The organism is Rhodococcus sp. MS13, from assembly GCF_013277835.1.
GTDB lineage: Bacteria > Actinomycetota > Actinomycetes > Mycobacteriales > Mycobacteriaceae > Rhodococcus_F > Rhodococcus_F erythropolis.
Map to the genome: position 1 here is coordinate 115344 of NZ_VBTL01000008.1, position 87524 is coordinate 202867.

Annotated in this window: 77 protein-coding genes (1 of these 77 only partly in view); 41 read left to right on the forward strand and 36 right to left on the reverse strand. The window is 62.5% G+C overall.

Translation table 11 applies throughout. From position 1 onward, the window contains the following. The 3 genes in view from FEZ59_RS17035 to FEZ59_RS17045 are tightly spaced (at most 24 nt apart) and all read left to right on the forward strand, a layout consistent with a single transcriptional unit that may run on beyond the window. Positions 1 to 449 carry the final stretch of a dihydrolipoamide acetyltransferase family protein gene (locus FEZ59_RS17035; protein WP_172932928.1) on the forward strand. It extends 775 nt beyond the left edge of the window, so only the last 449 of its 1224 coding nucleotides appear in the window; its start codon lies beyond the left edge, outside the window; its stop codon occupies positions 447 to 449. Then, the gene (lpdA, locus tag FEZ59_RS17040; protein WP_202022943.1) at positions 449 to 1858 is read left to right on the forward strand and encodes a dihydrolipoyl dehydrogenase; all 1410 of its coding nucleotides are present in this window, start codon (positions 449 to 451) and stop codon (positions 1856 to 1858) included. Before FEZ59_RS17035 ends, lpdA begins: the two co-directional genes overlap by 1 nt. A gap of 24 nt (positions 1859 to 1882) precedes the next feature. Then, positions 1883 to 2989 (forward strand): Glu/Leu/Phe/Val dehydrogenase, encoded by a 1107-nt coding sequence (locus FEZ59_RS17045; protein ID WP_172932929.1) that lies wholly within the window; start codon positions 1883 to 1885, stop codon positions 2987 to 2989. On the opposite strand, the gene FEZ59_RS17050 is transcribed toward FEZ59_RS17045, so the two are convergent. The 4 genes from FEZ59_RS17050 to FEZ59_RS17065 form a co-directional block, all read right to left on the reverse strand. After that, positions 2918 to 3826 (reverse strand): TIGR04222 domain-containing membrane protein, encoded by a 909-nt coding sequence (locus tag FEZ59_RS17050; RefSeq protein WP_172932930.1) that lies wholly within the window; start codon positions 3824 to 3826, stop codon positions 2918 to 2920. The genes FEZ59_RS17045 and FEZ59_RS17050 overlap by 72 nt on opposite strands. Further along, a complete protein-coding gene (locus tag FEZ59_RS17055) occupies positions 3823 to 4809 on the reverse strand; it encodes a TIGR04222 domain-containing membrane protein (protein WP_242459837.1) in 987 nt (328 codons plus the stop codon). The genes FEZ59_RS17050 and FEZ59_RS17055 overlap by 4 nt, the downstream gene beginning before the upstream one ends. Further along, complete coding sequence (locus tag FEZ59_RS17060; RefSeq protein WP_153212805.1) at positions 4743 to 5522, reverse strand: TIGR04222 domain-containing membrane protein; 780 nt, start codon at positions 5520 to 5522, stop codon at positions 4743 to 4745. The genes FEZ59_RS17055 and FEZ59_RS17060 overlap by 67 nt, the downstream gene beginning before the upstream one ends. A gap of 139 nt (positions 5523 to 5661) precedes the next feature. Beyond that, positions 5662 to 6339: an SDR family oxidoreductase gene (locus tag FEZ59_RS17065; protein ID WP_172932931.1), complete on the reverse strand. Its 678-nt coding sequence runs from the start codon at positions 6337 to 6339 to the stop codon at positions 5662 to 5664. Between the two features lie 77 nt (positions 6340 to 6416). Here FEZ59_RS17065 and FEZ59_RS17070 point away from each other — a divergent pair, with 77 nt between their 5' ends. The 4 genes from FEZ59_RS17070 (at position 6417) to FEZ59_RS17085 (ending at position 10635) form a co-directional block, all read left to right on the forward strand. After that, positions 6417 to 7343, forward strand: a complete 927-nt coding sequence (locus tag FEZ59_RS17070; protein ID WP_172932932.1) for a metal ABC transporter substrate-binding protein — start codon at positions 6417 to 6419, stop codon at positions 7341 to 7343. Then, a complete protein-coding gene (locus FEZ59_RS17075; protein ID WP_172932933.1) occupies positions 7340 to 8071 on the forward strand; it encodes a metal ABC transporter ATP-binding protein in 732 nt (243 codons plus the stop codon). The genes FEZ59_RS17070 and FEZ59_RS17075 overlap by 4 nt, the downstream gene beginning before the upstream one ends. Positions 8072 to 8074: 3 nt before the next feature. Continuing rightward, positions 8075 to 8953 (forward strand): metal ABC transporter permease, encoded by an 879-nt coding sequence (locus FEZ59_RS17080; protein ID WP_019746156.1) that lies wholly within the window; start codon positions 8075 to 8077, stop codon positions 8951 to 8953. Positions 8954 to 9102: 149 nt separating this feature from the next. Continuing rightward, positions 9103 to 10635 (forward strand): GGDEF domain-containing protein, encoded by a 1533-nt coding sequence (locus FEZ59_RS17085; protein WP_024487787.1) that lies wholly within the window; start codon positions 9103 to 9105, stop codon positions 10633 to 10635. Here the strand turns inward: FEZ59_RS17085 and FEZ59_RS17090 are convergent. Continuing rightward, positions 10632 to 11384: a cyclase family protein gene (locus FEZ59_RS17090; RefSeq protein ID WP_172932954.1), complete on the reverse strand. Its 753-nt coding sequence runs from the start codon at positions 11382 to 11384 to the stop codon at positions 10632 to 10634. The two genes, FEZ59_RS17085 and FEZ59_RS17090, sit on opposite strands and share 4 nt — an antisense overlap. 144 nt (positions 11385 to 11528) lie before the next feature. After that, entirely contained in the window at positions 11529 to 11939 is a 411-nt protein-coding gene (locus FEZ59_RS17095) for a TIGR03668 family PPOX class F420-dependent oxidoreductase (protein ID WP_029256780.1), read from the reverse strand. A gap of 60 nt (positions 11940 to 11999) precedes the next feature. Here FEZ59_RS17095 and FEZ59_RS17100 point away from each other — a divergent pair, with 60 nt between their 5' ends. Continuing rightward, positions 12000 to 13001, forward strand: a complete 1002-nt coding sequence (locus FEZ59_RS17100; RefSeq protein WP_019746152.1) for a PHP domain-containing protein — start codon at positions 12000 to 12002, stop codon at positions 12999 to 13001. A 49-nt stretch (positions 13002 to 13050) separates the two neighbouring features. Here FEZ59_RS17100 and FEZ59_RS17105 read toward each other — a convergent pair whose 3' ends face one another. The 3 genes from FEZ59_RS17105 to FEZ59_RS17115 all read right to left on the reverse strand — a co-directional run bounded on the left by FEZ59_RS17105 (position 13051) and on the right by FEZ59_RS17115 (position 16216). Then, entirely contained in the window at positions 13051 to 14412 is a 1362-nt protein-coding gene (locus tag FEZ59_RS17105; RefSeq protein ID WP_172932934.1) for an HNH endonuclease signature motif containing protein, read from the reverse strand. 121 nt (positions 14413 to 14533) lie between these two features. Continuing rightward, positions 14534 to 15445 (reverse strand): cation transporter, encoded by a 912-nt coding sequence (locus tag FEZ59_RS17110; protein ID WP_172932935.1) that lies wholly within the window; start codon positions 15443 to 15445, stop codon positions 14534 to 14536. 72 nt (positions 15446 to 15517) lie between these two features. Further along, the gene (locus FEZ59_RS17115) at positions 15518 to 16216 is read right to left on the reverse strand and encodes a haloacid dehalogenase type II (protein ID WP_172932936.1); all 699 of its coding nucleotides are present in this window, start codon (positions 16214 to 16216) and stop codon (positions 15518 to 15520) included. Between the two features lie 110 nt (positions 16217 to 16326). Here FEZ59_RS17115 and FEZ59_RS17120 point away from each other — a divergent pair, with 110 nt between their 5' ends. The 3 genes from FEZ59_RS17120 (at position 16327) to FEZ59_RS17130 (ending at position 24275) form a co-directional block, all read left to right on the forward strand. Then, positions 16327 to 17664, forward strand: coding sequence for a glycogen debranching protein (locus FEZ59_RS17120; RefSeq protein ID WP_042924333.1), 1338 nt, complete (start codon positions 16327 to 16329; stop codon positions 17662 to 17664). Between the two features lie 56 nt (positions 17665 to 17720). Then, on the forward strand, positions 17721 to 18467 hold the full coding sequence (locus FEZ59_RS17125; RefSeq protein WP_003942452.1) for a glycoside hydrolase family 25 protein: 747 nt from the start codon (positions 17721 to 17723) through the stop codon (positions 18465 to 18467). 978 nt (positions 18468 to 19445) lie between these two features. Then, positions 19446 to 24275: an isopeptide-forming domain-containing fimbrial protein gene (locus FEZ59_RS17130; RefSeq protein WP_242459838.1), complete on the forward strand. Its 4830-nt coding sequence runs from the start codon at positions 19446 to 19448 to the stop codon at positions 24273 to 24275. 79 nt (positions 24276 to 24354) lie between these two features. On the opposite strand, the gene FEZ59_RS17135 is transcribed toward FEZ59_RS17130, so the two are convergent. After that, positions 24355 to 26436 carry an alkaline phosphatase PhoX gene (locus FEZ59_RS17135; protein ID WP_172932937.1) on the reverse strand — a complete coding sequence of 694 codons (2082 nt, stop codon included), beginning with the start codon at positions 26434 to 26436 and terminating at the stop codon, positions 24355 to 24357. Between the two features lie 234 nt (positions 26437 to 26670). Between FEZ59_RS17135 and FEZ59_RS17140 the strand changes: the two genes are divergently transcribed. The 7 genes from FEZ59_RS17140 to FEZ59_RS17170 all read left to right on the forward strand — a co-directional run bounded on the left by FEZ59_RS17140 (position 26671) and on the right by FEZ59_RS17170 (position 32156). Then, the gene (locus FEZ59_RS17140) at positions 26671 to 26907 is read left to right on the forward strand and encodes a hypothetical protein (protein ID WP_242459839.1); all 237 of its coding nucleotides are present in this window, start codon (positions 26671 to 26673) and stop codon (positions 26905 to 26907) included. Next, positions 26904 to 27842, forward strand: a complete 939-nt coding sequence (locus tag FEZ59_RS17145) for an ABC transporter ATP-binding protein (protein ID WP_172932938.1) — start codon at positions 26904 to 26906, stop codon at positions 27840 to 27842. Before FEZ59_RS17140 ends, FEZ59_RS17145 begins: the two co-directional genes overlap by 4 nt. Then, positions 27839 to 28630: an ABC transporter permease gene (locus FEZ59_RS17150; RefSeq protein ID WP_080909401.1), complete on the forward strand. Its 792-nt coding sequence runs from the start codon at positions 27839 to 27841 to the stop codon at positions 28628 to 28630. Before FEZ59_RS17145 ends, FEZ59_RS17150 begins: the two co-directional genes overlap by 4 nt. 21 nt (positions 28631 to 28651) lie before the next feature. Further along, the gene (locus tag FEZ59_RS17155) at positions 28652 to 29794 is read left to right on the forward strand and encodes a sensor histidine kinase (protein ID WP_029256773.1); all 1143 of its coding nucleotides are present in this window, start codon (positions 28652 to 28654) and stop codon (positions 29792 to 29794) included. Beyond that, positions 29791 to 30405, forward strand: coding sequence for a response regulator transcription factor (locus FEZ59_RS17160; RefSeq protein ID WP_019746140.1), 615 nt, complete (start codon positions 29791 to 29793; stop codon positions 30403 to 30405). Before FEZ59_RS17155 ends, FEZ59_RS17160 begins: the two co-directional genes overlap by 4 nt. Before the next feature lie 153 nt (positions 30406 to 30558). After that, the gene (locus FEZ59_RS17165) at positions 30559 to 30966 is read left to right on the forward strand and encodes a YciI family protein (RefSeq protein WP_021346141.1); all 408 of its coding nucleotides are present in this window, start codon (positions 30559 to 30561) and stop codon (positions 30964 to 30966) included. 8 nt (positions 30967 to 30974) lie between these two features. Further along, the gene (locus FEZ59_RS17170) at positions 30975 to 32156 is read left to right on the forward strand and encodes a DUF6596 domain-containing protein (RefSeq protein WP_172932957.1); all 1182 of its coding nucleotides are present in this window, start codon (positions 30975 to 30977) and stop codon (positions 32154 to 32156) included. On the opposite strand, the gene FEZ59_RS17175 is transcribed toward FEZ59_RS17170, so the two are convergent. From FEZ59_RS17175 to FEZ59_RS17225, 11 genes are all read right to left on the reverse strand, one after another. Continuing rightward, the gene (locus tag FEZ59_RS17175; protein WP_020909781.1) at positions 32142 to 32888 is read right to left on the reverse strand and encodes an amino acid ABC transporter ATP-binding protein; all 747 of its coding nucleotides are present in this window, start codon (positions 32886 to 32888) and stop codon (positions 32142 to 32144) included. The two genes, FEZ59_RS17170 and FEZ59_RS17175, sit on opposite strands and share 15 nt — an antisense overlap. Before the next feature lie 4 nt (positions 32889 to 32892). Next, positions 32893 to 34710: an ABC transporter substrate-binding protein/permease gene (locus FEZ59_RS17180; protein ID WP_021346139.1), complete on the reverse strand. Its 1818-nt coding sequence runs from the start codon at positions 34708 to 34710 to the stop codon at positions 32893 to 32895. Between the two features lie 151 nt (positions 34711 to 34861). Continuing rightward, positions 34862 to 35776, reverse strand: a complete 915-nt coding sequence (locus tag FEZ59_RS17185; RefSeq protein ID WP_172932939.1) for an SMP-30/gluconolactonase/LRE family protein — start codon at positions 35774 to 35776, stop codon at positions 34862 to 34864. A 31-nt stretch (positions 35777 to 35807) separates the two neighbouring features. Next, positions 35808 to 37007 (reverse strand): zinc metallochaperone GTPase ZigA, encoded by a 1200-nt coding sequence (zigA, locus tag FEZ59_RS17190; protein WP_021346137.1) that lies wholly within the window; start codon positions 37005 to 37007, stop codon positions 35808 to 35810. A 98-nt stretch (positions 37008 to 37105) separates the two neighbouring features. Continuing rightward, positions 37106 to 37744, reverse strand: coding sequence for a nitrile hydratase subunit beta (nthB, locus tag FEZ59_RS17195; RefSeq protein ID WP_172932940.1), 639 nt, complete (start codon positions 37742 to 37744; stop codon positions 37106 to 37108). A 26-nt stretch (positions 37745 to 37770) separates the two neighbouring features. Continuing rightward, positions 37771 to 38394: a nitrile hydratase subunit alpha gene (gene nthA / locus FEZ59_RS17200; RefSeq protein WP_029256769.1), complete on the reverse strand. Its 624-nt coding sequence runs from the start codon at positions 38392 to 38394 to the stop codon at positions 37771 to 37773. Positions 38395 to 38467: 73 nt separating this feature from the next. After that, entirely contained in the window at positions 38468 to 40033 is a 1566-nt protein-coding gene (locus tag FEZ59_RS17205) for an amidase (protein ID WP_097386622.1), read from the reverse strand. A gap of 104 nt (positions 40034 to 40137) precedes the next feature. Beyond that, positions 40138 to 41553, reverse strand: coding sequence for an ABC transporter substrate-binding protein (locus FEZ59_RS17210; protein WP_172932941.1), 1416 nt, complete (start codon positions 41551 to 41553; stop codon positions 40138 to 40140). Between the two features lie 45 nt (positions 41554 to 41598). Continuing rightward, positions 41599 to 41967 carry a winged helix-turn-helix domain-containing protein gene (locus FEZ59_RS17215; RefSeq protein ID WP_070386716.1) on the reverse strand — a complete coding sequence of 123 codons (369 nt, stop codon included), beginning with the start codon at positions 41965 to 41967 and terminating at the stop codon, positions 41599 to 41601. A gap of 115 nt (positions 41968 to 42082) precedes the next feature. Then, complete coding sequence (locus FEZ59_RS17220) at positions 42083 to 43144, reverse strand: phenylacetaldoxime dehydratase family protein (protein ID WP_084325706.1); 1062 nt, start codon at positions 43142 to 43144, stop codon at positions 42083 to 42085. A 204-nt stretch (positions 43145 to 43348) separates the two neighbouring features. Then, positions 43349 to 44329 (reverse strand): helix-turn-helix domain-containing protein, encoded by a 981-nt coding sequence (locus FEZ59_RS17225; RefSeq protein ID WP_021346131.1) that lies wholly within the window; start codon positions 44327 to 44329, stop codon positions 43349 to 43351. Between the two features lie 175 nt (positions 44330 to 44504). On the opposite strand from FEZ59_RS17225, the gene FEZ59_RS17230 reads away from it, so the two are divergent. Genes FEZ59_RS17230 through FEZ59_RS17240 form a run of 3 tightly spaced genes read left to right on the forward strand, consistent with a single transcriptional unit; the run spans position 44505 to position 48384 of the window. Next, positions 44505 to 45140 (forward strand): TetR/AcrR family transcriptional regulator C-terminal domain-containing protein, encoded by a 636-nt coding sequence (locus tag FEZ59_RS17230; RefSeq protein WP_007735239.1) that lies wholly within the window; start codon positions 44505 to 44507, stop codon positions 45138 to 45140. A gap of 36 nt (positions 45141 to 45176) precedes the next feature. Next, on the forward strand, positions 45177 to 46682 hold the full coding sequence (locus tag FEZ59_RS17235) for a long-chain-fatty-acid--CoA ligase (protein WP_172932942.1): 1506 nt from the start codon (positions 45177 to 45179) through the stop codon (positions 46680 to 46682). A gap of 10 nt (positions 46683 to 46692) precedes the next feature. After that, the gene (locus tag FEZ59_RS17240) at positions 46693 to 48384 is read left to right on the forward strand and encodes an acyl-CoA dehydrogenase family protein (protein ID WP_172932943.1); all 1692 of its coding nucleotides are present in this window, start codon (positions 46693 to 46695) and stop codon (positions 48382 to 48384) included. On the opposite strand, the gene FEZ59_RS17245 is transcribed toward FEZ59_RS17240, so the two are convergent. Continuing rightward, positions 48381 to 49259 carry a LysR family transcriptional regulator gene (locus tag FEZ59_RS17245; RefSeq protein WP_042953452.1) on the reverse strand — a complete coding sequence of 293 codons (879 nt, stop codon included), beginning with the start codon at positions 49257 to 49259 and terminating at the stop codon, positions 48381 to 48383. The two genes, FEZ59_RS17240 and FEZ59_RS17245, sit on opposite strands and share 4 nt — an antisense overlap. A 146-nt stretch (positions 49260 to 49405) precedes the next feature. Between FEZ59_RS17245 and FEZ59_RS17250 the strand changes: the two genes are divergently transcribed. The 3 genes from FEZ59_RS17250 to FEZ59_RS17260 are packed head-to-tail and all read left to right on the forward strand — an operon-like array spanning position 49406 to position 53717. Further along, entirely contained in the window at positions 49406 to 50776 is a 1371-nt protein-coding gene (locus tag FEZ59_RS17250; protein ID WP_042953443.1) for an MFS transporter, read from the forward strand. Beyond that, the gene (locus FEZ59_RS17255) at positions 50776 to 52491 is read left to right on the forward strand and encodes an acyl-CoA dehydrogenase family protein (RefSeq protein ID WP_172932944.1); all 1716 of its coding nucleotides are present in this window, start codon (positions 50776 to 50778) and stop codon (positions 52489 to 52491) included. Before FEZ59_RS17250 ends, FEZ59_RS17255 begins: the two co-directional genes overlap by 1 nt. Then, positions 52488 to 53717, forward strand: coding sequence for a CoA transferase (locus FEZ59_RS17260; RefSeq protein ID WP_092765787.1), 1230 nt, complete (start codon positions 52488 to 52490; stop codon positions 53715 to 53717). Before FEZ59_RS17255 ends, FEZ59_RS17260 begins: the two co-directional genes overlap by 4 nt. Here the strand turns inward: FEZ59_RS17260 and FEZ59_RS17265 are convergent. Continuing rightward, positions 53639 to 54433 (reverse strand): LLM class F420-dependent oxidoreductase, encoded by a 795-nt coding sequence (locus FEZ59_RS17265; RefSeq protein WP_092765793.1) that lies wholly within the window; start codon positions 54431 to 54433, stop codon positions 53639 to 53641. The genes FEZ59_RS17260 and FEZ59_RS17265 overlap by 79 nt on opposite strands. A 303-nt stretch (positions 54434 to 54736) precedes the next feature. Between FEZ59_RS17265 and FEZ59_RS17270 the strand changes: the two genes are divergently transcribed. Next, a complete protein-coding gene (locus tag FEZ59_RS17270) occupies positions 54737 to 55345 on the forward strand; it encodes an ATP-dependent Clp protease proteolytic subunit (protein ID WP_172932945.1) in 609 nt (202 codons plus the stop codon). Positions 55346 to 55349: 4 nt separating this feature from the next. Further along, positions 55350 to 55937 (forward strand): ATP-dependent Clp protease proteolytic subunit, encoded by a 588-nt coding sequence (locus FEZ59_RS17275; protein ID WP_003945993.1) that lies wholly within the window; start codon positions 55350 to 55352, stop codon positions 55935 to 55937. On the opposite strand, the gene FEZ59_RS17280 is transcribed toward FEZ59_RS17275, so the two are convergent. The 3 genes from FEZ59_RS17280 to FEZ59_RS17290 are packed head-to-tail and all read right to left on the reverse strand — an operon-like array spanning position 55938 to position 57683. Then, positions 55938 to 56306 (reverse strand): helix-turn-helix transcriptional regulator, encoded by a 369-nt coding sequence (locus tag FEZ59_RS17280; RefSeq protein ID WP_003946041.1) that lies wholly within the window; start codon positions 56304 to 56306, stop codon positions 55938 to 55940. It lies immediately after the preceding gene. Positions 56307 to 56364: 58 nt separating this feature from the next. Then, complete coding sequence (locus FEZ59_RS17285) at positions 56365 to 56862, reverse strand: TIGR04338 family metallohydrolase (RefSeq protein ID WP_020971418.1); 498 nt, start codon at positions 56860 to 56862, stop codon at positions 56365 to 56367. Further along, positions 56859 to 57683, reverse strand: a complete 825-nt coding sequence (locus FEZ59_RS17290) for a DUF2786 domain-containing protein (protein ID WP_021346121.1) — start codon at positions 57681 to 57683, stop codon at positions 56859 to 56861. The genes FEZ59_RS17285 and FEZ59_RS17290 overlap by 4 nt, the downstream gene beginning before the upstream one ends. 114 nt (positions 57684 to 57797) lie before the next feature. On the opposite strand from FEZ59_RS17290, the gene ugpC reads away from it, so the two are divergent. The 6 genes from ugpC to FEZ59_RS17320 all read left to right on the forward strand — a co-directional run bounded on the left by ugpC (position 57798) and on the right by FEZ59_RS17320 (position 64894). Continuing rightward, positions 57798 to 58871, forward strand: a complete 1074-nt coding sequence (gene ugpC / locus FEZ59_RS17295; RefSeq protein WP_003946073.1) for a sn-glycerol-3-phosphate ABC transporter ATP-binding protein UgpC — start codon at positions 57798 to 57800, stop codon at positions 58869 to 58871. Between the two features lie 170 nt (positions 58872 to 59041). Next, positions 59042 to 60331 (forward strand): ABC transporter substrate-binding protein, encoded by a 1290-nt coding sequence (locus FEZ59_RS17300; RefSeq protein ID WP_003946022.1) that lies wholly within the window; start codon positions 59042 to 59044, stop codon positions 60329 to 60331. A 20-nt stretch (positions 60332 to 60351) separates the two neighbouring features. After that, positions 60352 to 61527 (forward strand): sugar ABC transporter permease, encoded by a 1176-nt coding sequence (locus FEZ59_RS17305; RefSeq protein WP_172932946.1) that lies wholly within the window; start codon positions 60352 to 60354, stop codon positions 61525 to 61527. Beyond that, on the forward strand, positions 61524 to 62360 hold the full coding sequence (locus tag FEZ59_RS17310) for a carbohydrate ABC transporter permease (protein ID WP_019746113.1): 837 nt from the start codon (positions 61524 to 61526) through the stop codon (positions 62358 to 62360). The genes FEZ59_RS17305 and FEZ59_RS17310 overlap by 4 nt, the downstream gene beginning before the upstream one ends. A 22-nt stretch (positions 62361 to 62382) precedes the next feature. Next, positions 62383 to 62592 carry a hypothetical protein gene (locus FEZ59_RS17315; RefSeq protein WP_019746112.1) on the forward strand — a complete coding sequence of 70 codons (210 nt, stop codon included), beginning with the start codon at positions 62383 to 62385 and terminating at the stop codon, positions 62590 to 62592. Positions 62593 to 62704: 112 nt separating this feature from the next. Next, entirely contained in the window at positions 62705 to 64894 is a 2190-nt protein-coding gene (locus FEZ59_RS17320) for a transglycosylase domain-containing protein (RefSeq protein ID WP_041815441.1), read from the forward strand. 24 nt (positions 64895 to 64918) lie between these two features. Here FEZ59_RS17320 and FEZ59_RS17325 read toward each other — a convergent pair whose 3' ends face one another. Then, complete coding sequence (locus tag FEZ59_RS17325) at positions 64919 to 66217, reverse strand: hypothetical protein (RefSeq protein ID WP_021334410.1); 1299 nt, start codon at positions 66215 to 66217, stop codon at positions 64919 to 64921. A gap of 142 nt (positions 66218 to 66359) precedes the next feature. Further along, the gene (locus tag FEZ59_RS17330) at positions 66360 to 67418 is read right to left on the reverse strand and encodes an SDR family oxidoreductase (RefSeq protein ID WP_021334411.1); all 1059 of its coding nucleotides are present in this window, start codon (positions 67416 to 67418) and stop codon (positions 66360 to 66362) included. 91 nt (positions 67419 to 67509) lie between these two features. Between FEZ59_RS17330 and FEZ59_RS17335 the strand changes: the two genes are divergently transcribed. Further along, positions 67510 to 67821, forward strand: a complete 312-nt coding sequence (locus FEZ59_RS17335) for a metalloregulator ArsR/SmtB family transcription factor (protein WP_007735219.1) — start codon at positions 67510 to 67512, stop codon at positions 67819 to 67821. A gap of 150 nt (positions 67822 to 67971) precedes the next feature. Then, the gene (locus tag FEZ59_RS17340) at positions 67972 to 69363 is read left to right on the forward strand and encodes an amidase (protein WP_021334412.1); all 1392 of its coding nucleotides are present in this window, start codon (positions 67972 to 67974) and stop codon (positions 69361 to 69363) included. Here FEZ59_RS17340 and FEZ59_RS17345 read toward each other — a convergent pair. Further along, a complete protein-coding gene (locus FEZ59_RS17345; RefSeq protein WP_020909757.1) occupies positions 69355 to 70086 on the reverse strand; it encodes a hypothetical protein in 732 nt (243 codons plus the stop codon). The genes FEZ59_RS17340 and FEZ59_RS17345 overlap by 9 nt on opposite strands. Before the next feature lie 115 nt (positions 70087 to 70201). Between FEZ59_RS17345 and FEZ59_RS17350 the strand changes: the two genes are divergently transcribed. Then, positions 70202 to 70747, forward strand: a complete 546-nt coding sequence (locus tag FEZ59_RS17350; protein ID WP_020909756.1) for a hypothetical protein — start codon at positions 70202 to 70204, stop codon at positions 70745 to 70747. Here the strand turns inward: FEZ59_RS17350 and FEZ59_RS17355 are convergent. From FEZ59_RS17355 to FEZ59_RS17365, 3 genes are read right to left on the reverse strand one after another with little or no spacing between them, the layout of a single operon-like run. Then, positions 70715 to 71374 carry an enoyl-CoA hydratase-related protein gene (locus tag FEZ59_RS17355; RefSeq protein ID WP_020909755.1) on the reverse strand — a complete coding sequence of 220 codons (660 nt, stop codon included), beginning with the start codon at positions 71372 to 71374 and terminating at the stop codon, positions 70715 to 70717. The genes FEZ59_RS17350 and FEZ59_RS17355 overlap by 33 nt on opposite strands. Then, positions 71371 to 72030: a helix-turn-helix domain-containing protein gene (locus FEZ59_RS17360; RefSeq protein ID WP_020909754.1), complete on the reverse strand. Its 660-nt coding sequence runs from the start codon at positions 72028 to 72030 to the stop codon at positions 71371 to 71373. Before FEZ59_RS17360 ends, FEZ59_RS17355 begins: the two co-directional genes overlap by 4 nt. Before the next feature lie 43 nt (positions 72031 to 72073). After that, positions 72074 to 73261 (reverse strand): CoA transferase, encoded by a 1188-nt coding sequence (locus FEZ59_RS17365; protein ID WP_020909753.1) that lies wholly within the window; start codon positions 73259 to 73261, stop codon positions 72074 to 72076. A 282-nt stretch (positions 73262 to 73543) separates the two neighbouring features. On the opposite strand from FEZ59_RS17365, the gene FEZ59_RS17370 reads away from it, so the two are divergent. The 3 genes from FEZ59_RS17370 (at position 73544) to FEZ59_RS17380 (ending at position 77987) form a co-directional block, all read left to right on the forward strand. Beyond that, positions 73544 to 74659, forward strand: a complete 1116-nt coding sequence (locus tag FEZ59_RS17370; RefSeq protein ID WP_007735213.1) for an XdhC family protein — start codon at positions 73544 to 73546, stop codon at positions 74657 to 74659. A 102-nt stretch (positions 74660 to 74761) separates the two neighbouring features. Continuing rightward, positions 74762 to 76405, forward strand: a complete 1644-nt coding sequence (locus FEZ59_RS17375) for a PucR family transcriptional regulator (protein WP_019746100.1) — start codon at positions 74762 to 74764, stop codon at positions 76403 to 76405. 148 nt (positions 76406 to 76553) lie between these two features. After that, positions 76554 to 77987 carry a solute carrier family 23 protein gene (locus FEZ59_RS17380; RefSeq protein WP_172932947.1) on the forward strand — a complete coding sequence of 478 codons (1434 nt, stop codon included), beginning with the start codon at positions 76554 to 76556 and terminating at the stop codon, positions 77985 to 77987. Between the two features lie 103 nt (positions 77988 to 78090). Here the strand turns inward: FEZ59_RS17380 and FEZ59_RS17385 are convergent, their stop codons facing one another. The 4 genes from FEZ59_RS17385 to upp form a co-directional block, all read right to left on the reverse strand. After that, positions 78091 to 79602 carry a carboxyl transferase domain-containing protein gene (locus tag FEZ59_RS17385; protein WP_020909751.1) on the reverse strand — a complete coding sequence of 504 codons (1512 nt, stop codon included), beginning with the start codon at positions 79600 to 79602 and terminating at the stop codon, positions 78091 to 78093. Next, positions 79599 to 80825 carry a CoA transferase gene (locus FEZ59_RS17390; RefSeq protein ID WP_020909750.1) on the reverse strand — a complete coding sequence of 409 codons (1227 nt, stop codon included), beginning with the start codon at positions 80823 to 80825 and terminating at the stop codon, positions 79599 to 79601. Before FEZ59_RS17390 ends, FEZ59_RS17385 begins: the two co-directional genes overlap by 4 nt. A gap of 289 nt (positions 80826 to 81114) precedes the next feature. Beyond that, positions 81115 to 82812 (reverse strand): PucR family transcriptional regulator, encoded by a 1698-nt coding sequence (locus tag FEZ59_RS17395; RefSeq protein WP_003946020.1) that lies wholly within the window; start codon positions 82810 to 82812, stop codon positions 81115 to 81117. A 92-nt stretch (positions 82813 to 82904) separates the two neighbouring features. Beyond that, on the reverse strand, positions 82905 to 83528 hold the full coding sequence (gene upp / locus FEZ59_RS17400) for a uracil phosphoribosyltransferase (RefSeq protein ID WP_019746096.1): 624 nt from the start codon (positions 83526 to 83528) through the stop codon (positions 82905 to 82907). Between the two features lie 223 nt (positions 83529 to 83751). On the opposite strand from upp, the gene FEZ59_RS17405 reads away from it, so the two are divergent. The 3 genes from FEZ59_RS17405 to FEZ59_RS17415 all read left to right on the forward strand — a co-directional run. Beyond that, positions 83752 to 84861, forward strand: a complete 1110-nt coding sequence (locus FEZ59_RS17405) for a ring-opening amidohydrolase (RefSeq protein WP_060939374.1) — start codon at positions 83752 to 83754, stop codon at positions 84859 to 84861. A gap of 137 nt (positions 84862 to 84998) precedes the next feature. Further along, positions 84999 to 86477, forward strand: coding sequence for an amidase (locus tag FEZ59_RS17410; protein ID WP_060939403.1), 1479 nt, complete (start codon positions 84999 to 85001; stop codon positions 86475 to 86477). A 41-nt stretch (positions 86478 to 86518) separates the two neighbouring features. Further along, positions 86519 to 87524 (forward strand): aminotransferase class III-fold pyridoxal phosphate-dependent enzyme (locus FEZ59_RS17415; RefSeq protein WP_172932948.1); only part of this gene is annotated, 1006 nt, incomplete at its 3' end.

An 87524-nucleotide genomic window follows, 5' to 3' on the forward strand; every position in this document is an offset into this window, starting at 1 on the left:
CTCGAGGCGAGATCGTTCGACACGCCCGCACGCACCTGGGAATCGCCGCACAGACACCGAAGGGATTGATGGTACCGGTCATTCGCAATGCCGATACCCTGAGCGCTGTCGAACTCGCACAAGCACTTCGGGTGACCACCGACCTTGCGCGCGACGGCAAACTCGAACCCGCCCGCCTGACCGGCGGCACGTTCACGCTCAACAACTACGGGGTATTCGGGGTCGACGGATCGACTCCGATCATCAACCACCCCGAGGCGGCGATACTCGGCATCGGACGCATCATCGACAAGCCGTGGGTGGTGAACGGCGAGTTGACCGTCCGTAAGGTCACTCAGATCTCGTTGAGCTTCGACCACCGCGTCTGTGACGGAGGCGAAGCCGGTGGATTCCTGAGGCTGTTCGGTGACTACATCGAGAACCCGATCCGCGTCCTGGGAAGGCTCTGATGACCAAGGCTCTGATGACCAAGGCTCCGATGACAACTGCAGAACCCCACAGCGACGTCGTGATCCTCGGTGGAGGATCGGGCGGCTATGCCTGCGCCATCCGCGCCGCCCAACTCGGATTGTCGGTCACGCTGATCGAGGCGGACAAGGTCGGCGGAACGTGCCTGCACCGCGGATGCATCCCGACCAAGGCGCTGCTGCATTCCGCCGAGGTGGCCGATTCGGCACGCACCAGTGAGCAATTCGGAGTCCGAGCATCTTTTGACGGCATCGACGTCGCGCAGGTGCACGACTACAAAAACGGGACAGTCGAGCGGCTGTACAGCGGTCTGCAAGGTTTGTTGGCGCAACACAAGATCACTATCGTCAACGGATACGGAACGTACGTCGGTGGGCGAAGCATCGACGTCGACGGAACCCGCTATACCGGAACATCACTCGTTCTGGCCACCGGTTCGTATCCGCGGGAACTGCCCGGCATAGAACTCGGCCGCCGGATCCTCACCAGTGACCAGGCGCTCGAACTCGACCGGGTGCCCACCAGCGCGACAGTGCTCGGTGGCGGTGTCATCGGCGTCGAGTTCGCGAGCCTCTGGCGCTCGTTCGGCGCCGAAGTCACGATCGTCGAGGCACTCCCCCGACTGATCGCCGCCGAGGACCCGTGGTCGTCGAAGCAGCTGGAGCGGGCTTACCGGAAACGCGGAATCGTCTGTAAGACAGACACAAAGATCGTTTCCGCGAAAGAAGCAGCCGATTCGGTCCGCATCGAACTAGGTGACGGAACGATAGTCGATACCGACCTACTGTTGGTCGCCGTCGGCCGCGGACCCCGCACGGACGGTAACGGTTTCGAAGAAAACGGAATCAGCCTCGACAAGGGATTTGTCGTCACCGACGAACGCCTCCGTACGTCCGTGGACGGTGCGTACGCGGTCGGCGACATCGTGCCCGGTCTTGCGTTGGCGCACCGAGGTTTCCAACAAGGAATCTTTGTGGCTGAACAGATCGCCGGGAAGGATCCGATACCGGTCGCCGAACACTTGATTCCTCGCGTGACGTACTCACATCCCGAAGTTGCGTCGGTCGGACTCGGCGAAGAGGCGGCGCGCACGCAGTACGGTGACGTCTCCACCGTCGTCTACGACCTGTCGGGTAACGGCAAGAGTCAGATCCTGCGAACCACCGGGGGAATCAAAGTGATTCGCAGCGGAACCAGAGGTCCCGTCGTCGGCGTCCACCTGGTAGGCGACCGGGTTGGTGAACTGATCGGTGAGGCGCAGTTGGCCGTCGCCTGGGAAGCACTTCCCGATGAAGTGGGGCGTTTCATCCACGCACACCCCAGCCAGAACGAGGCGTTGGGCGAGGCCATGCTCGCACTCGCGGGAACACCACTGCACGCGCACAGCTGAACCATGACCAGAAGAGGATCTGCAATGAGCATCGACGACGAACTGCGCTGGGACGGTGAACTGACCGTCGCCCGACATGATCGGGAGACCGGCACGACCTTTGTGATCCGAATCGACTCCACCCGTCTGGGACCGGCGTCGGGTGGCACGCGGGCGGCGCATTATCCCTCGATCGGTCACGCGCTGGCGGACGCCGGGAAGCTGGCCGGCGCAATGACTTTGAAGATGGCGGTCTCCGACCTGCCGATGGGTGGCGGGAAGTCGGTGATAGCACTGCCCGCACCGCGCAATCGGATCGACTCGGCGACTTGGTCTCGTATCCTCGACATTCACGCGGAGAACATCGACAAGCTCGAAGGAAACTACTGGACCGGTCCTGACGTCAACACCAACTCTTCCGACATGGATCAGCTCAGTCGCACCACCAAGTACGTCTTCGGGCGTTCGGTCGACAACGGTGGCGCCGGTTCCAGCGCGCACGCCACGGCTCTGGGCGTGTTCGAAGCGATGAAGGCCACGGCGCGCCGTCGTGGACTCGGAACACTCGACGGCCGAAAGGTGCTGGTTCAGGGGCTCGGCGCCGTCGGCGGGGATGTTGTACGTCTCGCAGCGCAGGCTGGGGCACGCCTGCTTGTTGCCGATACGGACCCGCAGCGCCTCGAGGCGGCTTCTCTTGCGGGGCACACGATCGTTCCTGCGGACGAGGTACTTCGAACGTCGTGTGACCTCTTTGCTCCCTGTGCGATGGGAGGCATCATCGATTCCGCTGCTGCTGCGTCGATTCCGACTCTGGCCGTGGCGGGCGCAGCAAACAACATCTTGACCGATGCCGCTGCGGGCGAGGTTCTGCGAAGCCGCGGGGTTCTCTGTGCCCCTGATTTCGTGGCGAACGCAGGCGGAGCCTTTCACCTCGTGGGGCGAGAAGTCCTGGGGTGGAACGAAGACGACGTCGTCGAACGAACCCGAGGGATCGGTCGAACTCTGGACGAGGTGTATTGGTTGAGCGAGGAACGTGGCATCACTACCGAGGCCGCAGCGCTTCTGCTCGCCCGGACGCGGCTATCCCCCGCATCCACCACCGCCGCCGCCACATCCGCCACCCCCGCTGCAGCTGCCTCCTCCCCCGTCTGAACTACCGCCGTCCGAACCCCCGCTACTTCCGCTGCCGTCGGCACCGATTCCGGCGGCGGAGGCCAAGGCGGGATTGATCATCAGCATCGCCGAACCGGCGAAGAGAGCGGCGGACATCCCCGCCAAGCGTGGTCCGTAGGCAGAGAAGGCAGGCTTGTTGCGCGGGGACAGGTAGGCGTGTGCCGTGGTCAGTTCCGAACGTGCCGCATTGCCCGAGGTGGTGCGATCGAAGTTGAGCCCGAGCAGCGGGATGCTGAACCCGGTGACGAGTACGGCGAGAATCAGAAACTCGACGGGCTTGTCGTTGTGCAGTCCGAAAGCAACGCGGACGATACCCACGGCCACCAGGATCTTCAGCGGAACTGTGGAGAGAAAGATTGAACGCCTGGTGCTGTCGGAGGTCAGGTATCCCCGGTCCGCCAAAGAGTTTCGTAGGCGAGCTGTTTCCACCGTCATGCGCTCGGCGAGTTGCCGCCGACGATGGGGTAGAGCCTGCTGGGCCAGGCGCTGGTACACGGTGAGGGTGTACCAGTCCAGGGTTTCGTCGCCAGGGCCCAACGGGCGCAGGACAGCGCCGTCGGTGGTGATCAGATCAGCGCTACGCAGGATTGCCAACGATGCTGCGATGGCGCGTGACTCGCCGGTGAGCATTCCGACTTCCGGAGGCGTCAGTTGCTCGGCGGAATACCCGTGCTCGGTTGAGTACCCGTACCGGCGTGCCCGGATCATCAGACGCCACACCAGAGTGAGAACCATGAGCGTGGCCGATACGGCTATGTAGCCGTAGAGGAAATCCTCGCTGGGGATCCCCCAAGTGTCGGCTGCATGCGTGCTCATCCCCCACACCCCCCGCCGCCGCAACTGCTACCGCTGCCGCCACCGCCGTCCGAGCCGGATGAACCGGATGAGGAGCCACAACTGTAGTAGCTCGAACCCCCGCCGCCCGGGGTGTACGCGGCGCCCGCAGCCACTGCTCCCGCCAGCGCGGGATCGATCAGAACCAGAGCTCCCGAACCGAAGAGCGCCGCCGAGAGCCCGGCGAGCGAGGGACCATAGCTCGAGTACGCGGGCCGCAGTTTCGGTGAGAGGTACGAGTTTTCGTGCTTGAGGCGTCGAAGCTCGCTGTCGCCCAAAGCTGTCCGACGACGCTTGATGCGGAGAAGTGGAATCATCAGCGCGAGAACGATGATGGTGAGGAGCAGAAACCCGACCGGCTTACCGCCGGCGATGCCGGCGACGAGACGGACTACGCCGAGACCAATTACCGCCAGGATCGGAACGGTCCGAAAGGCGGCAGTCAGCCCGTCCTGCGGGCGTTGCAAGTATCCCTCGTCGATCAGCGTCGTACGTAGTTGTGCGAGTGCGACGTTCAGCCGTCCCATCAGACGCACCTGCCGCAGCGGGACCTTTCCGTTTCCGAGCCGCTTGTGCACCGTACGGGTGAACCAGTCGAGACGATTCTTGTCCTCCGCACTGAGTGCCTGCTTGGTCTTGCCTTCGGTGCTGATCAGTTCGGCGCTACGCAGAATAGCCATCGACGCCAGCACCGCTTGGTAGTCACTGGTCAAGGCACCGATCTCGGGAGGAGTGAGCGGCCGACGGACCGAGTCGACGACCACCGGTGACCGGCGCGCAGTCATTCGGCTGTACAGCGAGAGTCCGATCGCGACGGCAGCCGCCACCAGGTACCACTGAAGGAAAGTCTGGCTGGGGATCCCCCACGTGTCGGCTGAGTAGTAGTTGTTCACCGCACTCACCCCCCACAGCTCACGGTGCTCGAGAAGGTCGAGCAACTGGACGGTGAAGATCCGCCGCCGCATCCGGGTGCCCAACCGCCGTCGCGACCCGGACCGAAGAGTGCCGCGGCAATACCCGCAGACGTTGCCCCGTAGGTGGCAAACGACGGTTGGAAATTCGGTGTGAGGTAGGAGTATTCGTCCTTCAAGCGACTCAATTCGACCTGGCCGAAACGAGTGCGTCGGCTCAGGCGGAGAAGGGTTACGACAATCAGGGCGAGGCAGACGACAACGAGCGGAAGGTATCCCACCGGGTTCTCGTTCACGACAGTGAATCCGGTCCTGATTGTGCCGACCACGGCGACGATAACGACCGGTACCACGGACAATCGCGTCAAAGTGTGTTCACGATTGCCGTTCAGGTAGCCGGCCTGCACCAGGTCGCTACGAAGCTCCAACAGCGGCAGAGGAAGTGTCGGCACGAGCCGGGAGGGCACGGCAGTTCCACCGGCGTCGTCGATCCGCTGGCGGACGATGCGGGTGAAGCGGTCATGCTGACCCTGGCCGGCAGAATATGCAGCACTCTCGAGTTCTGCCACGGCAGCGCGTACCGCACGCTCGTCGCTGGTCAGTACTCCCATCTCCGGTGGTGTGAGTGTGCGCAATGCAGGTGTGGGCTTGCGCATGGCGACGCCTCTGATCACAAGTGCGATCACCATCGCTCCGGTGGCAGCGGCGACGTACCACCCGAGGAAAGCCTCGGTGGAAATTCCCCACGTATTCGTATGATCATGCATCGCACACCACCTCTCGATGAACTCCTGAGAACCAGTCCAGTCTCTTTGTCCGACAACTGATGTCAGTATCGGGCCAGTACCCGGAAAAGCGATATCCGGGTGGCCATCGTCATCATTCCGTTACCGGCGAACTGGGGATTTACCGGCCGGTAGGTCGAAGCACGATCTCCGTGGGGTGTGCATCGGACGGTGTTTCGACGGCAGTGAGTACGGCACGCGCCACAGTGGAGGCCTTCAGGAAGCGCTCCGGGTCGTACTCGTCGCCCTCGCCGGCGACGATGTCGCGCTGCATATCGGTGTCGATCCGACCGGGGTGAATGGAGGTGACCCGCAAGGACGGCTCTTCCAGGCGCAGTGCGTCTCCGAAAGCGCGCAGGGCGAACTTGCTGGCCGCGTACGAGCCCCAGCCGGCGTTGGCGCGCAGTCCGGCACCGGAATTGATCAGTACGACGTGGCCACCGGCTGCCCTGAGGGCAGGAAGGAGGACTCGAGTGAGTTCGGCGACGGCGATGACGTTTGCCTCGAGGGTGTGTCGCCACTGATCGACCGAGGATTCCTCGATGGTTCCGATGTCGGCCACGCCGGCGTTGTGTACCAGCACGTCGAGCGTCGTGATGGACGAGGCAGCGACCGCGACGGCGTCGTAGTCCGTGAGGTCGAGGGGTAGAGGCGTCGATCCGGGTAGTTCCGCGCAGATCGGCTCGAGGGCCTGCGCGGATCGTGCACCGAGCAGCAGGTCGTGTGTCGGCGCCAGTTCGCGTGCGATGGCAGCTCCGAGGCCGCGACTGGAACCGGTGATCAAGGCAGTAGGACGCATGGTCCGAGCCTATCGAGTGTGAATTGTTCGGCTATACGAACTTGTGTATTTGTTTACCCACATATTAGAGTTCGACCATGACGACTCGCGACGCGAAGAACTTCCGCCGCCTGGGAATTGCCGCCCTCGCCGCCCTGATTCTCTCCAGCTGTTCTGCGGTGAATTCCGGCTCCGACGACGACCGCCCGGTGGTGCTCACCACGTTCACCGTGCTGTCGGACATTGCCCAGAACGTTGCCGGCGATCACCTTCGCGTCGAGTCGATCACCAAGGCAGGGGCGGAAATTCACGGCTACGAGCCGACGCCCGGAGACATTCGGCGGGCGAGCGAAGCCGATCTGATCCTCGACAACGGCATGAACCTCGAGGCGTGGTTCGCGAAATTCGTCAACGGTCTGGACGTGCCACACGTCGTGGTCAGCGACGGCGTCGAAGGCATTCCGATCGCCGGTGACGCGTATGCGGGCAAGCCCAATCCGCATGCATGGATGTCTCCGTTGAATACGCAGATTTACGTCGACAACATGGTGACTGCTTTCAGTGACCTCGACCCGGACAACGCCTCGGCATTTGCGGGGAACGGCGCGAAGTACAAGGCGGAACTGCAAGCAGTTCAGGACGGCCTGGTCAGTGGGCTGGCGGTATTGCCCGCAGGTCAGCGCGCACTCGTCAGTTGCGAGGGTGCGTTCTCCTATCTGGCCAGGGACGCGGGACTCAGCGAGGCCTACATCTGGCCGGTCAATGCCGAGCAGCAGGCGACGCCGCAGCAGATCATCGCCGCGATCGACTTCGTCCGGGCCAATTCCGTTCCCGCCGTCTTCTGTGAGTCGACGGTCTCGGATGCCCCCATGCAGCAGGTTGTCGGGGCGACCGGTGCGAAATTCGGAGGGACGCTGTACGTCGACTCGCTGTCCGAAGCCGACGGTCCCGTGCCCACCTACCTGGACATGATTCGCCACGACACCGACGTCATCCTCGGCGGTCTGACCGGCGGTAAATCATGAACGAAGCCATTCGCGTCGAAAACGTCAGCGTTCACTACGGCGAGGTCCACGCACTGGACCATGTCGATCTGATGTTGAATTCCGGAAGCGTCTGCGGACTGATCGGTATGAACGGTTCAGGAAAGTCGACCTTGTTCAAGGTGATCATGGGAATGATCAAGCCGGACAACGGCTCTGTGAGAATCGCCGGTCTCGACGCAGCCGCTGCGCGCAAGAGCGGGCGCGTCGGATACGTGCCGCAGAGTGAAGACGTCGACTGGACCTTCCCGATCAGTGTCCGTGACGTCGTGATGATGGGCAGGTACGGCCACCTCGGGTTCTTGCGACGTCCGCGGCGTGTAGATCGCGAGGCGGTGGCAGAGGCCCTCGAGCGAGTAGAACTCACCGAATTTGCGGATCGTCAGATCGGTCAGCTCTCGGGTGGTCAGAAGAAGCGCGCCTTCGTCGCACGCGGTATCGCACAGGACGCGTCGATACTCTTGCTGGACGAGCCGTTTGCCGGCGTCGACAAGCGTTCCGAGGCAACGATTTCGACGCTACTACGAGAGTTGGCTTCCGACGGCCGATCGATCTTGGTCTCGACTCACGACCTCCACGCCGTGCCGAAACTCTGCGACGAGGCGGTACTGCTCATGCGCAAGGTCCTGGTGCACGCCGACCCGGACACCGTGCTTCAACCGGAAAACCTCGCCCTGGCTTTCGGTCTCGACGTGATGGACAGGACCTGATCGATGAACGTCGTAGAACTGCTACTTGATCCTCTCCAGTACGGATTCATGGTGCGCGCGTTGGCCGTTGCGGTTGTGGCGGCGGTTGTCTGCGCGGTGCTCAGTTGTTGGTTGGTGCTCATCGGGTGGTCACTGATGGGCGATGCCGTCTCGCACGCTGTCCTGCCCGGTGTTGTCCTCGCCTACGTCGTCGGCGCTCCATTTGCCATCGGGGCCTTGATCTTCGGGCTGATCGCCGTCGCACTGATCGGACTGATCCGTAACACCAGCCGCGTCAAGGAAGACGCCGCGATCGGTATCGTCTTCACGACTCTCTTTGCGTTCGGTTTGGTTCTCATCTCGGTGACCCCCAGCCAGACCGATCTCAACCACATCATTTTCGGCAACCTGCTGGGGGTGAGCTCGTCCGATCTTCTGCAGGTCGCGATACTCGGCGCGTTGGCGTTGAGCATTCTGTTGATCAAGCGTCGCGATCTGACGTTGTTCGCCTTCGACCCGATCCATGCCAACGCGATAGGTCTTTCGCCTAAGCGTCTCGGAGCGCTGCTACTCGGCGTCCTCGCACTCACGTCCGTTGTGGCGCTGCAAGCTGTCGGAGTCGTGCTGGTGGTGGCGATGCTGATCATCCCCGGCGCGACGGCCTACCTTCTCACTGACAAGTTCTCGCGGATGCTGGTGATAGCTCCGGTGGTTTCCGCAATCTGCGCGATTACGGGTATCTACGTCAGCTACTACCTCGACACAGCTTCCGGGGGCATGGTTGTGATGACGCAGGGCATCGTATTCGCCCTGGTGTACCTGTTCAGCCCGTCGCAGGGGGTCATCGCGAAATGGACTTCGCAGCGGCGTAGGACCCGAGCGGAATACAGCGCCGTGGCTTGAAGGGCGGTCTTGATCGTTCGTCCAGTTAACAATCCGCTACCAAATCGGGTAGGTTCGTACGGGCATTCGTCACCACAAACATTCCGGCCGCAACGATGCCGGCTGCAAGACAATCGGTGGTGACGCCTTGAACACCGATGGGCCCTTCGATGACGCAGTTCCGAGCACGACGCACGTGGCTGGTTCTCGGCGTCGTTGTTGCGGTCATCGTCCTCGCCGGATCCGGGCTGCTCAGCCCACGAACCTCGGTTCTGGTGGACGATGTCGCCCAGCTCGTCGGCGGCGCCACTGCGACTGCGGTCTGTTGGTGGACGTCGCGGCGCCATCACGGAGTCGAGCGTCGTTGGCGAACTCTGATGGCTCTCGGTATGGCCGGCTGGACCCTCGGAATGTTCTTCTGGGCGTTCTACCGCTCAGTTCTCCACGTACCACTTCCGTCGCCGTCGATCGCGGACATCGGTTTCTTCATGTTCCCGGTGTTTGCCGTACCGGCGCTTCTGTCGCTGGTACGTGAGTCTCCCCGGCGTGAGGCGATCGGCCCGATCCATCTCTGGCTCGTGCTGACGCTCGACGGTCTTGTCGTTGTCGGTGGATTGTTCATCCTCACGTGGACGACCGCCCTGGGCGCCGTCGTTCATACCGGTCCGACGGGATCTCTCGGGTTTCTTGTCGCGGTGATGTATCCGATCACCGACTTCGTTCTGATCGCGATGGTCTTGCTGATGGTCATCGGGCCGAAGGCCGTTGCCGAGATCCGCGAACCGCTGACGTTCCTCGGGTGCGGGTTGGTGATGCTCTCCCTTTCGGACAGTCTGTACGCGTACTTGGTCGCGATCGGCGCCGAGAGTATGCCGACCATCGCCGATGCCGGGTTCATCGCGGGGCCGCCTTTGATCGCCTTGGCGGCGCTGACGAAGCGAACCGAGCCTCGGAACCGCGACGCGCCACAGCAGTGGCGAAGTGATCGGACTCAGTTGCTGCTGCCGTATCTGTTGATCGCGGTGATCGCGACGATCGTGACTGTTCAGGCACTGATCGTCGGCAACCTCGATGCCGTGGTCGTGATACTCGGCGTCGGCGTGCTGGTTCTCGCGCTGGTGCGCCAGATACTCACGCTCCTCGAGAACGACGCGCTCCTCCAACAGATCTCCGCTGCGCAGGACGAGCTCCGGTACCGAGCGCATCACGACCCACTCACCGAGCTCGCCAACCGGGCCGCATTCGACGAACACTTCGCGAGCGCCATCGAGAACTACCGCCTCACGAACTCCGATTGGGTGCTGATGCTTGTCGATCTGGACGACTTCAAACAGGTCAACGATCGTTACGGGCACCCGGCCGGTGACCGGTTGCTGGTTGCCCTCACGGCGCGTCTGCGTGAAGCGGTTCCCGAGAGTGCATTTGTCGCTCGATTCGGCGGCGACGAATTCACGGTGCTTCTGCAGGGCCCGATCGACGACGCCGTCGTCGTAGCCCACCGGATCGTCGACGCGCTCAGTTCTGATCAGACTGCAGACACATCGGTGTCGGTAGGTGCGAGCGTTGGTGTCGCGCAGTTCGAGTTAGCCGACGAGCCGCTGAGTGCACACGCTCTTCTCCGCCGAGCCGATGCGGCGATGTACGAGGCGAAGAGAAGCGGAAAGGGCGCTGTTGTCGTCTACTGCGATCGCCGCGAAGACTAGCGCCGTAAGAGTGCGAAGATCGTTGCCGGTGAACCCGATCCGGCCTTGTTGATCGCGCCACCGACAAGGATGCTCGCCCCGGTGGTTGGCAGGGCGGCAAGATTGTTCAAGTTCTCCAGGCTGATTCGATGCTTGTCGTACAGGAGCGTCGAGACGGGGTAGGTCTCGTCGTTTCCGAGGTCGGGACCGAAGGTGTCGGTTCCCAATGCTCCGCGGGTGCCCAAGCGTCCGGTGTCTATCAGCCACCGCGCCGCGTCCACCGAGAAGCCGGGTTGGTGGGTGACACCCTCGGCATCGGCGTTGGCATATTCTTCGCTACCCCAGCGCGATTCCCAACCGGTCCAGAGAACCACGGCCGCTCCATCGGGGATCTTGCCGTTGCGCGTTTCCCACTCCTGAAGGTCCGCGACCGTGAGCGCATAGTCCGAATCGGCGGCAGCCTTGTCCCGGATGTCGATCTTCACTGCGGGAAGGAAGAGGTCGGCCGGATCGAGTTGGTCGGCTGTGAGTCCACCTTCCTGAAAGTGCGCGGGTGCGCCCCAATGTGTGCCCGTGTGTTCACCCTCCTTGACGTACTGGAGGTAGTAGCCGTCGTCTGCGATGGTTGCCGCTGGGTCGAGAGTGAACGCGGGATCGCCGGGAAAAATCGGCGTGGTCGCGGGGTCGTTCACGTGGGAGAGCGAAACGACTTGCAACAGCTCATCCAACGGGGTTGTTGCGTCTTGGCTGCTTCCGGAACTGCTACCCATGTCGATCACCTGAGGTCCCGCTACCAGCGCCAGGCCTGTGGCTGCGCGCTGAAGTAACTGTCGTCGTTTCATCGATCCCCCGCCAATTTGCCCGAATTGAGAGTGTTGCAATCACTTTCGCTCCTTGAACACTAGGACAGAACCTTAGGCTGCGGCGGACCATGACGACCAATCCACATCGCGGACGGCTATCACCTGTCCGTGCGGTCGGTGATCTACGTACTGCGGATACTTTGCGGCCAAAGCGTCGATTGCGTTCTCGGACTCCTTGGTGCCGGGGCCGAGGACCTCCGCGCGTCCGTCGACGCGGACCCACCAGAGCGCGGACCAGTTGTCGTCGTAATGATCGACGAGCAGGCTCGCACGCCCTGTCTCGGTGATGTTCCGGAGCCTGCGAAGTGCGGTGGTGGTCTTCGGTTTGTGGTCGACGCAGGAATAGACGGTGTCGCCGACCAAAACGAATACCAGCGGCACGATGTGCGGAACGCCGGCCGCATCTGCCGTTGCCAGGTGAGCCACCCGCGCGGCTTCGAATCGTGCTCTCGGGTCGTCCATATTCACAGCGTAAGGGGATCAAGGCTTGCCGCGAGCCGCTGCTGACGGAACAGTGGTCTCATGGAACCGGATGAAGCGCTTCGGGAGATCGCCTACTGGCTCGAACGATCACGCGCTGAAACGCACCGCGTCAAGGCCTATCGCCGAGCTGCGGAGGTCTTTGCTGGATTGTCCGACGAGCAGAAGGAGTCTCGCCGGAAGGCCGACAGTTGGAAGGCTCTCACCGGCATCGGGCCCAAGACGGCAATGATCATCGCCCAGTCGTACGACGGCGTCCCCGAGTATCTCGAGGAACTGCGGGGGCAGGCCGAGCCCATCGGCGACGGCCCATTGCGCCAAGCGCTGCGCGGCGATCTCCACACACACTCCGACTGGTCCGACGGCGGAAGCCCCATCGAAGAGATGATGCGACGCGCAGCAGCACTCGGCCACGACTACTGCGCCCTCACCGATCATTCGCCTCGCCTCACTGTTGCCAACGGGCTGTCCGCGGAGCGCCTACGTTCTCAACTCGACGTGATAGCCGGTTTGAATGCCGAACTGGCTCCCTTCCGCATCCTCACGGGAATCGAGGTGGACATCCTCGAGGACGGTTCACTCGATCAGGATCCCGATCTACTCGACGAACTCGACATCGTGGTGGCGAGCGTGCACTCGAAGCTGCGGTCCGAACGCGAGGCGATGACCCGCAGAATGCTTGCTGCAGTGCGAAATCCGCGTGTCGATATTCTCGGGCATTGCACCGGGCGCCTTGTCGAGGGTGCTCGCGGAACCCGGCCCGAGTCGCAGTTCGATGCGGAGAAAGTGTTCGAGGCCTGCCGAGAATCAGGGACCGCCGTCGAGATCAACTCCCGACCGGAGCGTCGTGACCCGCCTTCGCGTTTGATCGAGTTGGCCCGCGATCTCGATTGTCTTTTCTCCATCGATACCGACGCCCATGCCCCCGGTCAGCTGGCTTGGCAGGGCTACGGCTGTGACCGGGCCGAAAAGTGCGGCGTCGAAGCGGATCGGGTGATCAATACGTGGACCGCCGAAAATCTTCTGGAGTGGGCGGGCAATTGAGAGCATGCCGGAATGGGTCACCGAGGCGTTTGCTCGGTGACCTCCGGGTTCAGATCCGTGTGGTGGAGCGGCGGGGTTTCTGGTCGGGGTCGATGCCTGGCGGGGGGATGAACCAGGGCAGGTGATCAGCGCCTACCTGGATTTCCCATTGTCCGGTGAATCCGGGTTTTCGGTGCATCAGGGTGTGGTGGGTTCGGCAGAGCAGGACCAGGTTGTCCATGACGGTTGGTCCTCCTTTGGCCCAGTGTTTGATGTGGTGGGCGTCGGTCCAGGCGGGGACGCAGTCGCAGCCGGGGAAGGCGCATCCTTTGTCGCGGGCGATCAGGGCGGTGCGTTGTGCCGCGGTGACAAGCCTTTTGAGTGGGGTGACGTCGAGTGGGGCACCGTTTTCGTCGAGGAGGACGGCGCCGAGCATGCAGTCGCAGGCGATCATGCGGGTGCGGCCGACGCTCAGTGGTCCCATCCAGGGCATGTGGCCGACATCGAGATCTTGTTTGTCGAGATCCGGCATGCCAAGGTCCAGGGTGTCGAGGTCGTCACTGTCGGACGGGCCAGGTGTTGAGCCATCACCCGTTGTGGCGCATTCACGGTGGTAGGCCAGGTCTTTGGCGTTGATGTGCACGTTCAGGTGCGGGCGTTGGCCGCCGTCGATACCGGTGGCAGCGTTGTCGAGGTAGCGCCGGATGAGCTCTGCCATGGCGTCTGCGTTGCGTGTGGCGGCGGGTCGTTTGTCGGGTGTGCCGTCCTTGGCGGGGGTGGGCATGGAGAGGCTGGAGAGGGCGGAGAGAAGCATCTCACCGGTCACTCCGTCGAAATCGCCTCGCACGGCCACTCTTCCGTTGAGGGTCGGGGAGATGCGCAGTTCGTTCCGATCGGTATCTTCGCTTGGCGGTATGTCGTCGGATTCGAACATGTGCTCGAGGACGCTGATGGCGTAGCGCAGTTTGACGGTGGTTGCTTCGACGCCGGATGCTGCCGCGAGGAGTGTGTCGCGGCAGTACGGAAGCGCGGCGTCGGGCATTGTTTTGGGTGGGGATTCGCAGAACGCCACGATCAGTGCCGCGTGCTCGAAAGTGAGGTCGCCGGAGTCGAATTGGTCTTCGATCTCGGGGAATGACCGTAGGGCTTTTCCCAGGGCTGCGATTCTTCTGCCGGTGGAGATTTGCAGCATGGTGTGGTTCGCGAGCCATTGTCCGGTGCCGCGGTAGCAGAGTACTTGTTCGTCCGGGTTCAACGTCAGGGTGTCGACGGCGGCCACTCGAATGGCTTCCAGGCGAAGGATTTCCGCTGACGCGGTGATGGCGATCTCGCGGACGTCGGTGGGGTGCAGCCGCCACAATCGTCCGCGCACACCCACAGCGGAGCTGTTGACCACGGCAGTGACAGCGTCGTCGGTGATGTCGATCGTCATGAGAACCCCCCGTTCCACCTTCCATCATACTCGAACATACTTTCGAGTCAAGGGTTTTTTGGGGGGAAGGTGAGGCTGAGCCTGCCGTCGCGATTCTATTGTTCGAGAGGAGATTCCGCCTCTAGAGCATCAGCGCCGGATCTGTAGTCAGTTCGATGTTCAGCCACGGTTCGTAGGGGAGATCGGCGAGGCTGGTGGCGAACGAGCGTCGTACTGCGTCTTCACCGTCGATGTCCCAGCTGTGTGGCGCGACCATGAACGTCGCTTCGATATACAGCTTGCGACCCACCTTGCTCATGGTGAGAGTCGGTTTGTCCAAGCCGAATTCGTCGCGGACTGCGGTGATGGCTTCGCGCACGCGGGCCTGAACGTTTTCGCCGGGAGCACCTTCGAGGAGTTCGATCAGTGCGGTTCGCAGGAGTGCGTACGGTTGTGGGACCAACATCGCGCAGCCGAGGAGGACCAAGACGGAGTCGACATATCGGTCGGCGTCGGAGAAATCGGTGCGGCCCAGGATCATTGCGACGACAGCACCGACTGCGACCAGCGCGCTGAAGGCAGCCGACGCTCCCCATTGCCTGGCTTCGGCGACGAGCAGATCAGATGTGCGGTCGACTTGTCCGACGTAGCGCCAGATGATGATCGACACCACTGCGCTGACAGCGCCGTATGCCACCAGCGACCCCGCGGTGACGTCGGCCCCGCCCGCGAGGATGACACGAACTGCCTCGACTGCGGCGTACGCGAGTGTCGCCAGTAGTGCCATGCCCTGGACAGCGATGACTACCGGGATCAATGCCTCCTTACCGAAGGGGAAGCGTGCGGTGGGGCCCGAGTCGGCTATCCGCGAGACCCGCAGCGACAGCGCCGTCAACACCATTCCGATGAGGGCGTACACACCGTCGAGCAGGATCACCTGGGACTGCGAGATCCAGCCCCAGAATGCGGCGAGCACAGCCAACGCCGTTGCGACCACGAGGGAGTACCGCAGGGCCTTGCGTTCGCGGGTAGCGCTGTCTTCCTTGGTGCCCATGAAATCCAAACCGCCTGTCCGTTTCGATATTCCTTCACGTAGGAATACCAGCAACGACGCGCAGGCACGGCATCAGTGGACCAATTGCGCTGCCAGATCGAGAAAGTCCTCGGCGTTGATGTCGAACTCGTCGGAGAATGACACATCGGGATTGCCCCTGGCTCCGAATTCGAGTGGTCGGGCTATGAAGGCTGTGCGGAATCCGAGAGCTTTGGCCGCCCGGATGTCATATTTGTGGCTGGCAACCATCATGATCTCGGCCGGGTCGAACCCGAGGTATCGAGCAGCCAGGTGGTAGATCTTCGGATCTGGTTTGAAGACACCGGCCATTTCGGCGGTGAAGACGGCATGCCATGGCAGATTTCCGTGCCGGGAGATGCTGACTGCGGCATTCACATCGGCGTTGGACAAGGCAGCGATTGTGTACTGCTGGCGCAGGGTTGTCAGGCCTGCGACGGTGTCCGGCCACGGGTCCAGGAATTTCCAGGCGGTGGTGAGTTCTTCCTGTTCGGCATCGGAAAGTTCGATGCTCTCGCGGGCCAAAAGCTTGCGCAGAGCCTCGCGGTACACCGAATGTACTGTCACCCATTCGCCTGTGGAGTCGTCGGCCTCGGAGGTGTTCGCGAAGTACTCAGCGCGCCAGAGATTGACGAATCTTGGCCAGTCGATGTCAACGTCGGTGATCCGACGGGCCTCTCGGCACAGGGTGTTGTGAAAATCGGTCGCTGTGCCCTGGACGTCGAACAGCAGTGCTTTGATCTTCTCGCGCACAAGCCCTCCACTTCGAGATCGCCTGACGGTGTTGCCACATTATCGCGGTTACGGCGCCCGATTCGTGCTCGATGAGCGCAGAGGCGCCGCGCGTCGCAAAATAGACATCTATGGCCGACCGCGGATTTACCCCGACTCAGCTCGCCGCCCGAGCTGCCTACCTGCTGCGCGGAAACGACCTGGGCACGATGACCAGCGCTGCCCCGAAGCTGTATCCCCACATGTGGAGCTGGGACGCCGCGTTCGTCGCGGTAGGTTTGGCGCCGCTCAGCGTCGAACGGGCGGTAGTAGAGCTCGATACCTTGCTTTCGGCTCAGTGGAAGAACGGAATGATTCCGCACATCGTGTTTGCGAACGGTGTCGACGGCTACTTCCCCGGCCCGACGCGTTGGGATGTCAATGCGTTGGCAGCGCATGCTCCTTTGGGTACCGCTACGTCGGGAATCACCCAACCCCCCGTTCACGCGATTGCGGTGCAGCGGATTCTCGATCATTCGCGTCGGCACGGACGTACGACGCGTGCGGTCGCGGAAGAGTTCCTCGACCGGCGCTGGAGCGATCTGGTTCGGTGGCACCGCTGGTTGGCGGAGGCCCGCGATCTCGACGGCAACGGCCGCATCGCGCTCTATCACGGGTGGGAATCGGGGATGGACAATTCTCCGCGATGGGATCTGGCGTACGCGAATGTTGTTGCGGGACAGGTGCCTGCGTATCAGCGCGCTGATCTCGCTGTGGTGACCGACTTGTCTCAGCGACCAACGGATCACGAATACGACCGCTACCTTTGGCTTCTCGAAGAGATGAAGGCCGTGAGGTACGAGGATTCTCAACTCGCCACTGCCATGAGTTTTGCCGTGGAGGACGTGTTTGTCAGTGCGGTTTTCTCGATGGCATGTGACGTTTTGGCAACCATCGGTGAGGAGCATTCGCGACCAAACTCCGACGTCCGTGATCTGCGCGGTTGGGCAGATCGATTCCGGCAGGGCGTAATTGCCACCACCGATGAACGATCGGGTGCAGCAAAGGATTTCGATCTTCGCACCGGACGATGGGTTCATACCGAGACCATCGCGATGTTTGCGCCGTTGCTGTGCGGCGGCCTGAGTCGTGATGCCGAGCGCGCGCTGGTGCGTACTTTCGAGGGGCCCAAATTCTGTGGTCACCCGGACATGCGATTTGCCGTCCCACCGTCGACGTCTCCGGTTTCCGGCGATTTCCGTCCTCGGGAGTATTGGCGTGGCCCAGTGTGGCCGGTGATCACGTGGTTGTTCTCGTGGGCGTTCGCGCGTCGGGGGTGGGCCGAGCGATCGCACGTCTTGCGTTCGGAGGGGTTGCGGCAGGCCAGTGATGGCAGTTTTGCCGAGTACTACGAGCCTTTCACCGGTGAGCCGCTAGGCAGCATGCAACAGTCGTGGACCGCGGCGGCTGTTCTCGATTGGCTCGGTTGAGTGAACATTCCCTGAATTAGCGGACAAAACGGACTAGTCGACCTTACTCTCGGGAAATGGTCGAGCGACGGATCGTCAGGACACTGGGCAAGCTCACCCCGATCGCGATGGCAGCTGCCATCGCGATCACGGCACCTGGCCTCGCCGCTGCCGACGCTCCCCGCGGCCCGGACGTCTCGTCGTGGCAGCACGTGGACGGAACCGGAATCGACTGGTTCCAGGTCAAGGCGTCAGGGCACGAGTTCGCGATGGTCAAGGCCACCGAGTCGCTCAACTACGTCAATCCGTACTTCATCCAGGATTGCCTGGTCATGCGGGCTGCCGGCGTCTCGCGCGGGGCCTACCACTACGCAGATGTTCGCCAGTCCCCCGAAGCCCAGGCCGCCTTCTATTCGGCGATCGTCCTGGGTATCAACGGACCTGGTGACCTCCCGCCCGTTCTGGATCTAGAGGATGCGAAGGGACTTCCCGCCGGTCAGGTCATCGACTGGACTCATCGCTACCTGAATACAGTCCAGGCACTCACCGGGCGGCAGCCAATCATTTACACGTACCCCAACTTCTGGCGTACCCAGATGGCCAACACCACCGAGTTCAACCACTACCCGCTGTGGATCGCCGATTACAACGGGCAGAACGCACCGGGCCCGCTGCCCGGTGGTTGGTCCAACTGGACCTTCTGGCAGTACACCAGCACGGGACGCATCCCCGGGATCACCGGAAATACCGATATCAACGTTTACAGCGGGGCGCAGGGCGATTTCGATCGCTACGCCAACAGTGTGGGGTTCGGCAGCAGCTAGTTTGCGGCGGGGCCCTTGGCTCCGTGGTGCCCGGTTCGGGCCCTTTCGCCCTCGATGCATTTGCCTCGAGGCACGCGGAAGGGCCCTTTTTGGCACTCTTGTGACGCTTGGCTGGTTAGTCCGGTTGTTGCTCGTCAGTTACGAGAATTCTGCCGAGTGGTAGCCACGGTCGCTGAACTTTCGACTAGCTGAGCAGGATCAGAAAATAGCTATGGCAGAAAATGAGCAGGACTGCTCCAACCGAAAAGCTACAAAACGGACTTGAAGTTGGGTCTGGATCGAAGGCGCCCGCTCGGTTTCGGTCGAAGATGGCGCCTCGCAATCCAATTATCGGAGCGCCGGAGTGCTTCGTTACCGGCAGCCGTCGCCGGGTGCGGTCTGGACCAATTCGATAATTTTCTACGTGCTTGCACGGGCGATTGGACTCCATTCAGTACGGAGTTTCCGTTCATGGTTCGAGGGGCTGTGGCGCATCCAACAGGCCTTATCCATATTGGGCATTTGTCCAGATTCCTGGTCGCCTCGAAGTTGGTCGTCACCCGATCTGGTCAGCGGAAACGCTGAATGCCATCGCGTCCGGCGCAGTGCCGTGCGCCGAGGGCTGAATTGTCCGCTTGAACAACGCTGCTCCTCGAAGCTTGTCCGATCTACGAACAAAAACGTCGATCGGTCTGCTTTGTCTGACTTTCAATGGGCAAGCTCCCGGTTATCTGTTATCTTGAATCAGATAACTGGAAGGTTGCTCTCGATTTGCACGGATTTCGAGGGCCAAGGTCCTGTTCAGGGCGGCTCTTCCAACACGCAGGTGTTTCCGAAGAGGAGCTCGAATGACAGGACCGGCAACAGCGTCCGGTGTGAGGTCGATCAGCCGAAAACAGGCGGATCGACCCGAACCAACCGATCAATCGGGAGTTCGCGCCAGCGCTCTCGCATCTCCGTCCACCGAACATCGATCAGGCACATCCTGGGGAGTAAGAAATGCCTAACGACATACCGCCGACAAGGTCGGCCTTATTCACCGCAGGGCTCCCGCCCTGGGTGCGAGCGTGGACGGTGGTGTGGACCGCTATCGCGATGATTCTCGGCCTCTCCGGCGCGACGGCAGTAGCTGCATCAGCGCAGCCGGCCGCGACGCTCGGCGGTCCCGTTCAGGCTCAAGCACCGGTTCGCGCCGCTGTTCTTCCGGATGAACAGCCTGCAAAAGGCTGCGCATTCAGCGCCCCCGGCACCGGTCCGTTCTCGCAGAATATCTGCTGGATCGATATGTCGACGCTCAATGCGGCCACGGCTGCTTCTGCGGCCGGGCAGTCGATGGAAATCCAGCTCACCGACGGCTACAAGATCAACTTCAAGGCTTTCCTCACCGACTCGGTAGCGGGTAAGACTCACCAGGGAATCGAAACGAAGGCCTTTCCCACGTTGCACTATGCAGCGCTGGGAACTTCCGCGTACACGGGTGTGCCGACGACGATCAAGCCGGCGATCTACCAGACCTCAGCCACCGCTGGTCAGTCCGGTGGAACAGTCTCGCTGAAGAACATCGTGATGACGGGGCCGAATGGCGCCGTCAACAACTACGGGCTCGTAGCAGCCGACGCCGAGTCGACAGACGCGAATATCAATACTACGAACGACCGTGAATTCCTCACTTTCAATTCGGACAAGCCTCTACGTCAGATTGCACGTACCGTCGGTGACGACGATGATCCTGCCTACCCCGGAATTCGGGCTTGTGACGGTGGGCTGACGGCTATGCCCGCCACCACCGTCCGATGTGATTCTTGGAACAACGTCAATGGCCAGGGGCGCACGCCCGGAACGCTGGTCGTTGCATCGACTGCTCCGACAAGTTTCGCAGCCACTTTCGGAAATACCGTTCAGGCCACCTCTCGTCAGGGTCTGGCTTTCGGTGTCCTGCTCTCGAAGGTCAAGATCGACAAGGACCTCACGCGCGTCACCCCCGGTGACGATTTCACTATCGGCATGAGCACCGGCCACCACGCAAACGCGGGTGCTGCTGCAGCGACCGAGATCAAGAGCACCACGACCGGCGCTACAGATACGACGGCATCGACTGGCTGGCGTACGCTCCTCGCAGATACGACACCTACTCCTGTCACGTTCTGGGAGAAGCCAACTACCTCGGCGACCAAGACCGCGAACTATGCGACGTCATGGGATTGCCAGGTAAACGGTGTGACCCAGGCGCTCAGGGTCGGGGACGTTGCGCAGGCAGCACTCACACCGGGTGACAATGTTTACTGCAAGGTCAAGAACACTCCGGTTCTCGTGAAGAAGTCGTCGTCACCACCTACCGGTGAGACGGTCAATATCGGCCAAACAATCACCTACACTCTGAATTTCGAGAATCCCGGCACTGCGCCGGCAACGATCGACTACACGGACTTCCTTGCCGACGTCATTGATGACGGAACGGTTGCGGTCGGTGCTGCTACAGGCGGACTCACCGCTGCATTGGACGGCGCCGACAAAATCAAAGTCGGGGGCACATTGCCAGCCGGCGGCAAAGGGACTGTCACCTACACCGTCACGGTCAAAGACGGTGGCAACAAAGTCCTGAACAACTACCTCGTTCCGGGGACAACAACTCCTCCCACAACATGCGATCCTGCAACCAATCTCTGCACGACGCATCCCATGCCCGGGTTCACGGTCGCGAAGACCGCTGTGCCCGCGACAGGTTCGACGGTTCAGGCCGGCGATACCATTACGTACACGGTCACCGGTGCTAACACCGGCAAGACGGCCCTAACTCCCGCGACGATCAAAGACGATCTGAGTGCGGTTCTCAACAATGCTGCTGTCGTTCCGGGCTCGCTGAAGGCGACCGTCGACGGTGCTGCTGTCGCTGCTCCGACCCTGTCGGGCAGCATTTTGTCGTGGTCCGCCAATCTCCAGGCTGGTAAGTCTGTTGTTCTGACCTACCAGGTGAAGGTCAATGCCGGCGTTGCCGCGGGCACGGTTCTGAACAACAAGGTCACCGGTACTGCGAAGCCACCCACCGGTCCGGACATCACTCCTCCTACGGTGGAGACGAATCACTCGGTTCCCGGCTTCAAACTGGAGAAGACTGCTGATCCGATTTCCGGTTCGACGGTTCAGGCCGGCGAGTCGATCAAGTACACCGTCACCGGAACCAACACCGGTAAGACGAAGCTCGATCCGGTAAAGATCAACGATGATCTGGGTGCGGTTCTCAATAACGCCGCTGTCGTTCCCGGTTCGCTGAAGGCGACCGTCGACGGTGCTCCTGCCGCTGATCCGACCCTGTCGGGCACCACCCTTTCGTGGACTGGTTTTCTCGAAGCCGGTAAGTCCGTCGTTCTCACCTATGAGGTGAAGGTCAACGACGGCGTTGCCGCGGGCACAGTCTTGAACAACAAGGTCACCGGTACTGCGAAGCCGCCGACCGGTCCGGAGATCACTCCTCCTTCTGTGGAGACGAATCACTTGGTTCCGGGTTTCACGGTCGCGAAGACTGCGGATCCGGTCTCAGGTACCAATGTTGCTGCTGGTCAGACGATCACGTACACGGTGACGGGTGCCAATACGGGTAAGACGACTCTTGATCCGGTGGTGTTGACCGATGATCTGTCGAAGGTTCTCGACAATGCGGCGTTGGTGGACGGTTCGCTCAAGGCGACGGTCGATGGTGCTCCTGCGACTGTTCCGACTCTGTCGGGCACCATGCTCTCGTGGACTGGTGCACTCGAGGCGGGTAAGTCGGTTGTTCTGACCTATCAGGTGAAGATCAACGACGGTGTTGCCGGCGGCGTTCTGATCAACAACAAGGTCACCGGTACTGCGAAGCCGCCGACCGGTCCGGAGATCACTCCTCCGCCGGTGACGACCGAACACCCGGTGGTGTCTCCGAAGATCGCTGTGGTGAAGTCTTCTGATCCGGTGTCGGGTTCGAATGTTGTTGCCGGTCAGGACATCAAGTACACGCTCACGTTCTCGAACACCGGTAACGGTGCGGGTCAGGTCGCGCACTTCGACGATCTGCGTGGTCTGCTCGACGATGCTGATCTGGTTGCGGGCAGCTTGAGTGCTGATGCTCCGTTGACTGCTGCGATGGTCGGCAGCGATGGTTTCTCGGTGACGGGAACCCTGGCGGCCGGCGAGAGCAAGACGGTGACGTACACCGTCACGGTCAAGGCTGATGCCGATCGCGTTGCGGCGAATGCCGACAACACGGTGCTCAACTTCGTTGTTCCGGGTACGACTCCGCCGGTTGATCCTCCGGAGGTGTGTGATCCGGCGACGCAGCTGTGCACGACGCATCCGGTTCAGGTTCCGGGGTTCACGGTCGCGAAGACTGCGGATCCGGTCTCGGGTACCAATGTTGCTGCTGGTCAGACGATCACGTACTCGGTGACGGGTGCGAACACGGGTAACACGACCCTTGATCCGGTGGTGTTGACCGATGATCTGTCGAAGGTTCTCGACAACGCGGCGTTGGTGGACGGTTCGCTCAAGGCAACGGTCGACGGTGTCGACGCGACTGCTCCGACCCTGTCGGGTACGACGTTGAGTTGGACTGGTGCACTCGAGGCGGGTAAGTCGGTTGTTCTGACCTATCAGGTGAAGGTCAACGACGGTGTTGCCGGCGGCGTTCTGGTCAACAACAAGGTCACCGGTACTGCGAAGCCGCCGACCGGTCCGGAGATCACTCCTCCGCCGGTGACGACCGAACACCCGGTTGATGGCACTCCCGCAATCGAGGTACTGAAGTCCTCTGACCCGTCCACCACGAACCGTGTGGTTGGCGGCCAGGAGATCACGTACACGCTCACGTTCAAGAATGTGGGCACCGCGGATGGTGAGATCAGCTTCTACGACGATCTGACCGATGTTCTCGACGATGCAGTAATGACGAAGAATCCGGCTACTACTTCCACGCTGGTTGTTTCGGGTGTCGTCGACAACGTCTTCACGGTCACCGGAAAGCTGGCCAAGGGTGAGAGCGCGACGGTGACGTACACCGTCAAGGTCAATCCTGAGATCGGAACGTTGTCAGGTCCCGGATTCACTCCGGGCGTCCTGAACAACTACCTGGTGGTTGGTGGCGAGAACCCGCCGGTGGACTGTGTCCCGGGCGACGCTCTCTGCACCGAACACCCGGTGGACCCGCCGGAGACCACCACCACGGTGCCTCCGACGACCACCACCACGACGCCGCCGGTCACGACGGAGCCCTGTGTTCCTCCGACGACGACCACGCGGATGGTTCCGACCACAACGGTTGCGACGACGACGGCTAGCGCGACCACTGCCGGTGACGCTGATGTGACCGGTACGGAGGAATCCACCACCACGGAGGAGACCACCACAGAGGAGACCACGACAGAAGAAGTTGTCGCGGAGGAGATTGTGGATCCGTGTGGCGTGACGACAACGACGCCGCCGACGACAACGCCGCCGGTCACGACAGTTCCGCCGACCACGACGGTTCCGAACACGACGGTGCCGGTTACACCGACGATCATCATTCCCCCGATCGTCGTTGTGCCTCCGATCGTCGTACCGCCGACGGTTCCGGGTCAGCCGGTTCCGAGCACGGTTCCGGGACAGCCGAAGCCGCCGACAGCAAACCCGGGTCAGCCGGGTCAGCCAAAGCCGCCGACGTCTGCTCCTCAGGGTGGAACGATCAACTCGGGTGGTGGCGCTGGTGAGAGTGGCGTGAACACCGGGTTGCTCGCGGCAGGCGGTTTGGTTCTGCTGCTGGCGCTGGGAACGGGTGTTGTTCTCCTGACGCGTAAGCGTCGCGAGGATGGTGACAACTGATTCTCTTGAGAATCTGAGGTAAACGACGTGGGGCAGATCGCAGAGTATGCGATCTGCCCCACAGTCGTTTTCGTGTGTGTTACGAGCCGAGCCGAGATCCGTCCTTCTTCCAGGCTGCAACTACCGACGGGCGAGGCTGGGAGGAGCCACCGTCGGGCCAATGGGATGCGGGGCTTTCGATGCTGGCGTCGTCGGTCTCGCCGGGGTGCTGGACGCAGACGATGACGCGCTTCTCGTCCACGATGGGGCCGCAGGTTTCGGCGCCGACGGGAACGGTGAGGAACTGCTTTGTTTCACCGCGGTTTTCGCCTTCGAGGACAACACTGAACAGTCCGTCGTTGGACTTGAGTGCGTTGCCGTCGGTGGAGATCCACAGGTTGCCGTGCGGGTCGAAGGCAAGGTTGTCCGGGCATGAGATGGGGCTGACCTTGCTCTTGTCGAATCCGCCGAAGTAAGTATCGGCTGTGGCCGGATCTCCGCAGACGAGAAGAAGATTCCAGCCGAAGGTGGTGCCGGCGTGGTCGTCGGTGATTTCGAGGACCTGGCCGTTCTTGTTGTTGTTCCTCGGGTTCGCCTCGTCGGCCGCGGCACCACCGTCGACTCCGCGCTTGGTGTTGTTTGTCAGTGCGACGTAAACCTTGCCGCTCTTCGGGTTTGCCTCGAAGTCCTCGGGGCGGTCCATCTTCGTTGCCCCGACCTTGTCACCGGCCTGGCGGGTGAAGACGGCGACCTCTTCGGCGCTCATACCGTCTACCAGCGATTCGCCCTTGCCGTCTTCGCCGGTGCGCAGGATGGCTACCCACTCGCCGGTTCCGTCGAACGTGCCGTCCGACGGGAGTTTGCCGGTTCCGTCGATCTCGCCGGCGGAGTTTCCGCTGAGCTTTGCAACGTACAGTGTTCCGGCGTCGAGCAGAGTCATGTTGTGGCGCATGGCTGCCTGACTCTTGCCGTCCTGCATCTTTCGGCTCGAAACGAACTTGTACATGTAGTCGAAGCGCTCGTCGTCGCCGCTGTATGCAACGACGGTACCGTCCGACGTGATGTAAATGGTGGCGGCTTCGTGCTTGAAACGTCCGAGCGCTGTGTGCTTGATCGGAGTCGACGACGGATCCCAGGGATCGATCTCGACGACGTATCCGAATCGGTTGACCTCGTTGGGTTCTGCGACCAGATCGAACCGCTTGTCGAAGCGTTCCCACTTTCGCTCGGAAGCGGCTCCGGCCAGACCGTAGCGCTTCAGCCGGGCTGCCACCGTGGGATCGGTGACACCCTCGGCGTTCGCGAAGTACTGGTTGAAGTTCTCTTCGCCGGAAAGCACTGTGCCCCAAGGTGTGACGCCGCCAGCGCAATTGTTGAGGGTGCCGAGCACTTTGGTTCCCGTGGGATCGGCACTCGTCTTGAGGAAGTTGCTACCTGCAGCGGGGCCGGTCACGACAAACTCCGTGGTTCCGGTGATGCGGCGGTTGTTCGATCCGATCTCCGGTACCAGCTTGCCGTTGTCGGATTCGCCCTTGACCTGGACGACCGACAGTCCGTGGCTGGCCAGGCCGATCTTGAACTGCTCCTCGGTCGGGTTCTCCGCATCGTAGCCGCGGAACATCGCCGGCTCGGTGGAGTATTCGTGATTGACCACGAGGAGGTAGGTGTTGGGCTGCCCGTCGACCGGGAGCAATCCGGCGAAGTCGTTGTTGAATCCGAACTGCAGTTCCTGTGCTGCCGCAGTCTGCTTGTCGAAGTCGAAGGCCGGGGCTCCGGCGAGAACGGCGTCACCCCAACGGATGACGACGGCCTGATCGTATCCGTCAGGGACGGTGACCTTGTCTTCCTTGTTGGGCGCGACGGCGTCGAAGTTCGTCCCCGCTGGTGTGGTTCCGCCGCTGCTGCCGCTCGTCGAACCGGTTCCCGGTTCGGCACTTGCGGATTCGTCCGAACATGCGACGAGGGCGCTGCCCGCTCCCACCGCGAGGACTGCCATGCCGCTGCCCCGGAGCATGCCGCGACGAGTCAGTGCCGTGCGTGCGATATCGCGGAAGTATTCGCCGCCCGAGGTGTTGGGGACCTCATGAGAGCACGCGTTTCCGCACTTGTACTGGCAGGTGATCGACGCGCGTGCAGACACGCCGTCGTGTTTGACGAACAAGGCCAAAGGCTTGATAGCCACCGTGAACTCCCGAGATTCGATGTACGGACTTCGGGAACCGTAGAAGCTCTAAGCGAGGGTAAAGGAACGTAAAAATGAACGGCAAAACAACGAGGCGACCCTTACCTGCAATTTACGACGCGTCCCCGCGGGGACGTCGCATGACATTTGTCATCGCCGATCCATGACGGTGTCACCGCAGGTGATGACGCTGTGCACTGTTTTCGTCGCGGACTTCCCGCGAGGCTTGGAGGCATGAGAGAACCACATGAGGGAAGCCTCCTGACGGACCTGATGGACATCGGACCCGCACCCACGATGGGCCGCGAACTTGTTGTGATCGTGGTGAACATCGCGATCATCGGAGGGGTGTTCGCGATCATCGGCTCCAATCCGATGTCCTGGATTCTTGTTGCCGCTCTCGCGGTCTACGCGGGCATTCGATTCACGATCGGACTGCGCAGCTGGAACCGAGAGGAGGCGCAGCGATGAAGGGCGATCCCGTGATCGACGTAGTCGGAATGTCGCGGCGCTACGGCTCCGGCAAGGAGGCGTTCGATGCTGTTCGCAATCTGGATCTGAGTGTTCAGGAAGGCGAGCTGTTCGGCCTCCTGGGAACAAACGGTGCCGGCAAGACATCCACTCTCGAAGTGATTCAGGGCCTTTCACGAGCCAGCGCCGGTACGGTGCGCGTTCTGGGAATGGATCCGGTGCGCAACCGCAAGCAGATTCGACCGTCGCTTGGCATCATGCTCCAGAAGGGTGGGCTTCCCCAAGACCTGACTGCTCGTGAGAGTTTGGCGATGTGGGCCGGAACGTGCTCGAATCCGCTTCCCGTCGACGAGGTGCTCGAGCGCGTGGACATGCGCGACCGTGGCGATACCCGCGTGAAGTTCCTCTCGGGCGGTGAGGCCCGGCGACTGGATCTGGCGTGCGCGATCATCGGCCGGCCACTCGTACTGTTCCTCGACGAACCGACTACTGGATTGGACCCCGAAAGTCGTCGTAACACTTGGCAATTGATCGCTGACTTGAAAGCGTCGGGCGTCACCATCATGTTGACGACGCACTATCTCGACGAAGCTGAATCCTTGTGCGACCAATTGGCGATCATGCACCGTGGATCGGTCGTGCGCAGCGGAACCGTGGCGGACGTCGTCGCAGATCATCCCGCCCAGATCAAACTGCACCGCCCCGGTCTTGCACTCCCAGCGCTGGCCGGCGCCGAGGTGCGCGTCGAAAACGATCTGGTGGTGATCACCACTCGCACCGTCCAGGAGACGCTGACGGAACTGCTGCTGTGGGCGCAGCACAATGATGTCTTGCTGACCGGCTTGGATGCCCGGGCGGCGTCCCTGGAGACAGTATTCCTCTCCATTGCAGACAAATTCGATCATCACGCAACTCTCGAAGGAGCGTCGGCATGAACCGCATCGCAACCCTGTCTCGTTCGGAGTTCACGCTCCTGGGACGAAATCGACTGTTGCTCTTCAATGCAATCGTCCTCCCGCTGATCTTTCCCGTGGGAATGCTGTACCTGTCGCGAGACGGCGGGCTGTCGGACAAGTCGGTGTCGGCAGGCCTCGAGGTATTTGCGCTGTTCCTTCTCGTCTTCGTGGTCTTCTACAACTTGCTGTCGGTGTACGCGACGCGTCGTGACGAGTTGGTTCTCAAGCGACTACGGACCGGGGAATGCAGCGACGCCGAGATCCTGGCGGGCCCGGCAGTGCCGTCGTGGGTTCTCACCGCGCTGTTGACGGTGGTCGTCGGAATCGCCGTGATGGTTCTGGGCGGCAGTGCCCCGGTCAATCCGGTGCTGGTGCTGGTCGCGGTGATCGGCGGCGCCGCGCTCTTCACGGCGCTGGCGTTGATCACTTCGGCTGTCACGCGAAATGCAGAGGCGGCGCAGATCACCTGCATGCCGATTCTGATTCTGGCGACGGCAGGTATGTCTTCGATCAGGAATGTCGTGCCGGACAACGTTGCTCGCATTCTCGATTTCACTCCGCTGGCCGCAGTAGTCGACCTTCTCAATCTCGGATGGCTGGGGCGGACCACTGGCGAACTGGCTGATCTGGGCGATGCGCCCGGTGCGGCGGCCGGATTTGTCGACACCTTCGGTTCGGCTGGGCAACCGCTGTTGGTCATGCTGGCGTGGATCGTCGGTTCGGTTCTGATCGCGAACGTCCACTTCCGCTGGGAACCGCGTTCGTAGAACTCTGAGAAGGTAGTGGGCATGATCGCGCAGAACTTCGGACGCTGGAATCCGAGACGGACGTGGCGAACCGCGTCGAACGTCGACAAGGTTCGCCTCTACACGCGGCAATCGTTCATCATGGTCGCAGTGGTTTTCGGTGGCTTCGGTGCGGTCACCGAGATCGTTGCGGATCGGTACCTGTCGGGTGTCTTCCTCGGGATCAGTGCCGTTGCGTGCGTCATCGCCGTGTCTCGGATGCCAGATCTGGGTGGAGTCGTGGCCAAGCCCGTCCAGATTCCTCTTGCCGTGATGACGTTGTCGGCGTTCTGCTCGGCGGGAATCGCCTTGGGAAGCAATGCCGAGAACGGCCCGTACTTCTGGCTCGCGGCAATCCTTGTCGTGCCCCTTGCAGGGTTGACGTCGTTGCGCTGGCTGATCGTGGGCTCGGTGGCTGCCGGGGTCGTATTGGGACTGCTTGCGGGTCCGGAAAGCGGCGTGTCCGTCGGAATCGTCGCCGCCTTCATGGGGCTGACCGTTTACATGTCGGTGTGGCTGCTTCGCATGGTCACCGAATTGGACGAGGCTCGCGGAGCTGCCGCTGCCCTGTCCGTCGCCGAGGAGCGATTGCGATTTTCGCGCGATCTCCATGACGTCGTCGGGCGGGCACTGTCTGCAATTGCAGTGAAAAGTGAACTTGCAGCGACTCTTTCACGGCGCGGTGACGATCGTGCGGCCGCGCAGATGGACGAAGTACGCGAACTTGCGCAAGATTCTCTCGACGAAGCGCGCGAGTTGGTTCGGGGATACCGGTCCATCGCCTTGGCGTCGGAGCTGGCCGGTGCGCAGTCTCTGCTCGAGGCCGCCGGAATCTCCACCGCGATACGTGGATCGGCAGATCAACTGCCGGTGGAACTGGCCGAGGCCGCCGCGTGGGTCGTCCGTGAAGGCGTGACCAACATTCTCCGGCACTCCAGTGCCGAGAATTGCAGCATCGAGGTGTCCGCGGACGGCGTCGTGATTGCCAACGACGGCGCACGGATCGCAGAGCCGAACAACGGAACCGGCCTGAACGGATTGCGCGAGCGCGTCGGCGCCGTCGGAGGAACTGTCGAAACCGTGCAGGACGAAGATCGCTTCACCCTCACCGCCCACTTTCCGTCCCGAACGAAGGAGTCTCGGTGACCGAGCCGATCAAGGTACTGCTGGCCGACGACGAGAACCTGATCCGCTCGGCTCTGGCCATGATGTTGTCGCTCGAGGACGACATCGTTGTCGTGGCAGAAGCCGAATCCGGCGAGGATGCCGTGATCGCTGCTGCAAAGCATCAACCTCACGTAGCCGTGCTCGACCTTCAGATGGCGGGTATCGACGGCATCGAGACGGCGCAGCAGATTGCGCAGACGGTCTCGGGGTGCGTCTCGATCATCGTGACGAGCCACGGGCGTCCCGGGTACTTGAAGAAGGCACTGTCAGCAGGTGTCCGCGGATTTCTACCGAAGACGACGCCTGCGGCGACCCTCGCCGAGGTGGTCCGCAGCGTCCATGCCGGCGGGAGGTACGTCGACCCGTCGTTGGCTGCCGAGGCGATCGGCGCCGGCGACTCACCGCTTACTCCGCGCGAGGCGGACGTACTCGAATACGCGGCCGACGGGGCATCCATCGAGCAGATCGCTTCCCGGGCACACCTGTCTGCGGGTACCACCCGAAACTATTTGTCGTCAGCTGTCACCAAACTCGGTGCAGCCAATCGGCACGAAGCTGCAGTGATCGCTCGCCGGCAGGGGTGGATTTAGGGCCTCCGGCCCCCGTGCGCCTTTCTGGTTGCGGGCACTACCAAAAAGGCGCACAGGGCCGAAGGCCCTGCGATGTCGAGAATCCCCGACTTGCTTCGTCCCTGTAGTGACGTGCGACCAGAATGGGTGGCACCGACACAGAGGAGATTCACGATGGCCAAGTACTTGCTGCTCAAGCACTACCGCGGCGCTCCGGCTGCAGTCAACGACGTGCCGATGGACCAGTGGACACCGGAAGAGATCACGGCCCACGTGAAGTACATGCAGGACTTCGCGGATCGGCTCGAGAAGGCGGGCGAGTTCGTCGACGGTCAGGCTCTCGCTCCTGAGGGCACCTTTGTCCGGTACGACGGTGAGGGTCGCCCGCCGGTCACCGACGGCCCGTTCGCGGAAACCAAGGACCTCATTGCCGGCTGGATGGTGATCGACGTCGACAACTACGACCGAGCCGTCGAATTGGCCGGGGAGCTCTCGGCCGCGCCCGGCGCAGGCGGGAAGCCGATTCACGAATGGCTCGAACTGCGCCCGTTCCTGACCGAGCCGCCGACCATCACGGACTGACGACTCTCATGGACGACGCGCTGCTTCGACGTCTGACTCCGAGCGTGCTCGGCATCCTCGTCCGCCGCAGAGCAGATTTCGCGTCGGCCGAGGACGCCGTGCAAGACGCTCTGCTCGAGGCGGTGAGGGCCTGGCCGGACAACCCGCCGCGGGACCCCAAGGGCTGGCTGGTCACAGTGGCCTGGCGGCGGTTCCTCGACGGGATCCGGTCGGATGCGGCTCGTCGCAAGCGGGAGTTTCTGGTTGACGAGCAGCCAGGCGAGCGGCCGGTCAGCGGGTCGGTGCCGGGCGTGGACGACACACTCCAGCTCTACTTTCTGTGCGCTCACCCGTCGTTGACGCCGTCGTCCGCCGTTGCACTCACGCTGCGCGCTGTCGGCGGGCTGACCACTCGCCAGATTGCGCAGGCCTACCTGGTGCCTGAGGCGACGATGGCTCAGCGCATCAGCCGAGCCAAGCGCACGGTCTCCGGCGTCCGGTTCGAGCAACCCGGCGATGTCGCCACCGTTCTACGTGTCCTTTATCTGGTCTTCAACGAGGGGTACTCCGGCGACGTCGACCTGGCTGCCGAGGCCATCAGGCTCACCCGGCAGCTCGCCGCTGCGATCGATCATCCCGAGGTGGCGGGGTTGCTCGCTCTGATGCTGCTTCATCACGCTCGCCGCGCCGCGCGCACTGCCGCAGACGGCAGCCTGGTTCCGCTTGCCGAGCAGGACCGCGGACGGTGGGACACCGAGACGATCGCGGAAGGGGTCGTGATCCTTCAGGGAGCCCTCGCTCGCGACCGATTGGGCGAGTTCCAAGCCCAGGCCGCGATTGCCGCACTTCATGCCGACGCTCTCACAGCAGACGAGACCGATTGGGTGCAGATCGTGGAGTGGTACGACGAACTCGCAGCCCTGACCGACAGCCCGATCGTCCGGCTCAACCGAGTGGTGGCGGTCGGCGAGGCGGACGGGCCACGCGCCGGCTTGGCAGCTCTTGCAGCGCTGGACGATTCACTTCCACGCCATGCCGCAGTCGAGGCCTATCTCCGTGAACGCGACGGAGACGTGGAGACGGCGGCGAGGTTGTATGCCGATGCAGCGCACAAGGCATCCAACCTCGCCGAACGTGACCATCTGATGCTTCAGGCGTCGAGGATCAACGCCCGTCGATCTCTGAAGCGTCCTGGGTCAGAGAACCTGTGACAGGAACGCCTGCAGTCGATCGGTCTCGGGATCGTCGAAAAGCTGTTCCGGAGTACCGGTTTCGACAACGGCGCCGCGGTCCATGAAGAGCACCTTGTCGGAAACGGAACGCGCGAAGCCCATTTCGTGCGTCACGACGACCATGGTCATACCGGACTTCGCGAGATCGGCCATCAACGCCAGAACACCCTTGACCAGTTCGGGGTCGAGAGCTGACGTCGCCTCGTCGAAGAACATGACCTCGGGCTTCATCGCCAAGGCGCGGGCAATGGCGACGCGCTGCTGCTGACCACCGGAAAGGTTGCCGGGCCGCGAGTCCGCCTTCTCCTTGAGCCCCACCAGATCCAGCTGCTCGAGCGCGAGCGCCCGAGCTTGTTCCTTGGACAACCCCTTGAGCTTGTTCGGCCCGAGCGCGATGTTCTCGGCGACGGTCTTGTGTGGGAACAGGTTGAAGTGCTGGAACACCATGCCGATTCGCTGGCGAAGCTCGTCGGGGTTGTCCTTCAAGACGGACTTCCCGTCGAGCAGCACGTCACCCTGCTCAGGCTCGTGCAGACGGTTCAGCACGCGCAGGAGCGTCGACTTGCCCGAACCGGAGGGCCCGATGACGGTGACGGTGTTTCCGGCGTCGACGTGCAGGTTGACGCCGCGAAGCACCTTGTTTGTGCCGAAGGACAGATGCAGGTCCTTGCCGGTGAGCGATACGGACTTCAGTTCAGAGCTGGTGGTCATGTCCTCAGCCCCTTTCCACGACGATGGCCTGCTCGAGCGGATCCAACGTGCCTGAAGTGTCGGCGCGTCCGGTCCGGAGCCGGTTGTCGATGTAGTTGACGAGGTGCGTCAGCGGGATGGTCAGAGCAAGGTAGAACAAGCCTGCCGCAACGAGCGGGGACAGGCTGCCGGTCTGGGCGTTGAGATCACGTCCGACGGCAAAGAGTTCCCGCTGGGTGACGAGGAGACCGAGGAAGTAGATCAGCGACGAGTCCTTGATCAGCGAGATGAACTGGTTCATCAACGCCGGCAAAACGCGTCGTACACCCTGCGGGATGACGACCAGCGACATGGACTTGCGGTAGCTGAAGCCGAGGGCGCGGGAAGCCTCGAGCTGCCCGGACTCGACGCTCTGGATACCGGATCTGAAGATCTCACCGATGTATGCCGACGCGAGCAGCGACAGCGCCGCGACACCGAGCCAGTACGGATTGCTGCCGGTGATTCCCTTGACGATCGGTCCGACTCCGAGCCCGATGATCAAGATGATGACGACGGCGGGCAGGCCACGGAAGATGTCGGTGTAGACGCGGGCGGGCCAGCGCAGCCAACGGGTGCGCGAGATACCGGCGACAGCGAGCAGCATGCCGAGGACCGTGCCGATGATGCCAGACGCGAGCGCAAGGATCAGGGTGTTGGGAAGACCGGTCTTGAGGAGATCGGGGAATGCCTTCTTGTACAGATCCCAGTCGAAGAACGTGTCCTTGAGCTGTTCGAGCGTCGACTTAGGTTGGTACGACGCGGTATCGCCACCGTCACCGTTTGCTGCGTTTTCCGCCGCAATGGCTGCGAAGTCGGGCAGTTCCGGAGTGGCCGCGGCCTTGGATCCGGGCTTCCAGCCTTCAGGGAGTTGACGCGGTACCCAGTCGGCGTACAGCTGAGACCAGGTTCCGTCGTCGATGACTGCGTCGAGGCCGGAGTTGAGGGCGTCGATCAGCGGCTGGTTTTCCTTGTTCACCGCCCAGCCGACGAAGTTGTTGACCGAGAAGGTGTTCTGGATGATCGAGGTCGGGTCACCCGGAGCGATTGCGCCTTCGGCCTGCTGAGACGGAGCTACCCAGGCGTCGATCTGTCCGGACTTGAGGTTCGCGTACGCCGTGGCGTAGTCGGGAAACTTCACGGGATCGAGCTTGAGCGTGTTCACGACGTAGTCGTCCTGCACGGTTCCCTGCACGACGCCGATGCGCTTTGATGCGTCCAGGTCTCCGAAGCCGGTGATCGGGCTGCCGTTAGGCACGACGAGGGAGAAGTATCCGAAGTCGTAACCGTTGGTGAAGCCGACGGTGTTGCGACGGTCGTCTGTGGTGGTGATGGACGACGAGCCGACGTCGAAGCGTCGACCGGCAACCTGGGCGAGGAGCCCGGCGAACTCGGTGCCGACGAACTCGACCTTCAGGCCCAGCTTGTCCGCGACGGCCTTCAGCAGCTCGTTGTCGTATCCGGTGTACTGATTCTCGGAGTTGACGCAGATGCTCGGGGGCGCGTCACCGAGCGTGCCGACCGTGATGACCCCGGGTTTGATCAAGTTCAGCTTCGAGGTGTCGATCCGATCGACCGGGGTGACGGTGGCCGTGGTGTAGCGGTCTTCGGCGCCCGCACCCGCTGCCGCATCCAGATTGGTGGGCGCCGCGGTTGCGGCTCCCACTCCTGGAGGTGCACACAGGTCTGTGGGGGCTGCCGACGAATCCGAGCCACTCGAGCACGATGACAGAGTCAACGCCAGGAGGGCAGTGAGGAGCAGTGCCACCACCAGGCGGATCTTCGCTGCGACGGAAGAAAACATGCGAGCAGCGTAAACCTAAGGGTAGCCATTTCTCCGTGTAGAACTGTTGACAGTTTTCGGACAAGCGGCCGCTGCGCTGCGGGCATGCCTTCAAATCAGCGTGATTTTAAGTATCGCCAGGTCGGAGAATCCCGTCTCGAAGAGAACGGAGTTACCGAACCGGTGCGAGTTCGACGCCCGCCGGAGGTACCAGGCGGCGCAGTGTCCCGTCGAAGCCGGTGACGTAGAGCGCCCGGCCGTCGCCGTCCCGGCCGATACGCACTGAACTCGGCCCGGTCCACCCACCCGACAGACCCGAAGCGACGACGCAGGACTTCCCGGTCTCGGGATCTACACGATAGATCGCGCCCTCGAGGTGAGCAGCGACGTAGAGCATCCCATCCCGCGACATGGTCAGATCGTCGAGACCGGGTACCGGGCTCGGGACGGTTGCGACAACGGCCCACGCATCAGGGGTATCCACAGGGACTCGAATGATCTGACCTGTGAACAGATCATCGGTGTACACGGCTCGATGATCCGGACTGAGCGCGAGCCCCTCCGAACGTGGCACTGCGGCCCAATTGGGTACGACGGTTCGGGAGTCATGTTGATAGCGTGACACGCCCTTCGACGGGCCGCCCTCCGTTCCGACCCACGTGGTCAGCAGATCGCCGTCAGGTAGGCGGAGCAAGCCGTTGCCCGCGAAGTCGGCGGGGGCGGACAGCTGATCCGTCGTGGTGTCCAGTTGCCACAGCTTGCCGTCCTGTCTGGTGAGGAAGGACAGCCTCGAACCGTCGAGTTGCAAACCGCCAGGAGCAGCCATGCCGTCGAGGACGGTTCGTACCTGTCCTTCGGCGTCGACGTGATAGATCTTCGACTCGCCGGAGAGGTAGAACCCGCCGTTGTCATCGGTCTCGAGGTTTTCGAGCTGTTCCAACCCTTGGGCTACGGTCTCGACCTGCCAATCGCCGCACATCGGCGCGGTTGTCCAGGTGGCCTCCGCCGGTTTCGCCGCGGCAGCGGTCCCGGCTGCGATTGCCGCGACGATCAACAACGCCCGAGTTCGGTTGCGTGATAGCCCCATTGCGCACAACTTACGGCAAATCGGACCAATATCAAACGGTCTGGTCGGTATAGCCGACGCCCAGGGGGTCGCTCCAGGTGGTCCACACGTCTGGCCCGAGTTCGATCTCGGCTGTGGTGAGTAGACACGCGTCGAGTTCTCGGTGCAGTCGAGACGGGTCGATGGATTGGCCGATGAAGACGAGTTCTTGTCGGCAGTCACCGACAGGTTCTTCCCACTTGTCGAGGATTCCGTCGCGACGGTAGTCGTCGGCCGGCCACTCGTCACGGGGTAGAAACTTCCACCAACGGCCGACGTATCCGTGGCGAATGAGATGACCGGCCTGAGAAATACTCCCGATCTCGGTGAACCGGCCGGCATTCCAGTAGTAGCCCTTGGCCCGAAGTAACTTTCCGTTGGTCCACTCGCTGCTCAGGAAATCATGCAGGCGTTGTGGGTGGAAGGGCGCGCGCTCGCGGTACACCACCGAACCGATCCCGTACTCCTCGGTTTCGGGGGTGTGTTCACCTTGGAGTTCTTGTAGCCATCCAGGGGCCTGAGCAGCTTTCTCGAGCGAGAACAAGCCGGTATCGAGAATCGTGTCGAGTGGGATACGGCCGAGAGTCATCGGAACTATCGCAGCAGTTGCGTTCAAAGATCGTAGGACCGCGGTCAATTCGATCAGGTGCTGTTGCGAGACGAGATCGGCCTTGCTCACCAGGATGACATCGGCAAATTCGATCTGATCGACAAGCAGATCCGCGATGTCTCGTTCATCTTCCGGGGCATCGGCTTCGACGCGACCCCCAGCCGTGTAGTCGCGCAGAAAACTGTTGCCGTCGACGACTGTGACCATGGTGTCGAGTCGGGCGACGTCGGCCAGGGCATGGCCGTCGGTATCGATGAAGGTGAACGTCTCCGCGACGGGCAGCGGTTCGGAGATGCCCGAAGATTCGATGAGAAGGTAGTCGAATCGGCCATCGGCGGCCAAGGCGCTTATCTCGGAAAGAAGATCCTCTCGCAGAGTGCAGCAGATGCAGCCGTTGGTCATCTCGACCAGTTTCTCCTCGGAGCGACTGAGCGAGATCTCACGCTCGACTTCTGCACTGTCGATGTTGATTTCGCTCATGTCGTTGACGATCACCGCAACCCGGCGGCCCTCCCGATTGCGCAGGATCTCGTTGAGTAGCGTCGTCTTCCCGGCGCCCAGGAAACCTGACAGCACCGTGACCGGAAGTCGTGTGTCGACCATGATTTCCAGTGTCCTTCCGAATGAGTGAATCGTTGTGATCAGGCGGCGGTCACGCGAACCGCTGCGATCGCGTGACCGCCGCCTGGAATGCTGGAAGATCAGGCCGCAGGCTCGAGGTAACCCTCGAAGAGGTCGACAACGACGCTCCCGCCGTCGGTGTCGCTGCCGAACAATTCCTCCGCAGCGAACGTCACGTGGTAGGTGGGTTCTTCGCCGGCGTCGTTGCGGCCGTGACCGATTGCGTCGGGGAACGGCCACTTCTCGGTGGTCCGGTGAGCGATGGTCCCCACCCGTCCTCGGCAGTAAGCAGGCATTCGAATATGCCCGGGAACGTATTCGTCTCGCACACGTACTCGCTGACCGACCTCGAAGGTGGTTGTGTCGATGCGAGCCGGTCGGCCTTCGGATTTGCTGGGCCGTGAGAGTGGGAACGGCCCTCCTGCAAGGCTTTCGAGCTCTTCCTGCGTCAGGATTCCCTTTTCGACCATCAGTGCCGCGACGCCGATGACGTACCGCTCGTAGTACGGGGTCATCATGTAGTGGCGGGGCTCCATCCGCTCGACGACGTATCGAACTTCGTCGACGCTGAAGGCCCCGAGTTCGGCGACACCGGCGAACATCAGGCTGTACGGCAGGTGCTCCCACTCGGCGTGGAAGGTGGGGCCGATGTCGGCGTTGACGGTATGCGGGACTTTGCCGAAGCCTTGAACTCCGGCAAGATCGTGTACTCCATCCATGGTGTGCTTCTTTCTTGTCGGGGTGGTCAGACGGTGGTGACCTGCGGGACTGCGACGCCGATCAGGCAGTCCTTGGTGACGATTTCCTGCAGTTGTTCCTGGCTCCAGCCTTCGGTGCCTGCGGGACGTTGCGGTAGGACCATGTACCGAGTTTCGGCGGTGGTGTCGTAGACGCGGATCTCGACGTCCGACGCGATCTCGGTTCCCATCTCGGAGAGAACCTTCCGTGGCTCGCGGACCACGCGTGCACGGTATTCGAAACTCTTGTACCAGGTCGGCGGCAGACCGAGGATGGGCCACGCGGTGCATGAACACAGCGAGCACACGATCACGTTCTTGAGGGTCGGGGTGTCTTCGACTGCCACGATGTATTCGCCCTGGGGGCCCAGATATCCGTACTGGGCAACCGCGGCGGTACCGTCGGTGAGAAGCAGCTGCCGGAAATCGGGGTCGGTCCAAGCCCGCGCGACCAATTCCGCTCCGCGCCTTGGACTGAAGTCCTCCTCGAAGGTCTTCTTCCATCCCTCGACGTAACCGTCGGGTACCAATCCCTTACCGTCGAGTGCGCGGAACAGGGCCCACGCGCGATCGGAGACCGGCGCCTGGGCCGGTGCGGCGTTCTCCGTTGTGTGGTCGATCGTTACTGACATCTGGTTCACCTTTTCTATGCAGGCTGATCATGTGTGAATCGGTGGAATTTGTTGTGCAAGTGCGGATACAGGATTAGGTGAGGCTGAGTTGTGGTGCAGAGTCGGAGATGCGGTCGGCAGGCGTCGGAAACGCGCCGCGAAGCTTTTCGAATGCGCGCCCGACCCGGAGGACCGTCGCATCGTCGAAGGTCTTGCCGGTGATCATCATTCCGACCGGAAGCCCGTTTACCAGGCCGGCCGGAACGGACAGGGACGGATGTCCGGTCACGTCGAATGGTGCCGTGTTGGCGATCATCCCGAGAGCCTTCGTGATGAAGGTTGCACGATCCACGTCCTTCGCCGGCAATTCGGATGCGACGTAGGGCAGTGTGGGCATCACCAGGACGTCGAATTGTCTCAAGGCAGTGTCGTAGGCGGCGCGGGCGAGCGGTACGAGGTTCCGGGCTTTGCCGTAGCTCGCGCCGCCGAGGGCGGTGATGCCGTGGTGGCCGGTCAGGGCCACTAGTTTGACGGTTTCGGACAGAGCGTCGGCGTGCTGAATGCGTCGAGAAGCAAAGTGTGCCATCAGTTCCGGATCGTACAAACCTTCGGCGTTCATGCCGTATCCGTTGCCGTCCAACATCTGGTAGGCACCACCGTCCGTGGCGATCACGTTCCAGATGTGGAAAGCATGCAGGTGCCACGGGATGTTTACTTCCTCTACCGTGCAACCGATTTCGGTCAGACTGTGTGCCGCTGCGCGGACTGCGTCGTCGACCTCGGGCTGTGAGACCGCGTGCCCGAAACCTTCTCGAACGATCCCGATTCGCAGACCATCCACATCGGAGTCGAGGGTGGACAGGTAGTCACCTGCTTCGACGCTGTCGGCTTGGCGTGGGTCGTTACCGTCGCGACCGGCGATGACCGAGAGCATCAGTGCGGCATCGTGGACCGTGCGTGTGATCGGGCCGAGATGGTCGATTGTCCGCTCGATGGGAAATGCGCCGGTATACGGGACGAGCCCGAACGTCGGCTTGTGTCCGACGACGCCGCAGAATGCCGCCGGGATCCGGATCGATCCGCCTTGATCCCCGCCGATGGCAAAATCGACGTCACCGTTTGCAACGAGAGCTGCACTGCCACCGGATGATCCACCTGCTTCACGCTGTGGGTCCCATGGATTGCGGACCGGTCCGCTTGCCGGTGTGAAGCTCGAACCGGAGAAACACAGGTCCTCACACACAGCTTTGCCTGCGACGGTTGCACCGGCCGCCAGTAGTCGAGTGACCACAGTCGCGTCGCGAGACGGAGTGAATCCCTCCACCGTCCGAGACCCGTTCATCATCGGAACTCCGGCCACGGTCACGTTGTCCTTGATCGCCACGCGTCGGCCGGTCAGGACGCCGTCCGACGTCGGCGGGATGCTTGTGGTCACATACCAAGCGCTCAAAGGATTTTCGTTCGCAGTTGGCACGGCGTGTTCGCGTGACGTGGTCGACGGGGTTGCCTCGTCGGCGTACAACTGGTCGACGACGTCGTAGGAGCCCAGTGCTCCGTCGATCAGTGCCGGCCACTCGAGCCGGGCTGATTGGTCGAGAGTGATGCCGTAATGCCTTGCAGCGGTGTCTATTGCATTGTCGTCAGGTCGGATTGTCGCCATGAGAAGTGTGCTCCTGATGTGATCGGCTTCACTTGTCTTTCAGACTAGTTCCGGATCAGTAATTGCGTCAATAGGTATCGACATATTGACTCGTTAAGTTCGGGTTACGCGCGCTCAGAGAGAGCGGGGTACAGACGCCCATGGCGTGATTCAGCGATCAGAATCGGCCGATGCAGTGGAACGCCGGTGTCCGTCGAGCTTTTCGACGTTGTGACAAGCTGCCGAAGTACTGTTTCCGGATCGCCCGCCGACGTTCGTTCGACTGCGCGTGCGTAAGCGACGATCGCTTCGTACGTTGTCTCCGACAGGGAACTGAGCGGAGGCAGGAGTTCGTTCGAGCTTGCGCTGTATCGTTTTTCGAGGTCGTGATCGCCGGCTGCGGATTGAAAGTAGCCGAATGCCGCCCAGACTCCGTCGGCATCGGAATTGCCGATGAGCTGCTGAGTGGCCTCGTCGAGGACCAGCGCAAACGTCCGCGTGGTGGCCCGCAGTCCGTGCTGGGCGCATTGCCGTTCGAAGAAGACCTCGTCATGGCCCACCAGGGTGGAAAGAATCAGTTCGGCCCCGGAGTCGACTATCGACTCGATGATCCGTGAGAAGTCGGTTGTTCCCAACGGTACGTAGACTTCGCCGGCCACCGAACCTGTGGATTCGGCGATCACACGCCGAGCCGCCCAATGTGCTCCGAACGACCACGAATACTGCTGACCGACCAGGAACCAAGTGCGAGAACCGGTCTCGGACATCATTGCGGGTATGCCCGCTCGCGTCTGGTCGAGTGGCCGCTCACCCAATCGAAGGATACCCGGACGCGATCGACCTCCTTCGTTGAGAACTGTGTGCACCAACAACACACCGGTGTTTTGCAACGCAGATGCAGCGGCGTTGAAGGTCGACGACGTCACGCACGCAAAAATGGCGCGACATCCGCTTTTCACCAATCGCAGTGCGGTCGCCGCTCCGGCCGCCGAGTCGGAAGCGTCATCGCCGATCACCAAGTCGACGAGAACGCCGCCGACACCGCCGTCGGCATTGATCTCTTCCACCGCCAGGGCAGCGAGTGTTTCTGTGGCCTGGGCGAATACAGCCGCCGAGCCGGATTTGCTGACCAGCAGTCCGATCCGATGTCGGTCGGAGCGCGGAGGTTCGGGTGGAGCGAATCCGCGCTTGTTGGCAAGCCAGGAAATGCCGTCCTGATCGAGGCTGGACTCGAGAACGATTCGGGTGCCGGTGCCGTCGGGAAAGAACCGGATCGTCAGACGGCCGCGCCACGGTTGGTGGTGCACGATCACGACCGATCGACCCCGCTTCACGCCGGCGACGTACCCCAACAGAGTGATCGGCATTCCGGCTACATCTGCGCGTGCGCCGTCGCCGACGGGAAGGGAGATGGCGACGGCGGCCCCGACCGTCAGTTGCTCACATTCGAGTTCGAGCAGTTGCCCCGTTTCGAAGCGCTCGAAGGCTGACCCTGGTGGGTCCGTCGTCACGATCTGTGCCGTTACGGAGAGACCTGGCACGTTCTACTTCCTGCCTGAAATAGATGCTGGGGCTCAAACAGGGCCTCAAGCCCGGCGACGCACCGAAGCCGCGTCGGAATCCTCAGTCGCCGTGGTCGGCAACTCGGAGGCGTGAGAACCTGCTTCCAGCGCTCGCCCGAGGACGTCGCGCAGGAACTGGAGTGCATCGTTGGCGGGCCCAGACGGATCGATCGAAAACAAGCGATGACGTCCTTGACGGCGTTCGACGATAACTCCGGACAGCCGCAGCGCCTTGAGATGTGTGGATACCGTGGTGCGACCGACCGTCGAAATTTGATCGCTGATGAAGCCTGCGTTGCATTCGCCGTGGGTAGCCAGAGTGTCGAGAATCTGTCGGCGCACCTGGTCGGCCAGCACAGCAAACGCCAACTCTTCGTTTCGTTGAGTAGTCACTGTGTGCTGTCCGCGCTTCCTCGATGGCCTCTACTGAGATATGTCGACACTCGTCAACATATCTCGAGTTGCCTCCGAGGGAAAGAACGTGGCCGAAGTTTTCCGGCGGCTTCGGTCAGTGCGCGGCGGTGGTCACCGCGTCGCGCAGCAACCCGGTCCCGGGATGGCAGTTGATGTACTCGTACAGCTGATCGGCGGCATCGAATACCGAGACCTCATGGTAGAGACGTAATTTCGACAGGCCCTCGGCGACCCGGAAGAACGTCGTGAAGATCCGCAGATGGGTCGGGTGGGATTCCGACCACCGCTCGAGTTGGTCGAGTGAGGCCCAGTGACCGATGTTGTAGCTCAGGTCGAGGAAGTTTCCGTCGATGTCGATATTGCGTACGAAACGGTTGCTGTAGCACCCGACGGCCGGGCCGTTGTCGCGGAGGAAGTCCATGCCCGATTGAAGAGTGGGCAGGATTTCGTCCAGGTAGAGGCTGCGCTCGTCCGCTTCCGCGTCGGCCCAGTCCTGCCCGGATCTGATCAGTGCGATGTTGTCGTGCCCCCGCACTACTACGCGTCCACCTGCGGCGGGGTCACCGGCGACGACCCGTAGTTCGCCCGAGGCCTGCATCCAGTCGGTCTGAGAGATCGGAAAGCGCTCGCGCATCGAACCCCAGTAGCCATGCTCGTTGATCTCGCCGCTGACACCGTCCATGACGGCTCCCACTCCGGGGAGATCGTCCTGGAACGCGTAGAGCGTCTCGAATTGTTCGGCTCTCGGTGCCACGATCTCCCGGAAGAACCCCAATCCGTCGGACAAGCGGTCCTCGGACTCCCACCAGGAGGCCACCGGAGCTGATGTGCTCCAACGATGTTGGGAAGAAACATCTTTCCAGTACCCGACCACGATCAGATTCTCGTAGCCCTGGTTGTCGATGTGGTGGGTCAGATCGTGGTGTGCCGGTCCGTCCGGCAAGTCGAAGCCGGCGACGATATCCCGCATGGACTGCAGTGCTGCCGAGCGCTGATCCTCGCCGCGGAACTGCACGCCGAGATAGCCCATCGCGACCTGGTGCAATGTGTCGTCCGCACGCCCGACCCACATGGGAAATGGTGGCGAATAGGTATCCGGAACGCGCCTGGTCAGCGTGCGCGGGCATTGAAGATGTTCACCGATTGCAGATTCCATGAGTGCTCCCTGTGATGTAGGTGGTCGGATCGGGTGCCTGGCACTTGGCAACGCCGTGCCGAAAATCTACGCCCGCGAGGCCGAGCAAACTTGGCCGTCAGCGCCCGATACTTGGCCTACCGCGCCGAGAATTGTGGATAGGCGTCGGCGACCGAACGTTTTGAACATCATGTTGAATGGGTAAGTGTCCGAGGATGTTACAGATCAGCGGGCAGTACTTGTGGGGGCCACTGCTTGCGACCGGTATTGCCGCGGGCTGATCCCGAACTCCGCCTTGAATGCGCGACTGAAGGCGGCCAGGTCGGTGAATCCCCAGCGGTGAGAAATCTGGGTCAGCGACCGCTCTACGCCGTGGCGTTGCACGATCTCACGACGGCAACCGTCGAGTCGACGGCTGCGAATCGAACGCGACACCGTTGTGCCGTGTTCGGCGAAGGCTCGGTGCAACTGGCGAATGGAGACTTTGACTGATCCCGCGATGTCCACCGGTGACAGGGCCGGGTCAGCGATGCGGGCGTCTATGGCCGACAGAGCGGATTCGTACAGGCCAGTTCGCCGGGAGACGATCGGACGCGCCGTTGCGTGGAGAACCGACTTGACCAGGCTGCCGATCTCGTTGACGACTTCCTCCTCGTCTCCGCTCGCGTCGGACGTCATGCGGACGGAGGCAAGATCGTGAAGAAAGCGACCCAGCAGGCCACTCAGGCCCGCGTGTCCGTCGAAGGCAATGGCGGTCAAGCTCGTGACCTCCGCGTCGCTGAGTGACAGGTATGACCGTGGCCAGGTGAACACCTCGAGTCCCCAGATGCCGTCGTGTGCGTGTCCCTCGATCTGCCAATCGAAGGGGCGCGTGGTGTCGTACAGGACGTAGTCGCCACGTCGTAGGACGCATTCGCGGTCGTCTTGCCGCACTACCGCGCTACCGCGGCGGATCATTCCGATTTGCAGATAGTCCGCACCGTCACTCTTGATCAGGCTGCTGCTACGGACTATTCGTTGTTCCATCGATTGAACTGCGGACACCCGAACGTGTGCGAGTTGGGCCGAGTGCACGGCCCCACTGAATCCATCGCCGTCTTCGATATCGGATACGTCGAGCGCGACAAAATGCTCACGCAATAAATCTGCCCAGTCGCCCGTGAGAGTCGTGCGTGTGGGCAGGGAGAAGCCGGATCGCGCGAGCATTGCAGGGCGCCTCCTCGCAGAAAAGCCGAAGTTCTCGGGTGCTCGATGTTCAGAGAGTAATCCCGCACATCGGACATGTCGATAGGAGTCGACATGTCATCACGTCGGGAGAAATTGTTTGCCATACAAACAACGCCGAGTTATTGTTTGTCATACAAACAAGTAGGAGTTCGTGATGGTCACCGAGTCAGTTCCCGCAGCGCGCGCGACGCGTGAGTCGGGCAAGCAGACGCGCATGGCACTGTTCAACGCTGCAACCGAGCTCTTCCTCGAACATGGCGACAGCGTGTCCATCGCGCAGATCTGCACCGCCGCCGGCGCCCATCCCAACCAGGTGACCTACTACTACGGCTCAAAAGAGAAGCTCTTCGTCGAGGTGGCGTGTGCAGCCGTTCTGCGCGCAGGCAAGCGTGCCGAGGTCGACGCCGCCGACGCCGACACCGTGGGTGACTACACCGAGAAGCTGGTCGGATCACTCCTCGGCTCGGGCGCTCCCAGTGTCGAACTGTTCGTGGAAGCGATGATGATGACGGGTCGTCGTGGTGAACTCCGCGATCTGATCTCCGAGACGCTTCGCACTCTGCATTCCTCGGGTGAAACAGCCCTCCTCCGTACCTTGATCCGCACCGGCTGGCAGCTGCGCGCGGGCATCGACGTCGAATCCAAGGCCTTCTGGTCTGCGATCTTCGGCCTCGTCATTCAGAAAACTGCCACCGGCGAGAGCTTCGGTTACTCCCTCGAGGAGGCGGTCGCCGTCATCTTCGCCACTCTCCAGATACCCGACGCCGTACTCAACAGCTCGATGGAATGAACTCTCTTCGAGCGTGATTCTCCGACAAGGACTTCGATGAACATCGTTCGCGTATTCGACAGCAACGTCACCAAGACCCCGGACAAACCCTTCCTGATATTCGACGGTCACGATCACACGTACTCCCAGGTTCAGGACGGAAGTCGACGCGCCGCAGGCTATTTGCAGTCGCTGGGCGTGCAGCCGGGCGACCGCGTCGCGCTGATGTGTTACAACACTCCGGGATTCGTGTACGCGATGCTCGGTGCCTGGCGCTTGGGCGCCGTCGTGGTCCCCATCAACCACAAGATGCAGACTCCGGAAGTTGCCTACGTGCTGGGACACGCGAAGGTGTCGGTGTGCGTCTTCGACGGTGAGTTGGCGCCGGTTGTCGGTCGACTGGAGACAACGGCCAAGCTGATCAGCACGGACTCTGTCGCAGACGGTTTCGACTTCTTCGACGACGCCATCACCCGCCAGGAGGGCGTTGACGGTATCGACATCGACGAGAACGATCCGGCTGAAATCCTCTACACCTCGGGGACTACCGGCTCGCCCAAGGGCTGCGTCCACAGCCACCGCAACGTCGTCGGTGTTGCCGTCACAGCGGCCCTCGCCGTGTCGACGACTCGGGACGAGCGCCTGCTCATGGCCGTCCCGATCTGGCACGCTTCCCCGCTCAACAACTGGTTCATGTCCACGCTCTACATGGGCGGAACCGTCGTGCTGCTGCGCGAGTACCGTCCCGTCAAATTCCTGGAAACTGTTCAGGAACAACGTATTACCCTCTGCTTCGGCCCGCCGGTCATCTACACCACTGCACTCAACCTCGTGCCGAACTTTGCCGACTACAACCTCGGTAGCGTTCGTGCGTGGTTGTACGGCGGCGGACCGATCGGCGCGGATGTCGCTCGGCGACTGGTGGAGTCGTACGGCACCACCGAATTCCGGCAGGTCTACGGCATGACCGAGACCGGGCCGGTGGGCACTGTGCTGTACCCCGAGGAGCAGTTGAGCAAGGCGGGCTCGATCGGCCGCGTCGCGCTGGCCGGCGTCGACCTGCGCCTGGTTGCCGATGACGGCACCGACGCGGAGCCCGATCAGATCGGTGAGATCTGGCTGCGCGCCGACACCGTCATGCAGGGGTACCTCGACGACCCCACTGCCACGAAGGCTGCTTTTGCCGACGGAGGTTGGTACCGCACCGGCGATCTGGCGCGCAAGGATGCGGACGGTTACCTCTTCATCGTCGACCGCGCGAAGGACATGATCATCACGGGCGGTGAGAACGTCTACTCCAAGGAGGTCGAGGACGTGATCTCCGGCCACCCGGACGTCGTCGACGTCGCCGTTGTCGGAAAACCCAACGAAGAATGGGGCGAGACCGTCGTCGCACACGTCGTCTGGCGTGAACCGGATGTCATCAGCGCCGACGACATCAAGGACTACCTCTCGGACAAGTTGGCGCGCTACAAGATTCCGCGTGAAGTGGTGTTCGCGACCATTCTTCCGCGTACACCGACCGGCAAGATCCAGAAGCACCTCATCCGCGCAGCGAGCTGAAAGGCCTGTCATGACTGATATTTCCGAGAAGACCGTCACCCACCCGGCTCCGCATCGCACCCATGCAGTGCTCAACCAGTCGGTACCGCGCACGGACGTCAACGAGTTCCTGCTCGATACGGTCCTGGCCGAAGGGGTCGCGCGCCACGACGCGGATTGGGCCACAAGCGAACTCACCGACATCGGTGAACTGGTCGGCAGTGCTGGATTCCAGCACGACGCCGAGCTGGCCAACACGGTGATCCCCGAATTGAAGACCTTCGATCGCTGGGGAAACCGCATCGACGAGGTCGAATACCATCCGTCGTATCACCGGATCATCTCTGCTGCCGTAGCGCACGGTGCGCACACCTCTGCCTGGGCTGACCCCAAGCCGGGTGCCAACGTGGCTCGGGCCGCGGCATTCATGCTGTTCTCCCAGGTCGAACCGGGCCACGCGTGCCCGATCTCCATGACGCACGCCGTGATCCCCTCGCTCGAGCTGCAACCGGACGTGGCCGCTCTCTGGACGCCGCGAGCCCTTTCTCGGAGTTACACCCCCGAGTTGGATGCTCCCGGAAAGGCATCCGCGATATTCGGAATGTCGATGACGGAAAAGCAGGGCGGCTCCGACGTGCGAGCCAACACGACCATCGCCAAGCCGGCCGGACGTGGCGGTCCGGGTGCGGACTACCTGCTCACCGGACACAAGTGGTTCTGCTCCGCGCCGATGTCCGACGCCTTCCTGGTTCTCGCTCAGGCCGAAGGTGCTGCCGGTGAGGGGCTTTCCTGCTTCCTTCTCCCCCGCATCCTGCCTGACGGCACGCGCAACGTCTTCCGCATCCAGCGTCTGAAGAACAAGCTGGGGAACAAGTCCAACGCGTCGTCCGAGATCGAACTCGACGGCACCGTCGGCACCATGATCGGCGAACCGGGTCGTGGCGTGCGGACCATCATCGAAATGGTGTCCCAGACGCGACTCGACTGCATCCTCGGCAGCACGGCAGGTATGCGTCAGTCGGTCGCCGAAGCGGTGTGGCATGCACGGCACCGAAGCGCTTTCGGTGCCGTCCTGGCAGATCAGCCGGCGATGACGTCGGTGCTTGCCGATCTGGCTCTCGAATCCGAAGCCGCCACCATCACTGCACTGCGATTGGCTCGCGCGCAGGACGAGGACGCGGACGAGCAGGAAAAGGCGTTCCGCCGACTCGCGACGGCTGTTGCGAAGTACTGGATCTGCAAGCGCGGCCCGCACCACTCCTACGAGGCACTCGAATGCCTGGGCGGTAACGGTTACACCGAGGACTTCCCGCTTGCCCGTCGCTACCGTGAGCAGCCCGTCATGGCCGTGTGGGAGGGGTCGGGCAACGTCATCGCGCTCGATGTCCTGCGCGCGATGACCCGTGAACCCGATTCCGTTGCCGCCTTCGACCACGAGGTCAACCTCGCTCGCGGCAACAACCCGGTCCTCGATCAGCACCTCGATCGGGTACGACGCCAACTCGGTGAGCTCGCCACGATGGCACCCGCCGACGCCCAGCTCCGCGCTCGGACCGTCGTCGAGGCAATGGCGTTGGCGCTGCAGGCTTCGCTCATGGTGCGCCACTCCCCGGCCGCCTCGTCCGATGCGTTCATTGCCGCTCGCCTCGGCGCCGACCGTGGTCACGAGTACGGAACTCTGCCTGTGGGAACAGATTTCGCCGGAATTCTCGCGAGAGCCTAAGGCTGTTCCCTCAGTACCCTGGTGACGGTGTGTACTGCCGGCGTCGGATTGTTCGGTCGCCATGCCATCGCGATTTTCAGCGTGGGCGTGGCCCCGGCGATCGGCAGGTACACGACCCCGTCCATGGACAGATGCGCCGTCGACTCCACGACGACGGCGATCCCGACCCCCGCTCCGACCATGGCCAACAGGCTGTACGGATCGGGGGCTTCGTGCGCGACGGTGGGCGTGAAACCTGCTGTGGCGCAGACGGACAACGTCGCATCGCGCACCACCGAGCCGTGCTCGGCGGGATACATCACGAATCGCTCGGTTGCCAGGTCTTCCGGTGACACCGACTCCCTGGTACTGAGGTGATGCCTGGCCGGGACCGCGACCATCAAGGTTTCCTCGCGCACAGTGTGAGTCTCGAATCCGCGCGGAATGGGCAGGCCGACTATGCCCATGTCGAGTGTTCCGCGTCGGAGAGCGTCGAGCACCTCACCCGAGTACATCTGCGGCCGTAGGTCCAGTTCGATTCCCGGATGGGAGTCGGCCAGCGATCGTGTCAGGGCCGACAGCACCGTGTAGCCGCCCGTTCCGCCGAAACCCACCGTGACACGGCCTGTTTCCCCGGTTGACGCCGCCGATGCGATATCTCGTACGACGGCGATCTGCGCTTCGATGATTCGTGCGGGCGTGACCAAGGCCTCGCCGGCCGCGGTCAATTGCACTGATCTGGTGGTCCGGACAAACAGGTCGGTGCCGAGTTCGCGCTCGAGCGCCCGAATGGTCTGGCTGAGCGGGGACTGCCCGATGTGGAGGCGCTCGGCGGCCCGGCCGAAATGAAGTTCGTCGGCGACTGCGAGAAACGCGCGCAGCTGACGCAATTCCATGTCGCTCCTCCCGGGTTTCATTATGTGGTTCTTCCACATAAATGAGTCGAACTAAGTCTTGGACTCTACATGGATCTCGGACGATAGTGATTCACGCCTCACATTGCATCCCTTGGTGATGCCCGACGCGAGAATCAGGGAGAACCGTGGATCAACACCCAGGTCAAGACACCAATCCGCCTGAATACAACACCAAACAGGCACGCAAGGCCGGAATCACGGCGTTTGTCGGAACGACTATCGAGTGGTTCGACTTCTACATCTACGGAACCGCATCCGCCTTGGTGCTCGGCCCGCTGTTCTTCCCGGATGCGTCGCCGGCGGTGGGAACACTCGCAGCCTTCGCGACTTTTGCCGTGGGATTCGTGGCTCGTCCGGTCGGCGGAGTGGTGTTCGGTCATTTCGGAGACAAGTTCGGTCGCAAGAACGCCGTGATCATCACCCTCGCGCTCATGGGGTTGGGAACTGTCGGTGTCGGCCTCCTCCCTACGTACTCCCAGATCGGGATCTGGGCACCGATACTGCTTGTGGCACTGCGTGTTCTCCAGGGCATTGCCATGGGCGGCGAATGGGGTGGCGCCGTATTGATCGCCACCGAGTTCGCTCCCCCGAAGAAAAAGGTGCTCTACGGTGCGTTTGCGCAGCAGGGTTCACCGGTCGGCAACCTGCTCGCGACGCTGGCCTTCCTCGGCCTGACGTTGATGTCGGATTCCGTGTTCGAGTCGTGGGGTTGGCGTCTGCCGTTCCTCGGATCCGCAGCTTTGGTGATCGTCGCTCTCTACATCAGGTTGCACATCTCCGAGACACCCGAGATGAAGAAGGCTGTTGCGGCACAGGAACGTACACGGATGCCGCTGGTCGAAGTGTTGCGTTCGCATCCCGTCGAACTTGCTCTCGGCGTCGGCGCTGTGGTTGCCGGTGTTGCCATCACGTACGTCAAGACAACCTTTGCGCTCTCCTGGGCGACAACGGATCTCGGCTTCGAGCGCAGTGACTTCCTCCTCGTGATCACCGTGGCACTGGTAGCCCAGGCGCTCGTACAGCCTTTCGGCGCTGTGCTGGCCACGCGGATCGATCCGTCGAAAGCGGTCCGCTGGATGCTGCTTCCGGAGATCGTGCTCCTACCACTGATGTTCGTGCTGGTTCAGACGGGCTCCGTGCCCTTGGCGATTCTGGGGATGGTCCTCGCGACGGCGCCACACGCAATGTATTACGCCGCGTTGGCCGGCATCCTGGCGCAGGTTTTCCCCACCAATGTTCGGTATACCGGCATCTCTCTGTCGTACCAATTGTCGACCGCCGTATTTGCCGGAACGGCCCCGATGGTCAGCCAGTATCTGCTGACGCGAACCAACTCGATCTGGCCGGTCGTCGCTCTTGGGCTCGTGTATGTCGTTCTCTCCCTTGTCTGTATGACGGCTTTGTTGCGCAGGAGTGCGCTGCACGCGCAAGGGCTGGAGTCGACGAGCTCCTCGAACATGACCGATGCTTCCACCCTGAAAGGCGTTGACCACTGATGAACTTTGCACACACCGACCCCGCTCTGACAGCGGTAGTGGACAGATGGACCGCCGGGGCGGACCGAGAGACGTTGAACGGATTGCTCGACCGACTGGGCCGAGATGCCGCCGGCCGCTTGTCCGAGCTTGCCGACATCGCAGACAAGAACCCGCCGGTGCTGCAGCAATTCGACAAGGCCGGTGACCGCGTCGACCGGATTTCCTATCACCCGGCCTACCTGGAACTGTGCCGGGCGGCGTACAACGAGTACGGCCTGTCCGCGATGTCGCACCGAAAAGGGTTGCACGGATGGGACTCCGTGCATCCGCCACTCGCGAAGTACCTCGCGTCGTACATCTTCGTGCAGGCCGAGTTCGGGCTGGCCTGCCCGGTGTCGATGACAGATGCTGCTGCGCGGACCCTGCGTATGTTCGGTGATCCGGCCGTGTTCTCGCCCTGGATCGACGCGTTGACGTCGACGGACCCCGAGCAGGCGAAGACGGGTGCGATGTTCATGACCGAGATTCAGGCAGGCACCGACATCGCCTGCACCGAAACACGCGCCGAGCGCGACGGTGACGGATGGGTTCTGACGGGCAAGAAGTGGTTCGCCTCCAACCCGGATGCCGATGTGATCATCACCCTCGCAAGATTCCCGGGCGGACAGGATGGTTCGACGCGTGGAGTTGGAATGTTCATGGTGCCCAAGACCTTGGGATCCGGCGAGCGCAACAACCTCACGATCGATCGTCTCAAGGACAAGCTGGGTACGCGTTCCATGCCGAGCGGCGAGGTGACGCTGAACCGCGCGCACGCACTCCAGGTCGGTGAACTCGATCGAGGGTTCCGCCAGATGGCGGAGATGGTCAACACGTCTCGCCTGTCCAATGCGATGCGTTCGAGCGCTCTCATGCGCCGAGCAGTCCGCGAAGCCGTAGAACATTCGAAGAGCCGAGTCGTGTTCGGTAAGAGGCTCTTCGAGCAGCCGCTGATGCGGGCGACGCTTCTTCCCCTTGCACTCGATGCCGAGGCTTCGCTGGCCCTGGTCGCGTACAGCGCACAGTGTCTTCAGGCAGCAGACGGCGGCGACGAACAGGCGCGCGCACTGATCAGGGTACTGACACCGATCGCCAAACACTTTGTCTGCAAATGCGCGCGGGTGGTCACCGGCGAGGCCATGGAGGTGCGCGGAGGAAACGGCTACATCGAGGAATGGGCCAACGCGCGACTAGTGCGGGATGCCCACTTGGGCTCGATCTGGGAGGGCTCGAGCAATGTCATTGCGCTGGACGTACTTCGGTGCCTACGCAAGTTCAACTCGCACCGCACGGTCGCGGGAGCGATGACGGACATCCTGTCCACCGTCGGACCGGATTGCGAAGCCGGGGCCGGAGTTCTGTTGCGGCGCTGGGAGGAACTGGTAGAGGAAGGAGATCGTCTGATCTCCGGATCTGACGATGCCGCCCAGGCCGCCAGCGCAAAGTATGCCGACGAGTTGGCTCGTGCCGTCATGGCGACCCTGCTTTTCGATCTTGCGGATCACGGCATCCGACACGGTAATGGGTACCGGTCACTGCTGTTGGCTAATTCCTACCTGGCCGGTCTTGCCGGGAAGGTGCCGTCGGCTGCGCTCGGCAATCTCGACGTGATCACCGACGGCGGTGACGTCGAGCTGGATGATGCACGTGACGTCGTAGCCGGGTTCCTCTCTGTAGCAGGTGGTCATCGGTGAACTCGCCAACAGGCCCCACACCCCTCGCCGGCGTCCGTGTTCTAGATCTGTCGAAGATCCTTGCCGGGCCGTACGCAACCATGTCGCTTGCCGATCTCGGTGCCGACGTCACCAAGATCGAACACCCTGAAGGCGGCGACCCCACGCGTTCGTGGGGGCCTCCCTTCGTCGGGGTAGATGCCGCCTACTACCTCGCGATCAACCGCGGTAAGAAGTCGGTCACGATCGACCTCAAGTCCACCGAAGGACAGGAGATCATCCACCGCATGCTCGAAGAGACCGATGTAGTCGTGGAGAACTTCAAGCCGGGCAGCGGATTACAGAAGATCTTCGACTACCAGGCACTGTCCGAGCGATACCCGCATCTGATCACCCTGCACATCTCTGCCTTCGGTGAAGAAGGACCGCTGCGCGACGAACCGGGGTACGACATGATCGCGCAGGCCGCGGGTGGGCTCATGTCGCTCACCGGTGAACCGGGTGGTGCTCCGATGAAATCCGGGTTTGCGTTGGGAGACTTGGGCGCAGCGCTTTTCGGACTGGTCGGTGTCCTGGCTGCATTGGTCGAGCGAGGCCGGACCGGGCGCGGACAGTACGTGACCACGTCGCTGTACGAGTGCCAACTCGCGATGCACGTGAACTGGGCGACCAGTTACTTCGCCACCGGTGAGCGCCCGACTGCGTTGGGCTCCGGTCATCCGAATCTTGCTCCGTATCAAGCATTTCCTGCCAGCGACGGGTACTTCGTCATCGCTGTCGGCAACGACGGGATGTGGGCGTCGCTGTGCGAGGCCATCGGAAGGAGTGAACTGGTCACCGATCCGCGTTTCGTCCACAACCGCGACAGGGTGGAGAACCGCGAGAGTCTGGAACGAGAACTCACCAGCGCCTTCACATCGGAAACCGTCGAACACTGGTGCGCTCTTCTCGCCGAACGCGCCGTGCCGGTGTCACCGATCCGCCATCTCGACGAGATCTACTCCGATCCCCACACCGCCGCGCTCGGAATGGTCGGAACCGTCGACCATCCGACGCTCGGACCGTTGAAGCAAGTGGCCTTTCCGGTCAACTTCTCCGGCCAGAGGCCACGTCTGACGTCGGCGCCGCCCGTTCTCGGCGCCGACAACGACGAAGTCCTTGGTACCGCTCAGGCCAGCCCGCTCAACGCAGGCGGCGTGTTGTCGTCGCGCCAACCGATGGCCTCGACAAGCGTCGTGAGGTCGTAGTCCGGTCCGCTGACGCCGACGGTGAAGAGCGAGACACCGTCGGCGACCAGGTCAGCAGCATTCTCGAGCCCAGGCCACGGAACCGAGTGCTCTACTTCCAGCGGGTTCCGGCCTACGTCGGCGCAATGGTCGGAGAGGATGCCTGACTTGCGCAGGTGTGTCTCGCGGTCACCGAAGCTGTGCCAGACGTCGGCGTACTCGGCGACCAGGCGCAGGGTCTTCTTCTCGCCGCCACCGCCGATGAGGACCGGGATGTTGCGCGTCGGCGGCGGGTTGCCCTTCGCCAGGCGGCCCGTGATGCGGGGGAGGTATTCGCCCAGCAGTTTCAGCCGTGAACCGGGAGTGCCGAAGTCGTATCCGAACTGGTCGTAGTCCTTCTCGAACCAGCCGGCACCGATGCCGAGGATCAGGCGCCCACCGCTGATGTGGTCGACGGTTCGCGCCATGTCGGCGAGCAGATCCGGATTGCGGTAGCCACCACCGGTGACCAGGGCGCCGATTTCGACGCGTTCGGTCTGCTCGGCCCAGGCGCCGAGCATGGTCCAGCATTCGAAGTGGGCGCCGTCGGGATCGCCGGTCAACGGGTAGAAGTGGTCCCAGTTGAAGACGATGTCCACCCCGGCGTCCTCGGACCGCAAGACGGCGTCGCGTATCAACCCGTAATCGGGTGCGTGCTGGGGTTGGAGTTGAACACCGATGCGTACCGGACGAGTCATGCCACGCTCCTGACGAGAGGAATGGTTGTCTTCTCCCATCATGGCCGGGTGTGCGCGGTACCGCTACCGCCGCCGTCGGTGACGGGTTTGCCCGCACTTGTACCCACCCCTTTTCGAGCGAACGGTACTTTCGGCGCCTTAGATCGACTGAACATGCCGTTCGCTCAAACAGGGGGGCGGGTAGAAACAGGGGGCGGGCAAAACAGGGGGCGGGTAAAAACAGGGGGCGGGTAAAAACAGGGGTGGTCTGCCCACAGCAGACAGGCGGGGCCGCGGCACCGCCGCGCCGGTAGGAATGGATTCATGACTACTGAAGCGCCCACCGATACCGGGTACCGTGACCTGTTGACAGACAGGCTCTTCCGACAGCGAACGATTCTGCTCACCGGCGAGGTCAACGACGCCATGGCCGAACGGGTGTGTTCGGAACTGGTGCTCCTCGCCACCACCGACCCCAAGCGCGACATCGTGCTTTACATCAATTCACCCGGCGGATCGGTGTTTGCCGGGCTGGCCATCTACGACACGATGAAGCTCATCCCCAACGACGTCGTGACGGTCGCGATGGGCTTCGCGGCCAGCATGGGCCAGGTGCTTCTCTGCTCCGGCACCCACGGCAAGCGAATCAGCCTGGCGCACAGCCGCATCATGATGCACCAACCTTCGGCGGGTATCGGTGGCACTGCGGTGGACATTGCGATCCAGGCCGAGAGTCTCGAGCTGATGAAGCGTCAATCGCAGGAAATTCTCGCCGCCGAAACGGGCCGGACCGTCGAAGAGATCGAGACCGACAGCGATCGGGATCGCTGGTTCACCGCCGAGCAGGCGCGCGAGTACGGAATCGTCGACCGCGCCGTGACGTCCTTCGCCGAGATCGCACCGCAAGCCACCTTCCCCAAGATCGGATTGTGACGTCATGTCCCAGTACACGATTCCCAGTGTCATCGAGCGAACACCGACGGGTGAGCGATCTTTCGACATCTTCAGCAGGCTGCTCAACGAACGCATCGTCTTTCTCGGTACAGAGATCGACGACGGCGTCGCCAATGTCGTGATGGCTCAGATGCTGCATCTGCAAGCCGACAACCCGGATCGCGAAATCGGTTTGTACATCAACTCTCCCGGCGGTTCCACCACGGCGATGCTCGCGATCTACGACACCATGCAGTTCTTGAAACCGACGATTTCGACGTACTGCATGGGTCAAGCGGCTTCGGCTGCTGCAGTGCTTCTGGCCGCAGGCACTCCGGGCCATCGGCATGTTCTTGCCCATTCGCGGGTGCTGCTGCATCAACCGTCGACGCAAGGTAGCGGCACCATCTCGGACCTCGCGCTTCAAGCAGCCGAGATCCTGAGAATCCGGGAGCAGACCGAGGCGATTCTGAGTAAGCACACCGGTCAGAGCGTCGAGCGGCTCCGCAAGGACACCGATCGAGACAGGATCTTCACTGCCGACGACGCTATCTCCTACGGACTGGCTGACACCCTCATCGAAGGGAACTGATCAGGCTGCCATCAGGACGGGACCGGAGATCGGTGCGGGAGAATGTCCGAAGGTGAGGGAGTTGAGCGCAACGATCCTGTTGCCCGCTCGGAACAGCAGGTGCTCGAGCGGCATCCCGAGCGCTTCGCAGATGGCGCGCAGAATTTCCGACGACGGTTCCTTCTTGCCCCGTTCGATCTCGGAGAGGTACTGCTTCGACATCCCGACCTTTGCGGCTACGTCGTCGAGAGTTCGGTCCTGATCGCGTCTGACCTCCCGCAGCACTCGTCCGTAGGCTTCACGAATCAGCGGGGGTTTGCGCACGGCGACAGCCGGATCGGGGAGTTCCGACTCACCCTTGACCAGGACCAGTCTGCGCGGCGCATCCATAGGCCGAGTATTCCAGCCGACCGGTTCGCACACCACCCGGTTCACCGAGGGCTGACATCTAGTCCGTTCGAACACCACCGGCAAGAAACATCGCTCGAAGAACGAAGGTCGCCTCGGGTCCGATGATCTCGCCGACAAGGCTCGTATAGCGGTCGACGAACTCGGGCCCGTGGGAGGCCTCGTCGGAAGTGGGGTCGCCGAGGTGGTGCGCAAGTTCGTGCAAGACAACGAATTCGCGTAGCGCCCACCGGCCGTCACGGTCGTCCGGGACGGCGATGACGTCGTTCGAGTAGTGAGCGGCGGCATTGCCGGCGCGGGAGCGTACGGACACCGGAATGGTTGCGCGAGGCCAGGTCGCGAGTACCCAGTTCAGCCCGAGTAGCTGATCGCAGTACGCCTGGACCGACTCCACGGAACCGAATTTGCGCTCGACCGGCAACGTGATGGTGGAACCCATGACCTCGACGCTCCGAAGTCCGCGCTCGTCGGCGCGATCGAACATGGTGCGCACCAACGTCTCTGCCTCGTAAACGGCGTTCCGCTGCGTATCCCTCACGAGTCGAGCTGCCCGCGCACCCCGCCGATCTCCGGAAGGTTTCCCAGACGTGCGGAGCGCGCCGCCCGATCACCCGCTCGTCGAGCATGCGAGGAATGCCCGGCACTCGCGCGGCCACCGCCCCGCCACGTCCCACGTGCCTGGGAGTTGGACGAGTAGTAGTCCTTGAGCTCGATTTCCTTGTTGCGCAGCACGAGTGCGGTTTCCGAAGACGACGTGGCAGATTCTGCGATCGCCGCCTTCTCCGTCTCCTGCTTCGTCTCGGCCAACCGAGCGCCGATGCGGGACGCGTACGCCATCTGGAAGTTCAGGCGCGCCGTCACTCCGGCCACCGGCTTGCGGACCTGCGTGTTGACGCGTCGTCGTCCACGAGTTTCGACGACGGTCCGCACGGATGTTTCGCCGCGGTACGCCCCGGAGCGCACGTACGCGTCGGAGTCACGGACCATCTGGAAGAGCAGGCTCGAGTACAGCGCTTCGCACACGTCGATGTCACCGGCGAAGCCGTAGGCGTAGATGACGGCCGACGTCTGCGCGATGTCGCACTGTACGTCGTTGGCAGCGGCGATCGCGATGAACAACTGGGCGTACGTTCGCAGCCCGCGCTTGCCCGGTTCGCCGATGGTGATGAGCCGCTGAGTGGGTGTCGCACGTTTTTCCGAGGACGCGGTGTGCGCCCGCGCGACCGCCAGGTCGATCGCGGAACCGGTGGCCAACCGCTGCGCGGCGGCCATGAAGGCTTCACCTTCGTGTGGATTGTCGGTGGACTCCGCTTGGCGAAGCAGCGCACCGATGCGGGTCAGCATCTTCTCCGAACTCACCGTGAAAGACTACGCTCGCGCGCCGACACGGACGTTTATGCTGCTAGCGCACACGCTCACCCTCAACTTGGATCGTCCGGCACGTTCCTGCCGGTAGAAGGGATCAACCCCGTCATGGCTTCAGTGACTTTCGAGAGCACCACCTGCCTGTTCCCCGGATCGAACACCCCGGCAGTGGACAAGCTCGACCTCGAGATCGAGGACGGCGAGTTCCTCGTCCTCGTCGGACCATCCGGCTGCGGAAAGTCGACCACCCTGCGCATGCTCGCCGGGCTCGAAGACGTCCACAGCGGGCGCATCCTCATCGGCGACCGCGACGTCACCGGTCAGGAACCGAAAGAGCGCGACATCGCGATGGTCTTCCAGAACTACGCGCTGTACCCGCACATGTCGGTGGCCGAGAACATGGGTTTTGCGCTCAAGCTCGCCGGAACCAACAAGACGGAGATCCGCGCCCGCGTCGAAGAGGTCGCGAAGATGCTCGATCTCGAGCCGTACCTCGACCGCAAGCCCAAGGCGCTGTCCGGTGGTCAGCGTCAGCGAGTTGCGATGGGCCGCGCCATCGTCCGCCAGCCGCAGGTCTTCCTCATGGACGAGCCCCTCTCGAACCTCGACGCGAAACTCCGTGTTCAGACGCGCACGCAGATCGCTCAGCTGCAACGACGCCTCGCGACGACGATGGTCTACGTGACCCACGACCAGGTCGAGGCCATGACGATGGGTGACCGCGTCGCAGTCCTCGAAAAGGGAATCCTGCAGCAGTGCGCCTCGCCGCGTGAGCTCTACAACAAGCCGAAGAACGTCTTCGTTGCCGGCTTCATGGGTTCTCCCGCGATGAACCTGTTCACCCTCCCCGTCGTCGACGGCGGCGTCGCATTCGGTGATGGGATCGTTCCCGTTCCGCGCGAGACGATGAACGGTGTCGTCGAAACCGAGGTTGTTCTGGGTATTCGCCCCGAACACCTCGAGATCGCCGCCGAAGGCTTGCCGATGGAGGTCGACGTCGTCGAGGAACTCGGTTCCGACGCCTACGTCTACGGACGCACCACGATCGGCGGACGGTTGCAGCAAATCGTTTCGCGTGGTGACTGGCGCAACCCGCCGCAGAAGGGCGAGCGAGTCAACCTGCGCGTCGACCCTGAGAAGGTGCACATTTTTGCCACCACCGACGGGCGTCGCCTGGGTTAGGCGGACCTGTCAAACGACACATGACCGATTCAGGTTCGGCGTAATACCCACAAGTAGGGGTGTCTCGTGCCACAGTAGGGGCCGATGCCGGGAGCCGGCACCCATGGCGCATGCCGTGAGCCGGCTCTCGGTGACCGTCTATTTGTCATACACATACGGGGAGCGAATCCATGGTTCTGAACTCGAAGGCGATGCGCCGCGCTGCAATTGCAGCCACGGCAGCGTCCATGCTGGTACTGGCAGGCTGCTCGTCCGATTCGGACAAGGACAGCGGAACCAGCACCACGGCCGCATCCGGGGGATCGTCCTCGAGCGAAGGCCGCGGACCCATCACGATCGTCGAGGGGCAGGATGCCCTGAACGAGGCGCTCGAAAACATCATCACCGACTGGAATGCGGAGCATCCGGACGAGAAGGTCACGCTCAAGCCGCTGGCCAAGGAAGCCAACGCGCAGGTCGACGACATCACCCAGCGCATGCAGGCCAAGAGCGACGAGTACGACCTCATCGGCGTCGACGTCGTCAACACCGCTCAGTTCGCCGCAAACGGCTGGCTGCTGCCGCTCGAGGGTGACCTCGCGATCGACGAGTCCGGCCTCCTGCCGTCGACCGTCGCTTCGGGCACCTACAACGGCAAGCTCTACGCAGCGCCGAAGAACACCAACGCCGCGTTCCTGTACTACCGCAAGGACCTCGTCGAGAAGGCTCCCACCACGTGGGCCGAGCTCAAGGAAAACTGCCCGAAGGCTGTCGAAGCCGGCATCTCCTGCTACATCGGTCAGTTCAAGAACTACGAGGGCCTGACGGTCAACACCACCGAGATCACCAACGCTTTCGACGGCCCGTGGGTCGGCCCGGACGGACTCACCCCGGCCATCGACGACAAGACGAAGGCAGGCGTTCAGTCGATCGTCGACAACTTCGCCGACAACACCATCCCGCAGGAAGCACTGACCTACTCCGAGGGCGAGTCGCAGACCGCGTTCGGTGACGGCAAGGCACTCTTCATGCGCACGTGGTCCGGCTTCTCGGTCGACGGTGAGAAGACCTCGGTTGCCGGCAAGTACGGCTACACCGTTCTTCCGGGTGTCGACGGACCGGGCGCTTCGACCGTCGGCGGCTACAACGTCGGCATCAGCGCGTACTCCGACGCGCCGGCAACGGCTCGTGACTTCCTCGAGTTCATGCAGACCAAGAAGTCGCAGACGTACTTCACCGAGGTCGGCGGCGCACCCGTCCTCTCGGCTGTCTACGACGACCCGGCAGTGCTCGCTCAGTTCCCGTACTTCGCGACCCTGAAGGAAGCACTCGCTACCGCTCAGCCGCGCCCCGTCACGCCGTACTACACGCAGGTGTCGAAGTCGATCTCCGACAACACCTACGCTGCTATTCGCGGCGAGAAGACCGTCGAGCAGGCTTTGGCGGACACCAAGGCCGGCATCGAAACCGCCGGTAACTGATCTACCAGGAGCAATAAGCAATGGCAGAACCGCAGGATCCTTCCGCGGCTGTGCCTACCAACCCCACGGTCGGGGCCGGTTCAACCGGTCCCGACCGTTCGGGCGTTGGTGGGAGACACCGTGCACCGGAACCGCTAGAAGAGCCGTCGGCATCCGAGGCAGCAGGGACATCCCTGACCAAGGTTCTGCCTGACCTTGCAGCTACCCCACCCCCACCGACCTCGCCCCCGCATGCGTCGGCCGACAAGCCGAAGAAGCGTCGACGAGTTCCGGTGTGGGCGTTCGTCGCACCGTCGCTGATCGTTCTCGCCGTCATCATTCTGTATCCGCTCGGACGAGCGATCTGGATGTCGATGCACAGCGACGGCAAGAAGCTCGACCCCGAGACCGGCATGTTCGTCACCGGTCAGTTCACGTGGTTCGAGAACTACAAGAACTGGATCACCCAGTCCTGCAACACCGCCAACGGCTCGATTCCCTGCCCGCCCGGCACGCTCGGATCGCAGTTCTGGCAGTCGATCGGAAATACGTTCGGCTTCACCGTCGTCACCGTCCTGCTCGAGACGGTGATCGGTCTGTCGATGGCGCTGATCATGGCCAAGACGTTCCGCGGCCGCGGTTTGCTCCGCGCTTCCGTGCTGATTCCCTGGGCCATCCCCACCGCCGTCACCGCGAAGCTGTGGTTCTTCATCTTCGCGAACGACGGCATTGCCAACAAGATCCTCGGCACCAACATTCTGTGGACGGCCGATCCCTGGCCCGCGCGCTTCGCGATCGTCGTCGCCGACGTCTGGAAGACCGCGCCGTTCATGGCGTTGCTGATTCTCGCGGGTCTGCAGATGATTCCCGCCGACGTCTACGAGGCCGCCAAGGTCGACGGCGCGACGGCCTGGCAGCGATTCCGCATGATCACGCTTCCGCTGGTCAAGCCCGCACTCATGGTGGCGGTGCTCTTCCGCACGATGGACGCGCTGCGCATGTACGACCTGCCCGCGATCATGATGGGATCCAATCCCGCCACCTCCACCATCTCGGTTCTGGTGGTCGATCAGATGCGCGTCGGCGCTAATTCGGCTTCGGCCCTGTCCACCATCACGTTCCTCATCATCTTCGCTGTGGCCTTCATCCTGGTCCGATTCCTCGGAGCCAATGCGGTCAGCACGCAGGAAAAGCAGCGGAAGGGGGAGCCGGTATGAACAAGGCACTACGCGGCAAGATCGGCACCTACATCGGCGTCGTACTGATCATCGTGTGGGGACTCGCTCCCTGCTACTGGATGATCGTGACGGCGTTGCGCGACCCGGCTGACACGTTCTCGACGTCGCTGTGGCCCACCAATCTCACGCTGTCCAACTTCACCGCGGCGCTCGATCCCGACGCGAAGGTGAACTTCACCCGGGCACTGATGAACAGCCTCATCATCGCGGGCGCGACCACGCTGATCGCCTTGGTCATCGGTGTGTTCACCGCCTACGCGCTCTCGCGATTCGATTTCCGTGGCAAATACTTCGTCACCGGAATCATCCTCGGCGCGTCCATGTTTCCGGTCGTCGCCCTCGTGACCCCGCTGTTCCAGTTGTTCACCGACATCGGCTGGATCGGCAGCTACAAAGCGCTGATCATCCCGAACATCTCGTTCGTGCTGCCGCTGACGGTCTACACGCTGACGTCGTTCTTCTCCGAACTTCCGTGGGAGCTCGAAGAAGCGGCGCGTATCGACGGCGCCACCCGTGGCCAGGCCTTCCGTCTGATCATGCTGCCCCTCGCTGCGCCGGCACTGTTCACCACCGCGATTTTGGCTTTCATCGCAACGGTCAACGAGTACCTGCTTTCGCTGCAACTCTCGAGTGACAAAACCGCGCCCGTCACGGTGGCGATGGCCAAATTCTCCGGAACCGACCCATTCGTCACGCCGTACACCTCGATCATGGCCGGCGGAACCCTTGTGATGATCCCGCTGGTCATCATGGTTCTCATCTTCCAGCGACGCATCATCGCCGGTCTGACCGCAGGCGGCGTCAAGTCGTGATGCGCGCCTGCGCGCGGTTTCGATGAGGCGGGCTTCGCGCGCCCAGCGCATGGAGCTGATCGCCGGCTTCATCTCGGTCTTCGCCCTCATGGCGTTGATCGGCGCTGTGGTCGCGATCGTCAAGGGCGACCCCGGCGTGATGCCGTCTTTGGTGCTGCTCGGTTGCGTCGTCGCTCTCGGGCTGGCGTTCCGCGGATATCGGAACGCGGTCCGAGCAGAACGTCGCGAGTAGCCAGCCCGGTAGGGTGACATTTCGGTATCGCAGTTGCCGGGAGTTATCTGATCGAGATATCACCCTGGTGGAATGGTGCCGGTAAGTCCGGATCCACGACCGGGAGTGTTGAGTGAGTCCATCGAACAGATCGAGTGCGACGGGTGGCGATCAGTCGTCGGCTCGATCGGGCAAGTCGGCTAATTCCCCACGGTCGAGCAAGTCGGCCAAGCCGGAGAAGAAGCAGCGCTCCAAGTGGCGGTACGTCCGGCGGACCATCTACGTTCTCGTGCTCCTGATGATCATCGTGCCTGCGTCGGTTTTTGCTGTCGCGTACAGCCGGACCGACGTCCCGCGCCCCTCGGACATGCAGACCAATCAGGTGTCCACCATCTACATGGCCGACGGCACGACCGTGCTCGGCAAGGTGGTGCCGGCGGAGGGAAACCGCACCGAGGTCGCGTTGTCGGCCATCCCGATTCACGTCCGCGATTCGGTGCTCTCGGCGGAGGATCGCAACTTCTACACCAACCCCGGCTTCTCGATCTCCGGATTTGCTCGCGCTGCCCGAGACAACGTGATGGGCAAGGAAAGCGCCGGCGGTGGCTCGACGATCACTCAGCAATACGTGAAGAACGTCTTGGTCGGTGACAAGCGCAGTATCGACAGGAAGCTGCGTGAGCTTGTCATCTCCGCCAAGATGGCGCGCGAATGGTCCAAGGACGACATCCTTGCCGCGTATCTCAACACCATCTACTTCGGTCGCGGTGCCTACGGTATCGCCGCCGCGTCGAACGCGTACTTCGACAAGCCGGTCAGTGAGCTGAGCGTCGAGGAAGGCGCAGTTCTCGCTTCCGTCATCCAGAGCCCGTCGTTCCTGGACCCCGAGACCAATCTGTCCGCACTGCAAGCGCGCTGGGACTACGTTCTCAACGGCATGGTGGAACTGGGCAGCCTGACCAAGACTGATCGCGACGCGATGCAGTTCCCGGCTGTCGCCCCCGCCAATCGGCCGACCGATCTGAACCAGGCGCCCGGACCCGAAGGCCACATCAAGACTCAGGTACTCAAGGAACTGGCCGAGGCCGGTATCAGCGACCAGACGCTGAACACCGCTGGTCTGCAAATCACGACAACCATCGACCCGGTTGCGCAGGAAGCTGCGCTGGGCGCCGTCAAGCGGAATCTCGACGGTGAACCCGAAGACCTGCGGACCGCAGTAGTGTCCATCGACCCCAAGACCGGTGGCGTCGACGCCTATTACGGCGGTGACGACGGAGCGGGATTCGACTACGCCCAGGCGCCGCTGCAGACCGGTTCAGCGTTCAAGGTCTTCGGCCTGGTCGCAGCATTGATGGAAGACATTCCGCTGTCCGCACGGTTCGACAGTTCACCGCTCACGATCAACGGTGTGACCATCGGAAACGTCGGCGGCGAATCCTGTGGTCGATGCACCATCGCCGAGGCACTCAAGCGTTCGCTGAACACCAGCTTCTACCGGTTGATGCTCTCGATGGAGAACGGTGCCCAGAAGATCGCCGACGCCGCCCATCTGGCCGGCATCCCCGAACAGATTCCCGGACTCGACTACCCGACGCTCACACAGGAGGGTGGCCCGCCGGAGAACGGAATCGTGCTCGGCCAGTATCAGTCTCGTGTTATCGACATGGCATCCGCGTACGCGACGCTCGCCAACTCCGGTGTGTACCAGCAGCCGCACTTCATCCAGAAGGTCGTGACGGCCGAAGGTGAAGTCCTGCTCGATCGTCCGGTCTCTCCCGGTGAGCGTCGTCTCGATGCTGCCGTTGCCGACAACATCACGCAGGCAATGCTGCCGATCGCGTCGTACTCGAACGGTCACGCGCTCGCCGGTGGACGCCCGTCTGCTGCCAAGACCGGTACCGCGCAGTTGGGTGACACGGGGCAGAACAAGGATGCGTGGATGGTCGGTTACACGCCGTCGCTGTCCACCGCGGTGTGGATCGGAACTTCCGACGCGCAGGCCATCACCAACTCCTACGGCGGTTTGATCTACGGCTCCGGAGTGCCTGCCGACATCTGGAAGAGCACGATGGACGGCGCGCTGAAGGGATCCGACTGGGAGAGCTTCCCGTGGCCCGATCCCATCGGCGGGCAGGCCGGCGTTCCCGCCAACTCCGGTGTGACCTCGGGTGACGGGACGGGCACGCCCACGACGGGCGCGGCCGCTCCCCCAGCGCCCATCGAGGTGCCCGGCCTGCCGCCGATCGAAGTGCCGCAGCTTCCCCAGTTGCCGCGTCAGATCGAGATCTTGCCTGGCATCGTCATCCCGCTACCGGGCTGAGCCGCAGCGCTCGATTTCCGGCGGTCAGGCCTGATCGTCGAAGAGGCCGAGCTGGGTCGGCGCTGCATCCTTGGCGGGAAGTACAACGACGCGCAGTCCGCGCCTGAGATTGCGGATCGCGTGCGTCCACGCGCGCTTTTCGCCCGCGCACAGGTCGGTGTCGTCGTCCTTGCGCCGGATGGACTCGGTCAACGCCTCGTGCCAGGCCGTCTCCTGCTCCTGGCTGATCCTCAGGTAGTCGAGAATGGTGTCGCGGTCGTGCTCACAGATCACGGCAACCTCTTCGGCGCTGAGCTCGCCCGTTCCGTCCGCGTCGAGTTCGAGGAGCGCCATGAGTGCCGGAGGAAATTCGTGGCACTCGTGTGATTCGTATTCGGCACCGGGATCTTCGTGCTCGGAGGCCATCCCGTCGTTGAAGGCGGTGTCTCCGGTAGCGCGAATGGGTTGCCCGCCCAGTTCTTCGGCGAGTTCGTCGGATGCTTCGGCCAATTCGGCGAACGAGCGCAGAGCCCGCAGGAGGTGCTCGGCGACGAAGGGTGCGCCGTCTACGCGGACCACGCCCAGCACACTCTGCTCGACGAGAATGAGTTTGATGGTCGGCCACTGCCGATTGAGCTGGGCGAGAACAACAGCAGCGTTATCGACGTTCTCCACCGAATGCACGACCCGCGAGAACACCTCCACGTACTCGTCGTCCTCGAGGACACGAACATAGGTGACCTGCTCACCGCGGACGAGCGGGATGTCGCCGTCGTCGTCACGCTTGGGTGGATGGCCGAGAAGGCGTTCGACGGCCCCGTCGACCAGGATCCGCAGCATGTCACCCGAACCCGAGGGAGCGTGCGACGGCGTCGTGGCGAACGCCGGCGTCGACTCGCGTCCACTGGTGCTGGCACGCAGGAACGACGGGTGCGCAAGGCTCCACATCTCGCGGAAGACACGCAACACCTTTGTCACCAGTTCCTCGGGACGAGTGCGGTCGACGTCGATGTAGAAGGACATGGACCCGTTGCCCTCGGGCTCGTGCTCGCACAGATCGGGAGCGCTGAACCCCATGTCGAGCAGCGCTGAATGGTCTTCCGGTTCGAGCATCCGCAGTGGATGCAGAAACCTGTTGGAAGGGACTTCACAGCGCACGGAGGTCTGGTTCCACGCGAAGAACTGGATGCACGCGGGTGCGTCTGCCAGTTCGTCCATGCTGTCGTAATGCGACTCCACCACGAGAGTGTCGTCGTCCTCCATCACGGAGATGTAGCGAGCGAGATGAGTCTCGAAAGTAGTCCAGGCACTCAGGATTTCCAGATCGAAAGTATTGTCCGACATCGTCGCTCCTCTGGTCCGGGGGGCGCATGGGGCCCTACCGACGACTCGCCGAAACCCCTGCTTTTCAAACCCCGCCTACGACGGTAGTCCCGGGGTCCGACAGTGACAGTGTTCGTAGGATCCGAAGTGACGATGTTCGTAGTCAGGGGATTATCTTCCGAGCCTGCAGATTGGCGAAGATGTCGAGGAACATCGCTTCGGTGTCGACGTGGCGGTGAAATCCGAACCGCCGAGCTTTCGATCCGTCAGCGAAAAAGTCGTAGTCCCATCCGAATACGAAGTCACCGAACCCCCAGGACGAGACATCGGAATACGGGGTCCGAGCAAGTTGGTGTTCCTCGACGAGTTCATCCCACACCGACTCCTTGTCCGCCATTGCGACATCGAGGGACATCGGGAGCGGAGGTGCGACGTCCATGTCGAAGAAGGCTGCGATCTTCGGCCACATCTCCTGCCAGCGAAACAGGTCGCCGTTGTTGATGTTGAACGCCTGATTTGCGCACTCGGGATTGGTCGCGGCCCAGACCGTTGCTTCGGCCAGGAGTCCGGCGTCGGTCATCTCGATCAAGCTGGTGTACGCGCCGGGTTTGCCGGGGAATCGGAGTGGGACACCCAGTTTCTTCGAGATGGTCGCGTAGACGGCGATGACCATCGCGAGGTTCATCGGGTTGCCCAACGCGAATCCGGAGACGACCGAGGGTCTGATCGCCGACCACGTCCACGACTTGCCGAGCTGCCTGCGTTCGAGGAACTGCTGTTGGTCGACGTTGAACTCGGGTGGCATGTGCGGTGGATCGCTCTCGCGGGCCGGAGTTTTGAACGGTCCGAGATGTGCCCCGTAAACCTTGTAGCCCTGCATCAGGCTGACGTGCTCGAGTCCGCCGGCAACGGGTTCGATGGCGTCGAGAGTGTTGACCAGCATCGCCAAGTTGGGCGGAACCAGCTCGGCCCATGTCGGGCGGTCTTGATAGGCGGCGTAGAAGACGTGGGTGACGTCGTGCAGTCCGCTCAGTGCCTCTGCAGTCCGGGAAGGATCGAGCAGGTCGACTGCGATGTGTTCGACCCGGTCGGTGTCCGTGCCGCCTCGGCGCGAGAGTCCGATGATCTTCCATTCGCCGGTTGATTCGAGGTGATCGATCAAGTTCCCACCGATCACACCTCGGGCTCCGACCACGAGTGCGACTTTATTGTGATGCACCATTTCAGCCTCCCATTGGAATATCGCGATGTTGCGATATAGGGAGTGAACCACATATATCGGCATTTCGCGATCTAGCGGTATGATCTCGAGCATGGAAGACGCAACAACCGAGTGGGAAACGGCGTTCAAGGCGCTGGCCAACCCGATGCGTGTACAAATCCTGCAGTGGTTGAAAGACCCCGGGAGCTTTCCCCCTCAGCTCGAGCCTGCCGAGGAGGTCGGAGTGTGCCTCAAGCACATTCAAGCGAGGGCGAAGGTGTCGCAATCGACTGCGTCTCAGTACATGGCCGCACTCCAGGCCGCGGATCTGGTCACCACCACACGAATCGGCCAGTGGAGGCATTACAAACGAAACGAGCAACAGATCGAGAAGCTTGCTGCATTCATCAGGCAGGGCTTGTAGGTACCAGCACCTGACCGATCCCTCCGGAACCGCGGACGTTGTGGCAAAACCTCACATCGCCGGAGCCGTCGGTATGTGCATTGTGGTCGTTTCTCGGGTTGCTTACTGTCCTTACGCTCGGCAGAGGAGTCCGGTGAGGAGAGGCGTGCGATGAGTCGTGAGAGCTGGGTGGGCCGTGATGCCCGATCCATCGCCGAGGCCGTGCGGTCGGGTCAGGCGTCGGCGCGGACCGTCGTCGAAGAACATCTCGCACGGGTCGACGAATGCAACGGCGAACTCAACGCACTGGTCACCGTGTGCGCCGAGGACGCGCGTGCGGCCGCAGACAGCCTGGACGAACGTCGCCTTCTCGGCGAGACACTCGGCCCACTTGCCGGGGTTCCGTTCACGGTCAAGGACTTGATCGCCACAGCCGGCGTGCGTACCACCGCCGGTTCTCGCACTCTGGCGGACAACGTCCCGGCCGTCGACGCCCCGGCCGTTGCGGCGTTCAAGGCTGCCGGCGCAATTCTGATCGGCAAGACCAACACCCCGGAATTCGGCGCGTGCGGCCTGACGCGCAACGAATTGTTCGGAACCACGGCCAGCCCGGTGCGACCGGACGGCGTCGTCCGGTCCCCCGGCGGATCGAGTGGCGGCGAGTCCGCGTCGGTTGCTGCCGGAATGAGCGTGCTCGGACTCGGTACGGATTTTGGTGGCTCGGTGCGTTGGCCCGCCCACTGCACCGGCCTCACTTCGGTTCGCCCGACGCTCGGCCGTATCGACCCGGAAGGGCAATACCCCGGCGTGCTTTCGGATGGACGGGTACTCGCCAATCCTGCGACGATGCATGGCACGATCCAGACCATCGGCCCACTGGCCCGCAACCTCGGTGATGCGACGCTTGCGCTGCGCGTCCTGTCGAAGCCGTATCTCGCGTGGACCGAGCCGGACTCGGTCGACGTCGAACACCTCGACATCCGCTGGGCACCCGGCGAAGGGACCATGCCTGTCGACGAAAAAATCCTGTCGGCGGTTCGCTCGGTGGCGAACAGCCTGGACGCGAGTGAGTACGACGGTCTGGCTCTGCCGCGGGCCAACGCGCTTTTCGGTGCGTTGCGATCGGTCGAGACCCACGCGGACATCCACTCTCTCGCCGCGGGTTCAGCGCACTCTTTCGACGCGGACATCACTGCCATGCTTGCCGCAGGCCATGATCGGAGTTCAGCCGAGGTGGAAGCGCTGTGGTCGGATCGTGCGATGTTGATCGCCGACTTCCTCGGCGAGATGGGCGACGTGCTGATTCTGCCGGTTGCGTCGGTGCTCGCTCCGCCGCTCGGTGTGGAGAGCTTCGAGGTGGGCGGTCGTGAACTCACGTGGATGGACGCGCTCGCGAGTTGCCGGGCGATCAGTGTGCTCGGCCTTCCGTCGGTCGTGGTTCCGGTAGGACTCTCCCGCAACGGTTTACCGATCGGAGTGCAGGTGGTGGCGCGACCGTTCCACGAGCATGTTGCGCTGTCCGTGGCGGCGCGAATCACGTCGAATGCGCAAGCTCTAGTCTGACTTCCATCTTTCGGTTTCGGCTGCGAAACGTGTTGCGTACGAGTCGGCCAGGTCGTGAAGCGTGGTGACGCAGTCGCCGTAGTACGTCGGTGCATGCATGGTAGCCAGAATCCGCGGCTCGAGGTCGGCCAGGGCGCGGATCGTGGGTTCGAGATCCGGGGTGAGGCAGGTGGCGTGGCCCAAGTCCTCGGCTTCCAAAGCGGGACCGACGATTTCGTGCTCGGTAGTCGCGGGGTGGTGCCCGAACGCAGTGAAGAGATCTCCGCAGAACAGCGTGGACGTCGTCTCCTCGAACATCAGGCCCGCGTCCCAACCGTGCGGGACGTGCGGGGTGTCGATGTGGCGAACGCGGCGCCTGCCGGTTTCGAGTACGTCGCCGTCCTGCAAGGGAAGTGGCGCCCGATCGGCCAGATCGTTGACCTGAACGAAGCACCCCATCGCGCCGTGCGCCACTTGTGCTTCGGGGGCCGCCGCAAGCCAGGAGTTCATGGACCCGCACTCGTCGGCCTCGACGTGACCGAACGTGATCCATTTCAGACGGTCGATGTCGATCAGCGTGGAGAGTGCGTCGGAAGCCGAGGTGAACAACGCTCGCTGCCCGGTGTGGAAGAGCAAGGGTTCCTCGCCGTCGACGAGAAACTGGTTCATCGTGAGGTTCGCTTCGTCCACGAAGGTCGACAGTCGGTAGATGTCCGGCGCGATTTCGGTGATCGTGGTGGTCATCGCTGTGCTCCGATCAGGGCTGTTGTGCACGTCAATCTGTCTTCTCCAGCCTTCTCGCCGCCCCACGCCTGCACAAGGCTCTGGACATGCTCACGGCTCTGGAATAGTGGAGGACGTGTTCGTACTACTGCTGACAGGCCCGCCGGGCGCGGGGAAGAGTTCCGTGCTGACCGCGCTTCACGATCGACTCGGCGAGGCCGGGGTGAGCAACGCGATGATCGAGGTGGACGAACTCGAGCGGTGCTACCCGCCGCTGGGAACCGAGCGGGCAATCGCACACGTCGGGATGTTGTGCGCGTCGTACCGGGAAGCGGGGTATGAACTCCTGTTCCTCACGGCGACCGTCGAAGACGACGACTACGGGCATGCCTTGCTGGCCGCGACCGGCGCCGAGGGGCACCTGCTGGCGCGCCTCGAGGCCGATCCGGATACGTTGCGCACCAGAATCGTCGAACGTGAACCGGCCGGCTGGGCCGGGTTGGACGATCTGGTGGAAGCGTCACAACTGCTGGCCGGTTCGATGCCGACGCTCAGTGGGGTCGACGTGGTTCTGAGCACAGAAGGCCGCGATCCCGAAAGTGTTGCCGATGATCTGGAAGCGGCTCTGCGAGAACGCAGTCCAGCGCTCTTAGCCGTCGGTGTTCAGAGCAGTGACCACTGAAGCGAACATCGTCGATTTGATTGCCCCAAGTGTGCCCGCATTCTTCGGGCCGATCGGCGCAACCATTTCGATGGCCTTCGCGGTCAAAGCATCGACGGAAGCTGTGAAGTCCACCAAACCGGCTGCGAATGCGTCACTTCCGCCGTATCGCCGCCCCGTGGTCATGGCGACGATTGCCGACGCCGGGCTGAGCTTGGCCTGGATGAGAGCTGCCATTCCTTCGGTGAAGGGGATGTTGATGTCCACCTCCGGGAAGCAGTAGTAGCCGCGATCATCGCGCATGACGCGGTAATCGTGCGCGATGCCGAGCATGGCGCCCGCTCCGAAGGCGTGGCCGTTGATCGCCGCGACGGTGGGCATGGGGAACGTCAGCATCCGGGCGAACAGCGACTGCACCTGCTGCACATACCACTTCGCCTTGTCGCCGTTCGCGCCCAGCCAGTCGAGGTCGAGTCCGTTGGAGTAGAACTTGCCCGTCGCCGTGGTGACCAGGGCGTGTGCGCCTTCGCTCAGAGCCTGGTCGAGTAGCTGGTCGACGGAATCGAGCCAATCTGGCGAGAATCGATTCTCGTCCTCGCCGAGATCGAGAACGGCGATCTTGTCTTCGAAGCGCAGAGTTGCGGTCATGATTGGCCTTTCCTGTTGCGGGGCTTGGGCAGTGGTGGGTCGAGATGCAGAACCGCTCGAACGGCGGCATCCAACCGCGCGCGTGCTGCGGCGTCGGGGACTCGCCAACCGTCGGCGCGTTTGGCGGGATGAATGAGCAGCCCGGTAGGCAGGCCGACAACACAGGCTTCGATTGCTTCGACGGCTCGGCCGTCCTTGCGGCCCCAGAGCGCGGTCGACAACCGGATGAACAACTCGACCAGAGACCGGTCGAGTTGTGTGAGTTTCTCGGCGATGTCGGCAGGGACGTCGGTGCCGAGCAGTTCGTCGCGCTGAATCGTCAGCAGCAGCAACGCGGATTGTGGGTAGTCGAGCGCGAAGACGGCCGGAACTTCGGCGGCTGCGACGACGGCGGAAACCGCGGAGGTCGGCGCGGGGTCCGTGAGAGCGTCGTCCACTCTCGATTGCTGAAGCGCGAGAAATCGTTGCGCGGCACGCAGCCACGCGCTACCGACCAGTCCACTGCGAGAGCCGAATGCGTGATAGATCGCCCCGTTGGATACACCGGTGGCGTCGGAGACCGCCCTGACCGTGACAGCGCTCGGCCCGGCAGTGGCGGCAAGTTTTTCGGCAGCGTCGAGCAGGGTGTCGAGGTCGTGGACGCGTGGCCGAGGCATGAACGCACAGTAACAGAGCGTCCGCTCTGTTACTAGTGTGCGGTCAGATCACCGAATTTGCGCGAAGATCCTCGATCTCCTCCGGGCGCAGGCCGAAGTCGGTGAGTACGTCGTCGGCGTCACCGCCGAGAGTCATGGGTGGCGCATTCCTGACGGGAAGGGTCTTGCCGTCCACCCAGAACGGTCCGCGGACAACGGGAATCGATGTTCCGTCGGCGCTCTGGGTCTGCTCGACCATCTGCAATGCCTCGACCTGCGGGTCGGAGAACACCTGATCGATCGAATGAATCGGGCCGCAGGGGATTCCGGCACCGCGGATCTCGGCGATCCACTGTGCGGCGCCCTTCGTGGTCAGTAGGTCCTCGAGTTCTTTGGTCAGTTGGTCTCGGTGCGCCAAACGTTCTTTACCCGTGGCATATTCGGCACGGAAGGCGAGATCGGGGTCGCCGATAACCGAGCACAGCGCGATCCAGTGCTTGTCCGAGCCGGTGGCAATGTTGATCGGGAAGTCGGCAGTGTCGAAAGCGCCGTACGGCGTGATCGTCGGGTGCGTATTGCCGTTCGGCGTCGACACCCGCCCGGTGCTCAGGTAGTCCTGCGCCTGGAAGGTCATGATCGAGATCGCGGATTCCAGCAACGAGGTCTGCACGCGGTGCCCACGACCGTCGCGTCCGCGCGAAGCCAACGCCGCCGTGATACCCAGCGCCGCGTAGATGCCCGAGACCGTGTCGATGATGGGGATACCGACCCGCATCGGGGTCTGTTCCCCGGCGCCGGTGACCGACATCAACCCGGACATGCCCTGGGCCACCTGATCGAGTCCGGGCGCGAACTGGTCCGGGCCCACCGGGCCGAAACCACTGATGCTCATCACGACGAGACCCGGATTCTCCTGCTCGAGCGAATCGGGATCGAGCCCCATGTCGGCCAGCACTCCCGGACGGAAGTTCTCGACCAGCACATCCGCGTCGAGGGCCAGGCTGCGAAGCAGTTTCCGCCCGCGGTCACTGCGCATGTCGATGGCGATCGACCTCTTGCCGCGGTTCACGGAAGCGAAGTAGAGGCTTCGATCGCCGTCGAACGGCGGCCACTGACGCGAACTGTCGCCGGAGCCACGGGTTTCGACCTTGACCACGTCGGCGCCGAAGTCCGAGAGCAGCGACGTGCACAGAGGGCCCGCGAGAGCGCGGGTGAGGTCGAGAACTTTGATACCGCTGAGCAATTGGTCCATGGGAGAAACCTCGGTTCTGTGGTGTGCAACGTCGCCCACTCGATCCGTCGCACCATCTGCGTGAATTACCGCTGCAGTGATCGTCGGAGAGGGGAAGAATGAAGGTCAGGCCTGCTTTCGGCTGGGCTCGGTGACAACACTGGTCGAGAGCGCACGGTGATGCGACGGCGACATTGCACAACTGCAGGGCCCGGATTTAGGCGCATTGTGTGACAGGCAGGATTGCGGTGGGCCGATACCGTGAACTCTCTACGGACGGCGATGCAAGCGGGAGGCGAGGCGATGCGCGACATTTCCACTCAGCTGGCGCAGTGGCACGCCCGCGGCGAGGATTTTGCACTGGCGACGGTTGTCCGTACCTGGCGATCCTCACCGCGCATGCCCGGTGCTTCGATGGCCGTCTCACGCTCCGGGGAGGTAGTCGGCAGCGTCTCGGGCGGGTGTATCGAGAGTGCACTGTACGAGATCGCCCAGGAGGTTCTCGCCGACGGCACCAGTCGCGTCGAGGTCTTCAGCGTCTCCGACGACGACGCCATCGGAGTAGGTCTGACCTGCGGCGGAACCATCGAAGTGTTCGTCCAGGCCGTCGGAGCCGATTTCGTCGAGTTCGGTCAGGTCTGTGAACGGATCGAAGCCGATACGCCCGTCGTCGTGGTCACCGAAGTGCGTCCGGGAGCGCCGGCGCGGCACCTCGTCGTCGAGCACGGCCGACGAAGCGGGGATCTGGATGCCACGGAGGACGAGGTCTCCATCCTGTTGCGCACGATGGACACCGGTGAGTCCGTAGCCTTTGTCGCGCCGGCGGGAACCCTCATCGATTCGCAGCACGACCTGCTGGTCGAGATCTTCGCGCCACTACCGCGGATGTACGTGTTCGGGGCCATCGACTTCGCGGCATCGATGTGTACGTTGGGCGCCTTTGCGGGTTACCGAGTGACCGTCGTGGACGCACGGCCGGTCTTCGCGACACGGGCGCGCTTTCCCGACGCCCACGATCTGGTCGTGATGTGGCCACACAAGTTCCTCGAAACCGCACCGATCGACAACAAAACCGTCCTGGCCGTGCTCACGCACGACGAGAAGTTCGACATCCCCTTGCTCGAGATCGCTCTGCGTTCGCCGGCTGCATACGTCGGCGCGATGGGAAGTCGTGCGACGCATGAGCGTCGGGTGGCGCTGTTGAAGGAGCGAGGCGTTACCGACGCCGAGTTGGGGCGTCTGCACTCACCGATCGGGTTGGATCTCGGCGCCAGGACGCCGGAGGAGACTGCAGTGTCGATCCTCGCCGAGATGACCAAGACCCTGCGCAATGCATCCGGTTTGGAACTGCGGGATCTGCAGGGGCCGATCCACCCGCCACCTCAGGAGAATCCGACCGCCCTGCATCGAACGGCCTGAGTCGACTGCGCTGAATTCGGACATCTTGTGTTCGGTGGGGATAGGATCGTTTCTTTCGTGAACCATCTTCCGTGATCCGAATGAAATCGAGGTGCCTGCCAAGTGGCAAACCCGGCCGTACCGGCATCCGAGGTGAATGCTGTTCTCTCCGAACTTCTTCGAACCCCGCTCCTTCCTGGTGTTCGAAAGGTCGCCGGCGGCTCCGAAGACCCGACGGTAGCCCGGGTGGGATTCATGGCGGTTCCGGACATCGGACCGTGGCTGCGACACGGACAGTTGCTGATCACCACGCCGGAAACCCTCGCCCGGGTCACCGAAACCTTCAAAGCATTTGTCGGACGGTTGTCGACGCGCGGAGTTGCAGCGCTCGCCGTCCAATTCGGAGCAGACGGGGACACTCTCGCGCCGGAACTGGTCGACGCGGCCGAAAGCGCCGGCTTCCCGCTCCTGGTTTTTCACGGTGCGTGCGATCACCCGGCGGCGAGAGACCGTGAGCAGACGGAGTCGGCCCAGATCGACGCCATGTTCGGGGCCGAGCGCTTGCGACGGCTGCTGGTCGACGTCGTGATGGGCGGCGGTGGCCTCCCACAATTGACCGAGGTCATCGCACGGGAGATGAAGGGCGCCGCCCTGATCACCACCTCGGACGGACGCGAGATCTGCCGCGCCGGGGATGCGGCGGAGCGCAAGCATCTGTCTGCCTGTCCCGCCGTCGATTCCACCGGTCGTCTGCGGACCGACACCGTCGAGGGCGGGTTGGGTCTGCACGAGTTCGACGGTCAATTCATCGCGGTGTCCGCGATTTCCGCCAATCACATCGATCACGGGCGTCTCGCGTTGTTCACCGGTGAGCGCGTGATGACGAGTTACGACCAGTACCTGGTCGAGCGAGCGGCGTCGGTGTGCGCGTTGGTCATCACCCGTGAGCAGGCCGTGGCGTCGGTGGAAGAACGCCATCGCGCCAACTTCGTTCACGATCTGCTCCTCGGCCGGGCCGGGGACCACGATCACGTTGTCTCCCACGCCAAGACGTTCGGTTGGGACTTCGATCGCCCGCTGGTGATCGTCTCGATCGAGCCGGACCCGATCGACGAACCGGCCTCTGCGGCGCCCGCTCGGCTGCCCGTCGTCGATCGCCAGGCGATGGCGTTCTCCGGGGCGATCGCCCACCGCGATCCCGGTGCGGCGGTGACCGCGCTGACGGGCGAGACGGTGATCGTCATGGGCGTCGGCACCGACACGATGGCATTGGTGCGGGACCTCGTCACGGTCGTTCGCGGTGAAGGTGGCGGCGGGAGAAGGCCGTTCAGTGTCGGGGTGTCCCGGCCGACAGCGGCGATCGACGCCGTCCCCGCGCTCTACAGTCAGGCGCGCACCGCACTGACCGTCGGACGCCGGATCTCCGGTCCGTGGACGGTGACTCAGTTCGACGATCTCGGTGTGTACAGACTGCTCAGTCTGGTCGAGGACGAAAACGAGCTGGAGACGTTCGCGCGGGAGACACTGCGGGAACTGACGGAGGAAACTGCCGAAGCGCAGGACATGCGCAAGACATTGGAAGTCTTGCTCGCGACCAACATCAACATCGCCGAGACAGCGCGCAAGCTCCACTTCCATTACAACACACTGCGTTACAGGGTCGTTAAGCTGGAGAAAATGCTTGGACCCTTCACGGCGCAACCCGAGCTACGGCTGGATCTGTCTCTAGCACTGAAGATAACCGCGATGCGCGGCATCAATCACTAATATTGCCAATCCGGGTCCGTGGGTTCTGGCAGATTGTCATCACGTCGATACCCCGGCGCTGTAATAGCGTTTCACTCCAGTCACGGTGTTTTGTGAGCTGGAGCACACTCAGCGTTCGGACACCTTCCTCTGCACGAAAGGTCCCATCATGCCGATTTGGACGTTGCACGGAGATGGAAAGAACATCAGACCGGGTGAAGTGGTCGCTCCCGGCGAGCGGCTCAGCTGGGGAAGAACCATCGGGCTGGGCAGCCAGCACGTGGTGTCGATGTTCGGCGCGACGTTCGTCTTCCCGATCATCATGGGGCTCAATCCTCAACTTGCCGTGATGATGTCGGGCTTTTGTACGCTCTTCTTCCTGCTGGTGGTCAAGGGACGCATTCCCAGCTACCTCGGTACGTCGGCGGCCTTTGTCGGCGGTATCGCCGCCATTCGTGCCCAAGGCGGAACGTCCGCAGAGGTGACCGGCGCGATCCTGGTGTCCGGACTGGTCCTGGCAGCCATCGGTATCGCGATCCACTTCCTCGGTGGCCGGGTCGTATTCAAGGTTCTTCCCCCGGTGGTGACCGGGGCAGTGGTGATGCTGATCGGATTCAACCTGGCACCCGTCGTCGCGGGGCTGTACTGGCCGCAGGACCAGTGGGTGGCTCTGATCGTCATGGTGGCCCTGATCGTCATGAGTATCGCGCTACGTGGCTTCATGGCGCGCATCGCCATCTTCCTGGCGCTGATCTTCGGCTACGTCCTCTCCTGGATCCTCGACCGGGTCTCGGGCACGATCACCTCGTACGACGCAGGCACCGGTCAGATCACCGAGCACTTCCGCGTCAACTGGGATTCGGTGCAGTCGGCGTCGTGGTTCGGCCTGCCCCCGTTCTCGGACGAGGCCAACGGAATCGTCGGCATCCACGCTCCGTCGTTCAGCCTGACGTTCATCATCCTGGTCCTTCCCGGTGTCATCGCGTTGATCGCGGAGAATGCCGGCCACGTCAAGGCAGTCGCAGAGATGACCGGCGACGATCTCGATCCGTACATGGGACGCGCGCTCGCCGGTGACGGTTTCGCCACCGCTATCGCCAGCAGCGTCGGCGGTTCGCCCACCACGACGTACGCCGAGAACATCGGTGTCATGGCAGCGACCCGTGTGTACTCCACCGCCGCTTACGCGGTCGCCGGCATCGTCGCGATGATGCTCGGCTTCTCCCCCAAGTTCGGTGCCGTCATCTCGGCGACACCCGGCGGTGTTCTCGGCGGAATCACCGTGGTGCTCTACGGCATGATCGGTCTGCTCGGCGCCAAGATCTGGAAGGAGAACGGTGTCGACTTCGGCAATCCGCTCAACCTCATGCCGATCGCGGCCGGCCTCATCATCGGTATCGGCGACACGGCTCTGAAGTTCAGTGACACGTTCTCGCTCAGCGGCATCGCGCTCGGCACCATCGTCGTGATCGGGATGTACCACCTGTGCCAGTTCATCGGTTCGAAGAACCCGGAGCTGAATGTGAAGAATCCGGAACCGAACAAGCCGGATTCGAAGGCTCCCGGCGGCGAACGGGAAGAACCCGCCCCGCAGCTCACGTGACGCTTGGCTGAGTGTGCTCGATTGTCGAAGGCCGGACATCCTCCTTGGAGGATGTCCGGCCTTTCGCGGTGTGTGCGTGTTCTGTGTTCTGTGTACTGATCGATCAGACGGCGGTGCTGGCTTCGACCAGGCCGATACGGTCGATGCGTTCGGTGCGGGTGATGAGCCGTTCAGTCGCATCGGTAGCACTGAGCACGCTCAGCTCGTAGTGCAGTACCGCTCCGACGCGAGTGCAGAAGGCGGCGGATTCGTCCGCGGCATCGGGAAATTCGGGGATGACCCGATCGACGATGCCGCCCGTGAGCAGATCGAAGGACCGTATCCCTTGACCGGCCGCCATCTCCGGAGCGTGCGTGATGTCGTGGAACATGATCGCGCTCGCCCCCTCGGGAGGTAAGGGCGAGAGCCAACCGTGGCGGGCCGCCAGCACTCGATCGGCCGGAATCAGTGCCAGGGCGCCGCCGCCGGTGCCCTGCCCGAGCAGGAGCGAAATGGTGGGGACCTCGAGTGAAATCATGTCGGCTATACACCGAGCGATCTCGCCGGCCAATCCACCTTCTTCGGCTTCCTTCGACAGTGCCGCGCCTGCCGTGTCGATGATCGTCACCAACGGCAGGTCGAGCTCTGCGGCAAGCCGCATCCCTCGCCGAGCTTCCCGCAGAGCGCCGGGGCCGAGTGGGGAGTGAGCAGTCTGCCCGCGTCGGTCCTGTCCGAGAAGGACGCAGGGCATGTCGCCGAAGCGAACGAGCGCAAGCATGATGCCGGGATCGTTCTCGCCTTGGCCGGTTCCGTTGAGCGGGAGCATGTCCGAGGCCGAATTGAGCAACACTTCCCGGATCCCCGGTCGATCTTCGCGTCGGGATGCGACGACGGATTCCCACGCCGACGTATCGGGTGGGCAATCGTACGAGCACGGGTCACTCGGCAACGAGTACCCACGACGTCTCGAGGTGATGATGCGCAATGCGCGGTCGACGATTTCGGCGAGCTGGTCTGGCGGCCTCACCGCATCGATGAGTCCGTGCTCGTGAAGGTTCTCCGCTGTCTGGACACCGACGGGGAAAGGTGAGTTGTACAAAGCCTCGAACACCCGGGGGCCGAGGAATCCCACGAGGGCTCCTGGCTCCGCGATCGTCACGTGACCGAGTGACCCCCAGGACGCGAATACGCCTCCGGTGGTGGGGTTTCGGAGGTAGACGATGTAGGGCAGGTGCGCTTCTTTGTGCTTGATGAGCGCCGCGGTGATCTTGACCATCTGCAGAAATGCCGTTGTCCCCTCCTGCATACGCGTTCCTCCGGAGGTGGGAAGCGCAAGAAGGGGCAGCTGCTCTTGCGTCGCTCGACGGATGGCGACGACGAGGCGTTCGCCCGCCGCCACGCCGATCGATCCGCCGAGAAAACCGAACTCGCAGACGATGATTGCCACACGGCGGCCTCGGACGGAGGCGCTTCCGGTCAGGACGGACTCGTCGAGCCCGGTCTTCTCCTGCGCCCGCAGAAGTGCTTCGGCGTAATCGGAGTCGGTCGCGACGGGGATCGGAGGGGTATCCCACGACTCCCAGGTGCCGGCATCGATCACCAGGTCGAGCAAGTCGCGAGCCGTCAGGCGGTTCATCGGGTGAATCCTTGTAGCCACGACATGACTTCGTCAGTGTCTTCACCGAGCACCGGCGGTGCCGTGTGCCGGGTCTCCGTCACCTCGGTTCCGTCCGGATCGAAAAATCGAAGCGGCGGACCGGGCAGAGTGATGTTGCCGAGCGTGCTGTGGTCGACGTCGACGAGCAATCCCTGTGATCGGGTCTGTTCCCATTCGTACACTTCGGAGATCGTCCGAACCCGTCCTGCCGGTATTCCGATGCGGTCGAGTTCGGTCAGAAGCTCGTCACGCGAATACGGTTTGAAGGTACGTTCGATCAATTCGACGACCTGGAAATGATTCTCGACGCGTTCGGCGTTTGTTGCCATACCGGGGGCGTCGGGATCGAGTTCGAACCCTTCGCAGAATCTTCTCCACAGGCTTTCGCTGCCGACCGAGATCTGTACTGCGCCATCGCCGGTACGAAAGAGTCCGTACGGTGCGATGGAGGGATGGTGGTTGCCTTGCGCTGTGCCTACCTCGCCGGCGACGGTCCACTTCGTTCCTTGAAACGCGTGAACACCGACCACGCTGGCCAAGAGCGACGTTCGAACGACACGGCCTCTCCCCGTCTGTTCGCGTTCCTTCAAAGCCGCGACGACACCGAACGCCCCGTACATTCCGGCGAGAAGATCGGCGATCGGAACTCCGACTCGTTGAACGTCGTCCGGGCTCGAGCCGGTCAGCGACATGAGTCCGGCTTCCCCCTGGGCGATCTGGTCGTAACCGGCGCGACCACCTTCCGGGCCGTCGTGGCCGAAACCGCTGATGGACAGGACGATCAGTCGAGGATTGAGTTCGGCCAGCCGCTCGGTGGAGAATCCGAGTCGATCGAGAACTCCGGTGCGGAAGTTCTCCATGAGAACGTCGGCGCGGCAGACAAGATCTTCGAGGGTTGCGCGCCCGCTGTCGGATTTGAGGTCGAGCGTGATCGACTTCTTGTTCCGGTTCGTGGACAGGAAATACGTCGATTCCCGTTGCGTGTTCGGTGGTTCCAGCGGTGGCTCCACAAAAGGCGGCCCCCACCCACGGGTGTCGTCGCCACCGTGAGGTGATTCGACCTTGATCACGTCGGCACCCAGATCGCCGAGCATCATTGCCGCGTGAGGACCCGCGAGTGCGCGCGTGAGGTCGACGACAATCACGTCGTGTAGCGGACCACTACGAGCACTTGTGTTGTGAGGCTTCGAAGTCGAGTTCATGTCGCACCGCCGTGTTCTGGTGTAATTGGCTGAGCCAGTTGGTGGTTGAGGCCTCCGTAGTTCGGTCGACTCCGGTCCGCTGGACCGAGAAATCGGCCAGGGCCACTGAAGGAGGTATGTGCGGCCCGTCTTTCGAACCGTAAGCGCGCACCGGTCAACGGCACATGGGTAACCTTGCCGATGACGGGTATCAGTGGTGGGTAAGAAGTGACGAACGCTTAACGCACGGCTGGATTGCGGTTGTATCGAACCGTAATTGGGGCGCTCTGTCAGCCTATTTGGTGCATCTTCATGACATTTCGTGCATCTTCATGACCTGCAGGGCGAGTGAGACGTTCAATCGAAGGACGGGGTCGTCGGTGAACGATCCGACGACGCTCTCCAGCTTTCCGATTCTGTATCGCAAAGTGTTGTAGTGCATATGCAGTGCCCGGGACGCCTCGGCGACATTGCAATTGCAGTCGAGCAACGTCTGGAGTGTCAGACGCAAATCTGCGGCTTCGGCGTTGTCCGCCGACAGTGACTTCAGAACGTCATCGGTGAACGAACGCAGTTCGCTCTTGTCCGTCTGGAGCGAGAGGAGTCGGTGTACGCCGAGTTCGTCGAAGTGCGCGATCTGGCCCGGCCCGTTGATACGTCGGCCGACGACCACGGCCGTACAGGCTTGGTCGTAGGCAGCAGGTAGATCGGCCAGGGAGTAGATCACCCGGCTCACTCCCGTGCTGAAGGAGCGGCGGCCGCTGGTGCGATCTCCGGCAACCTTGCGCACCAACCCTTCGATGTCCCGAACCGCACGGTCGGTGCTGGTGGGGAAAAGCGTGACCACCTCGTGTCGAAACCCGACGGAGGGTGCCGTCCGCTCGTGGGTGCGTACCACTTGTTGCCAGCCGTCGCTGAGTCGATCTTGGTCCGTGCGCGTGGAATTCGCGTGCTGGGATTCCGGGTGATCGACGTCGAGTTCTGCAACCACTACGGCAAGTGGACGAGTGACATCCCACCCCAACTGGGTGAAGTGCGCGCTCACTTCCGCCGGCGAGCCGGCTTCACCTATCAGTGCGTCGCGGAGGAAGTCGCCGCGGAATTTGGATTCCACTGCCGCAACTGCCAGCTGCTTGGTGACGGCCAGCGCAGCAACGGTGGCCGCTCGCTCCAGTGCTTGAACGACAACTGCGCCGAGTTCGTGGGTGCCGGCGTACGCGACCATTCGGCCGTGGTCGGTGCCGCCGGCCACCACCCGGGTGAGCGCCAACTGACCAGGAAATCCTTTGGGCGCGTTCTGTAAACCGACAGCGACCCGTTCGGTCAGGAACCGACCGGTGCTTTCGAACAACGGAAGCGCGTTCAGCGCGGCTGAATCTCCGGCCTCCGTCAACACTCTTCCGTCCGGCGAGCAGATGAGAACGCTGACGTCGAAAAGCGCGGCGAATTCCGCGGCGATCTGGGGTAGATCGCCACCTTCCAAGACGATCGACGTCAACGAGCGGTGAAGACGATCGGCAATGTCGAGTGCCGCAGACTGCTTCGCCACCAACTTGGTGAAGACCTCCGAGATCACCTCGTCGAATCCTGCGGTGACGGGAAGAACCAACAACGGCAGCCCTCGCTGCTCTGCCATGTGCAGCATGGCTTCCGGCAGTTCGTCGAGATAGCGGCCCGTTTTCACGGCAAGTGCCGCGACTCCTCGGCGTGCGAGACCGTCGACGAGGTCGCTGAGATCTGTATCGTCGAGAAGCTCTCCGGTTCGCCCGTAGCGCAGCGGGAACCCGGTTGTCACCAACAGTTCGTTCGGCTTCACCCAAGCGAGGATGTCCGGCACTTCCATCACGTTCACCGATTGAACGAGGTGGCGCAAGCCCCCGTGCCCGGCAAGGACTTCGGCTCCACGCAGACTGGGTAGCTCGAGGACATCCCGAACCGTCAGTCTGTAGTCGCCACCTTCTGGCAAATGTTGAAGCTCTTCGCTCGAATATTTGGCAGATCTATCCATGTCGCGAGACTACGCTCGATCACGCGACGAACATTGTCAACAGTTGACGAAAATAGCCTCTCGAAATGAGTGGTTCTCCGTATGTCTGCCAACTACCGTGGTCCGAATTGGCGATCGCCCGCGTCTCCGAGTCCAGGTACCAGGAAAGCATTTTCGTTCAGGCCGTCGTCGATGCTCGCAGTGAGGAGCCTGACTGGATGTCCGGAGTTCCTCAGTGCTTCGATCCCCTCCGGAGCCACGACGACACATATTGCAGTCACATCGGTGGCTCCGCGTGCAATGAGCAGATCGATTGTGCGGATGATGGATCCACCGGTCGCCAACATCGGATCGAGGACGTAGACGGGGGTGCCCGACAGATCAGCGGGCAGGGACTCCAGATACGGAACCGGTTGGTGTGTCTTCTCGTCTCGTGCCATTCCCACGAAACCGACACCTGCCTGCGGAATGAGGGCACTCGCCTGCTCGACCATGCCGAGGCCCGCTCGCAAGACCGGTACCAGGAGCGGCGGATTTGCCAGTCGCACTCCCAGCGTCGGAGCAACTGGCGTCTCGATGTCGAACTGTTCCACTTCTGCGCCGCGCATGGCCTCGTAGACCAACATATGGGTCAGTCTGCGCAAGGCGGACCGGAATGTCGCGTTGTCGCTGCGAGCGTCGCGCATGGTCGTGAGTAGCGATGCCGCCAGCGGATGGTCGACAACAGTGGTGTCCATGGTCGAATCGTAAGTGAGAACCGATGGGGCGGCGCATAACCGGTGAATCGGAGTCGAAATAACCAATCGTGGTTTTCGTTTGGGCAACTATTGACGATGCCGAAGGGTTCGAGTCGTCATAGCGTGGTCGGCATGGCAGTTCCGAACCGCTCGGCTGGACTGGGCGCCAGGAGCTGTCAAGGCCCAATTTTGCCTCCACGATTCCCTATACAAGGAGATGCCAATGCCCGAAGCAATCGAGGTCCGTAAGGTTCCGCTACACAGCGTCTCCGACGCCAGTGAGCTCGCCAAGCTGATCGACGACGGTGTCCTCGAGGCCGACCGCGTCATTGCAGTCATCGGCAAAACCGAGGGTAACGGCGGCGTCAACGACTACACGCGCATCATCGCGGACCGAGCGTTTCGAGAGGTTCTCTCCGCCAAGGGTAATCGCAGCCCCGAAGAGGTGGCCGAGGTACCGATCGTCTGGTCAGGCGGCACGGACGGTGTGATCAGCCCGCACGCGACGATCTTCGCGACGGTACCGGCAGACAAGGTCACCAAGACCGACGAGCCGCGACTGACCGTGGGTGTCGCCATGAGTGAGCAGTTGCTGCCCGAGGACATCGGTCGTACCGCGATGATCACCAAAGTGGCTGCGGCAGTGAAAGATGCGATGACCGATGCCGGCATCACCGATCCCGCCGACGTGCACTACGTACAGACCAAGACTCCGTTGCTGACAATCCACACCATCCGTGACGCCAAGAGTCGCGGCAAGACCGTGTGGACCGAACAGACTCATGAGTCGATGGACCTGTCCAACGGCGGTACGGCGCTCGGAATCGCGGTTGCACTCGGCGAAATCGACATGCCGACCGACGAGGATGTCATGCACAGCCGCGAGCTCTTCTCCTCTGTTGCATCCTGCTCGTCCGGCGTCGAGTTGGACCGTGCTCAGATCGTTGTCGTCGGTAACGCACGTGGCGTCGGCGGACGCTACCGGATCGGCCACAGCGTGATGAAGGATCCGCTCGACCAGGACGGCATCTGGGCGGCGATCCGTGACGCCGGACTCGAACTTCCGGAGCGGCCGCACTCGAGCGACCTGGACGGTCAACTCGTCAACGTGTTCTTGAAGTGCGAGGCCAGCCAGGACGGAACGGTCCGCGGCCGTCGTAATGCGATGCTCGACGACTCCGATGTGCACTGGCACCGCCAGATCAAGTCGTGCGTAGGTGGAGTCACGGCAGCTGTCACCGGTGATCCGGCAGTGTTCGTCTCGGTCTCGGCAGCGCATCAGGGCCCCGAGGGCGGCGGCCCTGTCGCCGCCATCGTCGATCTCGGTCAGTAGCCGGTAAGAACCTCGCTGGAAACTTCGACAGTCGCGCGCCGCCACCGGTAATTCGTCCTCGAATCAGTTGCCGGTGGCGGCGAATCCGACCGAGATTCTGCCGGCGCAACCCACTTCACTGCTTGAAAGGATTCACGATGGTTCATGCTGCTGACCCTGTCGACGAGAGCGTTTCCGGTGCGCCCGAGAATCGCGAGCTCGTCATGGCCGATGCGGTCACGCTCAGTGGTCTGATACGCAGGCGTGAAGTGTCGTGTGTCGAGGTGATGGACAGCTACCTCGACCAGATCGAAGTTCATAACCCGGCGGTGAACGCGATCGTCGCATTGCGGGATCGGGAAGCATTGACGGCGGAGGCGCGCGAGCGTGATTCGCAGTTGGCGAGTGGGCAGTATCTCGGTTGGATGCACGGGTTTCCGCATGCGGTGAAGGATCTTTCGGCAGCCAAGGGTCTGCCGTTCACGTCCGGGTCGCCGATGTTCGCGGATCGAATCGCCGAAGAGGACGACCTGTTCGTCAAGCGGATCAAGTCTGCCGGTGCCATCGTGATCGGCAAGACGAACACACCGGAGTTCGGGCTCGGATCCCAGACGTACAACCCGGTGTGGGGTACGACGGTGTCGCCGTACGACAATTCGCGCACTGCCGGCGGTAGCAGCGGAGGCGCCGCAGCGTCGTTGGCGCTTCGCATGCTGCCGGTGGCTGATGGAAGTGATTACATGGGTTCGCTCCGAAACCCGTCGGCGTTCAACAACGTCGTGGGGTTTCGACCTTCCTGGGGTCGGATACCGGAGACGGGATTCATCGCTCAGGGCGCTGTTGTGGGTCCGATGGGCCGAACCGTCACCGACGTGGCTCACCTTCTCTCTACGATGGCGGGGCCGGATGCCTATGCACCGTTGGGGATTCGTGAGAATCCCGCTGTGTTCACCGAAAGCCTCGCACGGGATCTGAAGGGCTCTCGGATCGCATGGGTCGGTGACTGGAACGGTTACCTGGCAACCGAACCTGGAGTTCTCGAGTTGTGCGAATCCTCGTTCGAGGTCTTCGAACAGTTGGGGTGCCGCGTCGAGGCAGCACTTCCCGACTTCAAACCCGAGGACATCTGGCAACTGTTCCTGCGATGGCGTTGGTGGGCGCAGCTCGGTTTGATCGATCAGTACAACGATCCGAGCTTGCGTGAGTTGATGAAGCCCGAACTGTTGTGGGAACTCGGGCATGCGGTCACCCTCTCGGCACTCGACGTGACCAAGGCTGCGGAGGCCCGCAACGGCTGGCTGTCGGCCATTACCAAGATGTTCGAAACCTACGACTACATTCTCGCGCCGAGTGCTCAGGTGTTTCCTTTCGACAAGAACACTCACTGGCCCGAGAACGTCGACGGGCGGTCGATGGACACGTATCACCGGTGGATGGAGACGGTTGTTCCCTGGACGATGGCCGGGGTTCCGGTTGCGGGGATGCCGGTCGGCTTCGACGATCGTTCGCTTCCCATGGGTATCCAGATCATCGGTCGGCACGGAGCCGACTTGGACGTACTCCAACTCGCCTACGCATTCGAGCAGGCAACCCAGTGGGTCGAGCGGGTTCTTCCTCCCGCACTCCGCGTGAACTGACCTAATCTATTTCGAACGTATCCAGTTGGGAGAGAACGACGATGGCTTCGGCATTGTGGCACGGGTTCGCGGACATGGGCGCTGTGGAGAAGAACGGCGCGTTTGTCGTCTCTCGCGGTGAGGGCGCGTACATCTGGGACCGCGAGGGCACTCGGTATCTGGATGCGACGGCGGGCCTGTGGTTCACCAATGTCGGGCACGGGCGCACGGAGATCGCGGATGCGGTGGCGGCTCAGTTGTCGAAGATCGCTCATTTCTCCAACTTCGGTGATTTTGTTCCCGAGACCACGCAGGTGTTGGCGGAGCGGTTGGCGACGATAGCGCCGGTTGCCGGGAGCAAGATCTTCTTCACTTCGGGTGGTTCGGATTCGGTGGACACTGCGGCGAAGCTCGCTCGCCGGTACTGGCACGAGGTGGGGCAGCCGGAGAAGGCGATCATCGTCGGTCGCCAGAAGGCGTACCACGGAATGCATGTTGCGGGAACAGCTCTGGCGGGTATTCCGGTGAACCGTGAGGGTTACGGCGAGCTGATGGCGGATGCGGCCACGGTCGGCTGGGATGATGCGAAGAGTCTGCTCGAGTTGATCGAGAGGATCGGTGCGAACAAGATCGCCGCGTTCTTCGCGGAGCCGATCATCGGTGCCGGTGGGGTGTATCTTCCGCCGGAGGGGTACCTGGCCGAGGTGCGCGACATCTGCCGCGAGCACGACATTCTGTTTGTCGTCGACGAGGTCGTGACCGGTTTCGGTCGTATCGGCGGCGAGTGGTTCGCGTCTACTCGTTTCGATTTGCAGCCCGACATGATGACCACGGCAAAGGGTTTGACGTCCGGTTACGTTCCGATGGGTGCGGTGTTCATCGCGCCGCGGGTGGCGGAGCCGTTCTATGCGGGTTCGTGGTGGCGTCATGGTTACACGTATGGCGGGCATGCCGGTGCTGCTGCGGCGGCGATGGCGAACCTCGACATTCTCGAGCGTGAGAATTTGCTTGGGGAGTCGAAGCGTCTGGAGGCGTCGTTGCATACGCATCTGCAGCCGTTGGCTGGCG

What these genes read in the sequence shown, in the direction of transcription:
- lpdA (WP_202022943.1), top strand. Translation starts at nt 449, where the DNA reads ATGACCAAGGCTCTGATGACCAAGGCTCCGATGACAACTGCAGAACCC.
- FEZ59_RS17045 (WP_172932929.1), top strand. Translation starts at nt 1,883, where the DNA reads ATGAGCATCGACGACGAACTGCGCTGGGACGGTGAACTGACCGTCGCC.
- FEZ59_RS17050 (WP_172932930.1), bottom strand. Translation starts at nt 3,826, where the DNA reads ATGAGCACGCATGCAGCCGACACTTGGGGGATCCCCAGCGAGGATTTC.
- FEZ59_RS17055 (WP_242459837.1), bottom strand. Translation starts at nt 4,809, where the DNA reads ATGCGGCGGCGGATCTTCACCGTCCAGTTGCTCGACCTTCTCGAGCAC.
- FEZ59_RS17060 (WP_153212805.1), bottom strand. Translation starts at nt 5,522, where the DNA reads ATGCATGATCATACGAATACGTGGGGAATTTCCACCGAGGCTTTCCTC.
- FEZ59_RS17065 (WP_172932931.1), bottom strand. Translation starts at nt 6,339, where the DNA reads ATGCGTCCTACTGCCTTGATCACCGGTTCCAGTCGCGGCCTCGGAGCT.
- FEZ59_RS17070 (WP_172932932.1), top strand. Translation starts at nt 6,417, where the DNA reads ATGACGACTCGCGACGCGAAGAACTTCCGCCGCCTGGGAATTGCCGCC.
- FEZ59_RS17075 (WP_172932933.1), top strand. Translation starts at nt 7,340, where the DNA reads ATGAACGAAGCCATTCGCGTCGAAAACGTCAGCGTTCACTACGGCGAG.
- FEZ59_RS17080 (WP_019746156.1), top strand. Translation starts at nt 8,075, where the DNA reads ATGAACGTCGTAGAACTGCTACTTGATCCTCTCCAGTACGGATTCATG.
- FEZ59_RS17085 (WP_024487787.1), top strand. Translation starts at nt 9,103, where the DNA reads ATGACGCAGTTCCGAGCACGACGCACGTGGCTGGTTCTCGGCGTCGTT.
- FEZ59_RS17090 (WP_172932954.1), bottom strand. Translation starts at nt 11,384, where the DNA reads ATGGGTAGCAGTTCCGGAAGCAGCCAAGACGCAACAACCCCGTTGGAT.
- FEZ59_RS17095 (WP_029256780.1), bottom strand. Translation starts at nt 11,939, where the DNA reads ATGGACGACCCGAGAGCACGATTCGAAGCCGCGCGGGTGGCTCACCTG.
- FEZ59_RS17100 (WP_019746152.1), top strand. Translation starts at nt 12,000, where the DNA reads ATGGAACCGGATGAAGCGCTTCGGGAGATCGCCTACTGGCTCGAACGA.
- FEZ59_RS17105 (WP_172932934.1), bottom strand. Translation starts at nt 14,412, where the DNA reads ATGACGATCGACATCACCGACGACGCTGTCACTGCCGTGGTCAACAGC.
- FEZ59_RS17110 (WP_172932935.1), bottom strand. Translation starts at nt 15,445, where the DNA reads ATGGGCACCAAGGAAGACAGCGCTACCCGCGAACGCAAGGCCCTGCGG.
- FEZ59_RS17120 (WP_042924333.1), top strand. Translation starts at nt 16,327, where the DNA reads ATGGCCGACCGCGGATTTACCCCGACTCAGCTCGCCGCCCGAGCTGCC.
- FEZ59_RS17125 (WP_003942452.1), top strand. Translation starts at nt 17,721, where the DNA reads ATGGTCGAGCGACGGATCGTCAGGACACTGGGCAAGCTCACCCCGATC.
- FEZ59_RS17130 (WP_242459838.1), top strand. Translation starts at nt 19,446, where the DNA reads ATGCCTAACGACATACCGCCGACAAGGTCGGCCTTATTCACCGCAGGG.
- FEZ59_RS17140 (WP_242459839.1), top strand. Translation starts at nt 26,671, where the DNA reads ATGAGAGAACCACATGAGGGAAGCCTCCTGACGGACCTGATGGACATC.
- FEZ59_RS17145 (WP_172932938.1), top strand. Translation starts at nt 26,904, where the DNA reads ATGAAGGGCGATCCCGTGATCGACGTAGTCGGAATGTCGCGGCGCTAC.
- FEZ59_RS17150 (WP_080909401.1), top strand. Translation starts at nt 27,839, where the DNA reads ATGAACCGCATCGCAACCCTGTCTCGTTCGGAGTTCACGCTCCTGGGA.
- FEZ59_RS17155 (WP_029256773.1), top strand. Translation starts at nt 28,652, where the DNA reads ATGATCGCGCAGAACTTCGGACGCTGGAATCCGAGACGGACGTGGCGA.
- FEZ59_RS17165 (WP_021346141.1), top strand. Translation starts at nt 30,559, where the DNA reads ATGGCCAAGTACTTGCTGCTCAAGCACTACCGCGGCGCTCCGGCTGCA.
- FEZ59_RS17170 (WP_172932957.1), top strand. Translation starts at nt 30,975, where the DNA reads ATGGACGACGCGCTGCTTCGACGTCTGACTCCGAGCGTGCTCGGCATC.
- FEZ59_RS17175 (WP_020909781.1), bottom strand. Translation starts at nt 32,888, where the DNA reads ATGACCACCAGCTCTGAACTGAAGTCCGTATCGCTCACCGGCAAGGAC.
- FEZ59_RS17180 (WP_021346139.1), bottom strand. Translation starts at nt 34,710, where the DNA reads ATGTTTTCTTCCGTCGCAGCGAAGATCCGCCTGGTGGTGGCACTGCTC.
- FEZ59_RS17185 (WP_172932939.1), bottom strand. Translation starts at nt 35,776, where the DNA reads ATGGGGCTATCACGCAACCGAACTCGGGCGTTGTTGATCGTCGCGGCA.
- zigA (WP_021346137.1), bottom strand. Translation starts at nt 37,007, where the DNA reads ATGGTCGACACACGACTTCCGGTCACGGTGCTGTCAGGTTTCCTGGGC.
- nthB (WP_172932940.1), bottom strand. Translation starts at nt 37,744, where the DNA reads ATGGATGGAGTACACGATCTTGCCGGAGTTCAAGGCTTCGGCAAAGTC.
- nthA (WP_029256769.1), bottom strand. Translation starts at nt 38,394, where the DNA reads ATGTCAGTAACGATCGACCACACAACGGAGAACGCCGCACCGGCCCAG.
- FEZ59_RS17205 (WP_097386622.1), bottom strand. Translation starts at nt 40,033, where the DNA reads ATGGCGACAATCCGACCTGACGACAATGCAATAGACACCGCTGCAAGG.
- FEZ59_RS17220 (WP_084325706.1), bottom strand. Translation starts at nt 43,144, where the DNA reads ATGGAATCTGCAATCGGTGAACATCTTCAATGCCCGCGCACGCTGACC.
- FEZ59_RS17225 (WP_021346131.1), bottom strand. Translation starts at nt 44,329, where the DNA reads ATGCTCGCGCGATCCGGCTTCTCCCTGCCCACACGCACGACTCTCACG.
- FEZ59_RS17230 (WP_007735239.1), top strand. Translation starts at nt 44,505, where the DNA reads ATGGTCACCGAGTCAGTTCCCGCAGCGCGCGCGACGCGTGAGTCGGGC.
- FEZ59_RS17235 (WP_172932942.1), top strand. Translation starts at nt 45,177, where the DNA reads ATGAACATCGTTCGCGTATTCGACAGCAACGTCACCAAGACCCCGGAC.
- FEZ59_RS17240 (WP_172932943.1), top strand. Translation starts at nt 46,693, where the DNA reads ATGACTGATATTTCCGAGAAGACCGTCACCCACCCGGCTCCGCATCGC.
- FEZ59_RS17245 (WP_042953452.1), bottom strand. Translation starts at nt 49,259, where the DNA reads ATGGAATTGCGTCAGCTGCGCGCGTTTCTCGCAGTCGCCGACGAACTT.
- FEZ59_RS17255 (WP_172932944.1), top strand. Translation starts at nt 50,776, where the DNA reads ATGAACTTTGCACACACCGACCCCGCTCTGACAGCGGTAGTGGACAGA.
- FEZ59_RS17265 (WP_092765793.1), bottom strand. Translation starts at nt 54,433, where the DNA reads ATGACTCGTCCGGTACGCATCGGTGTTCAACTCCAACCCCAGCACGCA.
- FEZ59_RS17270 (WP_172932945.1), top strand. Translation starts at nt 54,737, where the DNA reads ATGACTACTGAAGCGCCCACCGATACCGGGTACCGTGACCTGTTGACA.
- FEZ59_RS17275 (WP_003945993.1), top strand. Translation starts at nt 55,350, where the DNA reads ATGTCCCAGTACACGATTCCCAGTGTCATCGAGCGAACACCGACGGGT.
- FEZ59_RS17280 (WP_003946041.1), bottom strand. Translation starts at nt 56,306, where the DNA reads ATGGATGCGCCGCGCAGACTGGTCCTGGTCAAGGGTGAGTCGGAACTC.
- ugpC (WP_003946073.1), top strand. Translation starts at nt 57,798, where the DNA reads ATGGCTTCAGTGACTTTCGAGAGCACCACCTGCCTGTTCCCCGGATCG.
- FEZ59_RS17300 (WP_003946022.1), top strand. Translation starts at nt 59,042, where the DNA reads ATGGTTCTGAACTCGAAGGCGATGCGCCGCGCTGCAATTGCAGCCACG.
- FEZ59_RS17305 (WP_172932946.1), top strand. Translation starts at nt 60,352, where the DNA reads ATGGCAGAACCGCAGGATCCTTCCGCGGCTGTGCCTACCAACCCCACG.
- FEZ59_RS17310 (WP_019746113.1), top strand. Translation starts at nt 61,524, where the DNA reads ATGAACAAGGCACTACGCGGCAAGATCGGCACCTACATCGGCGTCGTA.
- FEZ59_RS17315 (WP_019746112.1), top strand. Translation starts at nt 62,383, where the DNA reads ATGAGGCGGGCTTCGCGCGCCCAGCGCATGGAGCTGATCGCCGGCTTC.
- FEZ59_RS17325 (WP_021334410.1), bottom strand. Translation starts at nt 66,217, where the DNA reads ATGTCGGACAATACTTTCGATCTGGAAATCCTGAGTGCCTGGACTACT.
- FEZ59_RS17330 (WP_021334411.1), bottom strand. Translation starts at nt 67,418, where the DNA reads ATGGTGCATCACAATAAAGTCGCACTCGTGGTCGGAGCCCGAGGTGTG.
- FEZ59_RS17335 (WP_007735219.1), top strand. Translation starts at nt 67,510, where the DNA reads ATGGAAGACGCAACAACCGAGTGGGAAACGGCGTTCAAGGCGCTGGCC.
- FEZ59_RS17340 (WP_021334412.1), top strand. Translation starts at nt 67,972, where the DNA reads ATGAGTCGTGAGAGCTGGGTGGGCCGTGATGCCCGATCCATCGCCGAG.
- FEZ59_RS17345 (WP_020909757.1), bottom strand. Translation starts at nt 70,086, where the DNA reads ATGACCACCACGATCACCGAAATCGCGCCGGACATCTACCGACTGTCG.
- FEZ59_RS17355 (WP_020909755.1), bottom strand. Translation starts at nt 71,374, where the DNA reads ATGACCGCAACTCTGCGCTTCGAAGACAAGATCGCCGTTCTCGATCTC.
- FEZ59_RS17360 (WP_020909754.1), bottom strand. Translation starts at nt 72,030, where the DNA reads ATGCCTCGGCCACGCGTCCACGACCTCGACACCCTGCTCGACGCTGCC.
- FEZ59_RS17365 (WP_020909753.1), bottom strand. Translation starts at nt 73,261, where the DNA reads ATGGACCAATTGCTCAGCGGTATCAAAGTTCTCGACCTCACCCGCGCT.
- FEZ59_RS17370 (WP_007735213.1), top strand. Translation starts at nt 73,544, where the DNA reads ATGCGCGACATTTCCACTCAGCTGGCGCAGTGGCACGCCCGCGGCGAG.
- FEZ59_RS17380 (WP_172932947.1), top strand. Translation starts at nt 76,554, where the DNA reads ATGCCGATTTGGACGTTGCACGGAGATGGAAAGAACATCAGACCGGGT.
- FEZ59_RS17385 (WP_020909751.1), bottom strand. Translation starts at nt 79,602, where the DNA reads ATGAACCGCCTGACGGCTCGCGACTTGCTCGACCTGGTGATCGATGCC.
- FEZ59_RS17390 (WP_020909750.1), bottom strand. Translation starts at nt 80,825, where the DNA reads ATGAACTCGACTTCGAAGCCTCACAACACAAGTGCTCGTAGTGGTCCG.
- FEZ59_RS17395 (WP_003946020.1), bottom strand. Translation starts at nt 82,812, where the DNA reads ATGGATAGATCTGCCAAATATTCGAGCGAAGAGCTTCAACATTTGCCA.
- upp (WP_019746096.1), bottom strand. Translation starts at nt 83,528, where the DNA reads ATGGACACCACTGTTGTCGACCATCCGCTGGCGGCATCGCTACTCACG.
- FEZ59_RS17405 (WP_060939374.1), top strand. Translation starts at nt 83,752, where the DNA reads ATGCCCGAAGCAATCGAGGTCCGTAAGGTTCCGCTACACAGCGTCTCC.
- FEZ59_RS17410 (WP_060939403.1), top strand. Translation starts at nt 84,999, where the DNA reads ATGGTTCATGCTGCTGACCCTGTCGACGAGAGCGTTTCCGGTGCGCCC.